This is a genomic window from Streptomyces sp. NPDC003247, assembly GCF_042888135.1.
In the GTDB taxonomy this organism is placed as follows: domain Bacteria; phylum Actinomycetota; class Actinomycetes; order Streptomycetales; family Streptomycetaceae; genus Streptomyces.
The window spans coordinates 733,574-848,916 of record NZ_JBIAPF010000001.1 but is presented as its reverse complement, the minus strand read 5'-3'; the positions used below and the strand labels follow the sequence as shown (position 1 = coordinate 848,916).

The window sequence follows — 115,343 nt, the reverse complement described above, 5'->3', positions numbered from 1 at the left end:
CATCACGGCGACGGTGGCGGCGTTCTGGGCGGCGGAGCGGACCTGCCACAACAAGATCACCGCGTTGTGGGGCGGGACCCAGATGGTCGCGGGCGACGGTTCGGAGCGCACCGACCAGTACGGGTTCGACGCCGAGGACATGAAGAACGCGAAGCTTCCCTGGGGTGACCCGGTGGAGGAGAAGCACCACTGGTACGAGGTCGGCCACTGGGTGAAGTCGTTCGTGTGGGACGGTCTGATCGTCGACGGTGTGTGGGGGACGATCAAGGGTCTGGGGACGCTGGTCGGGTTCGGTGGCTGGGAGGCGATGGGCCAGGCCTGGAAGGGCCTCGCCCAGCTCGCGACCGGTCTGGTCCTCACCGGGATGCCGTTGGTGGGTACGGCGTTCTGGCTGCTGCCGGACGACAAGCTGCCGTCGTGGCTGCGGGACTCGCGCACGGCGATGAAGGAGACCGGCAAGGCGCTGGTGGCGTGGGACGAGTGGGGCAAGAACCCGGCCCGTGCGGCGGGTGCGGTCACCTTCAACGTGCTGACCACGGTGTTCACCGGCGGGACGGGAGCTGCCGCGTCCGGCGCGGGCAAGGCGGGCGCGGTGGCGAAGGTCCTGTCGGTCGCCGGGAAGGCCGGCAAGGTCATCGACCCGATGACGTACATCGCCAAGGGCGCGGGTGCGGGCCTGTCGAAGATCGGCGACATCGCCAAGGGCCTCAAGGGCGTCGGGACGATCGACATCCCCACGCTCCCGGACGGCTCCGTCCAGCTCCCCGACGGCCGCGTGATGGAGCCCAACGGCAACCTGGTCTCGCCCGACGGCACCATCGACACCACGCCGGTTCCCCACGAGGCCCCGGCGTCGTACCGGACACCCTCCGGACTTCCGTCCCACTGGACGATCCAGTCCCCCGAACCACCGGTCTACGCGGGCGCCGCGCACACGGCCGACGGCGGCGCTCACGCCGGTGCCGCGCACGCGACGTCCGACGGCGTCCACGGCGGCGTCCCGCACGGCACCGGTGACACGGTTCCGGCGGGAACCCACTCCGGTACGACACCGTCGGCGTGGTACCACGACACCCCCACGGCCGGTACCACCCACGACCTGCCGGCCACCGCCCCCCACACCGGCGGACACGAGGCCCCCGGCACGGGCGGCCACGGTCCCGACGCACCCCAACCCCACGGCACCACGGGCCACGACACCCCCACGGCCCACCCGGACGACAACCCGCACGGCGCCGGTCATGACGGTGCCGGTCACGACGGTGCCGGTCACGACGGTGCCGGTCACACGGACGACGCGACGCACGCGGGCGACCACCCGGACGCCGGGGACCACCCGGACGTCGGGGACACGGCCGCGGACGCCGTCGCCCACCACGGCGCCGACGCACCGGCCGCCCCGGGCCACACGGGCACGGACGTGCCGGGTCACGGCGGGGCCGGGGAGCCGTTCGAGTACAAGCCCCACGTCTCCGACGCGGAGTGGGACAAGCTCACCCCGGCGGAACAGCACCGGGTGGCGCTCGCCGAAGTCTCCGAGGGCACGGTCCCCTTCCCCACGGACGCCGACGCCGTCCGCTACGGCCAGGCGTACTGGAACCACTACGCGGAGAACATGCCGGAGGTCCGGCGGAAGGCCGTCTGGGACTACACCGACGAGCCCAACTACGGCCTCCCGGCCCCGCATCCCGACGGCTGGGGAACGTACAAGGAGATGAACGGCTACCTGCGGGGCGACACCTCGAAGTGGAGCCCGTACGTCCAGCACAACATCGACGAGGTCGACGAGGCCCTCGCGGGCCATGCCGTTCCGGAGGACGTCATGGTGGTCCGCGGCACCGGCATCGGCCACCTCGACCTGGACGATCCGCTCGAGATGCTGGGCAACACGTACACCGACAGGGGATACATGTCCACGTCCCTCGGCAACCACCCCGTGGCCGCCTTCGCGGGCGAGGACGCCATCCTGCACCTCCGGGTCCCGAAGGGGACCCCCGCGCTGTGGGTCGAGAAGGTCGGGAAGTTCGGCATGGGCGAGCGGGAGCTGCTCCTGGGGCGCGGCACGCAGTACCGGGTGACCCGTGTGTTCAGGGAGAATGGCCAGATCCAGGTGTACGGCGAAGTGCTGCCGCGCTAGCGAGGAGAGGAAGGCACGACCATGAGCCGGGAGCGGAACACCAACCCCCGGATGACGGAGCCCCTCCGGTTCGAGGAGGTCGCGGGGCCCGCCCGGTACGCCCGCAGCACGGACAAGCCGGTGCGTTACGTGACGGTGGCGAACGGACAGGGAGCCGTCCTCGGCTACGTCTGGGCGAACGACGAGGACGACGCGGCGGGCTGGAAGGCGCGGAGCGCGGGCGGCGACGAGGCGTTCAACCGGGGCGCCCTGTACGTGTCCCGGCTCCGGGACGCCAAGGCCCGCGGGCTGCGCCCCACGGCTGCCCTCGCCGAGCTGGTCCGGGACTCCGACCCCGCGAACCCGAGCCATGTGGTGCCCGGATCCCTCACCGGGGCCCCCGGCCTGGAGACGGTGCGGCAGCTGGCCGAGGAGAGCTGACCGGCACCCGGACGGCGGCGGAGGGGCGGAGACCGGACGCCGTGCCCGATCCGCCCCCCCCCGGGTGTACGCCCCACCCTCCCGTGCCTTATGTTGCACGGGCAAAGTAAGGGGGAGCTTGCATGCCGCAGTACGGGCACCATCGAAGGCACGCGTCGTGAGCATGGGTCTCGCCGAGGTCGAGGCCGTGGCGCGGGCCGCGCACACCGGGCAGACGGACAAGGCCGGGCGGCCGTACTCCGAGCACCTGAGGGCGGTGGCCGAGGGCGTGCGCGCCCGGGGCGGCGGCGACGAGCTGATCGCCGCGGCCTGGCTGCACGACGCCGTGGAGGACGGAGTGCTGAGCGAGGAATGGCTGGAGACGGCCGCCCTCGACCAGCGGACCAAGGACGTCGTCCGGGCGGTGACCAAGCGGCCCGGTGAGACGCCCGAGGCGTACGCGCGGCGGATCCTCGCCACGCCGGGCGCCCGGCTGGTCAAGACCGCCGACCTCGCGCACAACGCGGACCCGGCCCGGCTCGCCCGGCTCGACGAGGCCACCGCACGGCGCCTGGAGCGCAAGTACGACGCCATGAGGCGGTACCTCGGCCTCACCCCTGACGACTGACGGCACCCCAGCACAGGACGACGACTGAATGGCACGGGACTACGACAGCCAACTGCTGGAGTCGGTGGCGGTGCGGCGCCGCCGGATGCGCGACGCGCTGCTGTTCGGCACCCAGCGCGGCCGGCGCACGCTGGACGAACGGCTCGGCAAGGTGTTCGCGGGCATCGCGATCGCGGCCGTACTGTGCGCCGGCTGCGTCGGCTGGTCCTTCCTCCAGTCCACCCTGGCGAAGCAGAAGGCCGAGCAGGAGCAGCAGCAACAACAGCAGGAACAGCTGTACGCACCCACCGGCGGCAGCCCGTCCGCCGACGCGACGGGTGCTACGGACGCGATGGGCGCTACGGACGCTACGGACGCAACGGGTGCAACGGACGCCACTGGGGAGAAGCCGTGAAGAAGACGAGCACGCGTGACGGGTTCATTTCAGACGCGGCCCGTGGCCGAATTGACGCGATGATAGGTTCCGGTGAGTGGTGAGCACTGCAACGACGTCTCGGGCCCAGCTCAGCCGCATCACCCTGATCGGTGAACGGCGGCGCGCCGACCTGGTCCTGCCGTCGGACACCCCGATCGGCCAACTGCTCCCCGACATCCTGCGGTTGCTCGACGACCGGGTCGCCTCACGGCCCACCACGCGGCAACTGGTCACCGCCGAAGGCTCCGTGCTGCCGCACGACGCCACCCTGTCCTCCGCCGAGGTCGCCGACGGCGCGGTGCTCCAGCTCGTCCGGGCGCACGCCGCGCCGCCCGCGCCGGTCGTCCACGACGTGACCGACCAGGTCGCCGACGACCTCGACCTGCACGCCTGGCGCTGGCGCCCGGCCGCGCGCCGGGTCAGCGCCGGAACCGCCACCGTCGTCTTCTCCGTCGCCGCGGCGGTCCTGGCCCGGCGCGAGTTCGCGCTGGAGTCCGTCGCCACCGCGCTCGCCGTCGCCACCGTGGTGTTCCTGCTGGGCGGCGCGGTCGTCGCGAAGATCGGCGACGGCAACCTCGGTCTCGCCACCGCGCTGCTGCTCGCCGCCGGCGGACTCGGCCTGCTCGCCGCGTGGACCGCCGCCGACGCCTACGCCTGGCCGGGCGAGGCCCGCCTGGCCGGTGTGGTCGCCGCGCTGGTGCTCGCCCTGGTGCCGCTCGCGTACTTCTCACCGCTCGGCCGGGGCGGGCTCATCGGGGCGGCGGCGGCCGTCGCCGTGGCCGCCGTCTGGGAGGCCGTCGCCGCCGTACAGGACCGTCCGGACCGGCTCGGAGCCGTGATGGCCGTGTTCTCCGTGGTGCTGCTCGGCCTGCTGCCGCGCCTGGCGCTGATGGCCTCCGGACTCACCGGCCTCGACGACCGGCGCTCCTCGGGCGTGTCGGTGAGCCGGCACCAGGTCTCCAACGCGCTCGCCGCCACCCACCGTGGCCTCGCCCTCGCCACGGTGGTCGCCGCCGCCTCGGCCGCCGCCGGCGGCTGGCTGCTGACCACCGCCGAGGAGCCGACCGCGTGGACGGTGACCCTCGCGTCGCTCACCGCCGTCGTGCTGCTGTCGCGGGCCCGGGCCTTCCCACTGGTCGCCGAGGTCGTGGCGCTGTTCGGCGCGGCCGCCGTACTCGTCGTACGCCTCGCCGTGCTGTGGCTGGACCACGCCGGCGGCGCCGGCGCGCTGGCCCTGCCTGCGGCCGCCGCGCTGCTGCCGCTGCTGGTCCTCGCGATCGAACCGCCGGAGCACATGCGGGTCCGGCTGCGGCGGCTCGCCGATCTCGTCGAGTCCGTCGGGGTGATCGGACTGTTCCCGCTGGCCGTCGGCGTGTTCGGCATCTACGGGCAACTGCTCGACAAGTTCTGAGGTCTGAGGGACGACGCGTCGGTGCTCCGGGCGGGAGCACGGTGCAAGGGAGAAGGGCGACATGCCGAGCGGTGAGAACTGGCAGAACGACGTGCTGCGCGACCTGAGGGGCGGCGCGGCACCTCAGCAGCCCGCGGCCCCGCAGAGCGCCCCCGCACAGCGGCAGCCACAGCAGCAGCCACAGCACCAGCCCCAGGGGCAGGACCCTCAGGCCCAGCAGCCGGCACCGCAGCAGCAGCCGGACCAGCAGCAGCGGGACCAGCAGCAGCCGTCGCAGCCGGGCGTGCCCGCGCAGGGCGCCCCGGCCCCGCAGGGCACCCCCGGGTACGGCCACCCGCAGCAGCAGGCCGGGTACGCCTATCCGCCGCCGCCGCCGCCGCAGCAGCAGCAGCCCGGCCCCGGCCGACAGCCCCAGCAGCAGGCCGCCCCGTACCCCCAGCAGCAGCCGTACGCCGCCCAGGCCCCCCACCCCGCCCCATCCGCCCACCCCGCCCAGCCCACCCACCCCGCCCCCCAGGCGGCCCCGCAATCCACCGCCGCCTCCCGCACCGCCTCCGCCACCCCCCGTACCGCCAGCCCCGACACCCGTCCCGTCCTCGACAAGCGGCTGGCCGCCGCAGGGCTCAAGCCCCGCCGCGGTGAGCCGTTCACCGCCCGTGCCCTGCGCGCCGTACGCCGTGTCGTGTCCTCCGCCGCGCGTGAGGTCGCCGAGACCACGGCGACCGCCGAGGTGCTCCAGCGGCCGGTCACCACCGGCCGCCAGATCGCCGTGACCTCCATCCGCGGCGGATCCGGCAAGACCACGGTCGCCGCCCTGCTCGGCGCCACCTACGCCCACTACCGCCAGGACCCGGTCCTCGTCGTCGAGGCCGACCCGGCGCTCGGCTCGCTGCCGGTGCGGCTCGGCGCGGAGAGCCTGCGCTGGACCACCGGCGACCTCGCCGCCCTCGTCGAACCGCAGATGTCGCTGCTCGACGTGACCGGCTACCTCGTCCAGCTCCCCGACAACGCCTGGCTGCTGCCCGGCAGCCAGGGGCAGGTCGGCGCGATGCTCGACACCAGGGCCTACGAGCGGGTCATGGTGTCGCTGCGCCGCTACTTCGGGGTGACCGTCGTCGACTGCGAGACCCTGCCCGCCGAGGTGGCCCGCACCGCGCTGTCCGCCGCGCAGGCCCGCGTGCTCACCGTGCCCGCCACCCTGGAGGGCATCGCCAGCACCCGTTCGGTGCTGGAGTGGATGCGCGGCCTGCCCCGGTCCATCACCACCTCGACCGTCGTCGTCCTCACCCAGACGTCACCGCACCCCGGACTCGACCTGGACCGGGCCGCCGAGCAGTTGAAGGCGACCGGGGCGAGCGTCCGGGTCCTGCCGTACGACCGGCACCTGGCGGCCGGCGGCGCCATCCGCACCGACCTGCTCGCGCAGGCCACCCGGCAGGCCGTCACCCGGCTCGCCGCCGAGGCCTTCGAACTGTCCCAGAAGCGCCGTTGACCCACCTCGAAGGGACCCCGCAGAGGCCACGACGATGAGTACCCGACTGATCCACCGCCCGGCGCGGACCACCCGGCCGCCCGCCGCACCCGAGCCGCGCACCATAGAGGCGCCGCCCAACCTGCCCGAGGGCAAGGCGGGTTCCGTCGCCACGTCGCTGCTGCCCGTCGCCGGCGTGATGTCGTCCGTCGTGATGATGACGGTCGTGCGCAACAGCCAGTTCGCCGGGCTCGGCGCGATCATCCTCGTCGTCACCCTGGCCGGCTCCCTCGCCCTGGTCTTCTCCCAGCGCGGCAAGGCCCAGCGCACCCGCCGCACCCAGCGCGAGGCCTACCTCGCCTACCTGGAGGACCTGCGCGAGGAACTCTCCGCGGAGGAGCGCCGGCGCGGGGAGACCGCCCAGGTGCTCAACCCGCCGCCGGACGCGCTGTACGACATCGTCCGCGACCCCGCCCGGCTGTGGGAACGCCGCCGCCTGGACGGCGACTTCCTGCGGGTGCGGGCCGGCACCGGCGAGATGCCGGTGAGGGACCTGAAGGTCGGCCAGCAGGGCTCGTCCGTGCTGACCCCGCCGGACCGGTTCATGCTGAACGAGGCGTCCGCGCTGATGGCCCGCTTCCGCACCGGCACCGACCTCCCGCTCACCGTCCCGCTCGACCGCGTCGGCGACATCAGCGTCATCGGACGGCGCGAGGACACCCTCCGCATCGCCCGCGCGCTGCTCGTCCAGACCGCCGCCCTGCACGCCCCGGACGACGTGGCGCTCGCGCTCGCCGCCCCCGGCGACCGGATCGCCGACTGGGAGTGGGCCAAGTGGCTGCCCCACCTGCTCGACCCCGAGCAGTTCGACGGCCCCGTCGCCGCCCGCCGCATCGCGCCCTCCGTGCCCCAGCTGGCCCGGCAGATCGGCCCCGAACTGCGCCGCCGCGCCTCTTACGCGGCCGAGGTGCGCCGCGGGCTGTCTGGCAAGGACGCCCTCGCCATGACCTCCCGGCTGCTCGTCGTCGCCGACGCGCACGGCGACGACGCCGTCGACCTGCCCCGCCCCGACGACGCGGTCGGCCTGCGGGAGATGGGCGTCACCGTCCTGCACCTGCTCGACGAACGCGTCCAGGAACCGGGCAGCGTCGGCGTCCGCATCACCGTCGACGGCGAGCGGATCGACATCGAGGACCTGCGCGAGGAGGAGCCGATCGGCGCCCACGGCACCGTCGACGAGGTCGGCGTCCCCTTCGCCGAGGGCCTCGCCCGGATGCTCGCCCCGCTGCGGCTGTCCGCCGACTCGACGGCCGCGGACGCCCCGCTCAGCGGCCCGGTCGACTTCGCCGAACTCCTCGGCATCGACGACGTCGCCGACCTCGACCTCGGCCGGCTGTGGGCGCCGCGCGGCGAGCGGGCCTTCCTGCGCGTGCCCATCGGCGTCAGCGACTCCCACGAGCCCGTCCTGCTCGACCTGAAGGAGTCCTCCGAGCTGGGCATGGGCCCGCACGGCCTGTGCGTCGGCGCGACCGGCTCCGGCAAGTCCGAGCTGCTGCGCACCCTCGTCCTCGCCCTGGTCGCCACCCACCCGCCGGAGGACCTCGCCATGGTCCTCGTCGACTACAAGGGCGGCGCCACCTTCGCCCCCTTCGCCGGCCTGCCGCACGTGGCCGGCGTCATCACCAACCTGGAGAACCAGGCCGGCCTGGTCGAACGCGTCCACGCCTCGCTGGCCGGCGAGGTCAAGCGCCGCCAGCAGGTCCTCAAGGAGGCCGGCAACGTCGCCGACATCGGCCACTACGCCGCCCTGCGCGCCGAGAAGCGCCCCGACCTGGAGCCCCTGCCCCACCTCTTCGTCGTGATCGACGAGTTCGGCGAACTCCTCACCGCCAAGCCGGACTTCATCGACCTGTTCCTGTCCATCGGCCGCATCGGCCGCTCCATCGGCGTACACCTGCTGCTGTCCAGCCAGCGCATCGAGGGCGGCAAGCTCAAGGGCCTGGACACCTACCTGTCGTACCGGCTCGGCCTGCGCACCTTCTCCGCCGACGAGTCCCGCACCGTCCTCGACACCACCGACGCCTTCCACCTGCCGCCGCTGCCCGGCTTCGGCTACCTCAAGGTCGACACCAGCCACTACGAGCGGTTCAAGGCCGGGTACGTCTCCGGCGCCTACCGCGGACCCGTGCGGCGCGAGGAGGAGGACACCGGGCCGCTCGCCCTGGAGTTCGAGGCGTACAACACCCTCGGCCGCGACGAGAACGCCACGACACCGGCGGAGCCGCAGATGCGGCGCCGGGAGACCGGACCCACCGAGATGGGCGTCATGGTCGGCCGGATCGAGGACGCCGGCGCCCGCCCCGTCCGCCAGATCTGGCTGCCCCCGCTGCCCGACGCGGTCGCCCTCGACAAGGTCGCCGGTCCGCTGGAGGTCGGCGCGCGCGGCACCCAGCTCGCCCGGCGGAGCGGCCCGCTCCGGGTGCCCCTGGGCATCCTCGACGACCCCACCAGGCAGTGGCAGGGCCAGTGGTACCTGGACCTCACGGTCGCGGGCGGCCACGCGGCGGTCATCGGCGGCCCCCAGTCCGGCAAGACGACCCTGCTGCGCACCCTCGCGCTCTCCCTGGCGCTGACGCACACCCCCCAGGAGGCCGGCGTCTACGGCCTCGACCTGGTCGGCGGCGGCCTCCAGGCGCTGTCCGGGCTGCCGCACGTCGGCGGGGTCGCCGGCCGCGCCGACCGGGAGCGCGCCGCCCGCACCGTCGACTCCGTGCGCGGCATGCTCGACCAGCGCGAGGAACTGTTCCGCGTCCACGGCATCGACTCCCTGGAGCAGTTGCGCACCCTGCGGGCGGCGGGCCGCCTGCCCGAGCTGGCCTCCACCGAGATCGTGCTGCTGATCGACGGCTTCGGCGCCCTGCGCGACGACTTCGAGGACCTCGACGACGCGGTCGTCGACATCCTCAAGCGCGGCAGCGGCTACGGCATCCACGTCGTCGCCGGCATGCTGCGCTGGAACGACGTGCGCATCGCCACCCAGTCCCAGTTCGGCACCCGGGTCGAGCTGCGCCTGAACGACGCGAGCGAGTCCAGCATCGACCGCAAGCTCGCCGAGACCCTCGCACCCGAGGAGAAGGGCCGCGTCCTCACCGACGGCAAGCTCTTCGCCCAGGTCGCCCTGCCCCGCACCGACGGCACCGCCGACACCGCGGACCTCGGCGCGGTCCTGGAGCGCACCGCCCGCACCGTCCGCGCCACCTGGACCGGCGAGGTCGCCCAGCCCGTACGGGTCCTCCCGCACGTCCTGGAACCCCACCTCCTGCCGGGCCCCTCGGCCGAACCGCGCCGGGTCCCCATCGGGCTGGACCAGACGAAGCTCGCGCCGGTCCTGCTCGACCTGTTCCACCACGACCAGCACCTGCTGATCATGGGCGACAGCGAGTGCGGCAAGACCAACCTGCTGACGGCGATCGCCCAGGGCCTGATGGAGCGCTACCGCGACGACGAGCTGGTCTTCGGCGTCATGGACCCCCGGCGCGGCCTGCGCGGCGTCGTTCCGGAGGAGTACCGGGGCGGCTACGCCTACAACGCCAAGCTGAGCGCGGGCCTCGCCGCGGGCATCGCCACCGAGCTGGAGAAGCGGATGCCCGACGACGCCGAGGGCGCCGAGCTGGAGCCCGGCAGCTTCTCCGGCCCGCGGATCGTGATCCTCGTCGACGACTACGACGTCCTCACCACCGCCGGCCAGCAGCCGCTCGCGCCGTTCGTGCCGTACCTCCCCTCGGCCCAGGACATCGGCCTGCACTTCGTCCTCACCCGGCGCGTCGCCGGCGCCTCCCGCGGCCTGTACGAGCCGCTGATGACGGGCCTGCGCGAATCCGGCGCCGCGGCGCTGGTGATGGCCGGCGACCGCAGCGAGGGCCAGCTCTTCTCCGGGGTGTACGCCTCCCGGCAGCCGCCCGGCCGGGGCGTGCTGGTCCGCAGGGGCGAGCCGAACCGGCTGATCCAGACCGTCTACGCGGGGACGAGGTGAACCCATGACCCAGGACGTCGTCGTGCTCACGAAGGAGACGACCCCGTGACGAAGGACGCCGTCGTGCTCACGAAGGAGACGGCCCCATGACGAAGGACGTCGTCGCGCTCACGAAGGAGACGACCCCATGACGAAGGACGTCGTCGCGCTCACGAGGAAGATGCCCGACCCGCTCAGCGTGATCGCGGGCCTCCTCTCCGGCGGCCCGGACACACTGGTCGGCGCCGAGGCCGACGGCGCGCTGGTGCGGCTGCACGACGAGCAGGGCCGCCCGCTGCTCTCCGTCGAGGCCCCGCTGCTCGTCCAGGTCAGGGGAGAGGCGGCACGGCTGCTCGGCGCGGACGAGCCGGAGGTCCCCTACTGGTGGACCGAGGCCCGCGCCACCACCGGCGTGAAGGAGGCCGAGGCGCTCGCCGGGACCTTCGCGGCCCGGCTCGCCACGCTGGTCGGCGGCACCGCCTGGCCGCGGGCGGCCGCGACCTCGCTCGCCGTGGTGAACACGGCGGGGATGACGGCCGTACCGGTGCCGGCCGCCGCCCAGCCCGCCGTCGACGTGCTCACCGACAAGGTCGCCGTGGTGATCCAGGACCGCCCGGTCGTCGCGATGACCGCCTGGCTCGCGGACGCCTTCCGGGCCGCCGCGAACGCCCGGCTGGGACTCCAGATCGTCACGCCGCCCGGCACCCGGCTCTCCCCGGCGGTCCGGGGCGCGCTGCCGGGCTGGCCCTCGCGCTGGGTGGTGCAGGACGAGGAGTGCGGCTACTACGACGGGCTGTCCGGCGCCGTCCTGCGGTGGAGCGACGGCCTGTTCGTGACGGTCGAGTCGCCGGAGGCGACCCCCGAGGACCCGCGCACCCCCGTCGCCGGGACCTTCGGCGGGCAGCTCGCGGACACCGGGGAGCGCCAGCTGGCGATCTCCTTCCGCTGCGTCCACCCCGCCGACGACCGGCTGGTCCTCGGCGGCGCCCTGGAGTCGGTCTGGCGGGACATCACCGGCGAGCCGCCGGCCGGCTGGGGCACCGAGGAGCCGGCCAACCTGCCCTGGTCGCTGCGCGGGCTCACCGACGTGGCCTTCGAGCGGGCACCGGACCCGACCTGGCTCGTGGTCGTCGGCGCGCCGGAGCGCCCGGGCCTGGCGACGGTGCGGATCACCCGTACGGAGGCCGGTGTGGAGGAGGACGTCACGCTGGCCTTCGGGTACGGCCCCGGCGAGGAGGGCCCGACGGACGCGATCGTCCGGGCGGCGGAGGCGCTGGCCGTCCGCCACCACCTCCAGTCGATGCTGGTCCAGGTCCGCAGGGCCCGCCGCGACCTGTCCGTCCCGCCGCGCTTCGAGGGCCCGGGAGTGCCGTACGCGTTCGTGCTGGGCGCGGAGGAGGTCCGCGGGATGCCGGGCGACCGGGCGAGGCGGACCCCGCTCGGCCATCCGCCGCGCGAGCTGGGCCCGAGGACGCGTCCGGCTCTCTACTACCAGCTTCCGGGCGACCCGTCCGACCTGTCGGCCTGGCAGCACTTCGAACGGCTCATGCGGCACCTGCAAGGCGGCCCCGCCTGACGGCCGCGGGGAGCCGCGCACCGGCGGCACCCGGCAGGCCGGTTCACCACCGCCCGCCCGCCGGCGCGCGCTCCCCGCACCCGCTCAGGCCGACACCTTCTCCTTCTCCCGCTCCTTCTCCTTCTCCTGCTCCGGCTCCCGCTCGCGCTCCCGCGCGACCCGTACGGGATCCGCCCGGAACGCCCAGTCCATCCGCGGCTCCATCACACAGCGGAACACCCGCCGCACCGGCGCGGTGCACAGCAGGGTGACGGCCACGGCCACCGCGGCGCTGACGGCGATCTCGCCGAGCGGGCGGTGCAGGGCGGGGTGGTCGAACCAGCCCCGGTAGTCGGCGCCCTTGATCAGGAAGCCGTGCAGCAGATAGCCGCAGAGGGTGCCCGCGCCGAGCGTGGTGAACCACATCGTGCGGCCCGGCACCCAGGACAGGAAGCACGCGGTCAGCAGCAGCGAGGAGCCGAACAGGGCGAGCTGCATGACGGGCCCGACCCACCACGGGGCGCCCAGTTCCTGGGCGGAGTCGCGGTGGTAGAACCACGCGCCGTTCATCCGCTCCACCGCCCACCAGGAGAACGCCAGCGCGCAGGCGAACACCGGAACGGCCGCGATCCGCACCGCGCGCCGGCGCACCAGCCGGAAGTGCTCCGGCCTCAGCGTCAGGCCCAGCACGAAGAACGGCAGGAACTGGAGGACGCGCTGGAGGTCGAGGTCGTCACCGATGGCCGGGGTGACGGACGCCAGCATGGCGATGCCCAGCGCGAGCGGCAGCGGATGGCGGACCAGCTTCCACAGGGGGGTGGTCAGGCGCCAGATGAACAGCGCGCACAGGAACCAGGTCAGGAAGTAGGGGTCCAGGAGGCTGATGTCCTGCGGGACGCCGTCGACGTACGTCTTGAACAGCGGGTACGCCGTCTCGAAGACGACGTACGGCACGACGACACCGGTGACCAGCCGCTTCAGCCTGCCGGGGCTCCCGTCGAAACCGCGGGAGAAGAACCCGGAGACGACGATGAACGCCGGCATGTGGAACGCGTACACCAGCATGTACGCGGCCTGGAGCACCCGGCTGTCGCCCTTCAGCGGCTCCCAGGCGTGGGCGACGGCCACCAGCACGATCGCCAGGTATTTGGCGTTGTCGAAGAACGCGTCACGCTGCTTGGCCCGTCTGTCGGGGGACCGGTGCTGCTGATCTTTCTGGCTCCGCAAGGAGCGCGGACTCGGCACGAGGGACGAAGCGGCGTGGAACATCTGAGGCACCCTAGCGTTGTCCATGGCAATACGTACAACGTGCCACGTCATCGCGATGTCATTCCTCAATTCAGCGGTGACGAGCCTCTCTTCATGTCCCGGATGTCGCGATTCATCCCGACTAAAAGGTGCATACCGCCGGTTGTGGCGGTGTTGTCGGTACTCCCGTGCCCGCAATTCGAATTACCTGCGCAGCCGTTGTGAAATTCCGCCGGGAGAGCGCCGTCGAATTGTTGTGCGGAGTGCGTCCGGAGGTGTCCGTCGCCGCCCGCGCGGGGGGAGTTGACGTCACGGATGTCTCACCTGCCGCATGAGGAGGCCGGGTTGGTGGCACGATGGTCTCTGGCGGGGGTGCGCGGGGTTGCGCCCCCGGGCCGGCAGAGCGGACCGACCGAGGGTGTGATCAGTTGTGGCCATTTCACTGTCAGTGGTGCTGCTGTTGGCGATCGTCCTGGTCGTGCTGATCCGGGGCGGGTCGATCAAGGCCGGACCCGCCGTCGTCGCGATCCTCTTCGGCTTCTTCCTCGCCTCGACCGGCATGGCCCCGTCGATCAACCGCTTCCTCGACTCCCTCGCGGAAACGATCAACTCGATCAGCTTCTGAGGCGGAACGGCCCACGCGCCGGCGCACCCGGCCGACCGGCCCGAGGATCGGCGCCCCCGGCCGGCCGGCGACCCGCCCGGCACCGGCCGACACGGCCACCCGTCCGGCCGAACCCGGCCCGGCCGCGAAAACGATCAGGGCCAGGCGGAGGAGTGCACCTCCGGCCTGGCCCTGAGCCGTACAGAGCGGGCGACGGGAATCGAACCCGCGTAGCCAGTTTGGAAGACTGGGGCTCTACCATTGAGCTACGCCCGCACAGGACGCGCCGCAGGTCGGACGACCACGGCACTGGAGGCATCGTAGCGGGTCGGCCCGCCTGGTCGCACACCCCTGTGCCGGGGCCGCGTCGCCGGCCGTGCCACCGGCCGTCCGGAAGGCCGGCCAATGCGGCGGTCACGCGGCCTGCGGGCATGTACCCTACGTGTCGCACCAGACGGGGTGTGGCGCAGCTTGGTAGCGCGTCCGCTTTGGGAGCGGAAGGCCGTGGGTTCAAATCCCGCCACCCCGACCACCTGCGCGATCACGCCGGGAGTCCCACCGGAGATCGTCTTTTGGGCGGCCCAGCTGCTGCGGTTACTATGCAAGCTGCGCGCCCGTGTGTCCCGGCCCACTCGGCCTACGAACTCTCCCGGGCGTCTCATCGCCGGACCTGTCAGGCTCCGGCGAAAACCAAGAAGTCAGCCACAAGGAGACCGAACCGTGAAGAGCGCCGTGGAGACCCTGAACCCGACCCGGGTTCGGCTCACTGTCGAGGTGCCCTTCGAGGAGCTCAAGGACAGCCTCGACGCGGCGTACAAGAAGATCAACCAGCAGGTCACGGTGAAGGGCTTCCGCAAGGGCAAGATCCCCGCCCGGGTGATCGACCAGCGGTTCGGCCGTGGCGCCGTGCTGGAGGAGGCCGTCAACGACGCGCTGCCGAAGTTCTACACGGAGGCGGTCAACGAGGCCGAGATCGACGTCCTCGGCCAGCCCGAGGTCGACATCACCGAGCTGAAGGACGGCGAGACGCTGAACTTCACCGCCGAGGTCGACGTCCGTCCCGCCCTGGAGCTCCCCGAGGACTTCTCCTCGATCGAGGTCGAGGTCGACGCCGTCGAGGTGACGGACGACGACATCGAGAAGTCGGTCGAGCAGCTCCGCGAGCGCTTCGCCTCGACCTCCCCGGTCGAGCGCGCCGCCGAGGACGGCGACGTCGTCACGGTCGACCTGGAGGCCAAGGTCGACGGCGAGGTCCTCGAGGACGGCGTCGCCAGCGGCGTCTCCTACACGATCGGCTCCGGCGAGCTCCTCGACGGCATCGACGACGCCGTGAAGGGCCTGGAGGCCGGTGGCGAGGCCACCTTCACCTCCGAGCTCAAGGGCGGCTCCGCGGCCGGCAAGGAGGCCGAGGTCACCGTCAAGGTCTCCCAGGTCGCCGCGCGCGAACTGCCCGAGCTGGACGACGAGTTCGCGCAGCTCGCCTCCGAGTTCGACACCCTCGAGGAGCTGCGGGCGGACAGCCGCAAGCGCCTCGCGAACATGAAGCAGTACGACCAGGCCACGCAGGCCCAGGAGCGCGTCCTGGAGAAGCTGCTGGAGCTCGTCGAGGTGCCCGTCCCCGAGAAGCTGCTCGAGGACGAGGTCAACACCCGCAAGCACAACCTGGAGCACCACCAGCTCGGCCAGATGGGCCTGACCCTCGACAAGTACCTGGAGATCCAGGGCAAGACCGCCGAGGAGTTCGAGACCGAGACCCGCGACGCCGCGGTCAAGGGCATCAAGACCCAGTTCGTCCTGGACGAGCTCGTCAAGCGCGAGAAGCTCAACGTCAACCAGGAGGAGCTCACCGAGCACCTCATGCGCCGTGCCGCCTCCTCCGGGATGTCCCCCGACCAGTTCGCCCAGGCGGTCGTCGAGGGCGGCCAGGTCCCGCTCCTGGTCGGCGAGGTCGCCCGCGGCAAGGCCCTGGCCTCGGTCGTCGAGTCCGCCACGGTCAAGGACACCAACGGCGAGGTCATCGACCTGAGCGACGAGGACGAGGAGACCTCCTCCGAGGAGACCTCCACCGAGGACGCCGCCGCCGAGGCGAAGACCGAGGACGAGGCCAAGGGCGAGGGCGACGAGAAGGCCGACGCCTGATCATCGCGTCCCCGCTGACGTAGGCAAGCTGACGTAGGCAAGAGGGGCCCTGGGGCAGAACAGCTCCGGGGCCTCTCGCCGTACGCCGGGGGCGGCCCGCCCGGGGCGCGGGGCCGTTCCGGGGTGCGGCTCCGCCGCGCGGGCGCGGCACACCGCGTCGGACTCGGCGGACCGCGGGCGCGGCACACCGCGTCGGACCCGCGGTCCGCCGACCGGCACAGCCCCCCGGCCGGACCCCGCCGGCCCCCCGGCGGAGCCCACCGCTACGCCCCCGGCGAACACTCCACTCTCCGGGATTCTCCGAAGGGACCCGCGCGTTAGGGTCCATGAATACGCGGGCAGGGGAGTCGCCGAACCGCCGGACGGCTCCACGCCCCGGCAGAACACGTGAGACGGCCCGGCGCCGTCGTAAGACGAGCAGGTGGATACGTGACGAATCTGATGCCCTCCGCCGCCGGCGAGCCTTCCATCGGTGGCGGCCTCGGTGACCAGGTCTACAACCGGCTGCTCAACGAGCGGATCATCTTCCTCGGCCAGCCGGTCGACGACGACATCGCGAACAAGATCACCGCACAGCTGCTGCTCCTTGCCGCCGACCCGGACAAGGACATCTACCTGTACATCAACAGCCCCGGCGGTTCGATCACGGCCGGCATGGCGATCTACGACACCATGCAGTTCATCAAGAACGACGTGGTGACCATCGCCATGGGCCTCGCGGCCTCCATGGGTCAGTTCCTGCTCAGCGCGGGCACCCCCGGCAAGCGCTTCGCGCTGCCGAACGCCGAGATCCTGATCCACCAGCCCTCCGCCGGCCTGGCCGGCTCGGCCTCGGACATCAAGATCCACGCCGAGCGGCTGCTGCACACCAAGCGGCGCATGGCCGAGCTCACGGCCCAGCACACGGGCCAGACGATCGAGCAGATCACCCGCGACTCGGACCGCGACCGCTGGTTCGACGCCTTCGAGGCCAAGGAGTACGGCCTCATCGACGACGTCATCCCCACGGCCGCCGGCATGCCGGGCGGCGGCGGTACCGGGGCGGCCTAGCAGGGCCCGTCACGGCCTCCGGTCCCCGTGCGCTCCCGACGGGAGCACGCGGCGCCCACAAGGCCGTCAGCGCCCTCTCCAGCCCCTCCAGCCCACCGCCCGGACCCTCTCCAGGAGACACAGTGAACGACTTCCCCGGCAGCGGCCTGTACGACCGCACCCGCGCCGAGTACACCGGCCCCACGGCCGAGTCCCGCTACGTCATCCCGCGCTTCGTCGAGCGCACCTCCCAGGGCATCCGCGAGTACGACCCGTACGCGAAGCTCTTCGAGGAGCGGGTGATCTTCCTGGGCGTCCAGATCGACGACGCCTCCGCCAACGACGTCATGGCGCAGCTGCTGTGCCTGGAGTCGATGGACCCCGACCGCGACATCTCGGTCTACATCAACAGCCCCGGCGGCTCCTTCACGGCGCTGACGGCGATCTACGACACGATGCAGTTCGTGAAGCCGGACATCCAGACGGTCTGCATGGGCCAGGCGGCCTCCGCCGCCGCCGTCCTGCTGGCCGCCGGTACGCCCGGCAAGCGCATGGCGCTGCCCAACGCCCGCGTGCTGATCCACCAGCCGTACAGCGAGACCGGCCGCGGTCAGGTCTCCGACCTGGAGATCGCCGCGAACGAGATCCTGCGGATGCGCTCGCAGCTGGAGGAGATGCTGGCCAAGCACTCCACCACGCCGATCGAGAAGATCCGCGAGGACATCGAGCGCGACAAGATCCTCACGGCCGAGGACGCGCTGTCGTACGGGCTGATCGACCAGATCATCTCGACCCGGAAGATGAACAACACCAACCTGCGCTAGCGCGCCAGGGGGAGTATCGTCTGCCGCCCCTTGGCACGGTGGGACGCGGTCCGCGTTCACGCGCGGGACCCGAACCGCGCCAAGGGGGGCCCGAATGGGGGGCCCGGCAAGGTACCGTCGACATAAGGCAGCACCAGGAGCCGCTGGACTCTTAAGCGTCCAGGCGTCTCCCAGGCGAAGGGGAAGCACACCGTGGCACGCATCGGTGACGGCGGCGATCTGCTCAAGTGCTCGTTCTGCGGCAAGAGCCAGAAGCAGGTCAAGAAGCTCATCGCAGGGCCCGGTGTGTACATCTGCGACGAGTGCATCGATCTCTGCAACGAGATCATCGAGGAAGAACTCGCGGAGACCAGCGAGGTCCGCTGGGAGGAGCTCCCGAAGCCGCGCGAGATCTACGAGTTCCTCGAGGGCTACGTGGTCGGCCAGGAGGCCGCCAAGAAGGCCCTGTCGGTCGCGGTGTACAACCACTACAAGCGGGTCCAGGCCGGTGAGAACGGCGGCGCGCAGAACCGCGAGGACGCCATCGAGCTGGCGAAGTCGAACATCCTCCTGCTGGGCCCGACGGGCTCCGGCAAGACCCTCCTCGCGCAGACCCTGGCCCGCATGCTGAACGTGCCGTTCGCGATCGCCGACGCCACGGCGCTCACCGAGGCGGGGTACGTCGGCGAGGACGTCGAGAACATCCTGCTGAAGCTGATCCAGGCCGCCGACTACGACGTCAAGAAGGCCGAGACCGGGATCATCTACATCGACGAGATCGACAAGGTCGCGCGGAAGAGTGAAAACCCCTCCATCACCCGCGACGTGTCGGGCGAGGGCGTGCAGCAGGCCCTGCTGAAGATCCTGGAGGGCACGACCGCCTCCGTCCCGCCGCAGGGTGGCCGCAAACACCCCCACCAGGAGTTCATCCAGATCGACACGACGAACGTGCTGTTCATCGTGGGCGGTGCCTTCTCGGGCCTGGAGAAGATCATCGAGTCCCGGGCCGGCGCCAAGGGCATCGGTTTCGGCGCGACGATCCGCTCCAAGCGGGAGCTGGAGGCCAAGGACCAGTTCGAGGACGTCATGCCCGAGGACCTGGTCAAGTTCGGCATGATCCCCGAGTTCATCGGCCGTCTGCCCGTGATCACCTCGGTCCACAACCTGGACCGCGAGGCCCTGCTCCAGATCCTGGTCGAGCCGCGCAACGCGCTGGTCAAGCAGTACCAGCGCCTCTTCGAACTCGACGGGGTGGAGCTGGACTTCGAGCGCGAGGCCCTCGAGGCCATCGCCGACCAGGCGATCCTCCGCCAGACCGGCGCCCGCGGCTTGCGCGCCATCATGGAGGAGGTTCTGATGTCGGTGATGTACGAGGTCCCGTCCCGCAAGGACGTGGCCCGCGTCGTCATCACGGCGGACGTCGTCCACTCCAACGTCAACCCGACCCTGATCCCCCGCGACGCGCGGGGCGGCCGGGGCTCGGGCGAGCAGAAGACGGCGTAACCGCCTCCCCGCGACAACCGCCACCCGCGACACGACGAAGGGGCCCCGGTCGACCGACCGGGGCCCCTTCGCGTGCGGTGGTGCGACGCCGGCCTGGCGTCAGAGGGCGACGCGGGCCTCCTTGCGCACGTCGGCCGCGATCTCGGCGGACTCGTCGAGCGAGTAGGTCTTGGCGCCGGCGGTCGGCTCGACCACGCCCATGGTGCTGTAGTCGGCCCAGATGCACATGTAGGTGGTCTGGGTCTTCTCGGTGAGCGCGTTCTCGCTCTCCGCCTTCTGGCACCGCATCACGGCGCCGTCCAGGTTGTCGGGCTCGACGGTCTCGGCGTCGCCGATCAGCGTGATGTCGTCGTCCGACTCCGCCTTCATCTGGGAGAAGGTGATGTCGAGGGCCTTCTCGGGGTCCGCGATCGTGCCGTAGACACCGAAGAAGGTGATGTTCTCGGCGGTCTGGGTCTTGGCCACGTCGGACGGGTCGGTGGTGTCGAGGGAGGTCAGGTCGATCGTCGAGTAGATAGCGCCGATCGAGGTGGCGTCGGTGACGCCGGCCTTGGCGAGGTCCTTCTCGTCGCTCTCGCTCGCCTCCTCCTCCGCCGAGTCGCCCATCCGCTGGTACTTGTCGGACAGCAGGGAGGCCGGCGCGGTCAGCTTGTGCGGGCCGTCGTCCTCCAGACCGCCGGCACCCCCGCCGCCGGCGAGCACGAAGTAGGCGCCCACACCGATCGCCGCCACCACCGCGACCGCCCCGATCACCAGGCCGGCCTTCTTCTTGCCGCCGCCCGGCGCCGGCGGATGCGGGACGCCGTAGGGGGCCTGGCCGTACGGGGGCTGCTGGCCGTAGGGGGGCTGGCCGCCGTAGGGCGGGGTGGGCGGCTGCTGGCCGTACGGGCCGGGCTGCTGGCCGTAGGGCGGGGTCTGGGGCGGAACACCCTGAGGGGGCTGCTGGGGGTAGCCGTAGCCGGGCTGGGGGGCCGGCGGCTGCTGGCCGTACGGACCCGGCTGGCCGTACGGGCCGGGCTGCTGAGGCGGCTGCCCGCCGTACGGGCCCGGCTGGTTGTAGCTCATTCCTGGGTTCCCCTCCAGAAAGCTTATGTGTTTTTCACATCCTGGCTCACGGCCTGTGGGGCCACTGCGCCGGGGGCCCCACCGTTACAGAACAAACGCGTTTCGGGACGGCGTCGTGACACCTCTAAACTGAGCCCGTGACCGACAACGCTCAGCAGCAGCCACCCGCGCCCACGACCGAACTGCCGACCCAGTACGCGCCGGCCGAGGTAGAGGGGACGCTGTACGAGCGCTGGGTGGAACGGGGTTACTTCGCCGCCGACGCGAGCAGTGACAAGCCCGCGTACACCATCGTCATCCCGCCGCCGAACGTCACCGGCTCGCTCCACCTGGGCCACGCCTTCCAGCACACCCTCATGGACGCCCTCACGCGCCGCAAGCGCATGCAGGGCTACGAGGCGCTGTGGCTGCCCGGCATGGACCACGCCGGCATCGCCACCCAGAACAAGGTCGAGCAGCAGCTCGCCGAGGAGGGCAAGTCCCGCCACGACCTGGGCCGCGAGGCGTTCGTCGAGCGCGTCTGGCAGTGGAAGGAGGAGTACGGCGGCCGGATCCTCGGCCAGATGCGGCGCCTCGGTGACGGCGTCGACTGGAGCCGCGAGCGGTTCACCATGGACGAGGGCCTGTCCAAGGCCGTCGGCACCATCTTCAAGAAGCTCTACGAGGACGAGCTGATCTACCGCGCCGAGCGCATCATCAACTGGTGCCCGCGCTGTCTGACCGCCATCTCCGACATCGAGGTGGAGTACCAGGAGGACGCCGGCGAGCTGGTCTCCATCCGGTACGGCGAGGGCGAGGACTCCCTGGTCGTCGCCACCACCCGCGCCGAGACGATGCTCGGTGACACGGCCGTCGCCGTCCACCCCGACGACGAGCGCTACCGCCACCTGGTCGGCCGGCAGATCAAGCTCCCGCTGACCGACCGGACCATCCCGGTCGTCGCCGACGAGCACGTCGACCCCGAGTTCGGCACCGGCGCCGTCAAGGTCACCCCGGCCCACGACCCGAACGACTTCGCGATCGGCCAGCGCCACGGCCTGCCCGCCATGACGATCATGGACGAGCACGGCGTCATCACCGTCCACGGCCCGTTCCTCGGCCTGGACCGCTTCGAGGCCCGCTCGGCGGTCGTCGGCGCGCTCCGGGAGCAGGGCCGGATCGTCGCCGAGAAGCGCCCCTACATGCACTCCGTGGGCCACTGCTCGCGCTGCAAGACCACGGTCGAGCCGCGGCTGTCCATGCAGTGGTGGGTCAAGGTCGGCCCGCTCGCGCAGGCCGCCGGTGACGCGGTCCGCGACGGCCGGGTCAAGATCCACCCCGAGGAGATGTCGAAGCGCTACTTCGACTGGGTCGACAACATGCACGACTGGTGCATCTCGCGCCAGCTGTGGTGGGGCCACCGCATCCCGATCTGGTACGGCCCCGACGGCGAGGTCGTCTGCGTCGGCCCCGACGAGGAGCCGCCGGCCGGCGAGGGCTGGACCCAGGAGTCCGACGTCCTCGACACCTGGTTCTCCTCCGGCCTGTGGCCCTTCTCCACGCTCGGCTGGCCGGAGAAGACCCCGGACCTGGCGAAGTTCTACCCGACCGACGTCCTGCTCACCGGCCACGACATCATCTTCTTCTGGGTCGCCCGGATGATGATGTTCGGCCTGTACGCGATGGACGGCGAGGTCCCCTTCCACACCATCGCGCTCACCGGCCTGGTCCGGGACGAGTTCGGCAAGAAGATGTCGAAGTCCTTCGGCAACGTCGTCGACCCGCTCGACTGGATGGACAAGTATGGCTCCGACGCCGTCCGCTTCACCCTGGCCCGGGGCGCCAACCCCGGCGCCGACGTGCCGATCGGCGAGGACTGGGTCCAGGCGTCCCGCAACTTCGCCAACAAGATCTGGAACGCCACCCGCTTCGCGATGATGAACGGCGCCACGATCGAGGGCGACCTGCCCCCGGCCGAGGAGCTGTCGCCGACCGACCGCTGGATCCTGTCGCGGCTCAACGAGACCGTGGCGCAGGTCGACGCCTACTACGAGGACTACCAGTTCGCCAAGCTCAGTGAGGCGCTGTACCACTTCGCGTGGGACGAGGTCTTCGACTGGTACGTCGAGCTGACCAAGACCACCTTCTTCGCGGGCGGCGAGCCGGCGAAGGTCACCGGCAGGGTCCTCGGCGAGGTCCTCGACGTGCTGCTGCGGCTGCTCCACCCGGTCGTCCCGTTCGTCACCGACACCCTGTGGACGACCCTCACCGGCGGTGAGTCCCTGGTGGTCGCCGACTGGCCGAAGGACTCCGGTTTCCGCGACCGGGCCGCCGAGCGCGAGATCGAGACCCTCCAGTCCGTCATCACCGAGGTCCGCCGCTTCCGCGCCGACCAGGGCCTCCAGCCCGGCCAGCGGGTCCCGGCCCGCCTGGAGCTGGGCGGCACCGCGCTCGCCCCGCACGAGGCGGCCATCCGCCAGCTGCTGCGGCTCCAGCCGGAGGGCGAGGCCTTCTCGGCGACGGCGACCCTGCCGGTCGCGGGCGCCACGGTCGCCCTGGACCTGTCCGGCACGATCGACGTGGCGGCGGAGCGGAAGCGGCTGGCCAAGGACCTGGCCGCCGCCGAGAAGGAGAAGGCCCAGGCGAACGCCAAGCTCGGCAACGAGGCCTTCCTCGCCAAGGCGCCCGACAACGTCGTGGAGAAGATCCGCACGCGGCTGGCCAAGGCGGAGGAGGACATCGCCCGCATCCAGGCCCAGCTGGAGCGGCTGCCGCAGGCGTGAGAGCCCCGTACCCACGCAGGTGAAGGCCCTCGGAACCCAAGGACGGTTCCGGGGGCCTTCGCCCACCTCTGTCACCTCCCCTCCGTAGACTGGCCTCGTGAGCGAGCTCCCCCCGAACGGCAACCACGACCAGCCCGACCCCCTCGACTCCTTCGACGAGATCATCGCGGCCGAGACCGACCGCGACCCCGATCTCGCGGTCATCGAGGCGGGCAGCCGCACCCTGCGCACGCAGGGCGGTCCGCCGCAGGCCGACGTGCCGGCGCGGCCCGAGGATCCCGAGATCGACAAGGCCCTGCGCGAGGTCGAGGCGGAGCTGGCCACGCGGTGGGGGGAGACCAAGCTGGAGCCGTCCGTCAGCCGGATCGCCGCGCTGATGGACGTGCTGGGGGAGCCGCAGCGGTCGTACCCCTCCCTGCACATCACCGGGACCAACGGCAAGACGTCCACCGCCCGCATGATCGAGGCGCTGCTGGGCGCCTTCGAACTGCGGACCGGCCGCTACACCTCCCCCCACGTCCAGTCGATCACCGAGCGGATCAGCCTGGACGGCGCGCCCGTGTCGGCCGAGCGGTTCATCGAGACGTACCGGGACATCAAGCCGTACGTCGAGATGGTCGACCAGGCGCAGGAGTACCGGCTGTCCTTCTTCGAGGTGCTCACCGGCATGGCGTACGCGGCCTTCGCCGACGCCCCCGTCGACGTGGCCGTCGTCGAGGTCGGCATGGGCGGCTCCTGGGACGCGACCAACGTCATCGACGGGGACGTCGCCGTCGTCACCCCGATCGACCTCGACCACACCGACCGGCTCGGCGCCACCACCGCCGCGATCGCCGCCGAGAAGGGCGGGATCATCAAGCAGGACGCGACGGTCATCCTGGCCCAGCAGCCGGTCGACGCCGCCCAGGTGCTGCTGAAGAAGGCCGTCGAGGTCGACGCGACCGTGGCCCGGGAAGGGCTGGAGTTCGGCGTCGTGTCCCGTCAGGTCGCCGTCGGCGGCCAGCTGATGACCCTGCGCGGGCTGGGCGGCGAGTACGGCGAGGTGTACCTCCCGCTGCACGGCGCCTACCAGGCGCACAACGCCGCCGTCGCGCTCGCCGCCGTCGAGGCGTTCTTCGGCGTCGGCTCCCAGCGGCCCGAGCCGCTGGACATCGACACCGTCCGCAAGGCCTTCGCGTCCGTGTCGTCGCCGGGCCGCCTGGAGGTCGTCCGCCGGTCCCCGACCGTCGTGCTGGACGCGGCCCACAACCCCGCGGGCGCCCGCGCCACCGCCGAGGCGGTCGGCGAGGCCTTCGACTTCAGCCGGCTGATCGGCGTGGTCGGGGCCAGCGGCGACAAGAACGTACGGGGGCTGCTGGAGGCCTTCGAGCCGATCTTCGCCGAGGTCGTGATCACCCAGAACTCCAGCCACCGCGCGATGGACGCCGACGAACTCGCCGCGATCGCCGTCGAGGTGTTCGGCGAGGAGCGCGTCCAGGTCGAGCCGCGGCTGCCCGACGCCCTGGAGGCGGCGATCACGCTCGCCGAGGAGGAGGGCGAGTTCGCGGGCGGCGGTGTCCTCGTCACCGGTTCCGTCATCACCGTCGGGGAAGCCCGGCTGCTCCTGGGGAAGGGCTGAGGCTCACCATGCGTACGCTCTGTTCCTCGACCCTGATCGGCGAGTTCTTCGTCATCGGCTTCGCCGGTCTGGTCGCCATGAAGGACCCCGACCTGTCCATGACCACGGTCTGGACGGTGTGCGGTGTCGCGATGCTGCTGAGCGTGCTGCTGTGCGGCATGGTCACCCGGCCCGGGGGCGTCGCCCTCGGCTGGGCCCTGCAGATCGCCCTGGTCGCCTCCGGCTTCTTCGTCCCCATGATGTTCGTCCTGGGCGTGCTCTTCGGAGCCCTGTGGTGGGCGTCCGTGCACTACGGACGGAAGATCGACGAGGCGAAGGCCCGCTTCGCCGCGCAGGCCGGTTCCACCCCTGACGCTGTGTGACGGGCGCACGGACACGCCCTGTAATCTCGTCCCACCGCACACCGGCAGCAGAAGGAGCCCCCCGTGAGCCAGCGCACCCTCGTCCTCCTCAAGCCCGACGCCGTCCGTCGTGGCCTGACCGGCGAGATCATCAGCCGTATCGAGCGCAAGGCCGACTGGCGGATCACGGCGCTGGAGCTGCGCACGCTGGACCAGGAGACCCTGGAGCAGCACTACGGCGAGCACAAGGGCAAGCCCTTCTACGAGCCGCTGGTGGAGTTCATGTCCTCCGGCCCGGTCGTGGCGCTGATCGTCGAGGGTGAGCGGGTCATCGAGGGCGTGCGCGCGCTGGCCGGCCCGACCGACCCGATCGCCGCCGCCCCCGGCTCCATCCGCGGCGACTACGGCGTCATCGTCCGCGAGAACCTGATCCACGCCTCCGACTCCGAGGAGTCCGCGGAGCGCGAGGTGAAGATCTTCTTCCCGGCCCACGCGTAGCCCCGGGCGCCGGGCGCGGCTCTCCGGGGAGCCGGGAGGCTTCCGAGGCATCTCCGCGGCACCCCGGCCGCCGCATCCGCCGAGGCACCCGCGAAGTTTTCGTGCAACTTTTTGACGGCATGTCAGTTCACCTGTCCGCCCGACCGAGGACGGCCGTACCTTTTCGGCCGTCCTTCGGTATATGCGTGCCGATCGGGGGAACGCGTTCCCCCGATGGCCCGTCTCCACAAGCGAGGCGTCACGGCATCTGCTGACAATGGCGAAGACCCTCGCGCAGTGTTCGTGCAAGCGCGTTTACGATGTAAGCCTTCACGTCACAGCACCCACCTCGCCGACCTGAAAAGCCCTCAAAAGCTCATGGGAAGGCCAGTCGAATCCTGATGGGGAACTCAATGTCGTTCATCGGCCGTGACATGGCTGTCGACCTCGGGACCGCCAACACGCTGGTGTACGTCAGGGGTCGCGGGATCGTACTCAACGAGCCGTCCGTCGTCGCGATCAACACCAACACCGGTGGCATCCTCGCGGTCGGCGCCGAAGCCAAGAAGATGATCGGGCGGACCCCTGGCAACATCGTGGCCGTGCGTCCCTTGAAGGACGGGGTCATCGCCGACTTCGAGATCACCGAGCGCATGCTCCGCTACTTCATCCTGAAGATCCACAAGCGGCGGTACCTCGCCCGGCCGCGCGTCGTCGTCTGCGTCCCCTCCGGCATCACCGGCGTCGAGCGCCGCGCCGTCATCGAGGCGTCGACCCAGGCCGGCGCCCGGCAGGTGCACATCATCGAGGAGCCCATGGCGGCGGCCATCGGCTCCGGCCTGCCGGTCCACGAGGCCACCGGCAACATGGTGGTGGACATCGGCGGCGGCACCACCGAGGTCGCGGTCATCTCGCTCGGCGGCATCGTCACCGCCCAGTCCATCCGCGTCGCGGGCGACGAGCTGGACAACGCGATCATCCAGCACATCAAGAAGGAGTACAGCCTCCTCCTGGGTGAGCGGACGGCCGAGCAGATCAAGATCACCATCGGCTCGGCGTACGACCTCGACACCGACGAGCACACCGAGATCCGCGGCCGCGACCTGGTCTCCGGGCTGCCCAAGACCGTCGTCATCTCCGCCGCGGAGGTGCGCAAGGCGATCGAGGAACCCGTCAACGCCATCGTCGACGCCGTGAAGACCACGCTCGACAAGTGCCCGCCGGAGCTGTCCGGCGACATCATGGACCGCGGAATCGTTCTGACCGGCGGCGGCGCCCTGCTGCGCGGTCTGGACGAACGGCTGCGGCGCGAGACCGGAATGCCGATCCACATCGCCGAGGACCCGCTGGACAGCGTGGCGCTCGGATCCGGCAAGTGCGTCGAGGAGTTCGAGGCGCTCCAGCAGGTCCTGGACGCAGCACCCCGCAGATGACGTAACACTTCGATTCCGCCGTACGAGATGACCGCCTCTCGTGCGGCGGATCGTTGATATAGAGGCATAAGATCCGCAAAGAGCCTCGAAACATCCCATACGGTGCCCCTCGGATTTCTCCGGGGGCGACCCGAATTCCCGATTCCTATGAGAAGGGCACGGCCGCCGCACGTGAGGGACACACGAGAGAGCCGGCTGCTCCTGGTGCTGCTGATCGCCGTCGCGTTCGCACTGATCACGGTCGACATCCGCGGTGGCGAGGACTCCCCGGTCGACGGGGCCCGGCGCGCCGCGGCCGCGGTCCTCGGCCCGGTCGAGAACGGCGTGGCCTCGGCGGTCGACCCGGTCGGCAACGCCGTCTCCGCGGTCCGCGACTCCGGCGAACGCCACGACCGGCTCGCCGAACTGGAGCAGGAGAACGCGGCCCTCAAGGCGAAGCTCGGCAGCGACGACCGCAACCGCAGCCGCCTGGCCCAGCTCGACAAGATGCTGCGGACCGCCGGCGCCGGCCAGTACGGCATCAAGGGCGCCGAGGTCATCGCGATAGGAGCGGCCCAGGGCTTCTCCTGGACCGTCACCATCGACATCGGCGCCGACGACGGCATCGAGCGGGACATGACCGTGCTCAACGGCGACGGACTCGTCGGCCGGGTCACGACCGTGGGCCCGGACACCGCCACCGTCCTCCTCGCCAACGACCCCGACTTCACCGTCGGCACGCGCATGGAGGCCGGCGACGAGCTCGGCTTCGCCTCCGGACAGGGCGACCGCCCGCTGCGCGTCGAACTCCTCAACGGCAAGGCCGAGGTGAAGAAGGGCGACCGGCTCGTCACCTTCGGCTCGCAGGCCGACAAGCCGTTCGTCCCCGGCGTCCCGGTCGGCGCGGTCTCCCGCGTCGATCCCTCCGGCGGCGACCTGACCCGCACCCTCTACGTCACGCCGTACGTCAGCTTCACCAAGCTGGACATCGTCGGCGTCGTCGTCGAGGCCCCGAAGAAGGACCCCCGCGACACCGTGCTCCCCGCGAAGCCCCAACCGGTCCCCACGCCCACGGTGACCGTCACGGTCACCCCGGACGCGAACGCACCCGCCGACGGCCAGGACGAGCAGTAGGAGCTGACTACCATGCGCGTCAACCGGATCCTGCTCTCCGTCCCGCTGATCGCCGTGGCCCTGGTGGTCCAGGTGAGCGTCCTCGCCCGCCTCCACCTCCCCGGCGCCGTCCCCGACCTGCTCCTCCTCACCGTCCTGGGCCTGGCCATGGTGTACGGCCATGTCAGCGGCGCCCTCATCGGCTTCGGCGCCGGCCTGCTCGCCGACCTCGCCCCGCCCGCCGACCACGCGGCCGGCCGCTACGCCCTCGTGCTGTGTGTGATCGGCTACCTCGCCGGTCTCGTCAAGCCGGAGACCGGGCAGATCAAGTCGGCCACCGGCCCCATGGTCGTGGTCGTCGCCGCCGCGGTCGGCTCCACCCTGCTGTACGCGGGGGTCGGCGCCCTCGTCGGCGACACCACCGCCCGCCATGTGGGCCTCACCGGGCTGCTGTTCTCGGCGGCCCTGTACGACCTGCTGCTCGCCCCGTTCGTCGTCCCCGCCGTGATGTTCCTGGCCCGGCGCGCGGAGAACGACCCACTGGCCGACACCAACGCCGCCCAGAAGGCCGACATCTCCTCCGGGTGGCTCGCCTCCGGCACCGGTCTGCGGATCGGCGGCCAGCGGGGCGGTCTGAAACTGCGGGCCGGGCGCTCCCGGGTCGCCCGCGCCGGCCGGATCAAGGGGGTCAAGCGGCTGTGACAGCGGGGGAGTTCACCCGAACGGGGAAGGCCGGGGAGGCCGCCCCGGCGGGGAAGGCCCAGGAGGTCTGCCCAGCGGGGCCGGCCCGGGAGACCGCCCGATCGGGAACGGCGCGCAGGTTCACCCGAACGGGGAAGTTCCGGCGGAACGAGGCCGCACCGGCCCGTCGTTCATCATTCGTCCGCGCACATACGTTCGCGCGCTGAGAGGGGGAGACAGCCGCAGTGACCAACATTCCCGAGACCGGGCGGACCCCACGCGTCCAGATCCGGCTCGTCGTGATCCAGATCCTCGTCCTCTCCCTCCTCGGCACCCTCGGCGGCCGCCTGTGGTACCTCCAGATCCGGGAGGGCGCGGAGTACGCCAAGGAGGCCTCCGGCAACCACGTGCAGCAGGTCGTCGAGCCCGCGGTGCGCGGCTCCATCCTGGACGCGCGCGGGGTGCCGCTCGCGGACAACGAGACCCGGCTGGTCGTCTCCGCCTCCCGCACCGACCTGCTGAAGCAGAAGGACGACGGCAAGGCCGTCCTCACCAAGCTCGCGGGCGTCCTCGGCATGTCCCCCGAGGAGGTCATGCAGAAGGTCCGGCTGTGCGACGCGGAGACCCCCCAGCCCTGCTGGAACGGCTCGCCGTACCAGCCCATCCCCATCACCGACGAGGCCACGCCCAAGCAGGCCCTCCAGATCCGTGAGCGCGCCGAGGACTTCCCCGGCATCACCGCGGAGCCCGAGGCCGTGCGCCGCTACCCGAGCCCCGGCAAGGCCAACACGGCCCAGGTCCTCGGCTACCTCTCCCCGGTCACCGACGAGGAGATCACCAAGGCCCAGGACACCGACTCGCCCTTCCTCCGCTCCGACCAGGTCGGCCGCAGCGGCCTGGAGCGCCAGTACGACAAGGAACTGCGCGGCAAGGCCGGCGTCACCCGGTACGAGGTCGACAACCTCGGCCGTGTCATCGGCGAGGCCGAGGCCACCCCGGCCGAGCCCGGCTCCAACCTCGTCACCAGCATCGACGCCCGCGTGCAGCGGGTCGCCGAGTACGAGCTGAACGAGGCGATGAAGGAGGCCCGCAAGCAGCTCGACCGCAACACCGGGGTCAACTACAAGGCCGACGCCGGAGCGGTCGTCGTGATGGAGGCCAAGACCGGCCGCGTCGTCGCCATGGCGTCCAATCCCACGTACGACCCGAACGCGTGGGTCGGCGGCATCTCCGCCAAGGACTACCAGCAGCTGACCGGCAAGTCCTCCAACTACCCGCTGCTCAACCGGGCCATACAGGGCCAGGCGGCGCCCGGCTCCATCTTCAAGGTGGTCTCCACGGCCGCCGCGGTGGAGGCCGGCTACGACTTCGACGGCCGCTACGACTGCTCCAGCTCGTACTCGGTCGGCGGCCAGGTCTTCAAGAACTTCGAGTCGGCGAACTACGGCCCCATCAGCCTCGGCCGCGCCCTGGAGGTCTCCTGCGACACCGTCTTCTACCGGCTCGCCCACAGCCAGTGGCAGAAGGACGGCGGCATCGACCCGAAGGCGAAGCCCAACGACTACTTCTTCAAGGCCGCCCACCAGTTCGGCCTCGGCGAGGAGACCGGTATCGACCTGCCCAACGAGGTCACCGGCCGTGTCCCCGACCGCGAGTGGAAGCAGTCGTACTGGGAGGCCAACAAGGACGCCTGGTGCAAGACGGGGAAGAAGGACGGCAATTACGTCGAGAAGATCGCGTACGAGAACTGCCTCGAAGGCAACAAGATGCGCGCCGGTGACGAGATCAACTACTCCATCGGCCAGGGCGACACCCTCGTGACCCCGATCCAGATGGCCACCATCTACGCGGCCATCGCCAACGGGGGCACCCTCTACGACCCCACGGTCGGCAAGGCGATCGTCAGCGCCGACGGCAAGACCGTGACGGAGATCGAGCCCCAGTCGCACGGCAAGCTGCCGGTCTCCCAGAAGACGCTGGCCCAGATGGACGAGGCCCTCGAGGGCGTGGCCACCCGCGGTACCGCCGCCTGGCGCTTCGGCGGCTGGCCCCAGGACGAGATCCCGATGCACGCCAAGACCGGTACCGCCGAGGTCTACGGCAAGCAGACGACGTCCTGGTTCGCCACGTACACCGAGGACTACACCATCGTCATGACGATCTCCCAGGGTGGTACGGGCTCCGGCGCCTCGGGCCCGGCCGTGCGCAACATCTACGACGCGCTGTACGGCGTGTCCGACGACGGCACCATCAACAAGGAGAACGCGCTGCTGCCGACCCCCCTGAAGGACCTGCCGAAGATCAAGACGGACGGCACCATCGCCTCCCCGAAGATCTCCAAGGACCCGGCCAAGGAGCAGCAGGCCAGCCAGAAGGCCACCGAGGAGGGCGCGCCCACGGACGACGGGACGCAGCCCGCCGCGACCGTGGCCTCGCCCGAGGCGGACAACCGTGACACCCGGCGGCGACGGCGCGGGCGAGGAAGCCGGAGGAAGTGCACATGACCGGCGCGAACAGCTTCTCCGTCTCCGGGTACGGGCCCGAGCGGGCCGGCTGGACGCGGCTCTTCGCCCGCGACTCGATGGCCCGGCGCCTGGACTGGCCGATACTGCTGTCGGCCGTCGCCCTGTCGCTGATCGGCTCACTGCTGGTGTACTCGGCGACCCGCAACCGCACCGAGATCAACCAGGGCGACCCGTACTACTTCCTGATCCGGCACCTGATGAACACCGGCATCGGGCTCGCCCTGATGGTCGGTACGGTCTGGCTCGGCCACCGCACCCTGCGCAACGCGGTGCCGGTCCTCTACGGGCTGTCGCTCCTGCTCATCCTGCTGGTGCTCACCCCGCTCGGCTCCACCGTCAACGGCGCGCACTCGTGGATCGTGCTCGGCGGGGGCTTCTCGCTCCAGCCCTCGGAGTTCGTGAAGATCACGATCATCCTCGGCATGGCGATGCTGCTGGCGGCCCGGGTCGACGCCGGCGACAAGCCCTACCCCGACCACCGCACGGTGCTCCAGGCCCTCGGCCTCGCCACCGTCCCCATGCTGATCGTGATGCTCATGCCCGACCTGGGCTCGGTCATGGTCATGGTGATCATCGTGCTGGGGGTGCTGCTGGCCTCGGGCGCCTCCAACCGCTGGGTGTTCGGCCTGCTCGGCGCGGGCGCGACCGGCGCGGTCGCGGTGTGGCAGCTGCACATCCTGGACGACTACCAGATCGCCCGCTTCGCGGCCTTCGCCAACCCCAGCCTCGACCCGGCGGGCGTCGGCTACAACACCAACCAGGCCCGGATCGCGATCGGCTCGGGCGGACTGACCGGGTCCGGACTGTTCCAGGGGTCCCAGACCACCGGTCAGTTCGTCCCCGAGCAGCAGACGGACTTCGTCTTCACCGTGGCGGGCGAGGAACTCGGCTTCGTGGGCGGTGGCCTGATCATCGTTCTGCTGGGCGTCATCCTCTGGCGCTCCTGCCGCATCGCCCGTGAGACGACCGAGCTGTACGGCACGATCGTCGCCGCCGGGATCGTCGCCTGGTTCGCCTTCCAGGCCTTCGAGAACATCGGCATGACGCTCGGCATCATGCCGGTCACCGGTCTTCCGCTGCCGTTCGTGTCGTACGGAGGCTCGTCGATGTTCGCGGTGTGGGTGGCGGTGGGGCTGTTGCAGTCGATCCGGGTCCAACGGCCCATGTCCGCGTGAGCGGTTCGCGACGCGGCCGGTCGAGCACCTGATCCGGGGCTGATCCGGGGCTGATCCGGGGCCGGAGGGCACTGCCCTCCGGCCCCGGCTTGCCACTAGATTCGGTTCATGGCGGAGACGAGACGCGAGATCGAGCGCAAGTACGCATCCGACGACGGCGGACTGCCCGACCTGACCGGCGTCGCCGGGGTCGCGGCCGTACTCGACCGGGGCATCGCCGAACTGGACGCCGTCTACTACGACACCGCCGACGAACGCCTCGCCGCCGCCTCCGTCACCCTGCGCCGCCGCACCGGCGGCTCCGACGCGGGCTGGCACCTGAAGCTCCCGGTCGCCCCGGGCGTCCGCGACGAGATCCGCGCACCGCTGTCCGACACCGTCCCGGACCTCCTGGCCGGCCTGGTCCGCTCCCGGGTCCGGGACGCCGAACTGGTCCCGGTGGTCCGGCTGCGTTCCGCCCGGGACGTGCGCGAGCTCGTCGACGCGGAGGGCCGGCTGCTCGCCGAGGTCAGTGCGGACGCCGTCCGGGCGGACCGGCTCACCGGCGCGGGCGGCTCCGCCCGGTGGAGCGAGATCGAGGTCGAACTCGCCGACGACGGCGACCCCGCCTTCCTCGACCAGGTGGAGCGAACGCTGCGCGCGGCGGGCGTACGGCCGTCCCGGTCGGCGTCGAAACTGGCGCGGGCGCTGGCGGAGACCCGGCCGGGGAAGGGGGAGGCCGCCTCGGGAGCGGGGAGTGGACCGTCCGCCGGCGGGCCCGTGACCGCGGGCGACCACGTCCTGGCCTACCTTCGCGCCCAGCGGGACGCCCTCGTCGAGCTCGACCCGGCCGTCCGCCGGGACCTGCCCGACTCCGTGCACCGCATGCGCGTCGCCACCCGCCGCGCCCGCAGTGCCCTCCGCTCCCACGCCAAGGTCCTCGACCGCTCCGTCACCGGCCCCGTCGGCGAGGAACTGAAGTGGCTCGCCGGGGAGCTGGGCGTGGACCGGGACCAGGAGGTGCTCCTGGAGCGGCTGACGGCCGCCGTGGACCGGCTGCCCGCCCCGTCGGCCACCGGCCCGGTCCACGCCCGTCTGCGCACCTGGTCGCGGACGCGCGGCGGGGGTTCCCGCCGCCTGACCGCCGTCCTGGACGGCGGGCGGTACCTGGCGCTGCTGGCCGCGCTGGACCGGCTGGTGGACGAGCCGCCGCTGCGTCCGGCTGCCGCCGGTGAGCCGTCGAAGGTGATCGCCGGGGCCGTGCGCAAGGACTTCGGGCAGGTGGCGGCCCTCGTCGGGGAGGCGCTCGGGCACCCGGCCGGGCCGGAGCGCGATCTGGCGCTGCACGAGGCCCGCAAGAAGGCCAAGCGGACCCGTTACGCGGCGGAGGCGGCGGTGCCGGCGCTCGGCGAGCCCGCCGCCGACCTCGTCCGGCAGATGAAGTCCCTCCAGGGCCTGCTCGGCGACCACCAGGACAGCGTGATGACCCGCGAGGCCCTGCGCGACCTCGCCGCCGAGGCGCACGCGGCGGGGGAGGACGCCTTCGCCTACGGCCTGCTGTACGGCCGCGAGGAGCGGCGGGCCGAGCTCGCGGAGGCGGCGCTGCCCGGAGCGTGGGCGGCGATCAGGGGGAGAACGGCGGTCTGGGAGGCGCCTGCGGGCGGGTTAGGCTAGATGGTCACCCGTCCCCCAGCCTCCGGCCGGGGGGTACCCCCAGTCAGCTCACGAAGGTTCCCCCGATGTCTGTCGAGTCGGTGTTCCCGCAGCTCGAAGCCCTGCTCCCGCATGTGCAGAAGCCGATCCAGTACGTGGGCGGCGAGCTGAACTCCACCGTCAAGCCCTGGGACGACTGTGACGTCCGCTGGGCCCTGATGTACCCGGACGCGTACGAGGTCGGTCTGCCCAACCAGGGCGTCATGATCCTCTACGAGGTCCTCAACGAGCAGGAGGGCGTCCTCGCCGAGCGCACCTACAGCGTGTGGCCGGACCTGGAGGCGCTGATGCGGGAGCACGACGTCCCGCAGTTCACGGTGGACAGCCACCGGCCGGTGAAGGCGTTCGACGTGTTCGGCCTGTCCTTCTCCACGGAGCTGGGCTACACCAACATGCTCACGGCCCTGGACCTCGCCGGGATCCCCCTGGAGTCGAAGGACCGGGGGCTCGACGACCCGATCGTGCTGGCCGGCGGACACGCCGCCTTCAACCCGGAGCCCATCGCCGACTTCATCGACGCGGCGATCATCGGCGACGGCGAGCAGGCCGTGCTCGACATGACGAAGATCATCCGCGAGTGGAAGGCGGAGGGGCGCCCCGGAGGCCGCGAGGAGGTCCTGTTCCGCCTGGCGAAGACGGGATCGGTGTACATCCCGGGCTTCTACGACGTCGAGTACCTCTCCGACGGCCGTATCGCCCGTGTCGTACCGAACAAGTCGGGCGTGCCGTGGCGCGTGTCGAAGCACACCGTCATGGACCTCGACGAGTGGCCGTACCCCAAGCAGCCGCTGGTGCCGCTCGCCGAGACGGTCCACGAGCGCATGTCGGTGGAGATCTTCCGCGGCTGCACCCGCGGCTGCCGCTTCTGCCAGGCGGGCATGATCACCCGCCCGGTCCGCGAGCGCTCCATCACCGGCATCGGCGAGATGGTCGAGAAGGGCCTGAAGGCGACGGGCTTCGAGGAGGTCGGCCTGCTCTCCCTGTCCTCCGCGGACCACTCGGAGATCGGTGACATCGCGAAGGGCCTGGCGGACCGCTACGAGGAGGACAAGATCGGTCTGTCCCTCCCGTCGACCCGTGTGGACGCCTTCAACGTCGACCTGGCGAACGAGCTGACCCGCAACGGCCGCCGCTCGGGCCTGACGTTCGCGCCGGAGGGCGGCAGCGAGCGCATGCGCAAGGTCATCAACAAGATGGTCTCGGAGGAGGACCTGATCCGTACGGTCTCCACCGCGTACGGCAACGGCTGGCGCCAGGTGAAGCTGTACTTCATGTGCGGCCTGCCGACGGAGACCGACGAGGACGTCCTCCAGATCGCCGACATGGCGATGAACGTGATCGCCGAGGGCCGCAAGGTCTCCGGCCAGAACGACATCCGCTGCACGGTCTCGATCGGCGGCTTCGTCCCCAAGCCCCACACCCCGTTCCAGTGGGCGCCGCAGCTCTCCGCCGAGGAGACGGACGCCCGCCTGGAGAAGCTCCGGGACAAGATCCGCGGCGACAAGAAGTACGGCCGTTCGATCGGCTTCCGCTACCACGACGGCAAGCCCGGCATCGTCGAGGGCCTGCTCTCCCGCGGCGACCGCCGGATCGGCGCGGTCATCCGCGCCGTCTACGAGGACGGCGGCCGCTTCGACGGCTGGCGCGAGCACTTCTCCTACGACCGCTGGATGAGCTGCGCGGACAAGGCGCTGCCCGCCTTCGGCGTGGACGTCGACTGGTACACCACCCGTGAGCGCACCTACGAGGAGGTCCTGCCCTGGGACCACCTCGACTCCGGTCTGGACAAGGACTGGCTCTGGGAGGACTGGCAGGACGCCCTCGACGAGACGGAGGTCGAGGACTGCCGCTGGACGCCGTGCTTCGACTGCGGCGTCTGCCCGGCGATGGACACGAGCATTCAGATCGGTCCGACGGGCAAGAAGCTGCTGCCGCTGTCGGTGAAGCAGCCGGCCGGGAGCGGACACTCCCACTGAAGCCCGGCACTGAGCCCCCCTGCCCGATGGGCCGGGGGGCTCAGTGCTGTCGGCGTGGATGGTGCTGTGCGCTCAGCTGTTGTCGTCGCCCGGCTGCGGGGAGTTCAGCGGCAGCCAGGCCAGCGCCGGGGGAGCGGGGTTCGGGCAGGTCAGGGTGGCCGGAGTGTTGCTGCTGTGGCTCTCGGTGCAGATGATCTCGTAGACCAGACCCGTGGTGGTCAGGACGTCGATCTTGATGCCCGCGAGATCCTGGTTCCCCTGGCTGTGCTCGTTGACGGAGACGCCGCAGACCTCGCCCGTGTCGCCGCCGTCGGGGTAGCCCGTCCGGGTGCTGAGGTCGGTCCACCTCAGCGTGTGGTTCTCTCCGGGGCGGACGTCCCGGATCCCGGCGTAGGTGTTGCCGTCGCTCACCGCGGCGCGGACCTCGTAGACCTGCTGGTCCTGGAAGCCGTCGATGTCGGCGCACGGCCCGGTGGCACCCGGCTGCCCCTGTTCCCCCCGAGGGCCCTGCTCTCCCCGAGGACCTTGTTCACCCTGGAGGCCCTGTTCCCCCTGGGCGCCGGTTTCGCCTTGTGGTCCCTGTTCTCCTTGGGCGCCGGTTTCGCCTTGTGGTCCCTGTTCTCCTTGGGCGCCGGGTTCGCCCTGCGGGCCCGCCTCGCCCTGCGGCCCCGGCTCGCCCTGCGGTCCGGTTTCACCCTGCGGCCCCGGTTCTCCCTGAGGTCCGGGAGGGCCCGGAGGTCCGGGAGGGCCCGGGGGGCCCGCCGGACCCGGGTCGCCCTTGGGGCCCTGCACTCCCGTGCACTCCTTGCCGCCGGACGCCACGGCCTTCGGCGCGGCTTTCGGCCCGGGCCTGCCGGGCTTTCCCGGCTTGGCCGGCCTTCCGGGCTTGCCGGGCTTCCCCTTCCCCGGCTTGCCCGCCTTGCCCGGCTTGCAGGGGTGGTGGTCGTCCGTGGAGGCCTCGGCGGAGGCCGTCAGCTTCCCCGTGCCTGGTGCCGCCGCCGTGGCCGGGCTCATCAGGCCGGCCGCCAGGACCAGCGTGAGCGAGGCGACCGTACCCGCCCTCGCGCACGCGTGCCCGGCCGGCAGTCCCGGACGTGAAGTCGCCGGTCTCCGCCGCGAAGTGGTCGTAGGCGTCCTGAAGACAGGACTCATCTGTGTGCTCCTTGCCTCAACCGGTTCGAGTGATGCCCCGAACTCGGATGCGAGCTTGACCGGGACGCGGAGCGTCCAGCCGGTTTCCGGCCCGGAACGCGCCCATTGGTCGACATATCGGACTAATCAGATGGGTGCTGATGGGTGCTGATGGGTGGTCGCCCAGCGGCGGGGACGGAGGGCGGGGGCGGGGGCGGGGTGGAGAGCGGCCGCGAACGCTCCGTGCCGTGCGTCGCCCGGCTCGTCGCCGCGGGGCGTTCCCCCTGTTTCCGCCGCCCGCGCGGGATCCGCGCGGGCGGTTGCGGCGTCTACCCGTACATGGACCTCGACAAGCCGCCCGCCCGACCGCCCGCGCAGCCGCCGCCCGAGGGGTGCCTCGTGGTCGCGATCCGGCTGCCCGTGCGGATCGTCGTGTTCGTGCTGGTCGTGCCGGTGCGGATGGCGTGGGACGCCCTCGTCGTCGCCGGCCGCTTCCTGCGGGACACGGTGCTGCGGCCGGTCGGCCGGGGCCTGCTGTGGCTGGGCAGGGTCCTGTTCGTCCTGCCGCTCGCCGGCCTGTGGCGGTACGTCGTCGTCCCCGCCGGACGGGCGCTCGGACTGCTCGGGAAGGTGCTGGTCGTCATCCCCCTGACGGCGTGCCACCGCTATGTCCTCACGCCCGTCGGCCACGCCGTCGCATGGCTGGTCAGGGCGGTCGGCGCGGTCGTCGCCCTGCTGTACGCGCGCGTACTCACCCCGGTCGGCACCGGCCTCGGCGCGGCGCTGGTCTGGCTGGCGCGGTACCTGATCGCCGTCCCCGCCCGCGCGGTGTACAGGTGGGTGCTGACGCCGGTCGGCCGGGCCGTCGCCCGGTGCGCGCGGGGGCTCCTGTGGGTGCTGCGCGCGCTCGTCTCCGGGCTCGGCCGGGTCCTGTACTGGACGGCCCGGATCCTGCTCGTCCTGCCCGTGGTCGCGCTCTGGCGCTGGGTCCTCGCACCCGTCGGCCGGGTCCTCGCCGTCGTCGTACGGGAGGTGGGGGACGCCCTCGGGCATGCCTGGCGGATCGCGGGGCGCGTCTCGCTCGTCGTGGGCCGGTTCCTGGCGACCCTCTTCCGGTGGATCTTCGTGGAGCCGGTGCGCCGGTTGTACCGGACCGTGCTGGTCCCGGTGGGACACGTCCTCCGCGACACCGTCCTGCGCCCGGCAGCCGAGGCCGTCCGCGCCGCGGGCCGGGCCGCCGCCCAGGCCCTGACCGCCGCCCGGCAGTCCGTACGGCAGGCGCGCGCGGACGTCCGGCGGATGCTCTTCGGCGAGGCCCCGCAGCGGGAAGGCGCGGCCCGCGGGGAACCTTCCGCCCGTGGGACACGTACTCTTGGTAGCAGTACGACCGCTCTCACGAAGGACTGAACGACACTGGGCAAGCGACAGCCCGAAGGCCCGCCGCCCGCACCCGCGGTGCAGCGCATCCGACTGCGCTACACCAAGCGCGGCCGCCTCCGGTTCACCAGCCACCGTGACTTCCAGCGCGCCTTCGAGCGCGCGTTGCGCCGTGCCGAGGTGCCGATGGCGTACTCGGCGGGGTTCACGCCGCACCCGAAGGTGTCGTACGCCAATGCCGCACCCACCGGCACGGGCAGCGAGGCGGAGTACCTGGAGATCGCGCTCACCGAGGCGCGGGATCCGCAGAAGCTGCGTGAGCTCCTCGACGAGTCGCTGCCCACCGGGCTCGACGTGATCGAGGCGGTCGAGGCCCGCACCACGGGGCTCGCCGACCGGCTCACGGCCTCCGTGTGGGAACTGCGCCTGCCCGGCGTGGACCCCGCGGACGCCGACCGCGCGGTGGCGGCCTTCAACGGGGCCGACACCGTCGAGGTCCAGCGCCTCACCAAGAACGGCGTCCGTACCTTCGACGCCCGCCCCGCCGTCGTACGGCTGGAAACGCACCTGCCACCGGCTGATAGGCCTATCGACCAGCCCTGTGCGATACTGCGGCTGGTGGTTCGGCACGTGACGCCTGCCGTACGACCCGACGACGTCCTGTCCGGTCTCCGCGCCGTGGCCGACCTGGCGCCGCCGGTCCCCGCAGCGGTGACCAGGCTGGCGCAGGGGCTGTTCGATGAAGAGACCGGCGCGGTGACCGACCCGCTCGCGCCCGACCGCGAGGCAGCCGAGGCCCACTCAACGGCCGAACCGACTGCCGCCGCGAAGGCGCCGGCGTAAGGAAGGTTCCGCACAGGGACGGACGTCGTAGCGCCGCCCTCGTACTCGGGAGCCACCTGGGTCGGGCAGCGCACCGACCAGAAGACTTTCGCCAGGCCGTACGCAACATGGCGTACGGAACCGGCGAGACAAGACACAGAGAGCTCCCGTGCGGCGGCCGCGCCCCGGACGGCGGCACCGCGCACAGCGCGAGCCGCGGACGTCAACGGCGATCGACGAGGTCGATGCCGGACCAGGTGCGGCGCCCGGGAGCCTGACGGGAGACACACCCGCATGCTCGAGCCGACCGAACCCATCGAGTCCGTGACGGACTCCGCATCGAACAACACCCCCAGCGACACCCTGCCGCCGCGTCGTCGGCGCCGTGCCGCTTCCCGCCCGGCCGGTCCGCCGGTCGCCACCACCGACACCCCGGCCGAGACGGTCGCGCCGGCCATACCGGCCGCCGAGTCCGTCGCCGATCTGGTGACGGACCCCAGCGACGAGGCCGCGGCGGACGGGACCGTCGAGGCCCCCGAGACTGCTGCGGCGGAGCCGGTTGCCGAGGCGGCGTCCGTGCGTCCGCGTCGTCGTGCCACGCGTCGGGCGTCCGCGCCTGCCGGGGCTCCGGTGTCGGCCGAGGCGGCCGAGACCGTGGTGCCCGCGGTGGCTGCCGAGACCGTTGAGACGGTCGAGGCCGTTGAGGCCGCCGAGACTGCTGCGGCGGAGCCGGTTGCCGAGGCGGCGTCCGCGCGTCCGCGTCGTCGTGCCACGCGTCGGGCGTCCGCGCCTGCTGGGGCTCCGGTGTCGGTCGAGGCGGCCGAGACCGTGGTGCCCGCGGTGGCTGCTGAGACGGTCGAGGCCGTTGAGACCGCCGGGACCACCGAGGCCGCTGCTGCGGAGCCGGTCGCCGAGGCCGCGCCCGCGCGTCCCCGCCGCCGTGCCACCCGCCGGGTGTCCGCGCCCGCCGCCGCGCCGCAGACCGCCGAGGGCGAGACGGAGACCGAGCCCCGGACCGAGGCCGCGCCCGCCGTCGCCGAGCCGGCCGTGAGCGCCGGGACGGAGGCCCCCGCCGAGACGCCCGCCGCCGAGGAGGCCGCACCGCGCCGCACCCGTCGTCGGGCCACGCGCCGCGTGTCCGCGCCCGCCGAGACCGGTGAGGCCGCCGCCGAGACGGCCGAGGCCGGCACCGCTCCCGAGGCCGCCGAGGCCCAGCAGCCCGCCGCCGCTGCCGAGCGGCCCGCCGCCGAGCCGGTCGCGGCCCCCGAGGCCACGGCCCCTGCCGCACCGGCCGACGAGGACGCCGCTCCGCGCCGTGCGCGTCGGCGTGTCGTCCGCAAGGCCGCCGGCGGCTTCTCCGAGCCCGCGCGGCCGGCCGGCGAGGACGCCGACGCGCCGCGGCGCCCGGCACGTCCCGCCGTCGCCGTGTTCCAGGCGCCCGTGTTCACCGAGCCCCGCTTCCAGACGCCGCAGCGCGCGGCGGCCGAAGCGGCCGCCGCCGAGGCGGAGGCCGTCGAGCCGGCGGAGGCCGTCGCACCCGCCGAGGCCGAGGCGCCCGCGGCGCCCGCCGCGCCGGTCGTGTCCGTCGAGTCCGCCGAGGAGCTGCCCGAGGAGGCGGCCGGTTCGCGCCGCCGCCGCCGTCGCCGCAGCGCCGGCGCCGGTGACGAGAGCGCCGAGCCCGCGCCGAGCGCCGCCGTGCCCGCCGCCGTGGAGGAGGAGGCGGAGCCGGAGGAGGACGACGAGGCCGCCGAGGACGTCGTCGAGGGCGACGACGAGACCGAGGACAGCGGTTCGCGCCGTCGCCGCCGCCGTGGCGGCCGTCGCCGCCGCCGTGGCGAGTCCGCCGACGGAGAGGCCGGGGACGGCGAGTCCGACGACCTCGCCGCCGAGCAGGCCGAGCAGGACGCCGAGGACACCGCCGAGCAGGAGGAAGAGGACGCCGAGGAGGGGCACCTCGACGAAGCGGGCGGCTCCACCGCCGGCAGCCGTCGCCGCCGCCGTCGTCGCCGCCGTGCCGGGGACACCTCCACGGACGGCGAGGCGGGCGAGGGCGACCCCGAGCGCACGGTCGTCAAGGTGCGCGAGCCGCGCAAGGCGAGCGAGCCGTCCGACGAGGTGCAGTCCATCAAGGGCTCGACCCGCCTGGAGGCCAAGAAGCAGCGCCGGCGTGAGGGCCGTGAGCAGGGCCGCCGCCGCGTCCCGATCATCACCGAGGCCGAGTTCCTGGCCCGCCGCGAGGCCGTCGAGCGCGTGATGGTCGTCCGGCAGCACGGCGACCGGACCCAGATCGGCGTCCTGGAGGACGGCGTGCTCGTCGAGCACTACGTCAACAAGGAGCAGTCGACCTCGTACGTCGGCAACGTCTACCTGGGCAAGGTCCAGAACGTCCTGCCGTCGATGGAGGCCGCCTTCATCGACATCGGCAAGGGCCGCAACGCCGTCCTGTACGCCGGCGAGGTCAACTTCGAGGCGCTGGGCATGGCCAACGGGCCGCGCCGCATCGAGTCCGCCCTGAAGTCCGGCCAGTCGGTCCTGGTACAGGTCACCAAGGACCCGATCGGACACAAGGGCGCCCGGCTGACCAGCCAGGTCTCCCTCCCCGGCCGCTACCTCGTGTACGTGCCCGAGGGCTCGATGACCGGCATCAGCCGCAAGCTGCCCGACACCGAGCGGGCCCGGCTGAAGAGCATCCTCAAGAAGATCGTCCCCGAGGACGCGGGCGTCATCGTGCGCACCGCCGCCGAGGGCGCGAGCGAGGACGAGCTGCGCCGGGACGTCGAGCGGCTCCAGGCGCAGTGGGAGGACATCCAGAAGAAGGCCAAGAGCGGCAACGCCCCGACGCTGCTCTACGGCGAGCCGGACATGACCGTCCGGGTCGTGCGCGACATCTTCAACGAGGACTTCACCAAGGTCGTCGTCAGCGGCGACGACGCGTGGTCGACGATCCACGGGTACGTGTCGCACGTCGCGCCGGACCTCGCCCAGCGGCTGTCCCGGTGGACCTCCGAGGTCGACGTCTTCGCCACGTACCGGATCGACGAGCAGCTCGCCAAGGCGCTGGACCGCAAGGTCTGGCTGCCCAGCGGCGGCTCGCTGGTGATCGACCGGACCGAGGCGATGGTCGTCATCGACGTCAACACCGGCAAGTTCACCGGCCAGGGCGGCAACCTGGAGGAGACGGTCACCAGGAACAACCTGGAGGCGGCCGAGGAGATCGTGCGCCAGCTGCGGCTGCGCGACCTCGGCGGCATCATCGTGATCGACTTCATCGACATGGTGCTGGAGTCCAACCGGGACCTGGTGCTGCGGCGCCTGCTGGAGTGCCTGGGCCGGGACCGCACGAAGCACCAGGTCGCCGAGGTGACCTCGCTGGGCCTGGTCCAGATGACCCGCAAGCGGGTGGGGCAGGGGCTGCTGGAGTCCTTCTCCGAGACCTGCGTGCACTGCAACGGCCGCGGTGTCATCGTCCACGTCGAGCAGCCGACCTCCGCCGGCGGCGGGGGCAAGCGCAAGAAGCGCGGCCGCGGCGCGGACGGGCAGGTTCCCGACCACGAGCACGAGGCCGTGGCCGCCGAGACCCCGGTGACCATCGCCGAGGAGACCGAGAGCGAGGCCGAGGTCGCCGCCGAGGCGGCCGCGCCGGTCGCGCTGGAGGCCCCCGACTTCGCGCCCGACGAGGAGCTGTACAGCAGCGTCGCCGAGGCGGAGGCCGCGGCCACGCGCGGTCGCGGCCGTCGCCGGGCGAGCCGTCGGGCGTCCGCCCCGGCGGGTGCGCCGAGGGGCTCCGCCGCGCCGAAGGCCGCCGTGTCCCAGGCTCCGGCGGAGCCGGCCACGGCGGGCGCCGAGACGGTTCCCACCGCTCAGGACGTCACCGCCGAGGACGAGGCCGAGCGTCCGGTGCAGCCGGCCGAGGCCGTCGCCGCGCAGGCCGAGCCGGCCGCCGTCGAGGACCCGGTCGTCGAGGCCCCGGCCGCCGCGGAGGAGGCCGCGCCCAAGGGCCGCACGCGCCGTCGGGCCACCCGCAAGGTGTCCGCTCCGGCCGGTTCCCCCGAGGGGGCCGAGGCCGCCGTCGTGACGGTCGCCGAGACCGCGCCGGCGCAGGCCGAGGCCCCGGTCGAGCCCGCGCCCGAGGCGCAGGCCCCGGCGGAGGCCGTCGCCGAGCCGGCCGCCGAGCCGGTCGCCGAGAGCGCGGCCCCGGCCCGTCCGCGGCGCCGGGCCGTGCGCAAGGCGACGGCGCCCACCACGTCCGAGGAGACGGCCGTCGTGGTCGTCCCGTCGGCCGCGGCGGACGCTCCGGCACAGGCCGCCGCGGAGTCCCCGGCCGAAGCCCCGGCCGAGGCTCCCGCCCAGGCCCCGGCCGAAGCGGTGACCGAGGCGCCGGCGGCGGAGTCGGCCGAGGAGCCGGCCGAGGAGCCGGCCGAGGCCGCCCCGGCCAAGAAGGCCGCCGCCCGCAAGACGGCCAAGAAGGCCACCGCCAAGAAGGCCGCCACCAAGAAGACCGTGGCCAAGAAGACCGCCACGGCCGCGAAGAAGACGGCCGCCAAGAAGACGACGGCCAAGAAGGCCGCCAAGACGGTGGCCAAGAAGACGGCGGCGGCGCAGCAGAGCGCCCCCTCCGTCTCGGCGGCCACGCAGGACTGACGGTCCCGCCGGCCTCCGGGCCGGTGCGGTGACGGCGGTGCGACGACGGCGGTGCGGGGAACCCGGTGCGATACCGGGCGACCCGCGCCGCCGCGTGTTTCGCCGCTTGTTACCGAGCGCGTTACCCTGTGTTCTGCTTGTGATGGAGGGCGCCCGTCGAGGGGGTTTCTCTGTGGTAACCCTGGGGAAAGTCACTGTGTCTGTGCTGGTAACGTGAGCGCCGGTCTCGGTGGCCACAGCCATGCGCACCGTGACCACAGCCGAACTGCACGTCCGGTCCTTCAGCCGGGATACGGCTGTCTTCCCGCAAGGAACCCTCGGGGGCGGGGTCCTGTACACAACTTGTTCGCCCGCCCACAGGCGGCGGTGAACACCCGGGGATGCGGCCGTGCCGGGTTCGACGCGGTCCCTTCCCGATCACGCACGACGCGCCTTCGAGGTCGCCGTAGAGGAGGGGATGTCGATGACCGACGCCCATGAGTTCATACCGGCCGCCAAGCCTGTGATCGGCGAGGAGGAGATCGAGGCCGCGGTGCGCGTGCTGCGCAGCGGCCGGGTCGTCCAGGGTCCCGAGGTGGCCGCCTTCGAGGAGGAGTTCTCGGAGCTGGTCGCCGGGCGGCACTGCGTCGCGGTCAACTCCGGCACCTCCGCGCTGCACCTGGCCCTCATGGCGCTGGGCATCGGTCCGGGCGACGAGGTCATCGTGCCGTCGTTCTCCTTCGCGGCATCCGCCAACGTGGTCCGGCTGGTCGGCGCCGACGTCGTCTTCGCCGACATCGAGGCCGACACCTTCTGTCTGGACCCGGCGGCCTTCGAAGCGGCGATCACCCCGCGCACCGCGGCGGTCATGCCGGTCCACCTGTACGGCCACCCGGCCGCGATGGACCGGATCATGGCGATCGCCGCGCAGCACGGGCTCGCCGTCGTCGAGGACGCCTGCCAGGCCCACGCGGCGGCGCAGCACGGCACGCCGGTCGGCGCCTTCGGCGCCGCGGGCACCTTCAGCTTCTACCCGACCAAGAACATGCACAGCCTCGAGGGCGGCATGATCAGCACGGCCGACGCGGAGGTCGCCCGGACCCTGCGCCTGCTGCGCAACCAGGGCATGGAGCAGCGCTACGCCAACGAGATCGTCGGCGCCAACGTGCGCATGACGGACGTCTCCGCCGCGATCGGCCGGGTGCAGCGGACCAAGGTCGAGGGCTGGACCGAGCAGCGCATCGCCAACGCCGCCTACCTCACCGAGCACATCACCGCGCCGAACGTGGTGACGCCGAAGCCGGCCGAGGGCGCCCGCCACGTGTACCACCAGTACACCGTGCGCGTCCGGGGCGACCGCGACGCCGCCATGGCGAAGCTGACCGAGGCGGGCATCGGCAACGCCGTGTACTACCCGACCCCGATCCACCGGCTCAAGCCGTTCTGGGAGCCGGACCAGAAGGCCGGCCGCACCTGGGACCTGCCGGAGACGGAGCGCGCGGCCGCCGAGGTCGTGTCCCTGCCGGTCCACCCCGCGCTGACCCAGCAGGACCTGGACCGCATCGTCACCGCCGTGAACGCGCTGGGAGAGCAGCTGTGAGCAAGCCGCTGCGGGCCGGACTCGTCGGCCTCGGTTCGATGGGGCGTCACCACGCCCGTGTGCTGTCCGGTCTGGACGGCGTCGAGCTGGTCGGCGTCGTCGACCCGATGGGCGACACGTTCGGCGCCGCGCAGGGCGCCCCCGTCCTGGACACCGTCCAGGAGCTGATCGCCCTCGGGATCGACTACGCCGTCGTGGCCTGTCCGACCCATCTGCACGAGGAGGTCGGTCTGGCGCTCGCCGAGGCCGGCGTCTGCGCGCTGATCGAGAAGCCGGTCGCCGACACCGTCGAGGGAGCCCGCCGGCTCGTCGACGCGTTCGAGTCGCGGGGCCTGGTGGCCGGCGTCGGCCACATCGAGCGGTGCAACCCGGCGCTGCGCTCGCTGCGCGCCCGCCTGGAGGCCGGCGAGCTCGGCGACGTCTACCAGGTCGTCACCCGCCGCCAGGGCCCGTTCCCGCACCGGATCGCCGACGTCGGCGTGGTCAAGGACCTGGCCACGCACGACATCGACCTCACCGGCTGGGTGACGGGCCGCCAGTACGTGTCCATCGCCGCGCACACCGTCTCCAAGAGCGGCCGCCCGCACGAGGACATGGTCTCCGCGGTCGGCCGCCTGGACGACGGCACCATGGTCAACCACCTGGTCAACTGGCTGAGCCCGCTCAAGGAGCGGTTCACGTCGGTCACCGGTGAGCGCGGCTGCTTCATCGCCGACACCCTCACCGCCGACCTGACGTTCCACTCCAACGCGGCGGTCACCACCGAGTGGGAGGCCCTGCGCGCCTTCCGCGGTGTCTCCGAAGGTGACATGATCCGCTACGCCATCCCGAAGCGGGAGCCGCTGCTCGTCGAGCACGAACTGTTCCGGGACGCCGTGCTCGGCAAGGACGCCGACATCTGCACCCTGCGCCAGGGCATGCGGACCGTCGAGGTCGCGGCCGCGGTGCTGCTGTCGGCGACGGAGAACCGCAGCGTGTCCCTTCAGCCGGAGGACCTGGCCGTCCATGGCAGCTGAGCGTCACCCGCGGGGGGAACGGCACGCGCTCGGCGGGACTCCTATGTTCTGTGAGACCTTCCCCGCAGGACCCAGCCGGCCGCCGGCTGTCGGAGACCAGGAGCCGGAGAATGAGTGCTGCGCCTGACGTCAGCGTCATCGTTGCCGTCTACAACACGATGCCCTACCTGACGGAGTGCCTGAACTCCCTCCTCGGGCAGAGCATCGGCCGGGACCGGCTGGAGGTCGTCGCCGTCGACGACGGCTCCACCGACGACAGCGGCCGCGAACTCGACCGGTTCGCGGCGCTGTACCCGGACACCGTCAAGGTGATCCACCAGCCCAACTCCGGCGGCCCCGCCGCGCCCAGCAACCGGGCGCTGGAGGTGGCCACGGGCCGGTACGTCTACTTCATCGGCTCCGACGACTACCTCGGCGAGGAAGCCCTGGAGCGCATGGTGAAGTGCGCCGACCGGAACGAGTCGGACGTCGTCATCGGCAAGATGGTCGGCACCAACGGCCGCTACGTCCACCAGGCGCTCTACAAGGAGAACACCGCCGACGTCAGCCTGTACGACTCCGCGCTGCCGTTCACCCTGGCCAACACCAAGCTGTTCCGGCGCGAGCTGGTCGAGAAGCACAAGCTGCGCTTCCCCGAGCACATGCCCGTGGGCAGCGACCAGCCGTTCACCATCGAGGCGTGCGTCCGCGCCCGGCGGATCTCGGTGGTCGCCGACTACACCTGCTACTACGCGGTCAAGCGCGGCGACGCCAGCAACATCACCTACCGCGCCGACCACCTGGCGCGGCTGCGGTGCGCGGCCGAGATCATGGACTTCACGGCCGGTCTCATCCAGGCGGGCCCCGACCGTGACGCCGTGCTGCGCCGGCACTTCACGTGGGAACTGGCCAAGCTCGTCCAGGACGACTTCCCCGGCCTGGACCGCGAGTTGCAGCGGCAGCTCTGCGCGGGCGTCGCGCGGCTCGCCGACAGCTACTTCACCGACGGCATCCGCGACGCGATGGACGTCAAGCGCCGGGTGCGCATCGCGCTGGCGCACGCCGGGGCGATCGACGAACTGTGCGAGGCCGTCACCTCCGAGAAGGAGCACGGGGCACCGCCGTTCGTCGCCGAGGGCGAGCGCGCCTACGCCCGCTACCCGGGCTTCCGCGACCCGGGCACCGGCGTGTCCGACCGCGTCTACGAGCTGGTGGGGGAGTCGGTCCCGGGCCGGCTCGCCCAGGGCACCGAACTGCTCGCCTCCGGCTGGGAACAGCAGGACGACGGGCTCACCTACACGGCGTCCGTACGGGTGCCCGTCGTCGGTGACGTCGAGCGCGCGGGCGTGGTGCTGCGGCTCGTCAAGGGCGCCATGCCCAAGTCGGCCGACAAGCCCGGCGCACGCCGGCTGAAGGCCGGGCAGGTCCTGGCGCCGGCCGTCGGCGAGATGCGGGTGGAGCCCGCCGAGGACGGCGCGGGAAGCGTGCTGCACGCCCGCGTCCCGCTGGAGCACGTCACCGCCAGACGCGGGGTGCGGGTCTACCTGGACCTCGCCGGGCGGACGTACGAGATCCCCGTGCGCGGCCAGGGACTGCCCATGCCGCTGGCGCGTCTGTGGGGGCCGGAGACGGACCTGTACCGTGCGTCGGCGCTGGTGAACGACAAGGGGCGTGTGGTCATCGACACGGCCCAGCTGCACCCCCCGAAGAGGACACTGGTGCGGCGGGCGCTCGGGCGCCTGTTCGGGAAACTGAAGTCCGGCGCCGTCCGCGTGAAGCGGGGCGGCGCCAAGAAGTCCGAGCCGAACGGTGCCAAGAAGCCGGCCGGTTCCAGAAGGAAGTAGCGACCCTCCATGAACATCTGTGTAGTAGCGCTCGGCAAGATCGGGCTCCCGCTGGCGGTGCAGTTCGCCTCCAAGGGCCACCGGGTCATCGGCGCGGACGTCAACGAGAAGGTCGTCGAGCTGGTCAACGCCGGTGTCGAGCCGTTCCCCGGCGAGCACGACCTCGACGTCAAGCTCAAGCAGGCCGTCGACGCCGGGCTGCTGACGGCGACGACGGACACCGCGGCCGCGGTCGCCGACTCCGAGGCCGTCGTCGTGGTCGTCCCGCTGTTCGTCGACGCCGAGGGCACGCCGGACTTCGGCTGGATGGACTCCGCGACGAAGGCGATCGCCCAGGGCCTCAAGCCGGGCACGCTCGTGTCGTACGAGACCACCCTGCCGGTCGGCACCACCCGCACCCGCTGGGCGCCGATGCTGGCCGAGGGCTCCGGCCTGACCGCGGGCGAGGACTTCCACCTGGTGTTCTCCCCCGAGCGCGTCCTCACCGGCCGGGTCTTCGCCGACCTGCGCCGCTACCCGAAGCTGGTCGGCGGCATCGACGAGGCGTCGACGGCCCGCGGCGTGGAGTTCTACGAGCAGGTCCTCGACTTCGACGAGCGCGCCGACCTGCCGCGGCCGAACGGCGTGTGGGACCTCGGCACCGCCGAGGCCTCCGAGCTGGCCAAGCTGGCCGAGACCACCTACCGGGACGTCAACATCGGCCTGGCCAACCAGTTCGCGCGGTTCGCCGACGACAACGGCATCGACGTCAAGAAGGTCATCGAGGCCTGCAACTCGCAGCCCTACAGCCACATCCACCAGCCGGGCATCGCCGTCGGCGGCCACTGCATCCCGATCTACCCGCGGATGTACCTGTGGAACGACCCGGCGGCGACCGTCGTGCGCTCCGCCCGTGAGGCGAACGCCGCGATGCCCGAGTACGCCGTCGACCTGCTGGCCGCCGCCTACGGCGACCTGACCGGCGTCAACGTGCTCGTGCTGGGTGCCGCCTACCGCGGCGGCGTCAAGGAGACCGCCTTCTCCGGCGTCTTCCCGACCGTCGAGGCGCTGAAGGCGCGCGGCGCGGTGCCGTTCGTCTCCGACCCGATGTACACGGACGAGGAGCTGGCCGCGCACGGCCTCACCCCGCACGCGGGCGAGAAGGTCACCGCCGCCGTCCTCCAGGCCGACCACGCCGAGTACCGCACCCTGACCCCGGCCGACCTGCCGGACGTCACCGTCCTCGTCGACGGCCGCCGCACGACCGACCCGGAGGCCTGGAAGGGCGTCCGCCGGGTCGTCATCGGCGGCTGAGGACGCCCACGCAGTCACACGGACAACCTCGTGGCCCCGCCCCCCGCACCCGGGGCGGGGCCCCGGTGCAGGAAGGGTTCTTCATGACCTGGCTGATCACGGGCGGGGCCGGCTACATCGGCTCCCATGTGGTGAAGGCGATGATCGACGCCGGTGAGTCCGTCGTCGTCCTCGACGACCTGAGCACGGGTCGGGCCGAGCGGCTCCCGGACGGTGTCGTGCTGGAGACCGGCACGGTCCTCGACCGCGGGACCGTCGACCGGGTGCTGCGCGAGCACGCCGTCACCGGCATCGTGCACATCGCGGGCAAGAAGCAGGTGGCCGAGTCCGTCGACCGGCCGCTGTACTACTACCGCGAGAACGTGGAGGGCCTGCGCGTCCTGCTCGACGCGGCCGCCGGCGCGGGCGTCGGCCGGTTCCTGTTCTCCTCGTCCGCCGCCGTGTACGGCATGCCCGACGTCGACCTCGTCACCGAGAAGACGCCGTGCACGCCCATCAACCCCTACGGCGAGACCAAGCTGGCCGGCGAGTGGCTGGTGGCCGCGGTCGGCGCCCGGCACGGCATGGCGACGGCCTCGCTGCGCTACTTCAACGTGGCGGGCGCCGCCACGCCCGAGCTGGGCGACGACGGCGTCTTCAACCTCGTCCCCATGGTGTTCGAGCGCATCGACGCCGGTGAGTCGCCGCTGATCTTCGGCGACGACTACGCCACCCCCGACGGCACCTGCGTCCGCGACTACATCCACGTCGAGGACATCGCCACCGCGCACGTCGCGGCCGCACGCCGGCTCGCCGCCGACCCGGAGGCCCGGCTGGTCCTCAACATCGGGCGGGGTGAGGGCGTCTCGGTCGCGGAGATGGTCGGCATCATCCAGGACGTCACCGGCCTCACCGGCCTCACGCCGCGGGTGCGGGGGCGCCGCCCCGGCGACCCGGCGCGGGTGGTGGCCTCCGCGGACCTGATCCGTACGGAACTCGGCTGGAGCGCCCGGCGGGACGTGCGGGAGATGGTGGAGTCGGCGTGGGCGGGGTGGCGGCTGCGGCACCCGTGACGCCACCCGCGGCACGTCACCTGAGGGGCACGCCCCCGTGCGGAACGCCCGCCAGGTGACGCCACCCGCGCAGCACGTCACCCGCGCAACGAGGAAGGGCCCCCGGAATCCGGGGGCCCTTCCTCGTGTGCGCCTCGGCCGTCAGGCCTCGCCGGGCTCAGCCCTGTTCGAGGAACAGCTTCTCGAAGTGCTTGCGCACCACGGGCCAGTCCCACACCGTCAGCGCGTGCTCGGTGGCCTGCTCGCCGGCGGCGCGCCAGGCCTCCTCGGTGGCCGTGAGCTTCAGGATCCGCTCGGCCGCCTCCGCGGGGGAGGCCACGACCCAGCCCTCGGGGTAGAGGGTGCGGGCGCTGTTGGGCTTGCCCGCGTAGAACGGCCAGTCGCGCGCGACGGGGACGGCACCGCTGGCGGCGCCCTCCATCAGGCCGACGTGGCAGCCCTCGCGCACCGAGGAGCTGAGGATCGTCCCGATCTCGACCAGCTTCGACGGGACGTCGTCCGTGGGCCCGAGCTTCACGACCGCGCCGGACTCCTCCAGCGGGGCGATCAGCCGGTCGAACTCGCGCCGGTACTCGCGGGTGGCCTGGCTGGTCTTCGGGTCCATGTCGCCGCCGACCAGGATCAGCCGGTAGCGCTCGTCGTGCTTGCGGACCCGCTGGAGGACGTCCACGGCCCACTTGGGGTCCTTGGCGACCTGGCTGATGCCGATCAGCCCCAGGTTGAACCGGGCCTCGGCCGGCTTGGTCCGGTCGAAGCCCGACAGGTCCATGGCGTTGTCCAGGACGTGGAAACGCGGGGCCTGCTCGCCGCGGAGCACCGGCACGAGCGAGGTGGTGAGGTCCTTCACGTGGGGCGCGACGAACACCATGTCGTCGATCCGGGAGAAGTCCGTCATGTGCGGCCAGCGGGTGAACGCCTCGTAGCTGTGCAGGCGCACGACGATCCGGGTGTCGCCCGGGTCGATCGTGGTGAGCATGCCGGCCGGGCCCGCCGCCCACTCCAGGAACACCGTGTCCGCCCAGTCGAGGTAGGGGCGCATCAGGCGCTCCACCTCTTCCTGGTAGGAGCTCGTACCGTCCGACAGACGGTCCTCGATCATCCTCGGGGCCGCCCAGGAGATCCGCTTGAGGTGCTTGTTCGAGGCGAGGTCCAGGTAGCGCAGCTCGACGCCGGGGTGGTCGGCGAAGTGCTCCCGGATGAGGTGCAGGAAGTTGTCGTTGGCGCTCGTCGCCAGCAGCAGCCGCAGCGGGCGGTCGGTGGGCACGGGCGCCGCGGGCGCCTTGCGGCCGCGGGGGCGGCTCAGCGCCTGGAACGCCGTGGAGCGGTGCAGCGGGGCGACGAACCCCTCGGCGTCCTTGGCCAGCGGCGACGACAACTGGTCGATGTGCAGCACCCGGTGGAAGTCCAGGAACAGCGCACGGTTCAGCGCCTCGGCCGCCTCGCCGACACGACCCTTGGCGAACTCCGCGTCGGCGTAAGCGAGATGGGCCCCGACCGCCTTGCCGATGATCCGCGGGCTGATGCCCTTGCGGATCTCCTGCATGGCGCCCTCGTAGTAGAGGTCCGCCCGCAGCTTCGGGTCCGGGATGCGCGCGGCGGCGTCCGCGAGGGTCAGCGCGGCACCGCTGGTGCGGCCCGCCCACTGCATGCCCTCGGCGACGTACCGCGAGGTCGCGGCGCGCACCTTGACGGGCATGCCGGGCGCGGTCACGGCGGAGCGCCACAGCCGGGCGCCGACGCCGGAGCGCATCACGGTGCGCGGGGTGGCCGCCCGCACCAGCTGGGCGGGCAGCTCGCCGACACCGCGGCGTACGTCGCGGGCGACGACGTGCAGCGGCGGCAGGACGGAGGAGCGGGCCGCGGCGCCGCCCTTGTCCTTCAGCTCCTCGACGGCCTTCAGCGCGGGCGCGAGCCCGAACTTGGCGGCGGCGCCGCGGTTGTACTCGGCCAGCCGCCACACCGTGTACACGGAGCCGGCGTCCAGCGCGACGAGCACGTCGGCCTTGCGGGCCCGGGAGCGCAGCCACGAGTCGCGGCCGATCTGCATCCACACGCGCAGGCCGCGCGGCGACTTGCCGGCCCGGCGGCGCAGCGCCTGGCTGCGGTGCTTGAGGCTGCGCGGCAGCTGGTGCACACCGGCCAGCCCGACCTTGGCGATCTCCTCGGGAACGCCCTCGGCCTCCAGGTGGAAGGCGCCCGCCAGGTGCACGCGCGCCCCCAGGGCCTCGAACGTGCGCACCGCGGAGGCCAGGACGCCGAGCTGCGGCCGGTCGGCGGCGACGAGCAGGACTTCGGTCACGGGGCGAGCTCCTCGACGAGGTTCTTGACGGCGACGGACATCAGCGCCTCGCGAGTGAACTGGTCGGCGTGGGCCATCGCCTCGGCGTGCTCGGCGTCGGTCGTCTCCACCGCCATGTGCGCGGCCCTGATGAACGACTCGGTCAGGCCCTCCTCGTCGAGCCCGGGGGCGCCCGTCCACAGCGGGTGGCCCTTCAGCACGTTGGAGGCGTCGTGCTCGACGGCGTGCGCCGACACGATCGGCAGGCCCGTCGCCATGTACTCGTACACCTTGCCGGAGGTGACGTACCGGCCGCCGATCAGGATCAGCACCATGGCGTCCCAGCCGGCGTAGATCGAGGAGACCTCGGCCTTGGCGGCGGGGCCGCCGTAGAAGACGCCGTCGGGCTCGGCGTCCTTGAGGACCTCGGCGTGCCGGTTCGCCCCGCGGCTGGCGCCGTTGCCGAGGTGGCCGCGGATCTCGAAGCGCGCGTTGGCCAGCAGCGGTTCCTTCTCGCGGGCCGCGCGCCAGGCGTTCAGCACCACTTCCAGGTGCGGGATGGTGAAGTTGACGGTGCCGAGGTAGCCGAAGACCAGACCGGACTCGCGGTCCGCCTTGTGCACCCGGCCCGGCGAGCTGTCGGCGTCGTAGCCGTTGCGCACGACGTGCACGCGGTCGGCGAACTCCGGGTAGCGCTTGCGGTAGTGCTCGGCGATCGGGTCGTTGACGACCCACAGGGACACCGCGTGGTCGAGGATCCTCTGCTCCCAGCGGCCCTCCTCGGAGTCGCGGGAGAACGCCTCGACGCCGTCGATGACGTCGATGGACCAGCCGTCGCGGAAGTCCACCGCGTACGGCACCTTCGCGTCCTCCCACAGCTTCCAGGCCGCGGCGAGGTTGACGTACGGCACGCAGCTGGCGAGCAGCAGGTCGGCCGGCCGCTCCCGGTGGATGCGCAGGACGGCCTGCTCCAGGTCGCCGCGCCACTCACCGAAGTTGGGCTCCGGGAAGGCCGCGGTCTGGCGGCGGCGGAGCTGGGCGACCCAGCCGTTGGGGTCGAGGGCGCGCGCCTCGTCGTAGAGGCGGATGTCCGTCTCCAGGTCCTCGCGCGACAGCGGCAGTTCGACGATGTTCACCCGGGGGTCGACCTGCTCCAGCAGGGACAGGTCGATGCCGGAGTCGAGTTCCCAGGACTCCCGGGCGATGTTGACGACCGTGACGTCCCAGCCGGCCTTCACGAACTGGTTGGCGGTCTCGCGCATCCGGTACGTGGAGCTCTTGGCGGCCGGAGGGAAGCCGATCGCGAGATAGATGACGTGGGGCCGCCTGCCTTCCGCAGACGGACCGGACGTGGGAGACGATGACATAGCAGTTGACGCTAGCACGCTGACGTGCGCGGACTGTGGGTCGCTTGTGGCCGTCCGCGGGGCGGACGGCCACGACCCCCGGTGCCGCGTCAGGCGGGCCGGCTGCCCCCCTTCCACTCCTCCATGAGCCGGACGACGTTCTGCGCCGCGCGGCCGTCGCCGTAGGGGGTGCCGGGGTCGGCGGTCGGCACGGGACGGGTCACCGTCTCGGCCCACTCCTGCGGCGACAGCGTGTGCGGGTCGGGTACAAGGACGTTCCAACCGGTGTGCACGGTTTCCACCCACTCCGTCTCGGGGCGGATGGTGGTGCAGATGCGCTCCAGCAGGAACGCCTCCTTCTGGAGCCCGCCCGAGTCGGTGACCACGCCGACGGAGGCGAGCACGGCGGCGACCAGGCTCGCGTACGGCAGCGGGCGGCCGACGTGGAGGTTGCCCTGGGCCAGGTCGATGCCGTGCTCCTCGGCGCGGGCGACCAGACGGGGGTGCGCGGCCAGCGCCACCGGCACCGGCAGCTTGGCGAGCGAGCCGACGATCGCGGCGAGCCGCTCGGGGTCGTCGGTGTTGTCCGGGCGGTGCAGGGTCGCCAGCAGGAACGGCTCGGCCGGGTCGATGCCCTCGGGCAGCTCCGGCGCCGGGAACTCGCCGGCCCGCACCTGGTCGCGGATGCGCAGGCAGATGTCGACCATGACGTCGCCGGCCAGGCGGGTGCGCTCGGCGAGGCCCTCGCCCGCCAGGTGGCGCACGGCCTCCTCGGTCGGGGCCAGCAGCAGGTCCGCGCAGTGGTCGGTCAGCACGCGGTTGTGCTCCTCCGGCATCCGCCGGTTGAAGGAGCGCAGGCCGGCCTCCAGGTGCGCGACCGGCAGGTGCATCTTCACGGCGGACAGCGCGCCGGCGATGGTGGAGTTGGTGTCGCCGTACACCAGGACCCAGTCGGGCCGCTCCCGCTCCAGCACCGGGTCCAGCGCGGACAGCACGGCACCGGTCTGCACCCCGTGGCTGCCGGAACCGACGCCGAGGTGGACGTCGGGGTCGGGGATGCCGAGCCCGGAGAAGAAGACGTCGGAGAGGTCGGCGTCGTAGTGCTGCCCGGTGTGCACGATCACGTGCTCGTGCTCAGTCTCCGCGAAGGCCGCCGCGATGGGGGCGAGCTTCACCAGTTGGGGTCGGGCTCCGACGATGCTGATGACTTTCACTGAGCACTCTTCTTCTCGGTCGGGCTTTTGGTAGGGGAATGGTAGGCAACGGGCGACCCCCGGCAGGCCCTTGGCCGGGCCGGCGCGGGGTCGCCCGGCACTGTTCACGCCGCGTTCACACCGTGGTCAGCGGGGCGGGAACGGCGGTCCGGGGGCGACGCATAACGGTTTCGTGAATCTTGTGCCCGCCCGGACGCCCGGACGGCGAGCGGGACGGATCACACGGAGCGCTCGACGAGCACCCCGTCCTTCTCCTCGTACAGGGCGCCGCTCTGCGGGCACTCCCACACGCCCGGCTCGCCCTCGCGTGCGACCAGCCGGACGCCGGCGCGGCCGACCCAGCCCACCTGACGGGCCGGCACACCGAGGACCAGGGCGAAGTCGGGCACGTCCTTCGTCACCACGGCCCCCGCGGCGACCATCGCCCAGCGCCCGATGGTGAGCGGCGCGACGCACACCGAGCGCGCCCCGATCGACGCTCCGTCGGAGATGCGCACGCCGACGGCCTCCCAGTCGCCGCCGCGCTTCTGGTTGCCCTCGGGGTCGACGGAGCGCGGGTTGTGGTCGTTGGTGAGGACCACGGCGGGGCCGATGAAGACGCCGTCGCCGAGCTCGGCCGGCTCGTAGACGAGGGCGTAGTTCTGGAGCTTGCAGTTGTCGCCCATGCGGACCCCCGAGCCGACGTACGCGCCGCGGCCGACCACGCAGCCCTCCCCGAGGCGGGCACCCTCCCGGATCTGCGCGAGGTCCCAGACGCTGCTCCCGGCGCCGATCTCGGCGCTCGCGTCGACCTGGGCGCTGGGCTGGACCCTGTAATTCACTTCTTCGCCTTCCGCAGTACGGCTTCGCCCCGCGAGCATACGGGCCGGGGGCGTCCCGGCCCGGTTTGACCCCTGTACACCGGCCCCGTAACCTTGACCGTCGGCGTGTCCACAGACGTGCCACATCCCCGTAAACCTCTTCCTCCCGGGTGCCGGTTCTTCGGTGGCCGGGAGAGGCCGTCCGTGTTCGTTCCCGGACAGCTGGACTGCGGGGATCTGGAAAACGAGAGAAGAGAGTGAGATCCGCGTGTACGCCATCGTGCGCAGCGGTGGCCGCCAGCACAAGGTTGCTGTCGGTGACATCGTTGAGGTTGACAAGATTTCCACCGCCAAGGTTGGCGACACGGTCGAGCTCTCGACCCTGCTCGTTGTCGACGGCGACGCTGTGACCAGCGACCCGTGGGTGCTGGCCGGCATCAAGGTCCAGGCCGAGGTCGTGGACCACCACAAGGGCCAGAAGATCGACATTCTGCGCTACAAGAACAAGACCGGCTACCGCCGTCGTCAGGGCCACCGCCAGCAGTACACGGCGATCAAGGTCACTGAGATCCCCGCGGCTGCGAAGTAAGGGACTGAGGAGACATGGCACACAAGAAGGGCGCATCGTCCACCCGGAACGGTCGCGACTCCAATGCCCAGCGGCTCGGCGTGAAGCGCTTCGGCGGTCAGGTCGTCAACGCGGGTGAGATCCTGGTCCGCCAGCGCGGCACCCACTTCCACCCGGGCTCCGGCGTGGGCCGCGGCGGCGACGACACGCTGTTCGCTCTCCAGGCCGGTTCGGTGGAGTTCGGCACCCACCGTGGCCGCAAGGTCGTGAACATCGTTCCGGTCGCCTGACCTCAGGCTTTCCGCGAACGTTTCGCGAGGCGGACCTCACTTCCCATCCGGGAAGGCGGGTCCGCCTTTCGCGTGTTACGCAGTAGACAGAACCGTACGTATCACCGAAGTGCTGGAGGCACCCCACCATGACCACCTTCGTGGACCGCGTCGAACTCCACGTCGCCGCGGGTAACGGAGGCCACGGCTGTGCCTCCGTCCACCGTGAGAAGTTCAAGCCGCTCGGCGGTCCCGACGGCGGCAACGGGGGGCGCGGCGGCGATGTGATCCTCACCGTCGACCAGTCCGTGACCACGCTGCTCGAATACCACCACTCCCCGCACCGCAAGGCCACCAACGGCAAGCCGGGCGAGGGCGGCAACCGCTCCGGCAAGGACGGGCAGGACCTCGTCCTCCCGGTGCCGGACGGCACCGTCGTCCTCGACAGGGCGGGCAACGTGCTGGCCGACCTCGTCGGGCACGGCACCTCCTTCGTCGCCGCCCAGGGCGGGCGTGGCGGCCTCGGCAACGCGGCTCTCGCGTCCGCCCGCCGCAAGGCGCCCGGTTTCGCGCTGCTCGGCGAGCCCGGCGACCTGCACGACATCGTGCTGGAGCTGAAGACCGTCGCCGACGTGGCGCTGGTCGGCTACCCGAGCGCCGGCAAGTCGTCCCTGATCTCCGTGCTCTCCGCCGCCAAGCCGAAGATCGCCGACTATCCGTTCACCACCCTCGTGCCCAACCTGGGCGTGGTGACGGCCGGATCGACCGTCTACACCATCGCCGACGTCCCCGGTCTCATCCCGGGCGCCAGCCAGGGCCGGGGGCTGGGCCTGGAGTTCCTGCGGCACGTCGAGCGGTGCAGCGTGCTCGTGCACGTGCTGGACACGGCCACCCTCGAATCCGACCGCGACCCCGCCAGCGACCTCGACGTCATCGAGGCGGAGCTGCGCGAGTACGGCGGGCTCGGCGACCGTCCCCGCATCGTCGTCCTGAACAAGATCGACGTGCCGGACGGCAAGGACCTCGCGGAGATGGTCCGCCCCGACCTGGAGGCCCGCGGCTACCGCGTCTTCGAGGTGTCCGCCGTCGCGCACACGGGGCTCAAGGAGCTGTCGTTCGCGCTCGCCGACCTCGTCGGCAGGGCCCGCGCGGCCAAGCCCAAGGAGGAGGCCACGCGGATCGTCATCCGGCCCAAGGCCGTGGACGACGCGGGCTTCACCGTCACGCGGGAGGAGATCGACGGGGAGCTGCTGTTCCGCGTCCGGGGCGAGAAGCCCGAACGCTGGGTGCGGCAGACCGACTTCAACAACGACGAGGCCGTCGGCTACCTCGCCGACCGGCTCAACCGCCTCGGCGTGGAGGACGAGTTGATGAAGGCGGGGGCCCGGTCCGGCGACGGTGTCGCCATCGGGCCCGAGGAGAACGCCGTCGTCTTCGACTGGGAGCCGTCGGTGACCGCCGGCGCCGAGATGCTCGGCCGCCGCGGTGAGGACCACCGCTTCGAGGCCCCGCGTCCCGCGGCCCAGCGCCGCCGCGACCGCCAGGCCGAACGCGACGAGGCCACCGATGAGTTCGAGGGCTTCGAGCCCTTCTGACCGGGCCACATGGGGCCCGGGCTCCCCGGCATAGGCGCCCCGCCCCCCACCGGCGCCCCGGACCCGCCACGGCACGGCCGTGGCGGGTCTCTCTCTGGCCCTCCGCTTGTCATGCACGCGAGATTCTCCGTTCAGCCTGACGGTCGGACGGCCGTGCCACCTTCCTTGTGTCCGAGTGACCAGCGACGCAAGGGAGTTCACGATGGCCCCCGGCCCGAAGAGAACCCTTTCCCCCGACCGCCGCCGCTTCCTCACCGCCGGTGCCGCCGTGGTCGGTGCCGCCGCCTCCGCCCAGCTCTGGCTGCCCGCCACCGCCCGGGCCGCCGGAACCCGGCTGCCGGACGGGGTCTTCAGCCTCGGCGTCACCTCCGGCGACCCCCTGCCCGACGGCGTCGTGCTGTGGACCCGGCTCGCCCCCGACCCGCTGAACGGCGGCGGGATGCCCGACCGCGCCGTCGAGGTCGAGTGGGAGATCTCGCCCGACGAACGGTTCGGCAACGGCGTCCGCCGGGGCGTCGCCCAGGCCCGGCCCGAGTACGGGCACAGCGTCCACGTGGACGTCCGCGGACTGCGCGCGGACCGCACCTACTGGTACCGCTTCCGCGCCGGCGGGCAGCTCTCGCGCGTCGGCCGCACCCGCACCGCCCCCCGCCCGCTCGCCCCCGGCGGCTCCCTGCGCCTCGCCCTCGCCTCCTGCCAGAACTGGCAGCACGGCTACTTCACGCCGTACGCCGACATGTACGCGCAGGACCCCGACGTCGTTCTTTTCGTCGGGGACTACGTCTACGAGAGCGCGCCGTCCGCCACGGCCGTCCGCCGGCACGAGGGGAGCGGCGAGCCGTACACCCTCACCCAGTACCGCAACCGGTACGCGCAGTACCGCACCGACCCCGACCTCCAGCGGATGCACGCCCACGCGCCCTGGGTGGTCACCTTCGACGACCACGAGGTCGACAACGACTACGCCGGGGAGATCCCGCAGGACCCCGCCCAACAGACGCACGACGCGTTCACGGCCCGGCTGACCGCCGCCTACCAGGCGTACTACGAGCACATGCCGGTCCGGGCGACCGCGATCCCGGACGGACCGCACATCCGCATGCACCGGAGCTTCCGGTTCGGCCGGCTGGCCCGGCTCAACGTCCTCGACACCCGGCAGTACCGCAGCGACCAGGCCACCGGCCAGGCCGGCGCCCAGGACCCCGCGCTCACCATGCTCGGCGCCGAGCAGAAGCGCTGGCTGCTGGACTCGCTGCACGGCTCGGACGCCCGCTGGAACCTCGTCGCCTCGCAGATCATGATGGCCGAGACCGACCTGCTGGCCGGGGCGGGCAAGCAGTGGTACTACGACGCCTGGGACGGCTACCAGGTGGAACGCGACGCCCTGCTCGCGGAGTTCGAGCGGGTCCGCAACCCCGTCGTGCTCAGCGGGGACCGGCACCTCACCATGGTCAGCGACCTGAGGAAGGACTTCGCCGACCCGTCCTCCGCGGTCGTCGGCGCCGAGTTCGTCGGCACGTCGATCTCCAGCAACGGCGACCAGGACCAGGCCGCCTTCCACGCGCAGTGGGACCCGCTGAAGGCCGACAACCCGCACTGGAAGCTGATCGACGCCCACCGCGGCTACCACCTCTTCGACGTCCGCCGCGACGCCGTCGACGCGCGGGTCCGGGTCGTGGACACCGTCCTGAAGCCCGAGGCGACCGCCCGGACGCTGGCGACGCTGCGGGTGAGCGACGGCAGGCCGGGCGTACGGCCGGTCTGACACCGGAGGGTGAGGAGCCCGGGACCCGCGGTCACTCATCGCACACCCAGGCTCCTCTCAGCTTCGCCTAAGGAACGGCTCTTACCGTCTCCTAACCATGGAGACGGACTGTACGAGCGACGACCAGCACGTGAACGACACCCGAGCGGCCCGCGGCCGCCCCGCGCCCCTGCCCACCGGCACCCGGCTGCTGCACATCGGCCCGCACAAGACCGGGACCACCGCCATCCAGGGAGCCCTGTTCGCGGCGAAGGACCGGATGCCGGAGCACGGCGTCGTGTTCCCCGCGACCAGCAGACACCCCATGCAGGCCGTGCTGGCCGCCTGCGCCCGGTCCGGGATGATGGGTGACGCCACCCCCACCGAGCAGCACTGGACCCGGTTCGTCGAGCAGGTGCGCGCCACCGGCCGGAGCACGTCGGTGATCAGCAGCGAGTTCTTCGCCGACGCCCCCGACGACGCGGCGATCGCGCGGATCGTCGAGCAGCTGGGCGGGGAGCGCGTCCACGTCCTGGTGACCCTGCGCCCGCTGGTGCGGATCATGCCCTCGCAGTGGCAGCAGTACGTGCAGAACGGGCTGCGGATGAGCTACGAGGAGTGGCTGGAGCACATGCTCCGCAAGGCGCCCTACGAGAAGCCCAACCCGAGCTTCTGGCGGCGCCACCGGCACGACCGGCTCGTCGAACGGTGGGTGCGGGTGGTGGGGGCCGACCGGGTCACCGTCGTGGTGGTCGACGACCGGGACCGCGACGGCCTGATGCGCACCTTCGAGGCGCTGCTCGGCCTGCCGGACCGGCTCCTGCAGCCCGTGCCCGACACGGCGAACCGTTCGCTCACGCTCGCCGAGACCGAAATGCTGCGCAATCTCAATAAGGAATTCCGCGGCAATGGACTTCCCGACGAGCTCTATTCCAAGCTGGTCCGTCACGGCGCGGTCATGCATATGAAGAACGCGTGCAGCCCCACCTCCCGCGACGAGCGCATCTCCACCCCGGCCTGGGCGGCCGAGGCGGCCGCCGCGATCGGCGCCGAGATGACCGGGCGCATCGAGGCCATGGGCGTGCGCGTCATCGGCGATCCGGGCCTGCTGTCCGCCGTGCCGAAGCCCTCCCCCCGTCCCGCACAGGAGGCCGGGCAGCCCGAGGAGGAGCCCCGGATCTCACCGGAAGTCGCCGCTCAGGCGTTGTACGGCGCGCTCGCCGCGGTGGCCGCCGAACCCTCCGGCAAGGTGCGCACGGTGCACGGGACGCCGTCGAAGGAACTCGTGAGAGTGTTGGGGCACCGCTGTCTGAGGCGGCTGCGGCGGCGCTAGGCGCTTTCCGCCGCTTCCGGCCGCCCGCCGCCGCTTCCTGTGGACTTACTCACAGGATTTCGCGGGGTCTCCGAGGAAGGCGCCCTCATGTCTCGTCAATCGCCGGACCGACAAGGTGAATGACAGATGGCGTGCACATATGCACGGAAGGGCGCTCACCTTGCATCGCGGTTACCGCAAGTGGGACCATTTCCCCGTTCCCTGTCGCCCCAAGGTAGGTCACCTGTGTCCCAGCACATAGCCAAGCCCCGTACCACCGCAGTGATCCTGGCCGGTGGCACCGGCCAGCGGGTGGGTCTGTCGATCCCCAAGCAGCTGCTGAAGATCGCCGGCAAGGCAGTCATCGAGCACACGCTGACCACCTTCGAGCACGCCGACTCCGTCGACGACATCATCGTGCTGATGGCGCCCGGCTATGTGCCCGACGTCGAGAAGATCGTGGCCAAGGCCGGGTTCACGAAGGTCTCCCGGGTCATCGAGGGCGGCACCACGCGGAACGAGACCACCGAGCGCGCCATCGCGGCCCTGGGCGAGGGGCTGGCCGACGGCGAGGACCTCAACGTCCTCTTCCACGACGCCGTGCGCCCCCTGCTCTCGCAGCGCGTCATCGACGACTGCGTCGCCGCGCTCGAGCGCTACCAGGCGGTCGACGTCGCCATCCCGTCCGCGGACACCATCATCGTGACCCGGACCCACGGCGAGGACGGCGAGTTCATCACCGAGATCCCGGACCGCTCCCGGCTGCGCCGCGGCCAGACCCCGCAGGCGTTCAAGCTGTCGACGATCCGCCGGGCGTACGAGGTGGCGTCGGGCGACCCCAACTTCCAGGCCACCGACGACTGCACGGTCGTGCTGCGCTACCTGCCGGACGTGCCGATCCACGTCGTCGCGGGCGACGAGTACAACATGAAGGTGACGCAGCCGGTCGACGTCTTCATCGCCGACAAGCTCTTCCAGCTCGCCTCCACCGCCGCGCCCGAGCAGAACGGCGAGGAGGCCTACCGCGACCTGCTCACCGGCAGGACCCTGGTGGTCTTCGGCGGTTCGTACGGCATCGGCAAGGACATCGCCGAACTCGCCGAGTCCTACGGCGCCAAGGTGTACGCCCTGGGCCGCTCCACCACCGGCACCCACGTGGAGAACCCGGAGGAGGTCGACGACGCGCTGTCCAAGGCGTACTCGGAGACCGGCCGGATCGACTACGTCGTCAACACCGCCGGTGTGCTGCGCATCGGCAAGCTCGCCGAGACCGACAACGCGACCATCGAGGAAGCGCTGAAGGTCAACTACCTGGCCCCCGTGCAGATCGCCCGGTCGGCCTACAAGTACCTCGCCGAGAGCAAGGGCCAGCTGCTGCTGTACACCTCCAGCAGCTACACCCGCGGGCGCGCCGAGTACAGCCTCTACTCCTCGACCAAGGCCGCCATGGTGAATCTCACCCAGGCCCTGTCCGACGAGTGGGCCGGCGACGGCGTCCGCGTCAACTGCATCAACCCCGAGCGCACGGCGACCCCGATGCGCACCAAGGCCTTCGGCCAGGAGCCCGCCGGCAGCCTGCTGTCCTCCGAGGCGGTCGCCCGTACCTCCCTCGACGTGCTGCTGTCCGAGCTGACCGGTCACGTCATCGACGTACGCCAGCAGGACCCGACCGCCGACGCCAGCCGGGCCTCCGGTTTCGAGCAGGCCCTGGCCGGAGTCCTGGACCGACAGGACGGCGTGGCATAATCGAGCGCTCATAGCCATGAGAATTCAGGCCTCTGTGGCTCCTTGTTTACGGAGAATTCACAGAGGCCTGAATCCGTAAAACTCCCGAAACCCCCGCAGGGGACTTTCCGGACTTTCCGGCTCTTTTCCCCTATGACCGGCACCCCTCCCAGAGCAGGTTCCTCCGTGATAAGCACCGCTATTCGGGTCGCCCGGGTGGGCAGTGCGGCCGAGCTGGCCGCGGCGGCCCTCATGACGCTGGGCTACCCCGGCCTCATGCTGGCCGCGCTCGTCCCGAGCGTCCCCGCCTTCGCCGCCGTGGCCGCCGTGACATACCTGGCGGACCTCTACCTCCACCGCAAGGGCAGCTACCTCATCGCCCTGCTGGGCAAGGTGAGAGCCGGCCTGTCGACCCGCTTCCTGATCCGGGAACTGCTGCTCATCCTGCTGCTGGCCCGGCTGGGCCACTCGGAGGAGCCCGCCTTCTACGCAGCGATCGCCTGCTTCACGGCCTTCTTCGGCCTCCAGGCCCCGCACGGCGCGCTGGTCACCCTCATCGGCAACCGCCGCCAGATGCCGGTCGTCACCCGCAACGTCGACCTGGCCTCCCGGATGCGCATCCCGGACGCCCCGCCGCGCCGCCTGCTGAGCCGGGCCGGCGTGAAGATGCTCCACCTGGACCTCGCGGCCGTCGTGGGCCTGCTCGTCTACGCCCTCACCGACTCCGCGCCCGCCGCCTACGCGGGCGTCGGCGTGACCGTGGGCCTGGGCGTGCTCTACGTCCTCGCGCTCGTGCCGCACCTGCGGGCCGACCGGATCCCGCCGCCCGCCGACAAGGTGCTGAAGACCGTCAGCACCTGGCTGCGCGAGTACCGCCCGGAGACGGTGCTGTACTTCTCCGGCTCCAAGGACTCCACGTACCAGGTCAACATGTGGCTGGAGACCATGGAGCAGCTGGACTCCCGGCCGCTGGTCATCCTGCGGGAGCGCTACATCCTGGAGAAGATGGCGCCCACCACGGTCCCCGTCGTCTGCGTGCCCGGGGGGGTGCACCTGATGAACATGGACCTGTCCACGGTGCGGGTGGCGCTGTACGCGGCCAACGTCGGCAAGAACATCCACCTGCTGCGCGTGCCCACCATGAAGCACGTCTTCATCGGCCACGGCGACAGCGACAAGCTCGCCAGCGTCAACCCGTTCAGCAAGGTCTACGACGAGGTGTGGACCGCCGGCCGCGCGGGCCGCGACCGCTACGCCATCGCCGACGTCGGCATCCGCGACGAGGACATCGTCGAGGTCGGCCGCCCGCAGCTCGCCCCCATCGAGCCGTGGCGGGGCCCGTCCGAGGGACGGATCCCGACGGTCCTGTACGCGCCCACCTGGGAGGGCTGGGACGACAACCCGGGCAACACCTCGATCCTGCTGGCCGGCGAGAACATCGTGAAGAAGCTGGTCGCGGCCGAGCCCCCGGTCCGCGTCCTGTACAAGCCGCACCCCTTCACCGGCACCCGCAGCGCCAAGGCGGGCGCCGCCCACCGCCGGATCACCGCGCTGATCAAGAAGGCCGCCGCCCAGCGCGCCGCCGACGCCCGCTTCACCGCGGACGCGGACGCCCAGGCCCGCGCCAAGTCCGACCTGACCCGCCTCAAGGCCCGCCTGGACTCCCTGTCGCTCGCCTTCGACGACAAGGCCGACGAAGCCGTGACCACCCGCGACGGCCTGGTCGACATGCGCAAGCACGAGGAGGCCGCCCGGCTGCGCACCGAGTGGAACGACGCCTACTGGCGCTCCTTCCCCTCCTTCGAGCACCGGGTCGTCACGGGCGCCGGACCGCGCCTGTACGACTGCTTCAACGCCTCCGAGGCGATGGTCTCCGACATCTCCAGCGTCGTCTCCGACTTCATCGCCAGCGGCAAGCCGTACGCGGTCACCGACTCGGCCGGGCTGGGCGCGGAGGAGTTCCGGAGGCAGAACACCGCCGTGCGCGCGGCCGTGATCCTGTCCAACGGCGCGGACGAGCTGGACCGGTTGCTGGACGCCGTGCGCACCCCGGCCGCCGACCCGCTGGCCGAGGACCGCAAGGAGCTCAAGGAGTACCTGCTCGGCCCCGACGAGCCGACCTCCATCGAGCAGTTCAACACCGCCGTGGCCGACCTCGCGCTGAAGGCCGAGGCACGCAACGCCGGCCAGGAGTCCCTGGCCGTCGCCGCGGCGGCCGGCGCGGCGGACGCTGCGGACGCCCTGGCGGACGAGCGCGTGGCTGCGGACGGCCTGACCGACGGGCGCGTGGCTGCGGACGGCCTGACGGACGGTTTGACGACCGCCTGACGGACGGTCCGACGACCGCCTGACGACGGAGGCGACCGGCGTCCGCCCCCCCCGGCTGGACACGGTCCCCGCCACCCCAACGGCTCGGCCCCCGGAGAGTGATCTCCGGGGGCCGAGCCGTTTCCGTGTGCCGTGGCGCGGGACACCTGGGATCCACCACGACCGTGCACGACCGTGCCGGCGGCCGGGGCGGTGCCGACGGCCCGGCCGGCGGCGCCGGGGCGGCGCGTGGTGCCCGGCGGGGGGACCCTGGGCACCCGTGACATCCGCCCCGCCGGCCGGCGCCTACTTCGTCGGCTTCAGCGCGCGCTTCAGCGGGCCCCCGACCGCGCGGCGCGCCCGGCGGTAGATGGAGGGGGAGGGGAGCGCGGCCTTGGCGGCGGCCGCCTTGGCCAGGACCTTGGAGCGGGCCAGGTCCTTCTTCAGCTGGGCGTTGTCGCCCTCCAGGTCCGTGATGCGCTGCTGGAGCCACCCGAACCGGCTGGTCAGGGACGCCACGCCGGTGTCGTTCCAGGGGCGCACGCCCGCCGGGAAGGACAGCGAGCGCAGCTTCGTCTCGAAGGCCTCGCCGCCGTCGCCGTGGGTGAAGGTGTTGTCCAGGCCGTTCTTGTCCAGGAACGCCGTGAAGCGGTCGAAGCGCTCCTTGTGGTTGCCGGTGAGCGGGCCGAAGTCGGCCTCCTCGTACAGCACCGCCGGATCGAGGTCCGCGGGCACCTCGTTGAGGAGGCGGTGCGGTATCTCGAAGTAGCGGCACAGCTCCAGCGTGCGCGAGTCGAAGGCCAGCACGGTCGCGGGCGTGCCCGCCAGCAGCGCCGCGATGTTGCCGTGGATGCGCGAGCCGAACGAGTAGTCGAAGTCCCGCAGGTCGTCGATCCAGGTGACCGGGTCGATGTACACGCGGGCCTTGTCCTCGCGGTACATCGGGTGGTCGGGGTGGGTCGGCATCTCGGTGATCCGGCCGGCCGGGGAGTTCACGTCCCGCCAGTGCAGTTGCTTGGCGTCGGTGAGGTTCTGGCCTATGTACCGCAGGTTCGGGTACTGGCCGTGCGCCCGCGCGATGATCTTGTGCAGGCCTCCGCCGCGCACCGCGGTGTGCGAGCCGTTGACCGCGACCCGGGACTGCGCGTTCAGCGCCGGCACCCGCTTCTCGACGGTGAGGGTGTCGCCCCACAGGAACATCGACGGGCAGCCGATGACCTCGACGTCCTTGAAGCCCATGTCGTTGAGGTACTGCTCGGTGAACTCGCCGCGCACGCCGATCGAGGCGCTGTGGTTCAGCACCGCCGAGCAGAAGGCGCGCACGGTGGGCTCCATGGCCTTCAGCCGCGCCGGGTCGTAGGTCACCCCGGTCTGCGCGCCGACGCCCACGACGACGACCGGGATCTTCAGCTTGCCGATCAGCCGGGTCAGCCGTTGCAGCGCGGCCTCGAAGGACGGCCGGAAGGCGTTGGCGAGCGGCACGACGAAGGCGTCGTATTCGTCGTTGATCCGCCCGGCCGCACCGATGTCGGTGCGCATGCCGTTGGAGAAGACCTCACTGTCCGGTGTGGTGAGGATCTTGTGGGTGGCATCACTGAAGATCAGGTTGCCGGAATTGGTGGCGATCACGTCGCGGTGGAGGGCTTCCTCGACGGGGATCACGTCGAAGGGGCTCTTCCCCGATCTCAGGAGTATGCGCTTCACAGGGCGAACTTTAAGTGACGGAAACTTCAAAATAAATTTGGACTGCCTTCCATCACTGCGGGGAAGACGTACAGCCTTTCCCCCATCACGGCATCGTGACCGGACCGCCACGGAACGTGAGCGTCCGGGGAGTGAAACCCGGAGGCCGTCCGGGCGTCCCTTCGCGTAGATTGCCCGGAGGGCAGCCGTGATCCAGGCGAGGGGACGAAGCACAGGTGGCAGGGGCAAGGCAGGCCGTACGCGAGGCCCGCAGGATCGTCGTCAAGGTGGGCTCCTCGTCGCTGACCACCGCCTCGGGCGGACTCGACGCCGACCGCGTCGACGCCCTCGTCGACGTCCTGGCCAAGAGCCGCAGCGGGGGAGAGCGGGAGATCGTCCTCGTCTCCTCCGGCGCCATCGCCGCCGGCCTCGCCCCGCTGGGCCTGCGCCGCCGCCCCAAGGACCTCGCCCGCCAGCAGGCCGCCGCCAGCGTGGGCCAGGGCCTCCTCGTGGCCCGCTACACCGCCTCCTTCGCCCGCTACGGCGTCCGCGTCGGCCAGGTCCTGCTGACCTCCGACGACATGAGCCGCCGCGCCCACCACCGCAACGCCTCCCGCACCCTCGACAAGCTGCTGGCGATGGGCGCCCTCCCCGTCGTCAACGAGAACGACACCGTCGCCACGGACGAGATCCGCTTCGGCGACAACGACCGGCTCGCCGCCCTCGTCGCCCACCTCGTCCACGCCGACCTGCTGGTGCTGCTCTCCGACGTGGACGGCGTGTACGACGGCGACCCCGGCAAGCCGGGCACCTCGCGGATCGCCGAGGTGCGGGGGCCGTCCGACCTGGCCGGGGTGGACATCGGCAGCGCCGGCAAGGCCGGCGTCGGCACCGGCGGCATGGTCACCAAGGTCGAGGCCGCCCGCATCGCGGCCGCCGCCGGCATCCCCGTGGTCCTCACCAGCGCCGTCCACGCGGCCGACGCCCTCTCCGGCGGCGACACCGGCACCTACTTCCACCGCACCGGCCGGCGCTCCGCCGACCGGCTGCTGTGGCTCCAGCACGCGTCCACCCCGCAGGGCTCGCTCACCCTCGACGACGGCGCCGTCCGCGCGGTCGTCGAGCGCCGCACCTCGCTGCTGCCGGCCGGGATCGCCGCCGTCGAGGGCGAGTTCAGCGCGGGCGACCCCGTGGAGCTGCGCGACGTCACGGGGCGCGCGGTGGCCCGCGGGCTCGTCAACTTCGACGCCAAGGAGATCCCCCAGCTGATCGGGCGGTCCACCCGCGAACTGGCCCGGGAGCTCGGCGCCGAGTACGAGCGGGAGATCGTCCACCGGGACGACCTGGTCATCCTGCACCCCTGACCGGCGTCGAACGGCCGCTCCCGCACCCGCTCGAACGGTCAGTACCGGTGGGGGACGTTCCGTGAAACCGCCCCGCGGAGCCGTGCGGCCTGCTCAACTTTGTCTTCGGGACATATTCCGCGGGACATTCCGCACGAGCGCTGCGTGAAGGAGGCCGTCGTGAGACGAGTGCACCCCGGGGTGGCAGCGGCCCGTGGGAGTACCGGCGGAACCGGCGAGGCACCCTCCGCCGGAGGCGCGTCCCCGGCCGGCGCACCGCCCGCCGCGGCCGCCGGACCGTCCACCTCCTCCGCTGCCGCCGGCCGGCCCGCCGCACGCCCGGGCGGTGAGGAGCGAGCGCTGACCAGCGTCGCGGCCGGCGAGCGCTACCGGGGAGCCGAGCGCGGCGGCCCGGAGTCCACCCGGCCCGAGGACCTGCCCCGCCTCTGGCACGTCACCCTCAGCGTCTCCGGCGAGGACGCCGACCTCAGAGAGCTTCGGCGCGCCCTGGAACAGCTCGCCCACGACCACCCCTTCCTCCTGACCAGCCGCTACGCCGTCGACCACGCGGAGATCCGCTACTGGGAGGAGGCCCGCGACCTGCACGACGCGGCCGCCGTCGCGCTGCGCCTGTGGGGCGAGCACCGCCAGACCGCCGGACTGCCGCCGTGGGAGATCGTCGGCCTGGAGGTCATCGACCGCCAGACCTACCACCAGCGCATCGCCGAGGGCTACGGCCCGCCCCCCGCGACGCCCGTCGGAGTGCACCCGTACTGACCCGCTCCGGACGGTCACCGGGCGGTCCCGCCGCGTGTCTCGGGGTGTGGAACGAGCGCCGTCCGGGCCCGCGCCGCGCACTACCCTTCCCGTATGACCACGCTCTCGCCGTACGACGCCCTCTCGCCGGTCACCCAGGCGGCCTACCGTGCCAAGGCCGCCGCCGCCGACCTCGCGCCGCTGCCCCGGGCCGCCAAGGACGACGCGCTGCTCGCCATCGCGGACGCGCTGGAAGTCCGTACGAGTGAGATCGTCGAGGCCAACGCCAGGGACATCGCCAAGGCCCGCGAGGCCGGCACCGCCGAGTCGGTCGTCGACCGGCTGACGCTCACCCCGGAGCGGGTGCGGGCCATCGCCTCCGACGTCCGGGACGTCGTCGCGCTGCCCGACCCGGTCGGCGAGGTCGTGCGCGGCTCGACCCTGCCCAACGGCATCGACCTGCGCCAGGTGCGCGTCCCGCTCGGCGTCGTCGGCATCATCTACGAGGCCCGTCCCAACGTCACCGTGGACGCGGCGGCCCTCTGCCTGAAGTCCGGCAACGCGGTCCTGCTGCGCGGCTCGGCCTCCGCCTACGAGTCCAACACCGCCCTCGTCCGGGTGATCCGCGACGCCGTCGGCGGTGCCGGGCTGCCCGCCGACGCCGTCCAGCTCGTGCCCGGCGAGAGCCGCGAGAGCGTCCGCGAGCTGATGCGGGCCCGCGGCCTCGTCGACGTCCTGATCCCGCGCGGCGGCGCCTCGCTGATCCGGACGGTCGTCGCCGAGTCCGTCGTCCCGGTGATCGAGACCGGCACCGGCAACTGCCACGTCTACGTCGACGCCCAGGCCGACCTCGACATGGCGGTCGAGATCCTCATCAACTCCAAGGCCCACCGGGTCAGCGTCTGCAACGCCGCCGAGACCCTCCTGGTCCACCAGGACATCGCCCCCGCGTTCCTGCCGCGCGCCCTCGACGCCCTCGCCGAGGCCGGGGTCACCGTCCACGGCGACGAGCGCGTGCTGGCGTACGCCGGGGACTCCAAGGCGACCGTCGTGGAGGCCACGCCCGAGGACTGGGAGACGGAGTACCTGTCGTACGACATCGCCGCCGCGGTCGTCGACTCGCTCGACAAGGCCGTCGAGCACATCCGGCTGTGGACCTCCGGCCACACCGAGGCGATCGTCACCACCTCGCAGCAGGCCGCCCGCCGCTTCACCCAGCTGGTCGACTCCACCACGGTCGCCGTGAACGCCTCCACCCGCTTCACAGACGGCGGCCAGTTCGGCTTCGGCGCGGAGATCGGTATCTCCACCCAGAAGCTGCACGCCCGCGGCCCCATGGGCCTGCCCGAGCTGACCAGCACCAAGTACATCGTCACCGGCGACGGGCACGTCCGGCGCTGACGACGGCCCCACGGCGGCCGGCCCGCCCCTACGGGCAGAGCGGCGCCGACGGGGGGGCGTACGGCCCCGGCACGGGGGCGTACGGCTCGGGAAGGGGCGTGAGCGAGGCCGTGAGAGGCGTCTCACCAGACGGATGAATGTCCGGACCGTCTGCCCAAAATGACCCCCCAGGTCTACTCTGGATCCGTGCCGGAGGACGTGGGGGGCACGCCGTTCCCGGACGGCTGGGAGCCCGACGACGACCACGACCGCGGGGTGTCGGACGAAGAGTTCGCCTCCGTGGTCTTCGACGAGGCCTTCGTACAGGCGGCCGTGGTGCACGAGCCGACCGCCGTCGAGCGCCTCCTGGCCGCCGCGCAGGCCAGAGCGGAGGCCTCCGAGGCCGAGGCGCGCCGCGCCCGCGCCCGCGGTGACCGCTACGACGACCCCTACGGCCCCGACGGACCGGGCGACTTCGGCCACGACCCGGACTACGACGACCTGGACGACGGTGACGACCCCGACGGCTGGGACCGCCGCTACGGCACCTTCGGGACGTACGGCAAGCAGGTCCGCTGGCACCGTCCCGTCGCCTGGATACTCGCCCTGGTGATGGGCGTCGGCATGATCGCGCTGGCCTTCGCCGCGGTCTACCGGGGCGCCTCCGCGGGCAGCCGGGAGCAGGTGCCGCCGCCCGCCTCGACCGGGCTCGAACAGGGGAACGGAACCGCGCCGTCCGCGTCCGCCGACTCTTATCGGCCACCCGTCTCGGCCGTCCCGCGCACGCCCTGACCACGGCCGCGACGACACCTCGCCGATGGGTGAGAACATGTCAGAAGTTGTCGTGTACCAGGGCGTTTATGCGAGCCTCCGGCGACCTACTCTGAAGATATGGGCGGGCCCGGAGACCCACCGGAGGGAACACCCGAGGGAACTCCCGGTGGAGCGGAGGACGAGTACCGATCCGTCGTCTTCGACGAATCGTTCGTCCGCGCTGCCCGCCTCCAGGAGTACTCCGCCGAGGAGCGCATCGCCGACCACGCGCCCGCCGTCCGCCGCCGTCCGCCCCCGCGCCGGGGCCTGTCCCGGCAGGCGCTCGTCCTGGTCGTCCTGATCGCCCTCGCCTTCGGCACCGCGATCTACATGGGCGTCCGCCACCCCTACCAGAACCCGACCGCCCGCCGCACCGTGGAACCCCTGCGGATGACCGTCATCCCGCTCGCCCCGCAGGGCGCCGTGCCCGGCACGGCCGACCCCGAGTACCTGTACGCGCACAGCCCCGCCGCCCAGTACCGCATCGGCGCCGAGGGCATCCCGCTGCCCGCCTCCCGGCGCACCGCGCACTTCTCCGACAGCCAGGTCGTCACCGCCCTGACCACCGCCAAGGACTACATCGTGCGCTCCTCCCTCTACCCGGAGGTGCTCACCGGCCGGCAGGTGCGGCCCGTGCGGGTGCTGATCGACCCCGACCAGCTCGACCAGTTCGACCAGAGCTTCGCCCGCCCGACGGCGGACGGGCGGCACGCGCCGACCGGCTGGCTCGTCCGCTTCGACCCGGCCAGCACGGAGCTCGCCGACCGCAAGATCCGCGTCCAGGGCACGCTCCAGGCCGCCGAGGCCGATTCCTCCACCCTCGAGGTCACCGCCGACCACACCTTCGTGTACGCGCTGCGGCCGGCCGGAGCCGACGCCAAGGCGCCGGCCTCGCTGTTCACCGTCCGCCGCGAGCTCCAGTTCCGCTTCGACCGCGACGACCTGCGGCTGCGCCAGACCCAGCTGATCGTCTCCTACGTCCAGGCCGGACCGCTGTCCTGCGGCGAGGACTCCACCAACCACCTGAGGCCCCTGCTCGCCGGCCAGACCGCCAAGGCGGGCGGCCCGGCCGGCACCGACCCGTACGCGACGGGCGGAGCGACGGCACTGTGCGGATCACTGGCGGGGAGTGCGCAGCCGAAGGTGTGACCCCCGGCGCACGGCAGGACGCTCAGGAACGGCGACGCCCCGTCCGCTCAGTCGTCCTCGCGCGGGGGCACGTCGTCGGCCGGGCGGTCGTTCGGCGGCGGGGAGCTGGTGAAGCCGTCGAAGCCGCGCCGGACCCGGCCGCCCAGACCGCCGGCCCCGCCCGCGATGTCGCTGACCAGCTTCATCAGCGGGTCCTTGGAGCTCTTGACGTGGTCGGCGTAGTGCGACGCCGACTCGCGGAAGGAGTCGGCGACCGAGGTGTCCTTGTCCTCGCTGCGCCGCGGGTAGTGGCCGTCCATGATCCGCTGGTAGTCGCGGGTCTCCGACCACTTCTTCAGCTCGGCCGCGCGGACCGTGGTGAAGGGGTGGGAGCGGGGCAGCACGTTGAGGATCTTCAGCACGGAGTCGCGGAGGTCGCCGCCGGCCTCGTACTCCTCGGCCTGCTGGAGGAACGCGTCCACGTTCATCTCGTGCAGGTGGTTACCGCCCGCGATCTTCATCAGGCCGCGCATCGACGCCTTCAGGTCCTGTCCGACGAGCAGCCCGGCCCGGTCCGCGGACAGCTCCGACTTGCGGAACCACTCGCGCAGGGCGGTCACGATCGCCATGATCGCCAGGTTGCCCAGCGGGATCCAGGCGACCCGGAGGGCGAGGCTCGTCAGGAACAGCAGGACGGTCCGGTAGACGGCGTGGCCGGACAGCGCGTGCCCCACCTCGTGCCCGATGACCGCCCGCATCTCCTCCTCGTCGAGCAGCTCGACCAGGCCCGTGGTGACCACGATGACCGGCTCGTCCAGGCCGATGCACATCGCGTTGGGCTGCGGGTCCTGGTTGACGTACATCGGCGGGACCTTCTCCAGGTCCAGGATGTAACAGGCGTCCCGCAGCATGTCGTTCAGATGGGCGAACTGCTGGTCGGAGACGCGGACCGAGTCGGACAGGAACAGCAGTCTCAGGCTGCGCTCGGGCAGCAGCCCGCTGAGCGCCTTGAAGACCGTGTCGAAGCCGCTCAGCTTGCGCAGTGCCACCAGCGCGGAACGGTCCGCCGGGTGCTCGTACGCACGCGAGGAGATCCCGGGGAAGCGCCTGCGCTGCCTGCTCGGCACCTTCGCGTGGCCGGTCTGCTCGTGGCCGTCGTCGGACATGTCTTCCCCCAGTGCGTGTGTCTGGCCCTCGTATGTCTGGCCCTTTGCGGACCCTTGTACTGCCCTTTGCGCCCCCGAAGCGGGGCCCAGCCTAGGCGCAGTTACGGTGGACGGGCACCACACCGAAGGAGTCCCGCACCATGGAGCACCACCCCGCAGCCGCCTGGATCGCCCAGGCCGCAGACGCAGCCCAGCAGCAGGGGACGGGGAACCTTCTCCGGGTCGTCCTGATCGTGATGGTCCTGGGCTGCGCGCTGACCGCCTGGTTCCTGCTCCGGGGCTACAAGCGGAAGGACGACTGAGCGGGCGGGAAGGTTCCCCCCCCCGGGCGCCCGCCGCGCCGCCGCCGGGAGGCAACGGCTCTCCCCAACGGTGGAGTCGGCGTGATGGGCCAAGAGGCGCCCGCTTACGATGAGCCGACATCTTTATCCCGCCCACACGCGATAGGTCCTGCCGAAGATGAGCTTCCACAGCGCCGCTGCCCAGTTGGTCACCCTCGCCGCCGAGGGCGAGGAGCACGGCGGCAACCACGAGAGCCTGAACCCCCTGCTGACCGGCGGGGGCGCGTTCGTCATCCTGCTGCTCCTGCTGTGGGTCACCACCCGCTTCAACCGCGACCGCTGAGGCACACCGTGTCCATACCGGGGCACCCCGGACAGCCGTCGGCCGGGGCCCTCAGGGCGGGCCGGTAGGGTCTGCACGCATGGGAGAGCAGGACATGCCTACCGGCCCGTCGAACCCGGGCAAGCGCCGCCTCGGCGTCATGGGCGGAACGTTCGATCCGATCCACCACGGGCACCTCGTGGCGGCCAGCGAGGTCGCCGCGCAGTTCCACCTGGACGAGGTCGTGTTCGTCCCCACCGGCGAGCCCTGGCAGAAGAGCCACCGCAGGGTCTCCCCGGCCGAGGACCGCTACCTCATGACGGTCATCGCCACCGCCGAGAACCCGCAGTTCTCGGTCAGCCGCATCGACATCGACCGCGGCGGTCCCACCTACACCGTGGACACCCTGCGCGACCTGCGGGCCCTCAACCCCGACACCGACCTGTTCTTCATCACCGGCGCCGACGCCCTCGGCCAGATCCTCACCTGGCGGGACAGCGAGGAGCTGTTCTCCCTCGCCCACTTCGTCGGGGTCACCCGGCCGGGACACCACCTCAACGACCCCGGACTCCCCGAAGGCGGCGTCTCCCTCGTCGAGGTGCCCGCCCTGGCCATCTCCTCCACGGACTGCCGAGCGAGAGTCGCCAAGGGCGACCCCATCTGGTATCTGGTGCCGGACGGAGTCGTGCGCTACATCGACAAACGCGAGCTGTACCGCGGCGAGTGAGCCGAGAGGGGTACCGGTGAACGACCGATACGACGCGGATCACGGGGAAGACGCCTACGAGCTCGTCGGCTACGACGAGTACGGCCGGCCCGTGTACCAGCAGGTCCCGCAGCAGCAGGTCCCGCAGCAGGCCTACGACCCGTACGGGCAGCAGCAGGGCTACGGCTACGACCCGTACGCCACGGCCGGGCAGCAGCGGACACCCGCCTACGACCCGTACGACACCGGGCAGCAGGCCCCGGTCCAGGACCCGTACGACACCGGGCGGCAGGCCCCGGTCCAGGATCCGTACGACACCGGGCGGCAGGCCCCGGTCCAGGATCCGTACGACACCGGGCAGCAGGCTCCGGTCCAGGACCCGTATGGCGCCGGCCCGTACGCCCCGCAGGGCGGCAGCCCGTCCGACGCGCCCTACGACCCCTACGGGCAGACCGCCGCCGGCGGGCAGCAGCCGCGCGCCGCCGAGCAGACCGCCTACATCCCCCAGCAGGCCGCACCGGCCGCGCGGGAGACGGCGGCCGCGCCGGACCAGGAAGCCTCCGTCCCCCGCCAACGGGACTACCAGACCGAGCAGTTCGCGTTCGTCGAGGAACCCGACGGTGACTCCGAGGACGTCATCGACTGGCTGAACTTCACCGAGAACCGCACCGAGCGCCGCGAGGAGGCCAAACGCCGCGCCCGCAGCCGCCTCGTCGCCCTGGCCGTGGTGCTCGCCCTGGCCGCGGTCGGCGGCGTCGGCTACCTCTGGTCCGCGGGGAAGCTGCCCGGCCTGTCCTCCTCGGACGACAAGAAGACCGGCACCACCACCGCGGCCGCCGCCCAGAAGCGCGACGTCGTCGTCGTCCACCTGCACGACACCGCCCAGGGCGGCACCTCCACGGTGCTGCTCGTCGACAACACCACCACCGGGCAGGGCACCACCGTCCTGCTGCCCAACTCCCTCGTCGTCACCACCGACGACGGCACCACGACCACCCTCGCCAAGTCGGTCGACGAGGACGGCTCGGCCGGCACCCGCGAGGCCCTGGACACCGTCCTCGGCACCGACATCGAGGGCACCTGGCGGCTGGACACCCCCTACCTCCAGAACCTCGTCGACCTGGTCGGCAACATCGAGGTCGACACCGACACCGACGTCCCCGACCCGGACGCCGAGAAGGGCCAGGCCCCCCTGGTCAACAAGGGCGAGGACCAGACCCTCAGCGGCAAGATGGCCGTCGCCTACGCCACCTACCGCGCCGAGGGCGAGGCCCAGAACGCCCAGCTGGAGCGGTTCGGCCAGGTCATGCAGGGCGTGCTGCGCAAGGTGTCCTCCGACGCCCAGGCCGCCACGGTCACCGTCCAGACGCTGGCCCAGATCCTCGACCCCTCGCTCACCGACAAGGACCTCGGCGCGTTCCTCGCCGGCCTCGCCGACCTCGCCAAGGGCGGCGACCACAAGACCGCCCTGCTGCCCGTGCAGGCCGACGGCACGCTCGACGCCGAGGCCAGCGCGAGCGTCGTCAAGGACGTCCTCGGCGGCACCGCCAAGAGCCCCGACCAGGACGCCGCCGTCAGCGTCTCCGTGCAGAACGCCAGCGGCACCAAGGCCAACACCGAGGACGCGCGCGTGGTGCTCCTCAACGGCGGCTTCACCTTCCTGGAGGGCACCACGCCGTCCGGCACCGAGTCCGCCTCCGAGGTGCTCTACGCGGACGCCGCCCAGAAGGAGAACGCCACCGAGGTCGCCAAGACCCTGGGCCTGTCCACCAGCGCGGTGAAGAAGGGCACGGTCGCCGCCAACGCCGACGTCTCCGTCGTCCTGGGCCAGGACTACGAGCCCTCGTCGTCCTAGCCCCTCCGCCGACGGGCCCGGCGGAGGCCACCACCGGGTGCGGTCGCCTCCGTCGCCCGGGTCCCGTCGGCGGTCCGTGAGACCCTTGAGGTCAAACGACCGCCGACGGAAAGCCGTGTAGTGACCGCCACCGACCGCTCCCTCGAGCTCATCACCGCCGCCGCCCAGGCGGCCGCCGACAAGCTCGCGCACGACATCATCGCCTACGACGTCAGCGACGTGCTGTCGATCACGGACGCCTTCCTGCTGGCCTCCGCCCCCAACGACCGCCAGGTCAAGTCCATCGTCGACGAGATCGAGGAGCGCCTCCTGAAGGATCTCGGCGCCAAGCCGGTGCGCCGCGAGGGCGACCGCGAGGCCCGCTGGGTCCTGCTCGACTACGTCGACATCGTCGTGCACGTCCAGCACAGCGAGGAGCGCGTCTTCTACGCCCTCGAGCGGCTGTGGAAGGACTGCCCCGAGCTCGACCTGCCCGAGGACGCCAAGGCGACCCGCGGCAAGGCCGCCGAGCACGCCCGGCTGCAGGCGGCCGAGGAGGACACCAGCGGCTTCGGGGACCTGCGGTGAGCGCCGGCCCGCAGGCCGCGGCCGGCCGCACGCCGGGCCGCGGCCGCCGTGTCATCCTCTGGCGGCACGGCCAGACCGCGTGGAACGTCGAGCGCCGCTTCCAGGGCACGACGGACGTCCGGCTGACCGAGACCGGCGTCGCCCAGGCCCGCCGCGCCGCCCGGCTGCTCGCCTCCCTCCAGCCCGACGCGATCGTCGCCTCGGACCTGTCCCGGGCGGCGTCCACGGCCGCCGAGCTCGCCGCGCTCACCGGCCTGGAGGTCACTCACGACGAGGGGCTGCGCGAGACGTACGCGGGCGTGTGGCAGGGGCTGACGCACGAGGAGATAATCGCCCGGTTCGGCGAGGAGTACGCCGCGTGGAAGCGCGGCGAGCCGGTCCGCCGCGGCGGCGGCGAACTGGAGACCGAGGTCGCCGACCGCGCCGCCCCCGTCGTGCTGCGGCACGCCGAGAAGCTGCCGGAGGACGGCACGCTCGTCGTCGTCAGCCACGGCGGCACGATCCGCACCACCATCGGCCGTCTCCTCGGCCTGGACGCCCACAACTGGGAGAGCCTCGGCGGGCTGTCCAACTGCTGCTGGTCCGTCCTCGGCGAGGGCGCCCGCGGCTGGCGTCTCCTCGAACACAACGCCGGCACCCTGCCGGAGCCGGTGCTCGGCGACGACGACTGAGCGACGACTGGACGACTGAGCGACGGCGGGCCGGGTGACGCGGCTGGGCGTCGGTGGCGGCCGGGTGACGGTGGCCGGGCGTCGGTGGCGGCCGGATGGCGGTGGCTGAGCGTCGTCCGGACGGTCGGGCCGATCAAGGTCGCCGGACGGCCGGACGGACCCGGCGCCGGCGGTGTCCGACCGGCCGTCGACCGGGCGCCGGGGACCGGCCGGGGACCCGGATTTCACTTTCCGGCAGGTCGCAGGCTAAAGTTCTTCTTGTTCGCCCCGCCGAGCGGGAAGAACGCAAGGGGCTATAGCTCAGTTGGTAGAGCGCCTGCATGGCATGCAGGAGGTCAGGAGTTCAATTCTCCTTAGCTCCACTGATCGACACTCTCCGGAGTCGTCAAAGATCGGTAGAAGAAGATCCCGCCCTCTCAGGGGGCGGGATTTTTCATTGCCCGACGGCCGCGTCCACCGGGTGACGCCCGGACCGGGATCCGGGTGCTCCCCTCGCGCGGCCGATTTCGGCAGACTGTTCCCGCGGCGGCTGAGTCACTCGGGCCCCGCAGGCGTATACCTCTGTGGAAGCGCTTCTCACATGCATGTTCGCGCTCGCGGCGACAGCCGCCCGGTGCCGTGTCCGGACTGGTACTGAGGCGTCGCTGACCGTATTGGCCCGGCCGTGGCAGAATCAAACGGCCGGAAGGGGGCGCGGCCCGACGGGAGGGAGCAGCGATGCCTACGAGCATCCTCGGAGAGGTCGGCCACCTCTTCGAAGCAGCGTCGACACGGGGGACGGCCACCCGGCTCAGCTGCCCTTCCTGCGGTTCCGCGTTCGTCGCCCAGGTCCTCGGGGACAACGGCGGGATCTCCTACGTGTGCACGGCCTGCGGCCACAGCTGGAGCTGATCGATGGGTGCACACAGGCGGAAGTGCGACTGGTGCGGCAGCGGCACCCCGATCGTCCGCGACATGGAACCGGTCAACTCCGACTACCAGTACTGGTGCGAGGAATGCGCGCGGGCGCTGATCATAAAAGGCGACCCGATCGAGACGTACCGCGAACTCGAGGGCGAGCCGATCTACGGCCGGCTCCTCGAGGAGCACTGCACACTCAAGCGGTTCTATTCGTTCGTCACCGCGTGACCGGGCCCCGCCGGACCCCACCGGATCCCGCCGTACCTCACCGGACCCGAGCTGACCTCGCGTGACATCCCGCACGAATCCGGACGCAACGGAAACGATTTGGTGGTTCACCCCCTGGACCGTGTAATGTTGGCGTCGCCGCCGGGGAAACCGGGCGACACGGTCGAGAAGCGGCTTAGCCGCAAGGCCACAAGGGGCTATAGCTCAGTTGGTAGAGCGCCTGCATGGCATGCAGGAGGTCAGGAGTTCAATTCTCCTTAGCTCCACAAGCAGATCCCGCCGGATCAGAAATGATCCGGCGGGATCTTTTTCGTTCCCCCCCACGAGCACGCGCGCGTGTGGGGGCCCGTGTGGACCCTGGGGTGCGGCCCGGGGTCCACACGTGGCCGCGGAACTCCCGCGGCCGGGCCGCCCGTTCACGTCTCCCGGCGGCCCGGCGGCCCGGCGGCCCCGGTGGTCGCCGGCTCAGCGGCCCAGGGCGCGGCGGCCGCGGCCCTGGGAGAGGACCGGGAGGTTGCGGGAGGGCTCCTTCGCGCGGGTGTCCTCCTCGATGCGCAGGGCCAGTGCCGGACAGCGGCGCACCGCGCGCAGCGCCTTCGCCTCCGCGTAGCGCGGCACCTTCGCCTGGGCGACGGTCGGGAAGCCGTCGGCGCCGAGCTGGAAGACCTCCGGGAGGATGTCCGCGCACAGGCCGTGGCCGCGGCACAGCGTCCAGTCCACGAAGATCTTCTGACGGCTGTCGCCGGACTCCGCGGGCTCTCCGCCGCCCGGGATGCCCGTCGGGGCCCTGCCGCCCTCGAAGAGTGGCAGAACGCCCTCCACGGGCCTGCCGCAGCCGTTGCCGAGGACATGCGCCGCCAGGTCGTCGGTGAACGCCTTGACGGTCGACTCCAGGAACATCGCGGAACCGTCCGGATGCGAGCAGGCGCCGCGTCGCTTGACGTTCTTGGCGACCTGCTTGAGCGCCTCCAGGGCCGCCGGGCCGCCGCCGTTGAGGATGTCCTCCATGCCGCGGGCCGCGGCCGGCAGGCCGAGGTAGCAGGGACCGCACTGGCCCGCGCTCTCCTCCGCCAGCCACTGCGCCACCCGAAGCGACTCGCCCAGCGGGCAGGTCTCCTGGCTGATCGGCAGGATCGCGCCGGCGCCCAGCGAACCGCCCACGGCGTCCAGGGAGTTGCGGGAGACGACCGCCTCGTCGACCGTGGCCGCGTCGATCCACTTCCCGTGGTAGCCGCCGGTCAGCACGCCCTGCGGGACCGGCGGCGCGCCGGCCAGCTGGAGGACGTAGCGCAGCGGGACGCCCGTGGGGACCTCGATCACCATCGGGCGGGCGACCGCGCCGGAGACCGTCAGCATGACGGTGCCGGGCTCGTCGTACAGCCCGGTGTTGCCGTAGCGCTCCGGGCCGATGCGGGCGGCGATGGCCAGCTGCGCGAACGTCTCGGCGTTGGACAGCAGGGTCGGGGCGCCGCCCACGCCGTTCTGCGAGGCGCTCACCTTGCGGCCGGGCGGGATCGCCGGTCCGCCGTCGATGGAACGGATCAGCGACGCGGCGGCGCCGGTGACCATGCGGATCGGGTTGCGCTGCACGAACGCCTTCAGCGCCGAGCGGCGGCCGTTGCTCAGGCCGCGTTCGGCGAGCGCGGCCTCCATGGACCGCTGGGTGGACTCGCGGGTGACCCCCACCACGAGCGTGCGGGCACCCAGCGCCTCGGCGACCAGCAGCGCGCCGTCGAGGATGAGGTGCGGGGCACGGTTGATGAGCACCGTGTCCTTGCGGCAGGCCGGTTCGTCCTCGCTGCCGTTGACGACGACGACCGGCCGTACCCCGCGCTTGATCGCCGCGTCGGCGACGGAGCGCAGCTTCTTGTGGAAGGGGAAGCCGGCGCCGCCGCGGCCCTTGAGGTTGATGCGTTCGGAGAGCTGGGCGAGCTTCTCCCCACCCATGGGCTCCAGCGGCCCGTGCACCTTCAGGTGCATGGGCAGGTCGAGCCGTTCGACAAGGTCGAAGCCCGACGTGAGCTGCGGAAGGCCGACCACGCGGACTTCTGGGACGTCGGGCAGGGCCTCGTTCACCTATAGCCTCCGGACGGCGTGTTCCAAGGTTCGCCCGAACCCGGTGCGTCGAACGACGCGCCGGGTGATGGTTCATCGGCGGGACCGCTGTTGTACGTGTCGTTCGGGTTGTACGTGTCGTACCGGGTGTTCGTCTCACCGGTGTCGTACACATCACTCCCGCCGTATCCCCCGGCGCCCGGATTGCCGTAGACCGGGATGTTGAATCCCGTGTCCTGGAGCGGGTCGTAGGCCGACGGGGGCGCCTCGCCGACCGGTGGCGGGGACGGGACCGGCCAGCTGCCCGACGTGCCGCCGCCGCTGTCGGCCCGGGGCATCGCCTCCGTGGGCCGCATGTCGAACGGCACGTCCATGCGCGCGGTCCGGTCGGCCTCGAATGGCCGCTGCGCGCGCGGGGGCGTGGAGACGGCCCGGTAGGCGGCCGCGAAGCCGCCCGCGGGCTCCTGCGCGGCCGTGTCGTACAGGGGCGACGCCGGTGTGTCGTACAGGGGTGCCGACGGCGGCGCGGTCCTGCGGGCCGAGCCCGCCGGGTCGGCCGCCGGTGCGCGGCCCGGGCGGTTCTCGTAGCCCGGCAGCGAGGAGGACGCCTCGGCCACGCGCGCGCGGCTCGCGTCCAGGGCGTCGCGGCCCGCCGGTTCGCCGCTGCCCAGGACGGCGGCGATCCGGTCGGCCACCTCGCGCTTGACCGGACGCGGGGCGGCGCGCAGCGCGAGGGCCGCCATGACGCCCAGCAGGGAGAGGCCGTACAGGATGACGAAGACCGGCTTGGCCTGGCGACCCGCGTAGAGTCCGTGGACGAGCGCGGCGCACCAGGCCGGATAGGCGAGCATGTGCATGGCGCGCCAGCGCGCCGCGACCGGAGCGGGGGAGGCGAACCTGCTGCGCAGCGCGCCGGTGAAGCCCACGAAGATCATCAGCAGACCGGCCAGGGAGCCGAGGCCGATCAGGCCGGCGCTTCCGGTGAGGCCGAGCGAGAACGGGATGATCGCGGCGATGAGCTGGGTGTGCTCCAGCGCGATCTTCGTGGTGATGTGCAGCAGCAGGAACGCGATCGAGGCGACCGCCGTCGTCCGGTGCACCGCCTGGCCGATGATCCGCTGGCGCGTGTTGAGGAGGATCCGGTCCTGCGCGACCAGGCCCCAGATCACCGAACAGCTGAGCGAGACGAGGGACAGCACGCCCGCGCCGAAGTTCAGGAACTCGCGGAACCGGTCGCCTCCGACCAGCACGACCACGGGTATCAGGACGAGGACGACAGCGGTCGCCACCCCGTAGGCCGACCGGCCCGGCTGGGGAAGCGAGCTGTTACTACGACGAGGGTTCATGGGGGCAACTCCGAGCAGTTCGGGAAAGCGGTCCCGCCGCCGCACTCTAAGTGGCGCCATACCGATGGGTAGGAGGTTTGAGTTATTGCGTTGTTATCAAAGGACAAGGTGACTCTTGTGATGTCCCTTACTGGCTGTTACGCGAAGTAATCCTGGGCTTGCATGCACAACGGGCTCGGTTTCGCTCATGCCGGTGCCGGTTGGCACCGTGTCCACCTGGCATACGCACGCGCGTCGCGCCGTGCTCAGCCGTGCTCAAGGGAAGCCGGTGCCGGCCGTGGCCGGGGAGGGCCCGGGGGGAAGCCCGTCGCGGCGCGCTGAGGGGCTGCGGTACCCTGAGGCCATGCGTGCCGTACGCCTTCTGCTTAGCGAGCCGCGCTGATCAGTCCCGACCGCCGGTGACCGGACGGTTCGGAATCGGCGCGGCATCCCCTCCTGTGCGAGGGGATTTTTCGTTTCCTGAGTGTGACAGCCGCTGGCAGAGACGATCGATGGAGCTTTGAGGATCATGAGCGAGACGAACCCCGCTGCCGCCGCCGAGGCAGCCGCGCCGCACCGCTACACGGCCGCCGTGGCAGCCGAGATCGAGGCACGCTGGCAGGACGTCTGGGACGACGAGGGCACCTACGCGGCACCGAACCCCAAGGGTGACCTGGCAGGGGACCCCGCGGAGGTCGCCCGGCCCGAGAAGTTCATCATGGACATGTTCCCGTACCCCTCGGGTGCCGGCCTGCACGTCGGGCACCCGCTGGGCTACATCGCCACCGACGTCACCGCCCGTTTCCAGCGTATGACCGGCCACAACGTCCTGCACACCTTGGGCTTCGACGCCTTCGGCCTGCCCGCCGAGCAGTACGCCGTGCAGACCGGCACGCACCCGCGCGTCTCCACCGAAGCCAACATCGAGAACATGAAGGCCCAGCTGCGCCGGCTGGGCCTGGGCCACGACAAGCGCCGGTCGTTCGCCACGATCGACCCGGACTACTACAAGTGGACCCAGTGGATCTTCCTGCAGATCTTCAACTCCTGGTACGACCGGGAGGCGGACAGGGCCCGCCCGATCTCCGAGCTGATCGCACAGTTCGACTCCGGTGAGCGTCCCGTGCCGGCCGCCGACGGCTCCACGCGCGCGTGGAGCGACCTGAGCGCCGGCGAACGCGCCGACGTCCTGGGCGAGTACCGCCTGGCGTACGCCTCCGAGGCGCCCGTCAACTGGTGCCCCGGCCTGGGCACCGTGCTGGCCAACGAGGAGGTCACCGCCGAGGGCCGCTCCGAGCGCGGCAACTACCCGGTGTTCAAGGCCAAGCTGCGCCAGTGGAACATGCGCATCACCGCCTACGCCGACCGGCTGCTGGACGACCTGGACGGGCTGGACTGGCCCGAAGCCATCAAGCTGCAGCAGCGCAACTGGATCGGCCGCTCCGAGGGCGCCCGCGTCGACTTCCCGATCGACGGCGAGCGCATCACGGTCTTCACCACCCGTCAGGACACCCTGTTCGGCGCCACCTACATGGTGCTGGCGCCCGAGCACCCGCTGGTCGAGAAGTTCACCCCGGACACCTGGCCCGAGGGCACGCACGAGGTGTGGACGGGCGGTCACGCGTCACCCGCCGAAGCCGTCGCCGCCTACCGCGCGCAGGCCGCCGCCAAGTCCGACGTCGAGCGGCAGGCCGAGGCCAAGGACAAGACCGGTGTCTTCATCGGCGCGTACGCGACCAACCCGATCAACGGCGAGCGGGTCCCGGTCTTCATCGCCGACTACGTCCTGATGGGCTACGGCACCGGCGCGATCATGGCCGTTCCGGCCCACGACAGCCGTGACTTCGAGTTCGCCCGCGCCTTCGAACTGCCGATCCGCTGCGTCGTCGAGCCGTCCGACGGCCGTGGCACGGACACGTCGACGTGGGAGGACGCCTTCGCGTCGTACGACGCGAAGATCGTGAACTCGTCGAACGCCGAGGTCTCCCTGGACGGCCTGGGCGTCGTCGACGCCAAGGCGCGCATCACGGAGTGGATGGAGCGCCGGGGCGTCGGCGAGGGCACCGTCAACTTCCGCCTGCGCGACTGGCTGTTCAGCCGCCAGCGCTACTGGGGCGAGCCCTTCCCGATCGTCTACGACGAGGACGGCGTCGCCCACGCGCTGCCCGAGTCGATGCTGCCGCTGGAACTGCCCGAGGTCGAGGACTACTCGCCGCGCACCTTCGACCCGGACGACGCCGACACCCAGCCCGAGACGCCGCTGTCGCGCAACGAGGAGTGGGTCAACGTCACCCTGGACCTGGGGGACGGCCCGAAGCGGTACCGCCGCGAGACCAACACCATGCCCAACTGGGCCGGTTCCTGCTGGTACGAGCTGCGCTACCTGGACCCGCACAACAGCGAGCGGCTGGTCGACCCGGAGATCGAGCGGTACTGGATGGGCCCGCGCGAGGGCCGGCCGCACGGCGGTGTCGACCTGTACGTCGGCGGCGCCGAGCACGCCGTGCTGCACCTGCTGTACGCCCGCTTCTGGTCCAAGGTCCTGTACGACCTGGGGCACGTCTCCTCCGCGGAGCCGTTCCACAAGCTGTTCAACCAGGGCATGATCCAGGCCTACGTCTACCGTGACAGCCGCGGCATCGCGGTGCCGGCCGCCGAGGTGGAGGAGCGCGACGGCGCGTACTACTACCAGGGCGAGAAGGTCTCCCGGCTGCTGGGCAAGATGGGCAAGTCCTTGAAGAACGCCGTCACACCCGACGAGATCTGCGCCGAGTACGGCGCCGACACGCTGCGCCTGTACGAGATGGCCATGGGCCCCCTGGACGTCTCCCGGCCCTGGGACACGCGCGCGGTGGTCGGCCAGTTCCGGCTGCTGCAGCGGCTGTGGCGCAACGTCGTCGACGAGAACACCGGCGAGGTCACCGTCGTCGACGGCGAGCCCGGCGAGGACACGCTGCGGGCGCTGCACAAGGCGATCGACGGGGTGCGCGGGGATCTGGAGGGCATGCGGTTCAACACCGCCATCGCCAAGATCACCGAGCTGAACAACCACCTGACCAAGGCCGGCGGCCCGGTGCCGCGGCCGGTCGCCGAGGCGCTGGTGCTGCTGGTCGCCCCGCTGGCCCCGCACGTCGCCGAGGAACTGTGGCACCGGCTGGGCCACACCGACTCGGTCGTCCACCGGGATTTCCCCGTGGCCGACCCGGCGTACGTCGTCGACGAGACCGTGACCTGCGTGGTGCAGATCAAGGGCAAGGTCAAGGCGCGCCTGGAGGTGTCGCCGGCCATCTCCGACGAGGAGCTGGAGAAGGTGGCGCTGGCCGACGAGCACGTGGTCAACGCGCTGGGCGGCGCGGGCATCCGCAAGGTCATCGTGCGGGCGCCCAAGCTGGTGAACATCGTCCCGGCGTGACGCGTCCCGTGTGAGGCCGGAGGGGGAGGCCGGGGCAGCGGGTCGGGGTAGTCCCCTACGGGCAGGTTCGGGGTTCTGCAGGAACTCCGGGCCTGCCCGTTGCGTTTACCGTTGAAGAGCGGCGCGCGGCGCGTGGTGCGCCGGAGGCGGTGGACGAAGGAGGAGCCGGTGGAAGCAGTGATCGCAGTCGTCGCCCTGCTCTTCGTGCTGTTCCTGGCGCTCGGCGCCTACGCCACGGTCAAGGTGGTCGGCGCCGCCAAGCGCGGCGTGGACCGCACCCTCACCACCGCCCGGCGCACGGTCGAGGACCACACCCTGCGGGCCAAGTCCTTCGCGCAGCCCGGCCCGGCAGGCGAGATCGCCCAGCTCCGGCTCACCCTGCGCACCTCGATGCGGGCCACCCAGGACGCGCTGCGCGCGGGCGTGGCGGAGGACGCGTCCCTCAAGGAGTCCCTCGGCCTCTTCCAGCGGCTCAGCGCGCACGGAGCGGAGCTCGACGGCGAACTCAAACGGCTGGAGTCCGAGCCCGACCGGGCCGCTCTCGCCGAACGCCTGCCGTCGCTGCGGGAGCGCACCGAGCGGATCACGGCCTCGGCGGACTCGTTGCGCTGGGCGGCCCGGGACCGGGCCCGCCGTTTCGCGGACGACGACCTCGACACCCTCAGCGCCCAGATCGACGTCGAGGCCGGTGCCCTGCGCCACTGGACCACCCCGGAACCCGCACCCGCCTCGACGTGGCCCGAGGCACCGGCCGCCGAGAGCCCCGCCGGACAGCAGGCATGGCCCGGCACCGCCGACTCGCCCACGGCGGAGCAGCCGGCACGGCCCGCCATCACCCCGCCCGGACCGCGCCCCACCTACCCCTGGCAGAAGAAGCCCCGGCCGGAGAGCACCACCTGACCCCGGGGCGTGCCGCCGCCGCGGCCCGGCGCCGGCGAAGCCGTGCGGGGGCCGGGCTGCCGCCCGCACGCTACGGCAGGTAACCTCCAGCTCATGTCCCGCCATGTCGCGATCGTCACGGATTCAACGGCCTACCTGCCGCGGCGGACGATGGAGCGCCACGGCATCACCGCGGTGCCGCTGACCGTCGTCCTCGGCGACCGGGCGCTCGAAGAGGGCACCGAGATCTCGACCCGGTCCCTCGCCCAGGCACTGCAGAAGCGACGCTCCGTCACCACCTCGCGCCCCAGCCCCCAGCTCTTCGCGGAGACCTACCGCAAGGCCGCCGAGGCCGGCGCCACCGGCATCGTCTCCCTCCACCTGTCCGCCGAACTGTCGGGCACCTACGACGCGGCGGTCATGGCGGCACGCGAGGCACCGGTGCCGGTGCGCGTGGTGGACACCGGCATGATCGCGATGGCCCTGGGGTTCTGCGCGCTGGCCGCGGCCGAGACCGCCGAGACGGGCGGCACGGTCGACGAGGCGGTCACGGCCGCGGAGAAACGGGCCTCCGGCACCTCCGCCTACTTCTACGTCGACACCCTCGACTACCTGCGGCGCGGTGGCCGCATCGGCGCCGCGCAGGCCCTGCTGGGCTCGGCGCTCGCGGTGAAGCCGCTGCTCCAGCTCGACGGCGGGCGCATCGAGCCCCTGGAGAAGGTACGGACCGCGTCGAAGGCGATCGCCCGCCTCGAGGAACTGGTCGCCGACGGGGCCGACGGCGCACGAGTCGACATCGCCGTGCACCACCTCGCCGCACCGGACCGGGCGTCGGCCCTGGCGGAACGGCTGCGCGCGCGGGTGCCGAACCTTGGCGAGCTCCATGTGAGCGAGGTGGGCGCGGTGATCGGGGCACACACCGGGCCCGGACTGCTGGGGGCCGTGGTCTCGACGCGGTGAGCGCGGCCCCTCCCGCGGTGGGTGCTGCGGGGGCGCTGCGGGGGCGCTGTGGGGGCTCCGGGGCGGAAGGCTGTCTGATCGTCACTCGTGCGGGTGGCCGAGTTATCCACAACCGGTGCGCCCTCCACGGAAATCGAGCAAGATCATCGCGATGTGGCGCGGTGCCCGATCCTCGACGCATGGCACTTCGATCACGCTCACGTACGACGCACCCGACCAGCGGACCAGGACGCGAACCCGGCTCCGACGGACGCGTCCGGCTCCGACGACCCCCCGCACGCGGCCGGGTGAGGAACCGTCATGCCCCGGCGGAGGAACTGCGCCGGCGGGCGGAGCTGCTGTTCGGGGACCGGGACGAGGAACGGGACGAATCGGGGACCGGGCCGCCGCCCGAGGGGAGCGGCGCGGGCTTCGGTGAACAGCTCCGTGCGGCCGAGGACCGGGAAGAGCGTTCCCGGGCGGGCACGGCTCCGGCCGGGGTGGTGGATCGCTCGCGCGCCCGGGTGGGGGAGCCGCCTGCCCCGGTGGAGACCGGGGAGGGGGAGAAAGGTGAGGAGGGTGCGGAGGGTGCGAGGCCCGTCAGCGGTCCGGGGGACCGGTGGCGGCGGGCCGGGCTCGCGCTGCGGGAGCGGATGCCCGTGTGGGTCCAGGCGCGGTGCGGACTGGAACGCGGGGGCGTGCTCGCGCTCGCCGTGCTGGTGGTCGCCGTGGCGGCCTTCGCCGTGCAGCACTTCTGGACCGGCCGGACCCAGCCCGTGCGGACGCCGGAGGTGGTGCGGGCGGCGGCGCCCTACGGCGTGCGGGAGCGGAGCGGGCCGGCCGAGCCCGCCGCCTCGGCGGGAGCGCCGGACGGCGGGAGCAGCGCTGCCCGGACCGCGCCCGAGATCGTGGTGGACGTCAGCGGGAAGGTGCGCAACCCCGGGATCCATCGACTGCCCGCCGGTTCACGCGTCGTCGACGCACTGACCGCGGCGGGTGGCGTCCGCCCGGGGACCGACACCGGCGGCCTCAACCGGGCCCGGTTCCTGGTGGACGGCGAGCAGGTGGTCGTCGGAGGCCCCGCGGCAGGCGCGGTCCCGGGGGCGGCGGGCCCGGGGGTGGCGAGCGGTGCGACGGGAGGAGCACCGGCGGGCCCGGTCTCCCTCAACACGGCCACCGTCGAACAGCTCGACACGCTTCCGGGCGTCGGGCCCGTACTGGCGCAGCACATCGTCGACCACCGGACGCGACACGGCGGGTTCCGCTCCGTGGACGAGTTGCGCGACGTGAACGGCATCGGCGAGCGGCGCTTCGCCGACCTGCGGGACCTGGTGAGGCCGTGAACGCCCGGCCACCCCGGGGCGTGCCCCCTGGCGGAGAGGACGGCGTGCCTTTCGGCGGAGAGGACGACGTCCCACCGGCCCACACGGGTGGCACAGGTGGCAGGGGTGTCACCGGTGGCACAAGCGGCGCAGTCGGCACGGACGGTCCAGGCCCTCGTTCTCGCAAGGCCGTGCACATCGCGTCCGGGAAACGGCTGGGGGCAGCTCACCCGCGCCAGGAAGGACCGGTGGATCTGCGGCTCGTGCCGCCCGCGCTCGCGGCCTGGGCGACCGCGGCGTCGACGCTGGACGCGTCACCGCGGACGGTGACCGGCGTCGCGCTCGCCTGCGCGCTCGCCGCCGGCGTCCTCCTCGCGCTCGGGCGGGGGCAGAAATGGAAGCAGGAACGGGAGCAGGAACGGAGGCAGCGGCAGGGACGGCGGGGAGAGAGGGGCGGCCGGCCGCCGGAGGGACGGGCCGGCCGACCCCGGGCGACCGTGGCCGCGGTGCTGCTCTGCGCGGCGGCGGCCGCCGCGTCGGCCGGGCTGCACGGGGCCGATCTGCACCGCGGACCCGTGCCGGCGCTGGCGCGGGCGTACGCCGGTGTCACCGCCGAGGTGGAGCTCACCTCCGATCCACGGCTCGCCCGGCCACGGGTGCGGGGAGACCGCATGAGCCCGGACTCCGTCCTCGTCGACGCGGAGGTGCGCCGGGTCGAGAAGCGGGCCGGAGAGGCGGTGGCGACGCGGACACCGGTGCTCGTGGTCGTGGACGTCGGGGACGTAGGGAACGGCACGGGAGACGGCCGGCAGGCGCCGGCACACCGTCCCCCTGGAGCGACGCGAGCGTCGTGGCTCGCACTGCTGCCGTCCACCCGCGTACGGGTCGGCGGACGGCTGGCCCCGCCGACCGGCGGGGACCGGATCGCGGCCGTGCTGCGGGTACGGGACCGGGCCGGGCCGGTGGTCGTGCGCGAGCCCACCGCCGCGCAGCGGTTCGCGGGACGGTTGCGGGCCGGCCTGCGAAAGGCCACCGACGGACTGCCGGCCGACGCGCGGGCGCTGCTGCCGGGGCTGGTCGTCGGCGACACCTCACGGATCACCTCCGAACTGGACGAGGCGTTCAAGGAGACGGACCTGGCCCACACGCTCGCCGTGTCCGGCAGCAACCTCACGATCATGCTGGCGCTGCTCCTCGGACCGCCCGGCCTGGCCCAGCACGTCGAGCGCCGCGGCCTGGCACCCCGGCTCGGCATCCCGCTCCGCACGACCGCGCTGCTCGGCGGAGCACTCACCCTCGGATTCGTCGTGGTGTGCCGGCCCGATCCGAGCGTGCTGCGGGCGGCGGCCTGCGGAGCCGTGGTGCTGCTCGCCCTCGCGACCGGCCGCCGCAGGTCCCTGATCCCGGCGCTGGCGACGGCGGTGCTGCTGCTGGTGCTGTACGACCCGTGGCTGGCCAGGAGTTACGGGTTCCTGCTGTCGGTGCTGGCCACCGGAGCGCTGCTGACGCTGGCGCCGCGCTGGAGCGCCGCGCTGCGGCGGCGCCGGGTTCCGCCACGGCTCGCGGAGGCCCTGGCGGCCGCGGGTGCCGCGCAGGTCGTGTGCGCGCCGGTCGTGGTGGTGCTGTCGGCACGGGTGAGCCTGGTCGCGGTGCCGTGCAACCTCCTCGTGGAGTTCGCGGTGGCACCCGCCACCGTGCTGGGATTCGCGGCGCTGGCGGCGGCGCCGGTGGCCCTGCCGGTGGCCGAGGCACTGGCCTGGTGCGCGAGCTGGCCCGCCGAGTGGATCGCGGGCGTCGCACGGACCGGCGCGGCGCTGCCCGGAGCGGGGGTGGACTGGCCGGAGGGCTGGGGCGGGGCGCTGCTGCTGGCCCTCGCCACGGCCGGTGCGGTGCCGCTCGGCCGGCGGATGCTGCGGCATCCCGGGTGGTGCGCGGCCTGCGGGGTGCTGCTCCTGCTCGTGGTGACGCAGCCGCCACCCCTGACCCGGGTGATCACCGGGTGGCCGCCTCCCGGCTGGCGGCTGGCGCTGTGCGACGTGGGCCAGGGCGACGCGACGGTCCTCGCGGCGGGCGCCGGGACCGGCGTGGTGGTGGACGCCGGACCCGATCCGGCACGGGTCGACCGGTGCCTGCGCACGCTCGGCATCACCAGGATCCCCCTCGTCGTGCTCACCCACTTCCACGCCGACCACGTCGCGGGACTGCCGGGCGTGCTGCGGGGGCGGTCGGTGGGCGCGATCGAGACGACGGGGTTCGAGGAACCGGTGGACCAGGTGGAGTCCGTACGGAGGGAGGCACGGGAACGGCGGATTCCGCTGGCGCGCGCGGCGGCGGGGGAGCGGCGGCGTCTCGGCGGCCTCGACTGGGAGGTGCTGTGGCCTCCCGCCGGCACCGGGCGGCGTCCGGGAGGGGAGACACCCCCAGGACGTGCGGTGCCCGAGCCGGAAGGGCCGAATGACGCGAGCGTGACGCTGCTGGTGCGGTCGGGCGGGCTGCGGATGCTGCTGCTCGGGGACCTGGAACCGCCGGCGCAGCGGGCGCTGGCACGGTCTCCGGCGGCCGGGCTGCTCGGCGGGGTGGACGTACTGAAGGTGGCCCACCACGGCTCGGCCTACCAGGACCCGGACCTGATACGGACGGTGGCGCCGCGGCTGGCGTTGATCTCGTGCGGCGAGGACAACCCCTACGGGCATCCCGCTCCCGGCACGGTGGCGGCGCTGCGGGCCACAGGGGCGACGGTGCTGCGGACCGACCTGGACGGGGCACTCGCGGTCGCCGGTACGGGCGCGGAGCTGCGGGTGGCGGGAGACTGAGGGCATGCACTCCGCCCAGGTCGACACCTCGACCCTCGACGCCCCCCTGCTGGACGCCTATCTGCGCCGCCTCGGGGTCGCGTATCCGGCATGGCCCACCGCCGACGTGCTGCGGGAGCTGCAACTGCGGCACCTGCAGACCGTCCCGTTCGAGAACCTCTCGATCCATCTCGGCGAGGAGATCGTGCTGGAGGAGAAGCGGCTGGTCGAGAAGGTGGTGGTGGCGGGGCGGGGCGGGTTCTGTTACGAGCTGAACGGGGCGTTCTCGGCGCTGCTGCGGGCGGTGGGCTTCGACGTGACACTGCTCGCGGGACGGGTGTACGGAGAGGAGGGGCGGCTCGGGATCCCCTATGACCACCTCGCGCTGCTGGTGCGGACGGTGGACGCCGGGGAGTGGCTGGCGGACGTCGGGTTCGGGGCGCACAGCCACTACCCGCTCCGGTGGGAGCACCGGGGCGAACAGCAGGATCCCGGGGGCCTGTTCCGGATCGCGGAGGCCGGACCGGACGCGGCCGGGGTGAAGGGCGGGGCCGGACGGCTCGCCGGATCCGGGAACGGAGCCCCGGGCGCCGACGTGGACGTCCACCGCAACGGCACGCGTGCCTACCGGCTGGAGGTGCGGCCCCGGCTGCTGGGCGACTTCCTTGCCGGAGCCTGGTGGCACCGGACCTCGCCGGACTCGCACTTCACGAGATCGCTGGTGTGTTCGCGGGTCACCCAGGAGGGAGGAAGGATCACGCTCAGCGGGCGTCGGCTGAAGACGACGTCCGCCGACGGGAGCAGCGAGGAGCGGGAGGTGGCGGGGGACGAGGAGGTACTGGCCGTCTACCGGGAGCGGTTCGGGATCTCCCTGGACCGGGTGCCGGTGGTGCGGGCGGCGGGGACGGCTGTCTAGCCGGCGCCGGGCGCCGGTGCCGGTGCCGGTGCCGAGGGACCGGGGCTGGGGGCCGGTGGTGTGGGGCGTAGCCGAAAATGGCTGCGTGAGCGATGTGAGACATGTGCTGGTGCTGCCCGATCGTGACGCCGCCGAGGAGGCGGTCGAGGCGCTCGCGGAGCGGTTCGGGCTGCGGGAGGAGCCACAGGTCGTCCGGGACGCGCTGGCCGGGGAGGACGACGCGGAGGACGCGCAGTGGCTGGTCGTACTGCGGGACGAGGAAGAGCGCCTCGACCCGCAGGAGTTGGACGCGTTCGCGGGGGAGTGGGAGGGGTGGCGGGAGGAGCCGTAGGAGGCTCGGGGAGGGGAGGGCTGGGGAGGGCGGGCGGAGGGGGAGGGGGGAGGGAGAGCCCCCTGGTAGGCCGGGGAGTCCCTTGGCAGGCCGGGGCTGTCGGTGCCGCGTGCCATGCTTTACCCGATGCCCAGGAAGACTGCGAATGACGACCCTCTTGCTCCCGTGACGCTGGCCGTGGGGCAGGAGGACCTTCTGCTCGACCGTGCCGTGCAGGAGGTGGTGGCCGCCGCGCGGGCGGCCGATGCCGACACGGATGTGCGTGATCTGGCCTCGGACCAGTTGCAGCCGGGCACGCTCGCCGAGTTGACCAGCCCTTCGCTGTTCGCGGAGCGCAAGGTCGTGGTCGTCCGTAATGCGCAGGACCTGTCCGCCGACACGGTCAAGGACGTGAAGGCGTATCTCGGGGCGCCCGCCGAGGAGATCACGCTCGTGCTGCTGCACGCGGGCGGCGCCAAGGGGAAGGGACTGCTGGACGCCGCGCGCAAGGCGGGGGCGCGCGAGGTGGCCTGTCCGAAGATGACCAAGCCGGCGGACCGGCTGGCGTTCGTGCGCCAGGAGTTCCGGGCGACCGGGCGGTCGGCCACGCCCGAGGCGTGCCAGACGCTCGTCGACGCGATCGGCAGCGATCTGAGGGAGCTGGCGTCCGCCGTTTCGCAGCTGGTCGCGGATGTCGAGGGGACCATCGACGAAGCGGTCGTCGGGCGGTACTACACCGGGCGGGCCGAGGCGTCGAGCTTCACCGTCGCCGACCGGGCGGTGGAGGGGCGGGCCGCCGAGGCGCTGGAGGCGTTGCGCTGGTCGCTGGCCACCGGCGTCGCTCCCGTGATGATCACCAGTGCGCTCGCGCAGGGGGTGCGGGCGATCGGCAAGCTGTCCTCCGCGCGCGGCGGCCGGCCGGCGGACCTCGCGCGGGAGCTGGGCATGCCGCCGTGGAAGATCGACCGGGTGCGCCAGCAGATGCGGGGCTGGACACCGGACGGGGTCGCGGCCGCGCTGCGGGCCGTGGCCGAGGCCGACGCGGGCGTCAAGGGCGGCGGGGACGATCCCGAGTACGCCTTGGAGAAGGCCGTGGTGACGATCGCACGGGCGGCTCGCTCCCGGGGCCGCGTCTAGAAGGCCCGCGCCTGGGACGCCCTCGCCTGGAAGACCCGCGCCTGGAAGACCCTCGCCTGGAAGGCCCGCGCCGCGCCGGTCTCCAGTGGCCCCTCGCTCCCGGCGGAGGAGAATCGTGCGTGTCAGCCGTTCATCGCCGGAGTGGGGAAGGTGGCGGTCGTCATGGCTGAACACCCGCACGCGCTGCTCGTCCGCAAGGGCTACGACGCTTTCATGCGGGGAGACATGGACAGCCTTCGCGCCACGATGACCGGGGACTGCACGCACCATGTGCCCGGCTCCCATCCGCTGTCGGGTGATCACAAGGGGATCGACTCGATCATCGACGGGTACTACCGCCGGCTCTTCTCGGAGACGGACGGGTCGTTCCGGGTCGCCCTGCTCAATGTGTTCGTCGACGGCCGTGGGCACGCCGTCTCCGTCCACCGGGTCACGGCGGACCGCGGCGTCAGGCACATCGACGAGAACGGAGGGATCGTCTTCCGGATCGTCGGGGAAAAGATCACCGATCTCGACGAGTGCGTCGAGGACATGGACAAGAGCGACGCGTTCTGGTCGTGACCGCGCCGCACCCCCTCCTGCACGCCCTTCCTCGGCCGCGCCCTTCCGTCACGCCTCCCCTCCGTCGCGCCCCACCGGCGGCGCTTCTCCGCCGTCCTCGGCGGACACGCCGAAGGCCCCGGCTCCCGCCCTGGGGAAGGGTGGGGGAGCCGGGGCCTTCGGTTCACGCTGCTGGATCCGCGCCCGCGTGGCGAACGCAGGCCGCGCGCGGATCCGTGGGTTCCGGTCGGGAGCGGATGAGAGAGGGCCCGCTCTGGGTCCTTCCGGTGGTTCGGTCCCTGGTGAGCCGGGGACCGGTCAGATCAAGAAGGAGGTTCAGCCCTTGAGGGACGCGACCTTGGAAGCAAGCGCCGACTTCTTGTTGGCGGCCTGGTTCTTGTGGATGACGCCCTTGGAGACGGCCTTGTCGAGCTGACGCGCGGCGGCGCGCTGGTACTCGGTGGCCTTCTCGACGTCACCCGCGGCAGCGGCCTCACGGGCCTTGCGGATCGCGGTCTTCAGGGAGGACTTGACGGCCTTGTTGCGCAGCCGGGCCTTCTCGTTGGTCTTGATCCGCTTGATCTGGGACTTGATGTTCGCCACGAATGAGCCTTTACAGGTTCAGGCACGGGGCCGCGAGGGTCCCGTACCAGGTGATTTCTTGGACGTGCCTCGTGCTGAGAGGGCATGAGACACAGCCACCCAGGCTACCAGTGGCCCGGAGAACGGCCCAAACCGGCTTCCGGTCGCCGCGCGTGGGACCATGGAGCCTACGTATAGATCCGACCCGAGGCATAAGGCGCCTCAAGAGACAGGACCCTGCGTGCCCGCGACCCCTAACAATGTGCCCGAGCCGAGCCGTACCGACCCGGCGCTGATCCGCAATTTCTGCATCATCGCGCACATCGACCACGGCAAGTCCACGCTCGCCGACCGGATGCTCCAGCTGACCGGTGTGGTCGAGCAGCGGCAGATGCGTGCCCAGTACCTCGACCGCATGGACATCGAGCGCGAGCGCGGTATCACGATCAAGTCCCAGGCCGTGCGCCTGCCCTGGGCGCCCACCCAGGACAAGGGCAACACGCACATCCTCAACATGATCGACACCCCGGGGCACGTCGACTTCACCTACGAGGTCTCGCGGTCGCTCGCCGCCTGTGAGGGAACCATCCTCCTGGTGGACGCCGCCCAGGGCATCGAGGCCCAGACCCTCGCCAACCTGTACCTGGCGATGGAGAACGACCTCACGATCATCCCGGTGCTCAACAAGATCGACCTGCCGGCCGCGCAGCCCGAGAAGTTCGCCGAGGAGCTCGCCAACCTCGTCGGGTGCGACCCCGGCGACGTGCTGAAGGTCTCCGCGAAGACCGGTCTCGGGGTCGAGGCCCTGCTCGACAAGGTGGTCGCCGAGATCCCGCCCCCGGTCGGGGTGAAGGACGCCCCGGCGCGCGCGATGATCTTCGACTCCGTGTACGACTCGTACCGGGGCGTGGTGACGTACGTCCGTGTCATCGACGGGCAGCTCAACAAGCGCGAGCGCATCCGGATGATGTCGACGGGCGCCACGCACGAGCTGCTGGAGATCGGGACGAACTCGCCGGAGATGCTCGGCGCCGACGGTCTGGGCGTCGGCGAGGTGGGCTACCTGATCACCGGTGTGAAGGACGTCCGCCAGTCCAAGGTCGGTGACACCGTCACCAGCCAGGTCAAGGGCGCCACCGAGGCCCTGGGCGGCTACAAGGACCCGAAGCCGATGGTCTTCTCCGGTCTGTATCCGCTGGACGGCTCCGACTACCCCGAGCTGCGCGAGGCCCTCGACAAGCTCCAGCTCAACGACGCCGCGCTCGTCTACGAGCCGGAGACCTCCGCGGCCCTCGGCTTCGGCTTCCGCGTCGGTTTCCTCGGCCTGCTCCACCTCGACGTGATCCGCGAGCGGCTGGAGCGCGAGTTCGGGCTCGACCTGATCGCCACCGCGCCGAACGTGGTCTACCGGGTCGTGATGGAGGACGGCAGCGAGCACACCGTCACCAACCCGAGCGAGTTCCCCGAGGGCAAGATCAACGAGGTGTACGAGCCGGTCGTACGCGCCACGATCCTCGCCCCGACCGAGTTCATCGGCTCGATCATGGAGCTGTGCCAGACCCGGCGCGGCACCCTCCTCGGCATGGACTACCTGTCCGAGGACCGGGTCGAGATCCGCTACACCCTGCCGCTCGCCGAGATCGTCTTCGACTTCTTCGACCAGCTGAAGTCGAAGACGCGTGGTTACGCGTCCCTGGACTACGAGCCCACCGGCGAGCAGACCTCCAGCCTGGTCAAGGTGGACATCCTGCTGCACGGCGACAAGGTGGACGCCTTCTCGGCGATCACCCACAAGGACGCCGCCTACGCCTACGGCGTGCGGCTCGTCGCCAAGCTGCGCGAGCTGATCCCGCGGCAGGCGTTCGAGGTGCCCATCCAGGCCGCCATCGGTTCGCGGGTCATCGCCCGCGAGACCATCCGCGCCATCCGCAAGGACGTCCTCGCCAAGTGCTACGGCGGTGACATCTCCCGTAAGCGGAAGCTGCTGGAGAAGCAGAAGGAGGGCAAGAAGCGGATGAAGATGGTGGGTTCCGTGGAGGTTCCGCAGGAGGCCTTCATCGCGGTCCTGTCCAGTGACGACAGCGCGGGATCGGGCAAGGGCAAGAAGTAGCCCGTCCCTCCCGCCCGGTTCCGGGGCCCGTCGCGCGGTTGCGCGGCGGGCCCCGTTCCGTTGACTTGTAGAAAGTGACAGTACGTGGCCCCTTACGTGCCGGGCGGTCGCCCCTTACCCTGAACCCTGCTCGCTAGTTACTCGCGAGTTAAACAACGGAGCCGGACAGCGGAGCGACAACAGAGCCGGACCACAGAGTCGGACCACAGAGCAAGACGACCGAGCAAGAGCGCAGAGCAAGACGACCGAGCAGTCGCCAGAGCCAGACAACAGAACAAGACGACCGAGTAAGAACGCAGAACAAGACGACCGAGCAAGACGCCAGAGCCAGACACCAGAGCCAGACAACACAGAGCCAGACAACACAGAGTCAGACGACCGTCGCACTGAGCCAGCCGCACCGTCGCGGGCCCCGGAGGATGTCGTGAGCGACACACAGACACTGATCGAGAACCGTCCGCAGTCCGTCGCGGGCCTCTTCCTGGAGCGCGTGGCGGCCACGCCGGACGCGGAGGCGTACCGCTATCCCGTACCGGGCCCGGCCGGCCAGGGGCCGGACGACTGGAAGTCGCTGAGCTGGGCGCAGTCGGCCGAGCGGGTGTACGCCATCGCGGCCGGTCTGATCGAGCTGGGCGTCCGGCCCGAGCAGCGGGTGGCGCTCGCCTCCTCCACCCGGATCGAGTGGATCCTCGCGGACCTCGGCATCATGTGCGCGGGGGCCGCCACCACCACCGTCTATCCGCAGACCAACGCCGAGGAATCGGCGTACATCCTCTCCGACTCCGAGAGCCGGGTGCTGATCGCCGAGGACGCGGCGCAGCTCGCCAAGGCGGTGGAGAAGCGCGCCGAGCTGCCGGACCTGACCCATGTCGTCGTCGTCGACCCGGCGGGTCTGGAGAGCGTGGAGACCGCCGACTGGATCCTCACCCTCGACGAGCTGGAGAAGCGCGGCGCGGCCCGTCTGGAGCAGGACCCGCGGCTGATCGAGGAGCGGGTCGGCGCGATCACCCGGGACCAGCTCGCCACCCTCATCTACACCTCCGGCACCACCGGCCGGCCGAAGGGTGTGCGCCTGCCGCACGACAACTGGTCGTACATGGCGAAGGCGATCGCCGCGACCGGGCTGGTCACCGCCGACGACGTGCAGTACCTGTGGCTGCCGCTGGCGCACGTCTTCGGCAAGGTGCTCACCTCCGGCCAGATCGAGGCCGGTCACGTCACGGCCGTCGACGGCCGCGTCGACAAGATCATCGAGAATCTGCCGGTCGTGCAGCCCACGTACATGGCGGCCGTGCCGCGCATCTTCGAGAAGGTCTACAACGGGGTCGCCGCCAAGGCCCGCGCGGGCGGCGCCGCCAAGTACAAGATCTTCCAGTGGGCGGCGGAGGTCGCCCGCGAGTACGCCAAGGTGGCGCAGGACAACTTCCGGCGCACCGGGACGGCCTCCGTGCCGTTCGGGCTCGGCGCCAAGCACAAGGTGGCCGACGCGCTCGTGTACGCGAAGATCCGCGAGGCGTTCGGCGGGAACCTGCGGGCGTGCGTGTCCGGCAGCGCGGCGCTCGCGCCGGAGATCGGCTTCTTCTTCTCCGGCGCCGGCATCCACATCCTGGAGGGCTACGGCCTGACCGAGTCGTCGGCGGCCTCCTTCGTGAACCCCGGCGAGGCGTACCGCACCGGCACGGTCGGCAAGCCGCTGCCCGGCACGGAGGTGCGCATCGCCGACGACGGCGAGATCCTGCTGCGCGGCCCCGGCGTCATGGAGGGCTACCACGGGCTGCCCGAGAAGACCGCCGAGGTACTGGAGGCCGACGGCTGGTTCCACACCGGTGACATCGGCGAGCTCTCGCCCGACGGCTACCTGCGCATCACCGACCGCAAGAAGGACCTCATCAAGACGTCCGGCGGCAAGTACATCGCGCCGGCCGAGGTCGAGGGGCAGTTCAAGGCGGTGTGCCCGTACGTCTCGAACATCCTCGTCCACGGCGCCGACCGGAACTTCTGCACCGCGCTGATCGCCCTCGACGAGCCGTCCATCCTGGCCTGGGCCGAGGAGAACGGGCTCGGCGGGAAGACGTACGCGCAGGTGGTGGCCGCGCCCGAGACGGTCGCCCTCGTCGACGGGTACGTCCAGCAGCTCAACGCGGGGCTCCAGAGGTGGCAGACCATCAAGAAGTTCCGGCTGCTGCCCCGCGACCTGGACGTGGAGCACGGTGAGATCACGCCGAGCCTGAAGCTGAAGCGGCCGGTCGTGGAGCGGGAGTACAAGCAGCTGATCGACGAGATGTACGCGGGGGCGCGCGAGGCGTAGCCGGTCACGGCTACGGACGACGGACGCGGGACGAGGGAAGAGGGCCGACGGACGAGGACGGGCGGCCACCGGGGTGCGGTGGCCGCCCGCGCGGTGTCCCGCGTCGGGCCGCGGTGTCCCGCGTCGAGCCTCTGTGCGGAAGTGGGCGCAGTGATCGGAGATCCGGTCGGGAACGGCCAGTCTTCGACCACTTACGAAGCACTGTTCTCCCCCATCACGGCCCACTTCGGTAACTCGTTGCTTATGGGCGGGGTCGGTCTGTCACTCTGTCGGCATTGGTTCAGGCGTGAACTGTCTGCATACCGAGCACCGTCGTCCGACCGTCCGGGGAGCTGCCCATGGGGGCCATTCCGACGCAACGTGAGACCGCGTCCCGGCCCGGTGGTGCGCCCGCGCACGGGGTTGGACAACCGGCGAAGCACGCGACCCTGTCCGGTGGCTCCCTCGCGCCCGGCGCCGCCCGTGACCTCGTACGCGCCGCGCTGGCGGAGTGGACCGACCTCGGCCTCACCGGCCCCCTCGCCCAGGACCTGGGGGAGGCGGCCGTACTCGTCGTCAGCGAACTGGTCACCAACGCCGTCGTGCACGCCGGCACCGACGTCGACCTGGTCTGCCGGCTCGAGACGGAGCCCGAGAGCTGCGCGGTCGTCGTGGAGGTCACCGACCACCACCCCTCCCGCGCCCCCCGCGACGGCACCGCCGAGTCCGCCCCCGAGACCCCCGAGTACGGCCGGGGACTGCGCCTGGTCGCCGCCCTGGCCGACGCCTGGGGAGTGACGTACCGCAGGGGCACGAAGACCGTGTGGGCGCGGCTGCTGCCCGGAGTGGTGCTCGACGAAGGGGATCCCGCGCAGCCCCGCGCGGCCGCCGCCACCGGCGCCCCCGCCGCCTCGCTCGCCTTCGCCGGGGCCCTCGCCCCCGATCCCCGGCCCTCCGCGCGCGACCACGACTGGCTGGGCCGGGGCGCCCTGTCCTTCCTCGCCGAGGCCTCCGACCTGCTCGCCGGGCAGCTCGACGAGGACCTGGTCGCCTCGCTCACCGGCCAGCTGATCGTGCCGCGCCTCGCCGACTGGTGCGCGGTGTGGCTGGAGGACGAGGTCAGCGGGCGCTGGGCGTCCGGCCACCCGGGCGGCGGAGGCGGCTGGGGCGGCGCCGGCGGGGGCGCCTCCGCCGGCGGCAACGGCGCTCCCGGTGGTGGCGCGGGCGGACCCGGTCCGTGGCTGTCCGGTGTCTGGCACGTCAGCGAGAACCACGTCGAGGAACTCCGCCGAGCCCTGGAGAAGGATCCGCCGCTCCCGTCCGACGGCCTGCGCTCCGGGCCCGCCGCCCACCCCTGGCCGGACACCGGGCTCGGCCCGCAGGGCGCCTCCCTCGCCTACCGGCTGGTCGCCGGCGGCCGCCCGCTCGGCACGCTCGTCATCGGGCGCGTCGGGCTGCTGCGCTTCCCCGACGAGGTCACCGGGCTGGTCGAGGACCTCGGCCGCCGGGTGGCGCTCGCCATCGGCGCGGCCCGCCAGTACGCCCGGCAGGCCACCATCAGCGCCGTCCTCCAGCGCGGACTGCTGCCCGGCGCGGTCGCGCAGATCCCCGGGCTGCGCAGCGCCCTCGTCCACGAGCCGCGCGAGAAGGGCGGGCCGAGCGGCGACTTCTACGACCTGTTCCCGGCGGGCGACGGCCGCTGGTGCTTCGCCGTCGGTGACGTGCAGGGCAAGGGCCCCGAGGCGGCCGTCGTCATCGGCCTGGCCCGCCCCTGGCTGCGGCTGCTGGCCCGCGAGGGCTACGGCGTCGCCGACGTCCTTGACCGCCTCAACCAGCTCCTCCTCGACGACGCCACCGAGGCCGCCGACGCCGCCGCCCGCGCCTTCGTCGGCCCCGCGGGACCCGCCGACGGCCCGCAGACCCGCTTCCTCTCCCTCCTCTACGGCGAGCTGGCCCCCTTCGAGGGCGGCGTCCGCTGCACCCTCGCCTCCGCCGGCCACCCGCTGCCGCTGCTGCTCGGCCCCGACGGCGGCGTCACCACGGCCGCGCAGCCGCAGACCCTCCTCGGGGTGATCGAGGACGCCACCTACATCAGCGAGACCCTCGACCTGCGGCCCGGCGACAGCCTGCTGTGCGTCACCGACGGCGTCACGGAACGACGCTCCGGCTCCCGCCAGTTCGACGACGGCGACGGCCTCGCCGCCGCACTCTCCGGCTGCGCCGGCCTCGGCGCCGACCTGATCGCCGACCGCATCCGCCGCCTCGTCCACGACTTCGGCCACGCGCCGCCCGAGGACGACCTGGCCCTGCTGGTGCTCCAGGCGGAGTGACCCGGGCGGGCCGGACCGCCGGCGCGGTCCCTGCCCCTGCCCCTGCCCGCCCCGTCCCCGGCCGACCCGCCCGGAGCGCCGCCCTGCCCCGGCCCCGCTCCGCCCGCCCCGGAGCAGCGCCGGTGGCCCTTCCGGCGTGCACCGGCCGACGGCGTGCACCGGCCGACGGCGCGCACCGGCCGACGGCGCGCACCAGCCGACGGCGTCCGCAGCCGACGGCGTCAGCGGACGGGGACGCCCGCGGATGGGGGACGCCCGCGGCCGACGCGGCCCGCCCCGGCCGTACGGGACAATGGAAGACATGCCTTCCGCTCTCCCCGACGGCGAGCCCGTCCCCGTCGACGGCGCGCTGCCCGCGTCCGCGCTCGCCGGGGCCGCCGACCGCCCCCTCGGGTTCTACCTGCACGTCCCGTACTGCGCGACCCGCTGCGGGTACTGCGACTTCAACACCTACACCGCCACCGAGCTGCGCGGCACCGGCGGTGTCCTCGCCTCCCGCGACAACTACGCCGACACCCTGATCGACGAGATCCGCCTCGCCCGCAAGGTCCTCGGCGACGACCCGCGCGAGGTCCGCACGGTGTTCGTCGGCGGCGGTACGCCGACCCTGCTGGCCGCCGGTGACCTGGTGCGGATGCTGGGCGCGATCCGGGACGAGTTCGGGCTCGCGGCCGACGCGGAGGTCACGACGGAGGCGAACCCGGAGTCGGTCGACCCGGCCTACCTGGACACCCTCCGCCGGGGCGGCTTCAACCGGATCTCCTTCGGCATGCAGAGCGCCAGGCAGCACGTGCTGAAGGTGCTGGACCGCACCCACACGCCCGGACGGCCCGAGGCCTGTGTCGCGGAGGCCCGCGGGGCCGGCTTCGAGCACGTCAACCTGGACCTGATCTACGGCACCCCGGGGGAGTCCGACGACGACTGGCGGGCCTCCCTGGAGGCGGCCCTCGGCGCCGGTCCCGACCACGTCTCCGCGTACGCCCTGATCGTCGAGGAAGGCACCCAGCTCGCCCGCCGCATCCGCCGCGGCGAGGTCCCGATGACGGACGACGACGTGCACGCCGACCGCTACCTGATCGCCGAGGAGACCCTGTCGGCCGCGGGCTACGACTGGTACGAGGTGTCCAACTGGGCCACCTCGGAAGCGGGCCGCTGCCTGCACAACGAGCTGTACTGGCGGGGCGCCGACTGGTGGGGCGCGGGCCCCGGCGCGCACAGCCACGTCGGCGGCGTGCGCTGGTGGAACGTGAAGCATCCGGGCGCGTACGCGGCGGCGCTGGCGGACGGACGGTCGCCGGGCGCCGGACGGGAGCTGCTGTCGGACGAGGACCGCAGGGTGGAGCGGATCCTGCTGGAGCTGCGGCTCCGGGAGGGCGTGCCGCTGTCGCTGCTGCGGGAGGCGGGCCTCGCGGCGGCACGCCGGGCGCTGGCGGACGGGCTGCTCCAGGAGGGCCCGTTCGGGGAGGGGCACGCGGTGCTGACCCTGCGGGGGCGACTGCTGGCGGACGCGGTGGTGCGGGACCTGGTGGACTGATCACCCCGGCGAGTGAATCCCTGCGGAACGGGGGTTCGGTCCCTAACCTGGTTCGTAGGCTGCCGCCAAAAGGACGCGGCGGATGTGGAGGGCCACGGAGATGACCGCTGTGGACGAGCGCGGGATGACCAGGTTCTTCGAGGAGTTCGAGCCTCCGGAGGGCGTCAAGGTCGAGCTTCTCCGGGGGGAAATCGTGATGATGGCCACTCCCGATCTGGTGCACAACCGGATCGTGGCGGATGTCCAGGACCAGATCCCGCGCAAGCACTGGGAACGGCTCCAGACGACGGATGTGGACATCCTCGACGAGGCCAGTGAGCCGGTGCCGGACCTGTTGGTGCTGGAACGAGGTGTTGCCCCGGGCTCGGGGCGTCTGCTGCCGTCCCAGTTGATCACGTTGGTGGTCGAGGTGGTGTCCAAGACGAGCGTCGACCGGGACTACGGGGTCAAGCGGTCCATCTACGCGGCGGGCAAGATTCCCGCTTATTTGATCATCGATCCGATCGTCGCGCACTGCGTTCTGCTCAGCGAACCCGTCGGTGTGGGCGAGATCGCTGACTATCGAGCGCAGCGCATCACGAAGTTCGGTGACCCTCTTCCGCTGGAACCGCTCGGCCTCGAACTGGACACCAGCGAGTTCGGAACCCTTACCGGAGTCCGGCGTCACCACCTGCCGTGACGAAGTCGATCAGTTCCTCCACCCGCCCCAGCAGCTCCGGCTCCAGGTCCTTGTAGGACCCCACCCGCTTCAGGATCGCCTGCCACACCGCCCCGGTGTTCTCCGACGGCCACCCCAGCGCCCGGCACACCCCCGTCTTCCAGTCCTGCCCGTGCGGCACGCGCGGCCAGGCCGCGATCCCCAGCGACGACGGCTTCACCGCCTCCCAGACGTCGATGTACGGGTGGCCGACCACGAGCGCGTGCTCGCTGGTCACCGACTGGGCGATCCGCCACTCCTTCGTACCCGGCACCAGGTGGTCCACCAGCACGCCCAGCCGCGCGTCCGGCCCCGGCGCGAACTCCGCCACGATCGACGGCAGGTCGTCCACGCCTTCCAGGTACTCCACGACCACGCCCTCGATCCGCAGGTCGTCGCCCCACACCTTCTCGACCAGCTCGGCGTCGTGCCGGCCCTCGACGTAGATGCGGCCGGCGCGGGCCACCCGGGCACGGGCGCCGGGCACGGCGACCGAACCGGACGCGGTGCGGGTGGGGCGTACGGGCCCGGAGGCGGGCCGCACGAGGGTCACCACCCTGCCCTCCAGCAGGAAGCCCCGCGGCTCCAGCGGGAACACCCGGTGCTTGCCGAAGCGGTCCTCCAGGGTGACCGTGCCCGCCTCGCAGCGGATCACCGCGCCGCAGAAACCGGTGCCGGGCTCCTCCACCACCAGGCCGGGCTCCGCCGCGACCTCGGGGACCGGCTGCTGCTTCTTCCAGGGAGGGGTCAGATCGGCGGAGTACGTACGAGGGCGCGGGCCCGTAGGGCCCTCGTGGGAAGGGCGGTGGCGGGAGACGGGTGGGCGCATTCGGATGACGATAGGAGAAGCCGCGCCCCGAAGTGCCCCCGACGGCTCACGACACGCCGAAACGCGCCGCCAGCTCGTCCCGCTGCCGCCGCACGAACCCCGCGTCCACCACCGCCCCGTGACCGGGCACGTACAGGGCGTCCGCCCCGCCGAGGTCCAGCAGCCGGTCCAGGGCGGCCGGCCAGTGGGACGGCACGGCGTCCGGGCCGGCCTGCGGATCGCCGGACTCCTCGACCAGGTCGCCGCAGAACACCACCTCCGGCGAGCCCGGCACCAGGACCGCCAGATCGTGGGCCGTGTGCCCGGGAGACAGGTTCGCCAGCAGCACCTGCCGGCCACCGCCCAGGTCGAGCGTCCACTCCCCGGAGACCAGGTGGCGGGGGCGTACGAGCGTGTCCACGGCCTCCGCCGCCGCCGTCTCGTCGAGCCCGTTGCGCACCGCGTCCGCCCGGAGCTCCTCGGCCCCGCGCCCCCGCCGGGTCAGCACCGTCTCCGCGCCCACCGCCGCGTACACCTCCGCGCCCGCGAACGCCGCCGCCCCGAAGACGTGGTCGAAGTGGGGATGGGTGAGCGCGAGATGGGTCACACGCCCGCCGGCCAGTTCCTCCGCCCGCATCCGCAGCCGGGCCCCCTCCGCGAGGCTCGACCCCGCGTCGACCACCAGGGCCGCGCCGGCCCCGACGACCAGCCCCGCCGTGCAGTCCCAGCCCGGCAGCCGGCACCGCCCGACCCCGGCCGCGACCCGCTCCCACCCCAGCTCTTCCCAAGTCACCGTCATACCGCGACGCTAGCGGTGACGGCCCGCCCGTGAGAGCCGCCACGGAACCGACCTTGCCGCGGGTGTACCCCACCGCCGTACACTGGGCCGGGGAACGCTGGCACTCGGAAGTGAAGAGTGCCAGGCAGAGCGCCAGGGACGATCGACTGGAGGTGTGCGCGCGATGCTGAGTGAACGAAGGCTCCAGGTACTGCAGGCCATCGTCCAGGACTACGTGGGCACCGAGGAGCCGGTCGGTTCCAAGGCGCTCACCGAGCGGCACAACCTCGGCGTCTCCCCGGCGACGGTCCGCAACGACATGGCGGCCCTGGAGGACGAGGGGTTCATCGCCCAGCCGCACACCAGTGCCGGGCGCATCCCCACCGACAAGGGCTACCGGCTGTTCGTCGACAAGCTGGCCGGCGTCAAGCCGATGACGGCCCCCGAGCGGCGGGCCATCCAGAACTTCCTCGACGGCGCCGTCGACCTCGACGACGTCGTGGCCCGCACGGTACGGCTGCTCGCGCAGCTCACCCGGCAGGTCGCCGTCGTGCAGTACCCGTCCCTGACCCGGTCCACCGTGCGGCACGTGGAACTGCTGTCGCTCGCGCCCGCCCGGCTGATGCTCGTGCTCATCACGGACACCGGCCGGGTCGAGCAGCGGATGGTGGACTGCCCGGCACCGTTCGGCGAGTCCTCGCTGGCGGACCTGCGGGCGCGGCTGAACAGCCGGGTCGCGGGCCGCCGCTTCGCGGACGTGCCGCGGCTGGTGGAGGACCTGCCCGACGCCTTCGAGGCGGAGGACCGCGGCACGGTCTCGACGGTGCTCTCCACCCTGCTGGAGACCCTCGTCGAGGAGAACGAGGAGCGGCTGATGATCGGCGGCACCGCCAATCTCACCCGCTTCGGACATGACTTTCCCCTCACCATCCGGCCCGTCCTGGAGGCCCTGGAGGAGCAGGTCGTGCTCCTCAAACTCCTGGGCGAGGCGGGCGATTCGGGCATGACCGTGCGCATCGGCCACGAGAACGCCTACGAGGGACTCAACTCCACTTCCGTGGTGTCGGTCGGCTACGGTTCGGGCGGCGAGGCAGTCGCCAAGCTCGGCGTGGTCGGACCGACCCGCATGGATTACCCGGGAACGATGGGAGCGGTACGCGCAGTGGCACGGTACGTCGGACAGATCCTGGCGGAGTCGTAAGTGGCCACGGACTACTACGCCGTTCTCGGCGTGCGCCGCGACGCGTCGCAGGAAGAGATCAAGAAGGCCTTCCGGCGGCTCGCACGCGAGCTGCACCCGGACGTCAACCCCGATCCGAAGACCCAGGAGCGGTTCAAGGAGATCAACGCCGCCTACGAGGTGCTCTCGGACCCGCAGAAGAAGCAGGTCTACGACCTCGGCGGCGACCCCCTCTCGCAGGCGGGCGGCGGTGGCGCGGGCGGCTTCGGCGCCGGCGGCTTCGGCAACTTCTCCGACATCATGGACGCGTTCTTCGGCACGGCGTCCCAGCGCGGCCCGCGCTCGCGCACCCGCCGGGGCCAGGACGCGATGATCCGGCTGGAGGTCGAACTCGACGAGGCGGCCTTCGGCACGACCAAGGACATCCAGGTCGACACGGCCATCGTCTGCTCCACCTGCAGCGGCGAGGGCGCCGCGCCGGGCACCACCGCCCAGACGTGCGACATGTGCCGCGGACGCGGTGAGGTGTCGCAGGTGACGCGGTCCTTCCTGGGCCAGGTCATGACCTCGCGCCCCTGCCCGCAGTGCCAGGGCTTCGGCACCGTGGTCCCCACGCCCTGCCCGGAGTGCGCCGGCGACGGACGCGTCCGGTCGCGGCGCACCCTCACGGTCAAGATCCCGGCCGGTGTCGACAACGGCACCCGCATCCAGCTCGCCGGCGAGGGCGAGGTCGGCCCGGGCGGCGGACCCGCCGGTGACCTGTACGTCGAGATCCACGAGCTGCCGCACCACACCTTCCAGCGGCGCGGCGACGACCTGCACTGCACGGTGACGATCCCGATGACCGCGGCGGCCCTCGGCACCAAGGTGCCGCTGGAGACGCTGGACGGCCTGGAGGAGGTCGACATCCGGCCCGGCACCCAGTCCGGCCAGTCGATCCCGCTGCACGGGCGCGGCGTCACGCATCTGCGCGGCGGCGGCCGCGGGGACCTCATCGTGCACGTCGAGGTGCAGACGCCGACGAAGCTGGACCCGGAGCAGGAGCGGCTGCTGCGCGAGCTGTCCAAGCTGCGGGGGGAGGAGCGGCCGCAGGGGCAGTTCCAGCCGGGGCAGCAGGGGCTGTTCTCGCGGCTGAAGGACGCGTTCAACGGGCGGTGACGGCGTTCAACGGGCGGTGACGGGTGGTGGGCGTCGGGGGTGTTCCGCCCCCGCCGCCCCTTCCCTCCCCCATCGTCTCCGGGGGCTCTGCCCCCGGGCCCCCGTTTCGGCCCTGGACGGGCCTCGTCCTCAAGCGCCGGACGGGCTGACTGTGCGGCCCCTGCTGAAGAGGTGCCGTGGGGAAGGCCGATTCGGACTTGTCCGGGGGACGTGACAACATGCCGTCATGTCCTCCGCACTGACCGATCTCTTCCCGTACCCGATCGTGCAGGCGCCCATGGCGGGCGGCGTCTCCGTTCCGCAGCTCGCCGCCGCCGTGTCCGAGGCCGGCGGGCTCGGGTTCCTGGCCGCCGGGTACAAGACCGCCGACGGCATGTACCAGGAGATCAAGCAGATGCGGGGGCTGACCGCCCGCCCCTTCGGCATGAACGTCTTCATGCCGCAGCCCCCCTACGCGGAGACCGGCGCCGTCGAGGTCTACGCCCACCAGCTGGCCGGCGAGTCCTCCTGGTACGCGACGGAACTGGGCGACCCGGACAGCGGCCGGGACGACGGCTACGACGCGAAGATCGCGGTGCTGCTGGACAACCCGGTGCCGGTGGTGTCGTTCCACTTCGGCGTGCCCACCCCGGAGGTGCTGGCCTCGCTGCGCCGCGCCGGAACGTTCACGCTGGTCACCGCGACCACCGCCGAGGAGGCCGTGGCCGTGGAACGGGCGGGCGCGGACGCGGTGATCGTGCAGGGCGTGGAGGCCGGCGGCCATCAGGGCACCCACCGCGACGCCCCGGAGAACGACGGCTCCGGCATCGGTCTGCTGTCCCTGACCGCCCAGGTCCGCGAGGCCGTGCGGCTGCCGCTGGTGGCGGCCGGCGGCATCATGCGGGGCAGCCAGATCGCCGCGGTCCTCGCGGCCGGCGCGAGCGCCGCCCAGCTGGGCACGGCCTTCCTCGCCACCCCCGAGTCCGGCGCCGCCGCCGTGCACAAGCAGGCGCTGACGAACCCCCTGTTCGTCCGCACCGCGCTGACCCGCGCCTTCTCCGGCCGCCCGGCCCGCGGTCTGGTCAACCGCTTCCTGCGCGAGCACGGCCCGTACGCGCCCGCCGCCTACCCGGAGGTCCACCACCTCACGTCGCCGCTGCGCAAGGCGGCCGCCAAGGCGGGCGACGCGCAGGGCATGGCACTGTGGGCGGGGCAGGGCCACCGCATGGCCCGCGAACTGCCCGCCGGGCAGCTGGTGGAGGTGCTGGCGGCCGAACTGGACGCGGCACGCGCGGCGATGGCGGCCGGCGCGGCCGACGGGAGCGGCGGACGATGACCGCGCCCGTCTTCGTCGTCGAGGAACTGCCGCCCGCACCGGCCGAGTTCGTCCTGGACGGGCCCGAGGGCCGGCACGCCGTGTCGGTGAAGCGGCTGCGGCCCGGCGAGGAGGTCGTCCTCACCGACGGGGCCGGCCGCTGGGCGCACGGCGAGGTCCTCGCCGCCGAGGGCAAGGACCGGCTGACGGTCGGTCTGACCGAGGTGGCGGAGGAGCCGCCCCAGTCGCCGCGGATCACCGTCGTGCAGGCACTGCCCAAGGGCGACCGGGGCGAACTGGCCGTCGAGACGATGACCGAGACCGGCGTCGACGCGATCGTGCCGTGGGCGGCCTCCCGCTGCATCACGCAGTGGAAGGGCGAACGCGGGCTGAAGGCGCTCGCCAAGTGGCGGGCCACCGCGCGCGAGGCCGGCAAGCAGTCCCGCCGGGTCCGCTTCCCCGAGGTCGCCGACGCGGCGACCACCCGGCAGGTCGCGGACCTTCTGGCGCGGGCCGACTTCGCCGCCGTGCTCCACGAGGACCGCGACTACCGCAGCGCGCCCCTGGCCACCGTCCCGCTCCCCGCCGAGGGCGAGATCGTCCTCGTCGTGGGCCCCGAAGGGGGCGTCTCCCCGGACGAGCTGGCACTCTTCGAGGAGGCCGGCGCGCAGGCGTACCGGCTGGGGCGGAGCGTGCTGCGGACGTCGACCGCCGGTACGGCCGCCGCCGCCCTGGTCCTGGGCCGGACCGGCCGCTGGTCCTGACGCACGGCAACGTTCCGGCGGGCCGCGCCCGTCCCGACGGACGGCGCCCGTCCCGACGGACGGCGCCGGTGCCGGTGGACGGCGCTCGTCCTGACCGACGCCGCTCGTCCTGACCGACGCCGCTCGTCCTGACCGACGGCGCTCGTCCTGACCGACGGCGCTCGTCCCGACCGACGCCGCTTGTCCGGCCCGCGCCGCTCGTCCGCCCCCGCGCCGTCCGCCCGGTCGGCGAGGGGGCGGACGCGGCGGGTGGAGCTCGTGGGAGCACGGTAGGGGGCGGGTGACGAGTGGCGGTATGTGCCCTACCGCGGCCGCCGTGACGGTGGCAGGCTGCCCCGCATGGGGGTTTCCGGACGGATCCGGCTCCGGCCGCACGGCCTGCCGTACACACGGGGGCAGGGCAGGCCGTACCGGCTGCGCGCGGTGGCCGTCGCGGGGCTCGCGGTCGTGGCCGTGGGCGGGGTCGCGGCGTGCGAGCCGGGCGGACTGAGCGCCACGAGCGTGGCGTACACGACCGACGAGACGGCGACGGCCGAGATCGAACGGCGGGACGTGGACGTGCGGTGGCTGACGTGCACCGGCGAGTACGGCGACGGCGGGACGGGCGGCTCCGGTGCGGAGACCGCCACCTCCGTCGCCTCCGTCGACTGTGAGGGCGAGACCGGCGACGGGCGGGACATCACGGTCGACGGGCAGGTCACGCGCGCGGTCGACGGCTCCTGCGTGCGCGGGGACCTTCGGGCGGTCGTGGGGGACAAGCAGCTGTTCCGGGTCGCCGGGCTCGGCGACTGCGCCTCCGCGACGCCCTCGCCCGTCGCCCCGCCGGCCTCGGCGCAGCCCACGCGGCCCGCACAGCCCGCGGAGCCGGGGCGGCCGACGGTCACCGTGACCGTCACGCGCACCCTCTGGTGCCAGGACGGCACCGACTGCGGCCCCGCGCAGGAGAAGTGACGCGACGACGGGTCGCGCGGGGGCGTGAGCGGCGCGGGAACGATCCGTACCCCTGTCGGCGGCACCCGCCCTTGCCTAGAGTGATCGGGTGACACAGTCCGCGACGCCTGCTGCGTACTTCCGTTTCCCGCACCTGCACGGCGAGTCGGTGGCCTTCACCGCCGAGGACGACGTGTGGCTCGCGCCCCTCGACGGCGGCCGCGCCTGGCGCGTCAGCGCCGACAACGTGCCGGTCTCCCTGCCCCGCATCTCGCCCGACGGCACCACCGTCGCCTGGACCTCCACCCGCGACGGCGCCCCCGAGGTGCACGTCGCGCCGGTGGACGGCGGCCCCGCCACCCGGCTGACGTACTGGGGGAGTTGGCGCACCCAGGTGCGCGGCTGGACCCCCGACGGCCAGGTCCTGGTGCTCAGTTCCCACGACCAGGCGAGCACGCGCCGCACCTGGGCGCGCGCCGTCCCGCTCGACGGCGGACCGGCGGCCACCCTGCCGTACGGGCCCGTCGGCGCCGTCGCCCACGGCCCGCGCACCGTGCTGCTGACCGTGTCCATGGGCCGCGAGGCCGCCCACTGGAAGCGCTACCGGGGCGGTACGGCGGGCAGGTTGTGGATCGAGCGGGACGCCCACGACGGGGAGGGCGCCGGCGAGTTCGTACGGCTGCACGACGACCTCGACGGGAACATCGAGGACCCGGTGTGGGTGGGGACGGGGGGCGACCCGCTCGAAGGAAGCCCGGAGTCGGGGAGGATCGCGTTCCTCTCCGACCACGAGGGCACCGGGGCGCTGTACTCCTCCCTCGCCGACGGATCGGACCTGCGGCGGCACACCCCTCTCGACGGCTTCTACGCCCGGCACGCCGCCGGTGACGGCCGGCGCGTCGTCTACGTCCGCGCCGGCGAGCTGTGGGTCCTCGACGACCTCGACGGCGCCGAGCCGCGCCGGCTCGACGTGCGGCTCGGCGGGCAGCGCACCGACCGGCGGCCGTACCCGGTGAGCGCCGCCCGCTGGCTGGGTACCGCCGCCCCCGACCACACGGCGCGCGGCAGCGCCGTCGAGGTGCGCGGCGCCGTCCACTGGGTCACCCACCGCTCCGGGCCCGCCCGCGCGCTCGCCGCCGAACCCGGGGTGCGGGCCCGGCTGCCGCGGACCTTCCGCGCGGACGGCGAGGAGTGGGTGGTGTGGGTGACGGACGCCGAGGGCGAGGACGCCCTGGAGTTCGCGCCCGCCACCGGGCCGGCCCCGGGGGCCGCGCCGCGCCGGCTGGCCGCCGGACGGCTCGGCCGGGTCCTGGAGCTCGCCATGGCCCCGGACGGCAGCCGTGCCGCCGTCGCCGCGCACGACGGGCGGCTGCTGCTCGTCGAGCGGGAGAGCGGCGAGGTCCGCGAGGTCGACCGCAGCGAGGACGGTGACGTCGGCGACCTGGTCTTCTCCCCCGACTCCGGCTGGCTGGCCTGGTCGCACCCCGGCCCGCGTCCGCTCAGCCAGATCAAGCTCGCCCACGCCACCGACCTGTCGGTCACCGAGGCGACCCCGCTGCGCTTCCGTGACTACGCGCCCGCCTTCACCCTCGACGGCAAGCACCTGGCGTTCCTGTCCACGCGCGCCTTCGACCCGGTCTACGACCAGCACGCCTTCGACCTCTCCTTCCTCGCGGGCGCCCGGCCGCACCTGATCACCCTGGCCGCCACCACGCCCTCGCCGTTCGGCCCGCAGCGGCACGGCCGCCCCTTCGAGACGTCCGACAAGGACGAGACCCCCGACAGCGAGGGCACCCCGGCGACCCGTGTCGACCTGGAGGGGCTCGCCGACCGGATCATCCCGTTCCCGGTGGAGGCGGGCCGCTGCTCCGGGCTGCGCGCGGCGAAGGACGGCGTGCTGTGGCTGCGCCATCCGGTGCGCGGGGTCCTCGGCGCCTCCCGCGCCACGCCGGACGCCCCCGACCCGCACACCGAGCTGGAGCGCTACGACCTCGCCCAGCACCGCCTGGATCACCTCGCCGCCGACGTCGACGGCTTCGAGGTCAGCGGCGACGGCAAGCGGCTGCTGCTGTGGTCCGACGGCAAGCTCAGGGTCGTTCCCGCCGACCGGCGCGCCTCCGGCGACGAGGACAGCGACACCAACGTCACCGTCGACCTCGGCCGCGTCCGCCAGACGGTCGACCCGGCCGCCGAGTGGCGGCAGATGTACGAGGAGACCGGCCGCGTCATGCGGGACAACTTCTGGCGGCCCGACCTCGGCGGCGTCGACTGGGACGGCGTCCTGGACCGCTACCGGCCCGTCCTGGACCGGATCGCCACCCACGACGACCTGGTCGACCTGCTGTGGGAGGTGCACGGCGAACTCGGCACCTCGCACGCCTACGTCGTCCCGGCCGGCGGCCGCGGCCACGGCGGCGGCCAGGGCCTGCTCGGCGCCGACGTCTCCCGCCACGAGGACGGCGGCTGGCGCATCGACCGCATCCTGCCCGCGGAGACCTCCGACCCCGACGCCCGCTCGCCGCTGGCGGCGCCCGGGGTGGCCGTGCGCGCCGGTGACGCGATCGTCGCCGTCGCCGGGCATCCGGTGGACCCGGTCACCGGGCCCGGACCGCTGCTCGTCGGTACGGCGGGCCGGGCCGTCGAGCTGACGATCTCGCCGTCCGGCGGGGGCGAGCCGCGGCACGCCGTCGTCGTCCCGGTCGACGACGAGGAGCCGCTGCGCTACCACGCCTGGGTCGCGGACCGCCGGGCGTACGTGCACGAGAAGTCCGGCGGGCGGCTCGGCTACCTCCACGTGCCCGACATGCAGGCGCCCGGCTGGGCGCAGATCCACCGCGACCTGCGCGTCGAGGTGGCCCGCGAGGGGCTCGTCGTCGACGTGCGGGAGAACCGGGGCGGGCACACCTCCCAGCTGGTGGTGGAGAAGCTGGCGCGGCGCATCGTCGGCTGGGACGTGCCGCGCGGGATGCGGCCGTCCAGCTATCCCGAGGACGCGCCCCGGGGGCCCGTCGTCGCCGTCGCCGACGAGTTCTCCGGTTCGGACGGGGACATCGTCAACGCGGCGGTCAAGGCGCTCGGGATCGGGCCGGTGGTCGGCACCCGGACCTGGGGCGGCACGATCGGCATCGACAGCCGCTACCGCCTGGTGGACGGCACACTGGTCACCCAGCCCAAGTACGCGATCTGGCTGGAGGGCCAGGGGTGGGGCGTGGAGAACCACGGCGTCGACCCCGACGTGGAGGTGGTCATCCGCCCGCAGGACCACGCGGCGGGCCGAGACCCCCAACTCGACGAGGCGATCCGCCTGGCCCTGGCCGCCCTGGAACAAACCCCAGCCAAAACACCCCCCGCACTCCCGTGAGCCCCACCCACCCCGCGAAGG

86 protein-coding genes and 4 tRNA genes (1 of these 90 cut by a window edge) are annotated in these 115,343 nt (G+C 72.3%); 75 read left to right on the top strand and 15 right to left on the bottom strand.

Features of this window, described 5'->3' with window-relative positions; translation table 11 throughout:
- From ACFYWQ_RS03555 to ACFYWQ_RS03520, 8 genes are all read left to right on the top strand, one after another.
- Positions 1-2,137, top strand: the 3' portion of a protein-coding gene (locus tag ACFYWQ_RS03555) for an ADP-ribosyltransferase (RefSeq protein WP_389512386.1). The gene continues 395 nt to the left of window position 1, outside the view; 2,137 of the gene's 2,532 nt are visible here — the last part of the coding sequence; its start codon lies beyond the left edge, outside the window; the stop codon is at positions 2,135-2,137.
- 21 nt (positions 2,138-2,158) lie between these two features.
- Positions 2,159-2,557, top strand: coding sequence for a hypothetical protein (locus ACFYWQ_RS03550; protein WP_389512384.1), 399 nt, complete (start codon positions 2,159-2,161; stop codon positions 2,555-2,557).
- 163 nt (positions 2,558-2,720) lie between these two features.
- The gene (locus ACFYWQ_RS03545; RefSeq protein WP_389512871.1) at positions 2,721-3,164 is read left to right on the top strand and encodes an HD domain-containing protein; all 444 of its coding nucleotides are present in this window, start codon (positions 2,721-2,723) and stop codon (positions 3,162-3,164) included.
- Positions 3,165-3,192: 28 nt separating this feature from the next.
- Positions 3,193-3,558 (top strand): hypothetical protein, encoded by a 366-nt coding sequence (locus ACFYWQ_RS03540; protein ID WP_389512382.1) that lies wholly within the window; start codon positions 3,193-3,195, stop codon positions 3,556-3,558.
- Between the two features lie 76 nt (positions 3,559-3,634).
- Positions 3,635-4,990, top strand: a complete 1,356-nt coding sequence (gene eccD / locus ACFYWQ_RS03535) for a type VII secretion integral membrane protein EccD (RefSeq protein ID WP_389512380.1) — start codon at positions 3,635-3,637, stop codon at positions 4,988-4,990.
- A gap of 61 nt (positions 4,991-5,051) precedes the next feature.
- The gene (locus ACFYWQ_RS03530) at positions 5,052-6,482 is read left to right on the top strand and encodes a CpaE family protein (protein WP_389512378.1); all 1,431 of its coding nucleotides are present in this window, start codon (positions 5,052-5,054) and stop codon (positions 6,480-6,482) included.
- Positions 6,483-6,516: 34 nt separating this feature from the next.
- Positions 6,517-10,494, top strand: a complete 3,978-nt coding sequence (gene eccCa / locus ACFYWQ_RS03525) for a type VII secretion protein EccCa (RefSeq protein WP_389512376.1) — start codon at positions 6,517-6,519, stop codon at positions 10,492-10,494.
- Between the two features lie 127 nt (positions 10,495-10,621).
- Complete coding sequence (locus ACFYWQ_RS03520) at positions 10,622-12,049, top strand: DUF6177 family protein (RefSeq protein WP_389512374.1); 1,428 nt, start codon at positions 10,622-10,624, stop codon at positions 12,047-12,049.
- Between the two features lie 84 nt (positions 12,050-12,133).
- Here the strand turns inward: ACFYWQ_RS03520 and ACFYWQ_RS03515 are convergent, their stop codons facing one another.
- Entirely contained in the window at positions 12,134-13,297 is a 1,164-nt protein-coding gene (locus ACFYWQ_RS03515; RefSeq protein ID WP_389512372.1) for an acyltransferase family protein, read from the bottom strand.
- A gap of 409 nt (positions 13,298-13,706) precedes the next feature.
- On the opposite strand from ACFYWQ_RS03515, the gene ACFYWQ_RS03510 reads away from it, so the two are divergent.
- Entirely contained in the window at positions 13,707-13,901 is a 195-nt protein-coding gene (locus ACFYWQ_RS03510) for a hypothetical protein (protein WP_363088264.1), read from the top strand.
- A gap of 184 nt (positions 13,902-14,085) precedes the next feature.
- Here the strand turns inward: ACFYWQ_RS03510 and ACFYWQ_RS03505 are convergent.
- Positions 14,086-14,156 (bottom strand) — tRNA-Gly (locus tag ACFYWQ_RS03505).
- Positions 14,157-14,335: 179 nt separating this feature from the next.
- Between ACFYWQ_RS03505 and ACFYWQ_RS03500 the strand changes: the two genes are divergently transcribed.
- The 5 genes from ACFYWQ_RS03500 to clpX all read left to right on the top strand — a co-directional run bounded on the left by ACFYWQ_RS03500 (position 14,336) and on the right by clpX (position 19,354).
- Positions 14,336-14,412: transfer RNA gene (locus tag ACFYWQ_RS03500), tRNA-Pro, on the top strand.
- A 188-nt stretch (positions 14,413-14,600) separates the two neighbouring features.
- Complete coding sequence (gene tig, locus ACFYWQ_RS03495) at positions 14,601-16,019, top strand: trigger factor (protein ID WP_389512369.1); 1,419 nt, start codon at positions 14,601-14,603, stop codon at positions 16,017-16,019.
- 441 nt (positions 16,020-16,460) lie between these two features.
- Positions 16,461-17,069: an ATP-dependent Clp protease proteolytic subunit gene (locus ACFYWQ_RS03490; protein WP_385065311.1), complete on the top strand. Its 609-nt coding sequence runs from the start codon at positions 16,461-16,463 to the stop codon at positions 17,067-17,069.
- A 122-nt stretch (positions 17,070-17,191) separates the two neighbouring features.
- Positions 17,192-17,872, top strand: coding sequence for an ATP-dependent Clp protease proteolytic subunit (locus ACFYWQ_RS03485; protein WP_389512368.1), 681 nt, complete (start codon positions 17,192-17,194; stop codon positions 17,870-17,872).
- Between the two features lie 192 nt (positions 17,873-18,064).
- Positions 18,065-19,354 (top strand): ATP-dependent Clp protease ATP-binding subunit ClpX, encoded by a 1,290-nt coding sequence (gene clpX / locus ACFYWQ_RS03480; protein WP_385065258.1) that lies wholly within the window; start codon positions 18,065-18,067, stop codon positions 19,352-19,354.
- A 99-nt stretch (positions 19,355-19,453) separates the two neighbouring features.
- Here the strand turns inward: clpX and ACFYWQ_RS03475 are convergent, their stop codons facing one another.
- Positions 19,454-20,419: a hypothetical protein gene (locus tag ACFYWQ_RS03475; protein WP_389512366.1), complete on the bottom strand. Its 966-nt coding sequence runs from the start codon at positions 20,417-20,419 to the stop codon at positions 19,454-19,456.
- 137 nt (positions 20,420-20,556) lie between these two features.
- On the opposite strand from ACFYWQ_RS03475, the gene ACFYWQ_RS03470 reads away from it, so the two are divergent.
- From ACFYWQ_RS03470 to ACFYWQ_RS03420, 11 genes are all read left to right on the top strand, one after another.
- Positions 20,557-23,181 carry a valine--tRNA ligase gene (locus ACFYWQ_RS03470; RefSeq protein ID WP_389512364.1) on the top strand — a complete coding sequence of 875 codons (2,625 nt, stop codon included), beginning with the start codon at positions 20,557-20,559 and terminating at the stop codon, positions 23,179-23,181.
- 97 nt (positions 23,182-23,278) lie between these two features.
- Positions 23,279-24,799 (top strand): bifunctional folylpolyglutamate synthase/dihydrofolate synthase, encoded by a 1,521-nt coding sequence (locus ACFYWQ_RS03465; RefSeq protein WP_389512362.1) that lies wholly within the window; start codon positions 23,279-23,281, stop codon positions 24,797-24,799.
- 8 nt (positions 24,800-24,807) lie between these two features.
- Positions 24,808-25,161, top strand: a complete 354-nt coding sequence (locus ACFYWQ_RS03460; RefSeq protein WP_389512360.1) for a DUF4233 domain-containing protein — start codon at positions 24,808-24,810, stop codon at positions 25,159-25,161.
- Between the two features lie 63 nt (positions 25,162-25,224).
- Complete coding sequence (gene ndk, locus ACFYWQ_RS03455) at positions 25,225-25,638, top strand: nucleoside-diphosphate kinase (RefSeq protein WP_389512359.1); 414 nt, start codon at positions 25,225-25,227, stop codon at positions 25,636-25,638.
- Positions 25,639-26,030: 392 nt separating this feature from the next.
- On the top strand, positions 26,031-27,050 hold the full coding sequence (locus ACFYWQ_RS03450) for a rod shape-determining protein (RefSeq protein WP_110628156.1): 1,020 nt from the start codon (positions 26,031-26,033) through the stop codon (positions 27,048-27,050).
- Positions 27,051-27,221: 171 nt separating this feature from the next.
- On the top strand, positions 27,222-28,163 hold the full coding sequence (mreC, locus tag ACFYWQ_RS03445; RefSeq protein WP_389512358.1) for a rod shape-determining protein MreC: 942 nt from the start codon (positions 27,222-27,224) through the stop codon (positions 28,161-28,163).
- A 12-nt stretch (positions 28,164-28,175) separates the two neighbouring features.
- Complete coding sequence (gene mreD, locus ACFYWQ_RS03440) at positions 28,176-28,844, top strand: rod shape-determining protein MreD (RefSeq protein WP_389512356.1); 669 nt, start codon at positions 28,176-28,178, stop codon at positions 28,842-28,844.
- A 224-nt stretch (positions 28,845-29,068) separates the two neighbouring features.
- Positions 29,069-31,327, top strand: coding sequence for a penicillin-binding protein 2 (mrdA, locus tag ACFYWQ_RS03435; protein ID WP_389512354.1), 2,259 nt, complete (start codon positions 29,069-29,071; stop codon positions 31,325-31,327).
- Positions 31,324-32,523 (top strand): rod shape-determining protein RodA, encoded by a 1,200-nt coding sequence (rodA, locus tag ACFYWQ_RS03430; protein WP_389512353.1) that lies wholly within the window; start codon positions 31,324-31,326, stop codon positions 32,521-32,523. The genes mrdA and rodA overlap by 4 nt, the downstream gene beginning before the upstream one ends.
- A gap of 108 nt (positions 32,524-32,631) precedes the next feature.
- Complete coding sequence (locus ACFYWQ_RS03425; RefSeq protein WP_389512351.1) at positions 32,632-34,176, top strand: CHAD domain-containing protein; 1,545 nt, start codon at positions 32,632-32,634, stop codon at positions 34,174-34,176.
- A 65-nt stretch (positions 34,177-34,241) separates the two neighbouring features.
- Positions 34,242-36,191, top strand: a complete 1,950-nt coding sequence (locus tag ACFYWQ_RS03420; protein ID WP_389512349.1) for a TIGR03960 family B12-binding radical SAM protein — start codon at positions 34,242-34,244, stop codon at positions 36,189-36,191.
- Between the two features lie 72 nt (positions 36,192-36,263).
- Here the strand turns inward: ACFYWQ_RS03420 and ACFYWQ_RS03415 are convergent, their stop codons facing one another.
- Positions 36,264-36,602: a hypothetical protein gene (locus tag ACFYWQ_RS03415; RefSeq protein ID WP_389512347.1), complete on the bottom strand. Its 339-nt coding sequence runs from the start codon at positions 36,600-36,602 to the stop codon at positions 36,264-36,266.
- A gap of 1,059 nt (positions 36,603-37,661) precedes the next feature.
- Here ACFYWQ_RS03415 and ACFYWQ_RS03410 point away from each other — a divergent pair.
- From ACFYWQ_RS03410 to galE, 8 genes are all read left to right on the top strand, one after another.
- Positions 37,662-38,729: a hypothetical protein gene (locus ACFYWQ_RS03410; protein ID WP_389512870.1), complete on the top strand. Its 1,068-nt coding sequence runs from the start codon at positions 37,662-37,664 to the stop codon at positions 38,727-38,729.
- Between the two features lie 48 nt (positions 38,730-38,777).
- Positions 38,778-39,542 (top strand): TIGR03936 family radical SAM-associated protein, encoded by a 765-nt coding sequence (locus ACFYWQ_RS03405; RefSeq protein ID WP_389512345.1) that lies wholly within the window; start codon positions 38,778-38,780, stop codon positions 39,540-39,542.
- Positions 39,543-39,815: 273 nt separating this feature from the next.
- A complete protein-coding gene (locus ACFYWQ_RS03400; protein WP_389512343.1) occupies positions 39,816-44,162 on the top strand; it encodes a ribonuclease E/G in 4,347 nt (1,448 codons plus the stop codon).
- Between the two features lie 463 nt (positions 44,163-44,625).
- A complete protein-coding gene (locus ACFYWQ_RS03395; RefSeq protein ID WP_389512341.1) occupies positions 44,626-45,741 on the top strand; it encodes a DegT/DnrJ/EryC1/StrS family aminotransferase in 1,116 nt (371 codons plus the stop codon).
- Positions 45,738-46,757 carry a Gfo/Idh/MocA family protein gene (locus ACFYWQ_RS03390; RefSeq protein WP_389512339.1) on the top strand — a complete coding sequence of 340 codons (1,020 nt, stop codon included), beginning with the start codon at positions 45,738-45,740 and terminating at the stop codon, positions 46,755-46,757. Before ACFYWQ_RS03395 ends, ACFYWQ_RS03390 begins: the two co-directional genes overlap by 4 nt.
- Before the next feature lie 110 nt (positions 46,758-46,867).
- The gene (locus ACFYWQ_RS03385) at positions 46,868-48,580 is read left to right on the top strand and encodes a glycosyltransferase family 2 protein (RefSeq protein ID WP_389512337.1); all 1,713 of its coding nucleotides are present in this window, start codon (positions 46,868-46,870) and stop codon (positions 48,578-48,580) included.
- A gap of 9 nt (positions 48,581-48,589) precedes the next feature.
- Positions 48,590-49,873, top strand: a complete 1,284-nt coding sequence (locus tag ACFYWQ_RS03380; protein WP_389512335.1) for a nucleotide sugar dehydrogenase — start codon at positions 48,590-48,592, stop codon at positions 49,871-49,873.
- Between the two features lie 83 nt (positions 49,874-49,956).
- A complete protein-coding gene (gene galE, locus ACFYWQ_RS03375; RefSeq protein ID WP_389512333.1) occupies positions 49,957-50,925 on the top strand; it encodes a UDP-glucose 4-epimerase GalE in 969 nt (322 codons plus the stop codon).
- A 157-nt stretch (positions 50,926-51,082) separates the two neighbouring features.
- On the opposite strand, the gene ACFYWQ_RS03370 is transcribed toward galE, so the two are convergent.
- The 4 genes from ACFYWQ_RS03370 to ACFYWQ_RS03355 all read right to left on the bottom strand — a co-directional run bounded on the left by ACFYWQ_RS03370 (position 51,083) and on the right by ACFYWQ_RS03355 (position 56,584).
- Positions 51,083-53,224 carry a glycosyltransferase family 1 protein gene (locus tag ACFYWQ_RS03370; protein ID WP_389512332.1) on the bottom strand — a complete coding sequence of 714 codons (2,142 nt, stop codon included), beginning with the start codon at positions 53,222-53,224 and terminating at the stop codon, positions 51,083-51,085.
- Positions 53,221-54,465, bottom strand: a complete 1,245-nt coding sequence (locus ACFYWQ_RS03365; RefSeq protein WP_389512868.1) for a glycosyltransferase — start codon at positions 54,463-54,465, stop codon at positions 53,221-53,223. Before ACFYWQ_RS03365 ends, ACFYWQ_RS03370 begins: the two co-directional genes overlap by 4 nt.
- A gap of 194 nt (positions 54,466-54,659) precedes the next feature.
- Complete coding sequence (gene wecB / locus ACFYWQ_RS03360; protein WP_389512330.1) at positions 54,660-55,763, bottom strand: non-hydrolyzing UDP-N-acetylglucosamine 2-epimerase; 1,104 nt, start codon at positions 55,761-55,763, stop codon at positions 54,660-54,662.
- A gap of 218 nt (positions 55,764-55,981) precedes the next feature.
- Complete coding sequence (locus ACFYWQ_RS03355; protein WP_389512327.1) at positions 55,982-56,584, bottom strand: acyltransferase; 603 nt, start codon at positions 56,582-56,584, stop codon at positions 55,982-55,984.
- A gap of 247 nt (positions 56,585-56,831) precedes the next feature.
- Between ACFYWQ_RS03355 and rplU the strand changes: the two genes are divergently transcribed.
- The 7 genes from rplU (at position 56,832) to ACFYWQ_RS03320 (ending at position 66,104) form a co-directional block, all read left to right on the top strand.
- Complete coding sequence (gene rplU, locus ACFYWQ_RS03350; protein ID WP_004931419.1) at positions 56,832-57,152, top strand: 50S ribosomal protein L21; 321 nt, start codon at positions 56,832-56,834, stop codon at positions 57,150-57,152.
- Between the two features lie 14 nt (positions 57,153-57,166).
- Entirely contained in the window at positions 57,167-57,421 is a 255-nt protein-coding gene (gene rpmA, locus ACFYWQ_RS03345; RefSeq protein ID WP_389512324.1) for a 50S ribosomal protein L27, read from the top strand.
- A gap of 128 nt (positions 57,422-57,549) precedes the next feature.
- On the top strand, positions 57,550-58,995 hold the full coding sequence (gene obgE, locus ACFYWQ_RS03340; RefSeq protein ID WP_389512322.1) for a GTPase ObgE: 1,446 nt from the start codon (positions 57,550-57,552) through the stop codon (positions 58,993-58,995).
- 202 nt (positions 58,996-59,197) lie between these two features.
- A complete protein-coding gene (locus ACFYWQ_RS03335; RefSeq protein WP_389512320.1) occupies positions 59,198-60,760 on the top strand; it encodes an alkaline phosphatase D family protein in 1,563 nt (520 codons plus the stop codon).
- Positions 60,761-60,857: 97 nt separating this feature from the next.
- Complete coding sequence (locus tag ACFYWQ_RS03330; RefSeq protein ID WP_389512319.1) at positions 60,858-62,072, top strand: hypothetical protein; 1,215 nt, start codon at positions 60,858-60,860, stop codon at positions 62,070-62,072.
- Positions 62,073-62,297: 225 nt separating this feature from the next.
- The gene (locus ACFYWQ_RS03325; RefSeq protein ID WP_389512317.1) at positions 62,298-63,797 is read left to right on the top strand and encodes a D-ribitol-5-phosphate cytidylyltransferase; all 1,500 of its coding nucleotides are present in this window, start codon (positions 62,298-62,300) and stop codon (positions 63,795-63,797) included.
- Between the two features lie 165 nt (positions 63,798-63,962).
- The gene (locus tag ACFYWQ_RS03320) at positions 63,963-66,104 is read left to right on the top strand and encodes a hypothetical protein (RefSeq protein ID WP_389512315.1); all 2,142 of its coding nucleotides are present in this window, start codon (positions 63,963-63,965) and stop codon (positions 66,102-66,104) included.
- Positions 66,105-66,389: 285 nt separating this feature from the next.
- On the opposite strand, the gene ACFYWQ_RS03315 is transcribed toward ACFYWQ_RS03320, so the two are convergent.
- Positions 66,390-67,787 (bottom strand): polysaccharide pyruvyl transferase family protein, encoded by a 1,398-nt coding sequence (locus tag ACFYWQ_RS03315; protein WP_389512313.1) that lies wholly within the window; start codon positions 67,785-67,787, stop codon positions 66,390-66,392.
- Between the two features lie 215 nt (positions 67,788-68,002).
- Here ACFYWQ_RS03315 and proB point away from each other — a divergent pair, with 215 nt between their 5' ends.
- The 5 genes from proB (at position 68,003) to ACFYWQ_RS03290 (ending at position 73,207) form a co-directional block, all read left to right on the top strand.
- A complete protein-coding gene (gene proB, locus ACFYWQ_RS03310; protein ID WP_389512311.1) occupies positions 68,003-69,130 on the top strand; it encodes a glutamate 5-kinase in 1,128 nt (375 codons plus the stop codon).
- A 159-nt stretch (positions 69,131-69,289) separates the two neighbouring features.
- Positions 69,290-69,886, top strand: coding sequence for a hypothetical protein (locus ACFYWQ_RS03305; protein WP_389512309.1), 597 nt, complete (start codon positions 69,290-69,292; stop codon positions 69,884-69,886).
- Positions 69,887-69,979: 93 nt separating this feature from the next.
- Positions 69,980-71,266 (top strand): glutamate-5-semialdehyde dehydrogenase, encoded by a 1,287-nt coding sequence (locus ACFYWQ_RS03300; protein WP_389512307.1) that lies wholly within the window; start codon positions 69,980-69,982, stop codon positions 71,264-71,266.
- A gap of 159 nt (positions 71,267-71,425) precedes the next feature.
- Complete coding sequence (locus ACFYWQ_RS03295) at positions 71,426-72,037, top strand: hypothetical protein (protein ID WP_389512305.1); 612 nt, start codon at positions 71,426-71,428, stop codon at positions 72,035-72,037.
- A gap of 99 nt (positions 72,038-72,136) precedes the next feature.
- A complete protein-coding gene (locus ACFYWQ_RS03290; RefSeq protein WP_389512303.1) occupies positions 72,137-73,207 on the top strand; it encodes a hypothetical protein in 1,071 nt (356 codons plus the stop codon).
- Positions 73,208-73,254: 47 nt separating this feature from the next.
- On the opposite strand, the gene ACFYWQ_RS03285 is transcribed toward ACFYWQ_RS03290, so the two are convergent.
- Positions 73,255-74,352: a M48 family metallopeptidase gene (locus ACFYWQ_RS03285; RefSeq protein ID WP_389512301.1), complete on the bottom strand. Its 1,098-nt coding sequence runs from the start codon at positions 74,350-74,352 to the stop codon at positions 73,255-73,257.
- 140 nt (positions 74,353-74,492) lie between these two features.
- On the opposite strand from ACFYWQ_RS03285, the gene ACFYWQ_RS03280 reads away from it, so the two are divergent.
- The 10 genes from ACFYWQ_RS03280 (at position 74,493) to ACFYWQ_RS03235 (ending at position 80,148) form a co-directional block, all read left to right on the top strand.
- A complete protein-coding gene (locus ACFYWQ_RS03280) occupies positions 74,493-74,654 on the top strand; it encodes a hypothetical protein (protein WP_389512299.1) in 162 nt (53 codons plus the stop codon).
- Between the two features lie 157 nt (positions 74,655-74,811).
- Positions 74,812-74,976, top strand: a complete 165-nt coding sequence (locus ACFYWQ_RS03275) for a hypothetical protein (RefSeq protein WP_389512297.1) — start codon at positions 74,812-74,814, stop codon at positions 74,974-74,976.
- A 79-nt stretch (positions 74,977-75,055) separates the two neighbouring features.
- Entirely contained in the window at positions 75,056-75,682 is a 627-nt protein-coding gene (gene nadD, locus ACFYWQ_RS03270) for a nicotinate-nucleotide adenylyltransferase (protein ID WP_385065163.1), read from the top strand.
- 16 nt (positions 75,683-75,698) lie between these two features.
- Positions 75,699-77,516 carry a LytR C-terminal domain-containing protein gene (locus ACFYWQ_RS03265; RefSeq protein WP_389512295.1) on the top strand — a complete coding sequence of 606 codons (1,818 nt, stop codon included), beginning with the start codon at positions 75,699-75,701 and terminating at the stop codon, positions 77,514-77,516.
- Positions 77,517-77,636: 120 nt separating this feature from the next.
- Positions 77,637-78,083 carry a ribosome silencing factor gene (gene rsfS, locus ACFYWQ_RS03260; RefSeq protein WP_389512292.1) on the top strand — a complete coding sequence of 149 codons (447 nt, stop codon included), beginning with the start codon at positions 77,637-77,639 and terminating at the stop codon, positions 78,081-78,083.
- Positions 78,080-78,754, top strand: a complete 675-nt coding sequence (locus ACFYWQ_RS03255) for a histidine phosphatase family protein (RefSeq protein WP_389512290.1) — start codon at positions 78,080-78,082, stop codon at positions 78,752-78,754. The genes rsfS and ACFYWQ_RS03255 overlap by 4 nt, the downstream gene beginning before the upstream one ends.
- 289 nt (positions 78,755-79,043) lie before the next feature.
- Positions 79,044-79,116 (top strand) — tRNA-Ala (locus ACFYWQ_RS03250).
- Between the two features lie 355 nt (positions 79,117-79,471).
- Positions 79,472-79,645, top strand: coding sequence for a hypothetical protein (locus ACFYWQ_RS03245; RefSeq protein WP_385065153.1), 174 nt, complete (start codon positions 79,472-79,474; stop codon positions 79,643-79,645).
- A gap of 3 nt (positions 79,646-79,648) precedes the next feature.
- Entirely contained in the window at positions 79,649-79,882 is a 234-nt protein-coding gene (locus ACFYWQ_RS03240) for a hypothetical protein (RefSeq protein ID WP_356572862.1), read from the top strand.
- A gap of 193 nt (positions 79,883-80,075) precedes the next feature.
- Positions 80,076-80,148, top strand: a tRNA-Ala gene (locus ACFYWQ_RS03235).
- A 199-nt stretch (positions 80,149-80,347) separates the two neighbouring features.
- On the opposite strand, the gene ACFYWQ_RS03230 is transcribed toward ACFYWQ_RS03235, so the two are convergent.
- Both ACFYWQ_RS03230 and ACFYWQ_RS03225 read right to left on the bottom strand, forming a co-directional pair.
- Positions 80,348-81,958 carry an NADH-ubiquinone oxidoreductase-F iron-sulfur binding region domain-containing protein gene (locus tag ACFYWQ_RS03230; protein ID WP_389512287.1) on the bottom strand — a complete coding sequence of 537 codons (1,611 nt, stop codon included), beginning with the start codon at positions 81,956-81,958 and terminating at the stop codon, positions 80,348-80,350.
- Positions 81,955-83,283, bottom strand: a complete 1,329-nt coding sequence (locus tag ACFYWQ_RS03225; RefSeq protein ID WP_389512285.1) for a cytochrome b/b6 domain-containing protein — start codon at positions 83,281-83,283, stop codon at positions 81,955-81,957. Before ACFYWQ_RS03225 ends, ACFYWQ_RS03230 begins: the two co-directional genes overlap by 4 nt.
- Positions 83,284-83,791: 508 nt before the next feature.
- Between ACFYWQ_RS03225 and leuS the strand changes: the two genes are divergently transcribed.
- From leuS to ACFYWQ_RS03180, 9 genes are all read left to right on the top strand, one after another.
- On the top strand, positions 83,792-86,674 hold the full coding sequence (gene leuS, locus ACFYWQ_RS03220) for a leucine--tRNA ligase (RefSeq protein WP_389512283.1): 2,883 nt from the start codon (positions 83,792-83,794) through the stop codon (positions 86,672-86,674).
- 168 nt (positions 86,675-86,842) lie between these two features.
- Positions 86,843-87,574: a hypothetical protein gene (locus ACFYWQ_RS03215; protein WP_389512281.1), complete on the top strand. Its 732-nt coding sequence runs from the start codon at positions 86,843-86,845 to the stop codon at positions 87,572-87,574.
- Between the two features lie 93 nt (positions 87,575-87,667).
- Positions 87,668-88,513: a DegV family protein gene (locus tag ACFYWQ_RS03210; RefSeq protein WP_389512279.1), complete on the top strand. Its 846-nt coding sequence runs from the start codon at positions 87,668-87,670 to the stop codon at positions 88,511-88,513.
- Positions 88,514-88,692: 179 nt separating this feature from the next.
- A complete protein-coding gene (locus tag ACFYWQ_RS03205) occupies positions 88,693-89,835 on the top strand; it encodes a helix-hairpin-helix domain-containing protein (RefSeq protein ID WP_389512277.1) in 1,143 nt (380 codons plus the stop codon).
- Positions 89,836-90,005: 170 nt separating this feature from the next.
- The gene (locus ACFYWQ_RS03200) at positions 90,006-92,627 is read left to right on the top strand and encodes a ComEC/Rec2 family competence protein (protein WP_389512275.1); all 2,622 of its coding nucleotides are present in this window, start codon (positions 90,006-90,008) and stop codon (positions 92,625-92,627) included.
- Positions 92,628-92,631: 4 nt separating this feature from the next.
- Positions 92,632-93,522 (top strand): arylamine N-acetyltransferase, encoded by an 891-nt coding sequence (locus tag ACFYWQ_RS03195; RefSeq protein ID WP_389512273.1) that lies wholly within the window; start codon positions 92,632-92,634, stop codon positions 93,520-93,522.
- 85 nt (positions 93,523-93,607) lie between these two features.
- The gene (locus tag ACFYWQ_RS03190; RefSeq protein WP_389512271.1) at positions 93,608-93,853 is read left to right on the top strand and encodes a hypothetical protein; all 246 of its coding nucleotides are present in this window, start codon (positions 93,608-93,610) and stop codon (positions 93,851-93,853) included.
- A gap of 126 nt (positions 93,854-93,979) precedes the next feature.
- Positions 93,980-94,969 carry a DNA polymerase III subunit delta gene (holA, locus tag ACFYWQ_RS03185; protein ID WP_389512269.1) on the top strand — a complete coding sequence of 330 codons (990 nt, stop codon included), beginning with the start codon at positions 93,980-93,982 and terminating at the stop codon, positions 94,967-94,969.
- A 162-nt stretch (positions 94,970-95,131) separates the two neighbouring features.
- On the top strand, positions 95,132-95,530 hold the full coding sequence (locus tag ACFYWQ_RS03180; RefSeq protein WP_389512267.1) for a nuclear transport factor 2 family protein: 399 nt from the start codon (positions 95,132-95,134) through the stop codon (positions 95,528-95,530).
- Positions 95,531-95,845: 315 nt separating this feature from the next.
- Here the strand turns inward: ACFYWQ_RS03180 and rpsT are convergent, their stop codons facing one another.
- Complete coding sequence (gene rpsT / locus ACFYWQ_RS03175) at positions 95,846-96,112, bottom strand: 30S ribosomal protein S20 (RefSeq protein ID WP_015660447.1); 267 nt, start codon at positions 96,110-96,112, stop codon at positions 95,846-95,848.
- 220 nt (positions 96,113-96,332) lie between these two features.
- On the opposite strand from rpsT, the gene lepA reads away from it, so the two are divergent.
- From lepA to ACFYWQ_RS03150, 5 genes are all read left to right on the top strand, one after another.
- Positions 96,333-98,201: a translation elongation factor 4 gene (lepA, locus tag ACFYWQ_RS03170; protein WP_389512264.1), complete on the top strand. Its 1,869-nt coding sequence runs from the start codon at positions 96,333-96,335 to the stop codon at positions 98,199-98,201.
- A gap of 424 nt (positions 98,202-98,625) precedes the next feature.
- The gene (locus tag ACFYWQ_RS03165) at positions 98,626-100,509 is read left to right on the top strand and encodes an AMP-dependent synthetase/ligase (protein ID WP_389512261.1); all 1,884 of its coding nucleotides are present in this window, start codon (positions 98,626-98,628) and stop codon (positions 100,507-100,509) included.
- Between the two features lie 338 nt (positions 100,510-100,847).
- A complete protein-coding gene (locus tag ACFYWQ_RS03160) occupies positions 100,848-102,818 on the top strand; it encodes a SpoIIE family protein phosphatase (RefSeq protein WP_389512259.1) in 1,971 nt (656 codons plus the stop codon).
- Between the two features lie 301 nt (positions 102,819-103,119).
- Positions 103,120-104,352 (top strand): radical SAM family heme chaperone HemW, encoded by a 1,233-nt coding sequence (hemW, locus tag ACFYWQ_RS03155; protein ID WP_389512257.1) that lies wholly within the window; start codon positions 103,120-103,122, stop codon positions 104,350-104,352.
- A gap of 100 nt (positions 104,353-104,452) precedes the next feature.
- Positions 104,453-105,031: a Uma2 family endonuclease gene (locus ACFYWQ_RS03150; protein WP_389512254.1), complete on the top strand. Its 579-nt coding sequence runs from the start codon at positions 104,453-104,455 to the stop codon at positions 105,029-105,031.
- On the opposite strand, the gene ACFYWQ_RS03145 is transcribed toward ACFYWQ_RS03150, so the two are convergent.
- Together ACFYWQ_RS03145 and ACFYWQ_RS03140 are read right to left on the bottom strand one after the other, a co-directional pair.
- Positions 105,000-105,878, bottom strand: coding sequence for a DUF3097 domain-containing protein (locus ACFYWQ_RS03145; protein WP_389512253.1), 879 nt, complete (start codon positions 105,876-105,878; stop codon positions 105,000-105,002). The two genes, ACFYWQ_RS03150 and ACFYWQ_RS03145, sit on opposite strands and share 32 nt — an antisense overlap.
- Positions 105,879-105,924: 46 nt before the next feature.
- Positions 105,925-106,656, bottom strand: a complete 732-nt coding sequence (locus tag ACFYWQ_RS03140) for an MBL fold metallo-hydrolase (RefSeq protein WP_389512251.1) — start codon at positions 106,654-106,656, stop codon at positions 105,925-105,927.
- Between the two features lie 163 nt (positions 106,657-106,819).
- Here ACFYWQ_RS03140 and hrcA point away from each other — a divergent pair, with 163 nt between their 5' ends.
- The 6 genes from hrcA to ACFYWQ_RS03110 all read left to right on the top strand — a co-directional run bounded on the left by hrcA (position 106,820) and on the right by ACFYWQ_RS03110 (position 115,322).
- A complete protein-coding gene (gene hrcA, locus ACFYWQ_RS03135) occupies positions 106,820-107,836 on the top strand; it encodes a heat-inducible transcriptional repressor HrcA (protein ID WP_389512250.1) in 1,017 nt (338 codons plus the stop codon).
- Positions 107,837-108,973, top strand: a complete 1,137-nt coding sequence (dnaJ, locus tag ACFYWQ_RS03130; RefSeq protein ID WP_389512248.1) for a molecular chaperone DnaJ — start codon at positions 107,837-107,839, stop codon at positions 108,971-108,973.
- 226 nt (positions 108,974-109,199) lie between these two features.
- On the top strand, positions 109,200-110,288 hold the full coding sequence (locus ACFYWQ_RS03125) for a nitronate monooxygenase (protein ID WP_389512246.1): 1,089 nt from the start codon (positions 109,200-109,202) through the stop codon (positions 110,286-110,288).
- Entirely contained in the window at positions 110,285-111,031 is a 747-nt protein-coding gene (locus ACFYWQ_RS03120) for a 16S rRNA (uracil(1498)-N(3))-methyltransferase (RefSeq protein ID WP_389512244.1), read from the top strand. The genes ACFYWQ_RS03125 and ACFYWQ_RS03120 overlap by 4 nt, the downstream gene beginning before the upstream one ends.
- 339 nt (positions 111,032-111,370) lie before the next feature.
- Complete coding sequence (locus ACFYWQ_RS03115; RefSeq protein WP_389512242.1) at positions 111,371-111,982, top strand: hypothetical protein; 612 nt, start codon at positions 111,371-111,373, stop codon at positions 111,980-111,982.
- Positions 111,983-112,070: 88 nt separating this feature from the next.
- Positions 112,071-115,322: a S41 family peptidase gene (locus ACFYWQ_RS03110; RefSeq protein ID WP_389512240.1), complete on the top strand. Its 3,252-nt coding sequence runs from the start codon at positions 112,071-112,073 to the stop codon at positions 115,320-115,322.
- Positions 115,323-115,343 lie beyond the last annotated feature (21 nt).

What these genes read in the sequence shown, in the direction of transcription:
- ACFYWQ_RS03450 (WP_110628156.1), top strand. Translation starts at nt 26,031, where the DNA reads ATGTCGTTCATCGGCCGTGACATGGCTGTCGACCTCGGGACCGCCAAC.
- ACFYWQ_RS03365 (WP_389512868.1), bottom strand. Translation starts at nt 54,465, where the DNA reads ATGCGCGAGACCGCCAACCAGTTCGTGAAGGCCGGCTGGGACGTCACG.
- ACFYWQ_RS03225 (WP_389512285.1), bottom strand. Translation starts at nt 83,283, where the DNA reads ATGAACCCTCGTCGTAGTAACAGCTCGCTTCCCCAGCCGGGCCGGTCG.
- ACFYWQ_RS03550 (WP_389512384.1), top strand. Translation starts at nt 2,159, where the DNA reads ATGAGCCGGGAGCGGAACACCAACCCCCGGATGACGGAGCCCCTCCGG.
- rodA (WP_389512353.1), top strand. Translation starts at nt 31,324, where the DNA reads ATGACCGGCGCGAACAGCTTCTCCGTCTCCGGGTACGGGCCCGAGCGG.
- ACFYWQ_RS03540 (WP_389512382.1), top strand. Translation starts at nt 3,193, where the DNA reads ATGGCACGGGACTACGACAGCCAACTGCTGGAGTCGGTGGCGGTGCGG.
- ACFYWQ_RS03120 (WP_389512244.1), top strand. Translation starts at nt 110,285, where the DNA reads ATGACCGCGCCCGTCTTCGTCGTCGAGGAACTGCCGCCCGCACCGGCC.
- ACFYWQ_RS03400 (WP_389512343.1), top strand. Translation starts at nt 39,816, where the DNA reads ATGCTCGAGCCGACCGAACCCATCGAGTCCGTGACGGACTCCGCATCG.
- hrcA (WP_389512250.1), top strand. Translation starts at nt 106,820, where the DNA reads ATGCTGAGTGAACGAAGGCTCCAGGTACTGCAGGCCATCGTCCAGGAC.
- ACFYWQ_RS03460 (WP_389512360.1), top strand. Translation starts at nt 24,808, where the DNA reads ATGCGTACGCTCTGTTCCTCGACCCTGATCGGCGAGTTCTTCGTCATC.
- ACFYWQ_RS03530 (WP_389512378.1), top strand. Translation starts at nt 5,052, where the DNA reads ATGCCGAGCGGTGAGAACTGGCAGAACGACGTGCTGCGCGACCTGAGG.
- rpmA (WP_389512324.1), top strand. Translation starts at nt 57,167, where the DNA reads ATGGCACACAAGAAGGGCGCATCGTCCACCCGGAACGGTCGCGACTCC.
- ACFYWQ_RS03160 (WP_389512259.1), top strand. Translation starts at nt 100,848, where the DNA reads ATGGGGGCCATTCCGACGCAACGTGAGACCGCGTCCCGGCCCGGTGGT.
- ACFYWQ_RS03515 (WP_389512372.1), bottom strand. Translation starts at nt 13,297, where the DNA reads ATGTTCCACGCCGCTTCGTCCCTCGTGCCGAGTCCGCGCTCCTTGCGG.
- ACFYWQ_RS03490 (WP_385065311.1), top strand. Translation starts at nt 16,461, where the DNA reads ATGCCCTCCGCCGCCGGCGAGCCTTCCATCGGTGGCGGCCTCGGTGAC.
- ACFYWQ_RS03385 (WP_389512337.1), top strand. Translation starts at nt 46,868, where the DNA reads ATGAGTGCTGCGCCTGACGTCAGCGTCATCGTTGCCGTCTACAACACG.
- ACFYWQ_RS03240 (WP_356572862.1), top strand. Translation starts at nt 79,649, where the DNA reads ATGGGTGCACACAGGCGGAAGTGCGACTGGTGCGGCAGCGGCACCCCG.
- ACFYWQ_RS03395 (WP_389512341.1), top strand. Translation starts at nt 44,626, where the DNA reads ATGACCGACGCCCATGAGTTCATACCGGCCGCCAAGCCTGTGATCGGC.
- ACFYWQ_RS03285 (WP_389512301.1), bottom strand. Translation starts at nt 74,352, where the DNA reads ATGTCCGACGACGGCCACGAGCAGACCGGCCACGCGAAGGTGCCGAGC.
- ACFYWQ_RS03295 (WP_389512305.1), top strand. Translation starts at nt 71,426, where the DNA reads ATGACCCCCCAGGTCTACTCTGGATCCGTGCCGGAGGACGTGGGGGGC.
- leuS (WP_389512283.1), top strand. Translation starts at nt 83,792, where the DNA reads ATGAGCGAGACGAACCCCGCTGCCGCCGCCGAGGCAGCCGCGCCGCAC.
- ACFYWQ_RS03475 (WP_389512366.1), bottom strand. Translation starts at nt 20,419, where the DNA reads ATGAGCTACAACCAGCCGGGCCCGTACGGCGGGCAGCCGCCTCAGCAG.
- obgE (WP_389512322.1), top strand. Translation starts at nt 57,550, where the DNA reads ATGACCACCTTCGTGGACCGCGTCGAACTCCACGTCGCCGCGGGTAAC.
- ACFYWQ_RS03280 (WP_389512299.1), top strand. Translation starts at nt 74,493, where the DNA reads ATGGAGCACCACCCCGCAGCCGCCTGGATCGCCCAGGCCGCAGACGCA.
- ACFYWQ_RS03150 (WP_389512254.1), top strand. Translation starts at nt 104,453, where the DNA reads ATGACCGCTGTGGACGAGCGCGGGATGACCAGGTTCTTCGAGGAGTTC.
- ACFYWQ_RS03210 (WP_389512279.1), top strand. Translation starts at nt 87,668, where the DNA reads ATGTCCCGCCATGTCGCGATCGTCACGGATTCAACGGCCTACCTGCCG.
- ACFYWQ_RS03330 (WP_389512319.1), top strand. Translation starts at nt 60,858, where the DNA reads ATGGAGACGGACTGTACGAGCGACGACCAGCACGTGAACGACACCCGA.
- ACFYWQ_RS03380 (WP_389512335.1), top strand. Translation starts at nt 48,590, where the DNA reads ATGAACATCTGTGTAGTAGCGCTCGGCAAGATCGGGCTCCCGCTGGCG.
- ACFYWQ_RS03545 (WP_389512871.1), top strand. Translation starts at nt 2,721, where the DNA reads ATGGGTCTCGCCGAGGTCGAGGCCGTGGCGCGGGCCGCGCACACCGGG.
- ACFYWQ_RS03145 (WP_389512253.1), bottom strand. Translation starts at nt 105,878, where the DNA reads ATGCGCCCACCCGTCTCCCGCCACCGCCCTTCCCACGAGGGCCCTACG.
- galE (WP_389512333.1), top strand. Translation starts at nt 49,957, where the DNA reads ATGACCTGGCTGATCACGGGCGGGGCCGGCTACATCGGCTCCCATGTG.
- eccCa (WP_389512376.1), top strand. Translation starts at nt 6,517, where the DNA reads ATGAGTACCCGACTGATCCACCGCCCGGCGCGGACCACCCGGCCGCCC.
- ACFYWQ_RS03410 (WP_389512870.1), top strand. Translation starts at nt 37,662, where the DNA reads ATGGACCTCGACAAGCCGCCCGCCCGACCGCCCGCGCAGCCGCCGCCC.
- holA (WP_389512269.1), top strand. Translation starts at nt 93,980, where the DNA reads ATGCCCAGGAAGACTGCGAATGACGACCCTCTTGCTCCCGTGACGCTG.
- ACFYWQ_RS03205 (WP_389512277.1), top strand. Translation starts at nt 88,693, where the DNA reads ATGGCACTTCGATCACGCTCACGTACGACGCACCCGACCAGCGGACCA.
- nadD (WP_385065163.1), top strand. Translation starts at nt 75,056, where the DNA reads ATGGGAGAGCAGGACATGCCTACCGGCCCGTCGAACCCGGGCAAGCGC.
- ACFYWQ_RS03335 (WP_389512320.1), top strand. Translation starts at nt 59,198, where the DNA reads ATGGCCCCCGGCCCGAAGAGAACCCTTTCCCCCGACCGCCGCCGCTTC.
- ACFYWQ_RS03420 (WP_389512349.1), top strand. Translation starts at nt 34,242, where the DNA reads ATGTCTGTCGAGTCGGTGTTCCCGCAGCTCGAAGCCCTGCTCCCGCAT.
- ACFYWQ_RS03115 (WP_389512242.1), top strand. Translation starts at nt 111,371, where the DNA reads ATGGGGGTTTCCGGACGGATCCGGCTCCGGCCGCACGGCCTGCCGTAC.
- ACFYWQ_RS03425 (WP_389512351.1), top strand. Translation starts at nt 32,632, where the DNA reads ATGGCGGAGACGAGACGCGAGATCGAGCGCAAGTACGCATCCGACGAC.
- hemW (WP_389512257.1), top strand. Translation starts at nt 103,120, where the DNA reads ATGCCTTCCGCTCTCCCCGACGGCGAGCCCGTCCCCGTCGACGGCGCG.
- ACFYWQ_RS03125 (WP_389512246.1), top strand. Translation starts at nt 109,200, where the DNA reads ATGTCCTCCGCACTGACCGATCTCTTCCCGTACCCGATCGTGCAGGCG.
- ACFYWQ_RS03275 (WP_389512297.1), top strand. Translation starts at nt 74,812, where the DNA reads ATGAGCTTCCACAGCGCCGCTGCCCAGTTGGTCACCCTCGCCGCCGAG.
- mreD (WP_389512356.1), top strand. Translation starts at nt 28,176, where the DNA reads ATGCGCGTCAACCGGATCCTGCTCTCCGTCCCGCTGATCGCCGTGGCC.
- ACFYWQ_RS03300 (WP_389512307.1), top strand. Translation starts at nt 69,980, where the DNA reads ATGACCACGCTCTCGCCGTACGACGCCCTCTCGCCGGTCACCCAGGCG.
- ACFYWQ_RS03245 (WP_385065153.1), top strand. Translation starts at nt 79,472, where the DNA reads ATGCCTACGAGCATCCTCGGAGAGGTCGGCCACCTCTTCGAAGCAGCG.
- ACFYWQ_RS03180 (WP_389512267.1), top strand. Translation starts at nt 95,132, where the DNA reads ATGGCTGAACACCCGCACGCGCTGCTCGTCCGCAAGGGCTACGACGCT.
- ACFYWQ_RS03195 (WP_389512273.1), top strand. Translation starts at nt 92,632, where the DNA reads ATGCACTCCGCCCAGGTCGACACCTCGACCCTCGACGCCCCCCTGCTG.
- ACFYWQ_RS03140 (WP_389512251.1), bottom strand. Translation starts at nt 106,656, where the DNA reads ATGACGGTGACTTGGGAAGAGCTGGGGTGGGAGCGGGTCGCGGCCGGG.
- ACFYWQ_RS03290 (WP_389512303.1), top strand. Translation starts at nt 72,137, where the DNA reads ATGGGCGGGCCCGGAGACCCACCGGAGGGAACACCCGAGGGAACTCCC.
- ACFYWQ_RS03520 (WP_389512374.1), top strand. Translation starts at nt 10,622, where the DNA reads ATGACGAAGGACGTCGTCGCGCTCACGAGGAAGATGCCCGACCCGCTC.